The organism is Brevibacillus composti (assembly GCF_016406105.1).
Taxonomy (GTDB): Bacteria; Bacillota; Bacilli; order Brevibacillales; family Brevibacillaceae; genus Brevibacillus; species Brevibacillus composti.
Genome location: NZ_CP066308.1, coordinates 738187 through 853529, shown reverse-complemented (window position 1 = coordinate 853529; position 115343 = coordinate 738187). Strand labels below are relative to the sequence as shown.

112 protein-coding genes, 2 pseudogenes and 3 riboswitches (2 of these 117 only partly in view) are annotated in these 115343 nt (G+C 54.2%); of the genes and pseudogenes, 45 read left to right on the top strand and 69 right to left on the bottom strand.

The annotated features are described in order from the left end of the window. From sufD to JD108_RS04330, 15 genes are all read right to left on the bottom strand, one after another. A protein-coding gene (gene sufD, locus JD108_RS04400; protein ID WP_198828707.1) for a Fe-S cluster assembly protein SufD crosses the window boundary here: on the bottom strand, positions 1–1076 show its 5' portion. It extends 223 nt beyond the left edge of the window; only the first 1076 of its 1299 coding nucleotides appear in the window; it begins with the start codon at positions 1074–1076; the stop codon falls past the left edge of the window. A 20-nt stretch (positions 1077–1096) separates the two neighbouring features. Beyond that, positions 1097–1885, bottom strand: a complete 789-nt coding sequence (sufC, locus tag JD108_RS04395; RefSeq protein ID WP_198828706.1) for a Fe-S cluster assembly ATPase SufC — start codon at positions 1883–1885, stop codon at positions 1097–1099. A 398-nt stretch (positions 1886–2283) separates the two neighbouring features. Further along, a complete protein-coding gene (gene pckA / locus JD108_RS04390) occupies positions 2284–3864 on the bottom strand; it encodes a phosphoenolpyruvate carboxykinase (ATP) (RefSeq protein WP_198828705.1) in 1581 nt (526 codons plus the stop codon). Between the two features lie 349 nt (positions 3865–4213). Next, positions 4214–5221 carry an aldo/keto reductase gene (locus tag JD108_RS04385; protein ID WP_198828704.1) on the bottom strand — a complete coding sequence of 336 codons (1008 nt, stop codon included), beginning with the start codon at positions 5219–5221 and terminating at the stop codon, positions 4214–4216. A 247-nt stretch (positions 5222–5468) separates the two neighbouring features. Then, on the bottom strand, positions 5469–5810 hold the full coding sequence (locus tag JD108_RS04380; RefSeq protein ID WP_198828703.1) for an SCP-2 sterol transfer family protein: 342 nt from the start codon (positions 5808–5810) through the stop codon (positions 5469–5471). Between the two features lie 209 nt (positions 5811–6019). Next, positions 6020–6418, bottom strand: a complete 399-nt coding sequence (locus JD108_RS04375) for a VOC family protein (RefSeq protein ID WP_198828702.1) — start codon at positions 6416–6418, stop codon at positions 6020–6022. A 26-nt stretch (positions 6419–6444) separates the two neighbouring features. Then, entirely contained in the window at positions 6445–6879 is a 435-nt protein-coding gene (locus JD108_RS04370) for a hypothetical protein (protein ID WP_198828701.1), read from the bottom strand. 394 nt (positions 6880–7273) lie between these two features. After that, entirely contained in the window at positions 7274–7654 is a 381-nt protein-coding gene (gene gcvH / locus JD108_RS04365; protein ID WP_198828700.1) for a glycine cleavage system protein GcvH, read from the bottom strand. 58 nt (positions 7655–7712) lie between these two features. Beyond that, on the bottom strand, positions 7713–8165 hold the full coding sequence (locus tag JD108_RS04360; RefSeq protein ID WP_198828699.1) for a redoxin domain-containing protein: 453 nt from the start codon (positions 8163–8165) through the stop codon (positions 7713–7715). Positions 8166–8282: 117 nt separating this feature from the next. Beyond that, entirely contained in the window at positions 8283–8831 is a 549-nt protein-coding gene (locus JD108_RS04355) for a peroxiredoxin (protein ID WP_198828698.1), read from the bottom strand. A gap of 185 nt (positions 8832–9016) precedes the next feature. Then, a complete protein-coding gene (locus JD108_RS04350) occupies positions 9017–10198 on the bottom strand; it encodes an LL-diaminopimelate aminotransferase (protein WP_198828697.1) in 1182 nt (393 codons plus the stop codon). 1 nt (position 10199) lies between these two features. Next, the gene (locus tag JD108_RS04345; RefSeq protein WP_198828696.1) at positions 10200–10562 is read right to left on the bottom strand and encodes an arsenate reductase family protein; all 363 of its coding nucleotides are present in this window, start codon (positions 10560–10562) and stop codon (positions 10200–10202) included. A gap of 62 nt (positions 10563–10624) precedes the next feature. Beyond that, positions 10625–11200, bottom strand: coding sequence for a hypothetical protein (locus JD108_RS04340; RefSeq protein ID WP_198828695.1), 576 nt, complete (start codon positions 11198–11200; stop codon positions 10625–10627). A gap of 547 nt (positions 11201–11747) precedes the next feature. Then, on the bottom strand, positions 11748–11951 hold the full coding sequence (locus JD108_RS04335) for a hypothetical protein (protein WP_198828694.1): 204 nt from the start codon (positions 11949–11951) through the stop codon (positions 11748–11750). A gap of 52 nt (positions 11952–12003) precedes the next feature. Further along, positions 12004–12810, bottom strand: a complete 807-nt coding sequence (locus JD108_RS04330; protein ID WP_198828693.1) for a DUF2797 domain-containing protein — start codon at positions 12808–12810, stop codon at positions 12004–12006. A 138-nt stretch (positions 12811–12948) separates the two neighbouring features. Between JD108_RS04330 and JD108_RS04325 the strand changes: the two genes are divergently transcribed. Beyond that, positions 12949–13662 (top strand): polysaccharide deacetylase family protein, encoded by a 714-nt coding sequence (locus JD108_RS04325; protein WP_407649419.1) that lies wholly within the window; start codon positions 12949–12951, stop codon positions 13660–13662. A gap of 40 nt (positions 13663–13702) precedes the next feature. Here the strand turns inward: JD108_RS04325 and JD108_RS04320 are convergent, their stop codons facing one another. Continuing rightward, positions 13703–14431, bottom strand: coding sequence for an amino acid ABC transporter ATP-binding protein (locus tag JD108_RS04320; protein WP_323958403.1), 729 nt, complete (start codon positions 14429–14431; stop codon positions 13703–13705). Positions 14432–14745: 314 nt separating this feature from the next. Here JD108_RS04320 and JD108_RS04315 point away from each other — a divergent pair, with 314 nt between their 5' ends. From JD108_RS04315 to JD108_RS04310, 3 genes are read left to right on the top strand one after another with little or no spacing between them, the layout of a single operon-like run. Beyond that, entirely contained in the window at positions 14746–15351 is a 606-nt protein-coding gene (locus tag JD108_RS04315) for a hypothetical protein (protein WP_228728306.1), read from the top strand. A gap of 11 nt (positions 15352–15362) precedes the next feature. Beyond that, positions 15363–15620 carry a hypothetical protein gene (locus JD108_RS22255; RefSeq protein WP_228728305.1) on the top strand — a complete coding sequence of 86 codons (258 nt, stop codon included), beginning with the start codon at positions 15363–15365 and terminating at the stop codon, positions 15618–15620. 31 nt (positions 15621–15651) lie between these two features. Continuing rightward, positions 15652–16197 (top strand): phosphoribosyltransferase family protein, encoded by a 546-nt coding sequence (locus tag JD108_RS04310; RefSeq protein WP_198828692.1) that lies wholly within the window; start codon positions 15652–15654, stop codon positions 16195–16197. 67 nt (positions 16198–16264) lie between these two features. On the opposite strand, the gene JD108_RS04305 is transcribed toward JD108_RS04310, so the two are convergent. The 7 genes from JD108_RS04305 to mtnK all read right to left on the bottom strand — a co-directional run bounded on the left by JD108_RS04305 (position 16265) and on the right by mtnK (position 24620). Next, a complete protein-coding gene (locus JD108_RS04305; RefSeq protein ID WP_198828691.1) occupies positions 16265–16402 on the bottom strand; it encodes a hypothetical protein in 138 nt (45 codons plus the stop codon). A 63-nt stretch (positions 16403–16465) separates the two neighbouring features. After that, positions 16466–17644 (bottom strand): MFS transporter, encoded by a 1179-nt coding sequence (locus JD108_RS04300; protein WP_198828690.1) that lies wholly within the window; start codon positions 17642–17644, stop codon positions 16466–16468. Positions 17645–17745: 101 nt separating this feature from the next. Further along, on the bottom strand, positions 17746–19836 hold the full coding sequence (locus JD108_RS04295; protein WP_198828689.1) for an ABC transporter ATP-binding protein: 2091 nt from the start codon (positions 19834–19836) through the stop codon (positions 17746–17748). A 15-nt stretch (positions 19837–19851) separates the two neighbouring features. Continuing rightward, entirely contained in the window at positions 19852–21600 is a 1749-nt protein-coding gene (locus tag JD108_RS04290) for an ABC transporter ATP-binding protein (RefSeq protein WP_198828688.1), read from the bottom strand. Positions 21601–21739: 139 nt separating this feature from the next. Next, complete coding sequence (locus tag JD108_RS04285) at positions 21740–22282, bottom strand: GNAT family N-acetyltransferase (RefSeq protein ID WP_198828687.1); 543 nt, start codon at positions 22280–22282, stop codon at positions 21740–21742. 68 nt (positions 22283–22350) lie between these two features. Further along, positions 22351–23394, bottom strand: coding sequence for an S-methyl-5-thioribose-1-phosphate isomerase (mtnA, locus tag JD108_RS04280; protein ID WP_198828686.1), 1044 nt, complete (start codon positions 23392–23394; stop codon positions 22351–22353). Beyond that, a complete protein-coding gene (gene mtnK / locus JD108_RS04275; RefSeq protein WP_198828685.1) occupies positions 23391–24620 on the bottom strand; it encodes an S-methyl-5-thioribose kinase in 1230 nt (409 codons plus the stop codon). The genes mtnA and mtnK overlap by 4 nt, the downstream gene beginning before the upstream one ends. 154 nt (positions 24621–24774) lie before the next feature. Continuing rightward, positions 24775–24919: riboswitch (SAM riboswitch) on the bottom strand. 222 nt (positions 24920–25141) lie between these two features. Beyond that, positions 25142–25294, top strand: a riboswitch (SAM riboswitch). A gap of 88 nt (positions 25295–25382) precedes the next feature. On the opposite strand from mtnK, the gene JD108_RS04270 reads away from it, so the two are divergent. From JD108_RS04270 to JD108_RS04255, 4 genes are read left to right on the top strand one after another with little or no spacing between them, the layout of a single operon-like run. After that, complete coding sequence (locus JD108_RS04270) at positions 25383–26597, top strand: 2,3-diketo-5-methylthiopentyl-1-phosphate enolase (protein ID WP_198828684.1); 1215 nt, start codon at positions 25383–25385, stop codon at positions 26595–26597. Further along, positions 26594–27271, top strand: a complete 678-nt coding sequence (locus tag JD108_RS04265) for a 2-hydroxy-3-keto-5-methylthiopentenyl-1-phosphate phosphatase (RefSeq protein WP_198828683.1) — start codon at positions 26594–26596, stop codon at positions 27269–27271. Before JD108_RS04270 ends, JD108_RS04265 begins: the two co-directional genes overlap by 4 nt. Continuing rightward, complete coding sequence (locus JD108_RS04260) at positions 27268–27915, top strand: methylthioribulose 1-phosphate dehydratase (RefSeq protein ID WP_198828682.1); 648 nt, start codon at positions 27268–27270, stop codon at positions 27913–27915. The genes JD108_RS04265 and JD108_RS04260 overlap by 4 nt, the downstream gene beginning before the upstream one ends. A gap of 27 nt (positions 27916–27942) precedes the next feature. After that, positions 27943–28452 carry a 1,2-dihydroxy-3-keto-5-methylthiopentene dioxygenase gene (locus JD108_RS04255; protein ID WP_198828681.1) on the top strand — a complete coding sequence of 170 codons (510 nt, stop codon included), beginning with the start codon at positions 27943–27945 and terminating at the stop codon, positions 28450–28452. A 70-nt stretch (positions 28453–28522) separates the two neighbouring features. Here JD108_RS04255 and JD108_RS04250 read toward each other — a convergent pair whose 3' ends face one another. Continuing rightward, positions 28523–29293 (bottom strand): Ger(x)C family spore germination C-terminal domain-containing protein, encoded by a 771-nt coding sequence (locus tag JD108_RS04250; RefSeq protein ID WP_228728304.1) that lies wholly within the window; start codon positions 29291–29293, stop codon positions 28523–28525. 412 nt (positions 29294–29705) lie between these two features. Here JD108_RS04250 and JD108_RS04245 point away from each other — a divergent pair, with 412 nt between their 5' ends. From JD108_RS04245 to JD108_RS04235, 3 genes are read left to right on the top strand one after another with little or no spacing between them, the layout of a single operon-like run. After that, entirely contained in the window at positions 29706–30815 is a 1110-nt protein-coding gene (locus tag JD108_RS04245; RefSeq protein WP_198828680.1) for an endospore germination permease, read from the top strand. Beyond that, positions 30784–32289 carry a spore germination protein gene (locus tag JD108_RS04240; protein ID WP_198828679.1) on the top strand — a complete coding sequence of 502 codons (1506 nt, stop codon included), beginning with the start codon at positions 30784–30786 and terminating at the stop codon, positions 32287–32289. Before JD108_RS04245 ends, JD108_RS04240 begins: the two co-directional genes overlap by 32 nt. A 1-nt stretch (position 32290) precedes the next feature. Further along, positions 32291–33460: a Ger(x)C family spore germination protein gene (locus JD108_RS04235; protein WP_198828678.1), complete on the top strand. Its 1170-nt coding sequence runs from the start codon at positions 32291–32293 to the stop codon at positions 33458–33460. 73 nt (positions 33461–33533) lie between these two features. On the opposite strand, the gene JD108_RS04230 is transcribed toward JD108_RS04235, so the two are convergent. The 7 genes from JD108_RS04230 to JD108_RS04200 all read right to left on the bottom strand — a co-directional run bounded on the left by JD108_RS04230 (position 33534) and on the right by JD108_RS04200 (position 44044). Then, on the bottom strand, positions 33534–35312 hold the full coding sequence (locus JD108_RS04230; RefSeq protein ID WP_198828677.1) for an acyl-CoA dehydrogenase family protein: 1779 nt from the start codon (positions 35310–35312) through the stop codon (positions 33534–33536). A 57-nt stretch (positions 35313–35369) separates the two neighbouring features. Further along, a complete protein-coding gene (locus JD108_RS04225; protein WP_198828676.1) occupies positions 35370–36554 on the bottom strand; it encodes an acetyl-CoA C-acetyltransferase in 1185 nt (394 codons plus the stop codon). Positions 36555–36582: 28 nt separating this feature from the next. Next, positions 36583–38991 carry a 3-hydroxyacyl-CoA dehydrogenase/enoyl-CoA hydratase family protein gene (locus JD108_RS04220; protein ID WP_198828675.1) on the bottom strand — a complete coding sequence of 803 codons (2409 nt, stop codon included), beginning with the start codon at positions 38989–38991 and terminating at the stop codon, positions 36583–36585. A gap of 239 nt (positions 38992–39230) precedes the next feature. Then, positions 39231–40349, bottom strand: a complete 1119-nt coding sequence (locus JD108_RS04215; protein ID WP_198828674.1) for an S-layer homology domain-containing protein — start codon at positions 40347–40349, stop codon at positions 39231–39233. A 690-nt stretch (positions 40350–41039) separates the two neighbouring features. Then, positions 41040–42704 carry a putative ABC transporter permease subunit gene (locus JD108_RS04210; RefSeq protein ID WP_198828673.1) on the bottom strand — a complete coding sequence of 555 codons (1665 nt, stop codon included), beginning with the start codon at positions 42702–42704 and terminating at the stop codon, positions 41040–41042. Further along, the gene (locus JD108_RS04205) at positions 42697–43422 is read right to left on the bottom strand and encodes an ABC transporter ATP-binding protein (RefSeq protein ID WP_198828672.1); all 726 of its coding nucleotides are present in this window, start codon (positions 43420–43422) and stop codon (positions 42697–42699) included. The genes JD108_RS04210 and JD108_RS04205 overlap by 8 nt, the downstream gene beginning before the upstream one ends. 205 nt (positions 43423–43627) lie before the next feature. Then, positions 43628–44044 carry a hypothetical protein gene (locus JD108_RS04200; protein ID WP_198828671.1) on the bottom strand — a complete coding sequence of 139 codons (417 nt, stop codon included), beginning with the start codon at positions 44042–44044 and terminating at the stop codon, positions 43628–43630. Positions 44045–44239: 195 nt separating this feature from the next. Between JD108_RS04200 and JD108_RS04195 the strand changes: the two genes are divergently transcribed. The 7 genes from JD108_RS04195 (at position 44240) to JD108_RS04165 (ending at position 50176) form a co-directional block, all read left to right on the top strand. Then, positions 44240–44842, top strand: coding sequence for a hypothetical protein (locus JD108_RS04195; protein WP_198828670.1), 603 nt, complete (start codon positions 44240–44242; stop codon positions 44840–44842). Positions 44843–45197: 355 nt separating this feature from the next. Next, positions 45198–46307 carry a glutamate 5-kinase gene (gene proB / locus JD108_RS04190; RefSeq protein WP_198828669.1) on the top strand — a complete coding sequence of 370 codons (1110 nt, stop codon included), beginning with the start codon at positions 45198–45200 and terminating at the stop codon, positions 46305–46307. 59 nt (positions 46308–46366) lie between these two features. Next, on the top strand, positions 46367–47638 hold the full coding sequence (locus tag JD108_RS04185; RefSeq protein WP_198828668.1) for a glutamate-5-semialdehyde dehydrogenase: 1272 nt from the start codon (positions 46367–46369) through the stop codon (positions 47636–47638). A gap of 77 nt (positions 47639–47715) precedes the next feature. Continuing rightward, a complete protein-coding gene (proC, locus tag JD108_RS04180; protein ID WP_198828667.1) occupies positions 47716–48558 on the top strand; it encodes a pyrroline-5-carboxylate reductase in 843 nt (280 codons plus the stop codon). 75 nt (positions 48559–48633) lie between these two features. Beyond that, a complete protein-coding gene (locus JD108_RS04175) occupies positions 48634–49443 on the top strand; it encodes an Asp23/Gls24 family envelope stress response protein (RefSeq protein ID WP_198828666.1) in 810 nt (269 codons plus the stop codon). A 67-nt stretch (positions 49444–49510) separates the two neighbouring features. Beyond that, entirely contained in the window at positions 49511–49828 is a 318-nt protein-coding gene (locus JD108_RS04170; RefSeq protein WP_198828665.1) for a ferritin-like domain-containing protein, read from the top strand. A 15-nt stretch (positions 49829–49843) separates the two neighbouring features. After that, the gene (locus JD108_RS04165) at positions 49844–50176 is read left to right on the top strand and encodes a spore coat protein (RefSeq protein ID WP_198828664.1); all 333 of its coding nucleotides are present in this window, start codon (positions 49844–49846) and stop codon (positions 50174–50176) included. A 123-nt stretch (positions 50177–50299) separates the two neighbouring features. On the opposite strand, the gene JD108_RS04160 is transcribed toward JD108_RS04165, so the two are convergent. Then, positions 50300–51757 carry an aminotransferase-like domain-containing protein gene (locus JD108_RS04160; protein WP_228728303.1) on the bottom strand — a complete coding sequence of 486 codons (1458 nt, stop codon included), beginning with the start codon at positions 51755–51757 and terminating at the stop codon, positions 50300–50302. A 327-nt stretch (positions 51758–52084) separates the two neighbouring features. Between JD108_RS04160 and JD108_RS04155 the strand changes: the two genes are divergently transcribed. After that, on the top strand, positions 52085–52708 hold the full coding sequence (locus JD108_RS04155) for a LysE/ArgO family amino acid transporter (RefSeq protein WP_198828662.1): 624 nt from the start codon (positions 52085–52087) through the stop codon (positions 52706–52708). 96 nt (positions 52709–52804) lie between these two features. Further along, positions 52805–53194: a cupredoxin domain-containing protein gene (locus JD108_RS04150; RefSeq protein ID WP_198828661.1), complete on the top strand. Its 390-nt coding sequence runs from the start codon at positions 52805–52807 to the stop codon at positions 53192–53194. A gap of 75 nt (positions 53195–53269) precedes the next feature. Here JD108_RS04150 and JD108_RS04145 read toward each other — a convergent pair whose 3' ends face one another. From JD108_RS04145 to panE, 3 genes are all read right to left on the bottom strand, one after another. Further along, on the bottom strand, positions 53270–54457 hold the full coding sequence (locus tag JD108_RS04145) for an MFS transporter (protein WP_198828660.1): 1188 nt from the start codon (positions 54455–54457) through the stop codon (positions 53270–53272). A 173-nt stretch (positions 54458–54630) separates the two neighbouring features. Continuing rightward, the gene (locus tag JD108_RS04140; protein ID WP_198828659.1) at positions 54631–55566 is read right to left on the bottom strand and encodes a 4-hydroxy-3-methylbut-2-enyl diphosphate reductase; all 936 of its coding nucleotides are present in this window, start codon (positions 55564–55566) and stop codon (positions 54631–54633) included. Between the two features lie 44 nt (positions 55567–55610). Next, a complete protein-coding gene (panE, locus tag JD108_RS04135) occupies positions 55611–56540 on the bottom strand; it encodes a 2-dehydropantoate 2-reductase (protein WP_198828658.1) in 930 nt (309 codons plus the stop codon). A gap of 228 nt (positions 56541–56768) precedes the next feature. Between panE and glnA the strand changes: the two genes are divergently transcribed. Genes glnA through JD108_RS04120 form a run of 3 tightly spaced genes read left to right on the top strand, consistent with a single transcriptional unit; the run spans position 56769 to position 58820 of the window. Continuing rightward, positions 56769–58187 (top strand): type I glutamate--ammonia ligase, encoded by a 1419-nt coding sequence (gene glnA, locus JD108_RS04130; protein WP_198828657.1) that lies wholly within the window; start codon positions 56769–56771, stop codon positions 58185–58187. Positions 58188–58206: 19 nt separating this feature from the next. After that, positions 58207–58662, top strand: coding sequence for a DUF3100 domain-containing protein (locus JD108_RS04125; RefSeq protein ID WP_267459295.1), 456 nt, complete (start codon positions 58207–58209; stop codon positions 58660–58662). Beyond that, entirely contained in the window at positions 58659–58820 is a 162-nt protein-coding gene (locus JD108_RS04120) for a hypothetical protein (RefSeq protein WP_198830237.1), read from the top strand. Before JD108_RS04125 ends, JD108_RS04120 begins: the two co-directional genes overlap by 4 nt. A 42-nt stretch (positions 58821–58862) precedes the next feature. Here the strand turns inward: JD108_RS04120 and JD108_RS04115 are convergent, their stop codons facing one another. The 9 genes from JD108_RS04115 to JD108_RS04075 all read right to left on the bottom strand — a co-directional run bounded on the left by JD108_RS04115 (position 58863) and on the right by JD108_RS04075 (position 66462). Beyond that, positions 58863–59723, bottom strand: coding sequence for an energy-coupling factor ABC transporter ATP-binding protein (locus JD108_RS04115; protein ID WP_198828656.1), 861 nt, complete (start codon positions 59721–59723; stop codon positions 58863–58865). Continuing rightward, positions 59720–60514, bottom strand: coding sequence for a cobalt ECF transporter T component CbiQ (gene cbiQ, locus JD108_RS04110; protein WP_198828655.1), 795 nt, complete (start codon positions 60512–60514; stop codon positions 59720–59722). Before cbiQ ends, JD108_RS04115 begins: the two co-directional genes overlap by 4 nt. Further along, the gene (locus JD108_RS04105; RefSeq protein ID WP_198828654.1) at positions 60511–60795 is read right to left on the bottom strand and encodes an energy-coupling factor ABC transporter substrate-binding protein; all 285 of its coding nucleotides are present in this window, start codon (positions 60793–60795) and stop codon (positions 60511–60513) included. Before JD108_RS04105 ends, cbiQ begins: the two co-directional genes overlap by 4 nt. A gap of 3 nt (positions 60796–60798) precedes the next feature. Further along, positions 60799–61560 (bottom strand): energy-coupling factor ABC transporter permease, encoded by a 762-nt coding sequence (locus JD108_RS04100; RefSeq protein ID WP_198828653.1) that lies wholly within the window; start codon positions 61558–61560, stop codon positions 60799–60801. 172 nt (positions 61561–61732) lie between these two features. Next, positions 61733–61925: riboswitch (cobalamin riboswitch) on the bottom strand. Positions 61926–61973: 48 nt separating this feature from the next. Continuing rightward, entirely contained in the window at positions 61974–63062 is a 1089-nt protein-coding gene (locus JD108_RS04095; RefSeq protein ID WP_198828652.1) for a quinone-dependent dihydroorotate dehydrogenase, read from the bottom strand. A gap of 147 nt (positions 63063–63209) precedes the next feature. After that, positions 63210–64334 (bottom strand): alanine dehydrogenase, encoded by a 1125-nt coding sequence (ald, locus tag JD108_RS04090; RefSeq protein WP_198828651.1) that lies wholly within the window; start codon positions 64332–64334, stop codon positions 63210–63212. Between the two features lie 128 nt (positions 64335–64462). Further along, entirely contained in the window at positions 64463–65686 is a 1224-nt protein-coding gene (locus tag JD108_RS04085) for a PucR family transcriptional regulator (protein WP_407649418.1), read from the bottom strand. Between the two features lie 134 nt (positions 65687–65820). Next, positions 65821–66174 carry a response regulator gene (locus JD108_RS04080; RefSeq protein WP_323958402.1) on the bottom strand — a complete coding sequence of 118 codons (354 nt, stop codon included), beginning with the start codon at positions 66172–66174 and terminating at the stop codon, positions 65821–65823. 126 nt (positions 66175–66300) lie between these two features. Further along, entirely contained in the window at positions 66301–66462 is a 162-nt protein-coding gene (locus JD108_RS04075) for a hypothetical protein (protein WP_198828648.1), read from the bottom strand. A 162-nt stretch (positions 66463–66624) separates the two neighbouring features. On the opposite strand from JD108_RS04075, the gene JD108_RS04070 reads away from it, so the two are divergent. The 3 genes from JD108_RS04070 (at position 66625) to JD108_RS04060 (ending at position 69992) form a co-directional block, all read left to right on the top strand. Further along, entirely contained in the window at positions 66625–67020 is a 396-nt protein-coding gene (locus tag JD108_RS04070) for a hypothetical protein (RefSeq protein WP_198828647.1), read from the top strand. Positions 67021–67155: 135 nt separating this feature from the next. Next, a complete protein-coding gene (locus JD108_RS04065; protein WP_198828646.1) occupies positions 67156–68148 on the top strand; it encodes a BMP family ABC transporter substrate-binding protein in 993 nt (330 codons plus the stop codon). Positions 68149–68168: 20 nt separating this feature from the next. Further along, entirely contained in the window at positions 68169–69992 is a 1824-nt protein-coding gene (locus JD108_RS04060; protein ID WP_198829983.1) for an ATP-binding protein, read from the top strand. Here JD108_RS04060 and JD108_RS04055 read toward each other — a convergent pair. The 6 genes from JD108_RS04055 to JD108_RS04030 form a co-directional block, all read right to left on the bottom strand. Beyond that, entirely contained in the window at positions 69989–70810 is an 822-nt protein-coding gene (locus JD108_RS04055) for an alpha/beta hydrolase family protein (protein WP_198828645.1), read from the bottom strand. The two genes, JD108_RS04060 and JD108_RS04055, sit on opposite strands and share 4 nt — an antisense overlap. A 94-nt stretch (positions 70811–70904) precedes the next feature. Beyond that, complete coding sequence (locus JD108_RS04050; RefSeq protein ID WP_198828644.1) at positions 70905–71318, bottom strand: S1 RNA-binding domain-containing protein; 414 nt, start codon at positions 71316–71318, stop codon at positions 70905–70907. A 108-nt stretch (positions 71319–71426) separates the two neighbouring features. After that, positions 71427–71573 carry a hypothetical protein gene (locus JD108_RS04045; protein WP_198828643.1) on the bottom strand — a complete coding sequence of 49 codons (147 nt, stop codon included), beginning with the start codon at positions 71571–71573 and terminating at the stop codon, positions 71427–71429. Further along, positions 71570–72055: a VanZ family protein gene (locus JD108_RS04040; RefSeq protein ID WP_228728404.1), complete on the bottom strand. Its 486-nt coding sequence runs from the start codon at positions 72053–72055 to the stop codon at positions 71570–71572. Before JD108_RS04040 ends, JD108_RS04045 begins: the two co-directional genes overlap by 4 nt. Before the next feature lie 181 nt (positions 72056–72236). Then, positions 72237–75491, bottom strand: a complete 3255-nt coding sequence (locus tag JD108_RS04035) for an efflux RND transporter permease subunit (RefSeq protein WP_198828641.1) — start codon at positions 75489–75491, stop codon at positions 72237–72239. Then, the gene (locus JD108_RS04030; protein WP_198828640.1) at positions 75484–76722 is read right to left on the bottom strand and encodes an efflux RND transporter periplasmic adaptor subunit; all 1239 of its coding nucleotides are present in this window, start codon (positions 76720–76722) and stop codon (positions 75484–75486) included. The genes JD108_RS04035 and JD108_RS04030 overlap by 8 nt, the downstream gene beginning before the upstream one ends. A gap of 418 nt (positions 76723–77140) precedes the next feature. Here JD108_RS04030 and istA (JD108_RS04025) point away from each other — a divergent pair, with 418 nt between their 5' ends. The 12 genes and pseudogenes from istA (JD108_RS04025) (at position 77141) to JD108_RS03970 (ending at position 88795) form a co-directional block, all read left to right on the top strand. Then, entirely contained in the window at positions 77141–78466 is a 1326-nt protein-coding gene (gene istA / locus JD108_RS04025; protein ID WP_228728301.1) for an IS21 family transposase, read from the top strand. 105 nt (positions 78467–78571) lie between these two features. Next, on the top strand, positions 78572–79726 hold the full coding sequence (locus JD108_RS04020; RefSeq protein WP_198826839.1) for an IS4 family transposase: 1155 nt from the start codon (positions 78572–78574) through the stop codon (positions 79724–79726). 407 nt (positions 79727–80133) lie between these two features. Continuing rightward, complete coding sequence (locus tag JD108_RS04015; protein WP_198828639.1) at positions 80134–80673, top strand: ATP-binding protein; 540 nt, start codon at positions 80134–80136, stop codon at positions 80671–80673. Between the two features lie 96 nt (positions 80674–80769). Continuing rightward, complete coding sequence (gene istA / locus JD108_RS04010) at positions 80770–82320, top strand: IS21 family transposase (protein WP_144083832.1); 1551 nt, start codon at positions 80770–80772, stop codon at positions 82318–82320. A 2-nt stretch (positions 82321–82322) separates the two neighbouring features. Then, positions 82323–83089: pseudogene (istB, locus tag JD108_RS04005) on the top strand (IS21-like element helper ATPase IstB). Positions 83090–83119: 30 nt separating this feature from the next. Beyond that, positions 83120–83350: pseudogene (locus tag JD108_RS04000) on the top strand (ATP-binding protein); the annotation flags it as partial. Positions 83351–83550: 200 nt separating this feature from the next. Continuing rightward, positions 83551–84180: a TetR/AcrR family transcriptional regulator gene (locus tag JD108_RS03995; RefSeq protein ID WP_198828638.1), complete on the top strand. Its 630-nt coding sequence runs from the start codon at positions 83551–83553 to the stop codon at positions 84178–84180. Between the two features lie 5 nt (positions 84181–84185). Continuing rightward, positions 84186–84725, top strand: coding sequence for a GNAT family N-acetyltransferase (locus JD108_RS03990; protein WP_010728930.1), 540 nt, complete (start codon positions 84186–84188; stop codon positions 84723–84725). 140 nt (positions 84726–84865) lie between these two features. Next, positions 84866–86206, top strand: coding sequence for an ISL3 family transposase (locus tag JD108_RS03985; protein WP_010728931.1), 1341 nt, complete (start codon positions 84866–84868; stop codon positions 86204–86206). A gap of 265 nt (positions 86207–86471) precedes the next feature. Continuing rightward, positions 86472–87164, top strand: coding sequence for a CoA transferase subunit A (locus tag JD108_RS03980; protein ID WP_198828637.1), 693 nt, complete (start codon positions 86472–86474; stop codon positions 87162–87164). Between the two features lie 39 nt (positions 87165–87203). Next, entirely contained in the window at positions 87204–87860 is a 657-nt protein-coding gene (locus tag JD108_RS03975) for a CoA transferase subunit B (protein WP_198828636.1), read from the top strand. A gap of 230 nt (positions 87861–88090) precedes the next feature. Continuing rightward, on the top strand, positions 88091–88795 hold the full coding sequence (locus JD108_RS03970) for an alpha/beta hydrolase (RefSeq protein WP_198828635.1): 705 nt from the start codon (positions 88091–88093) through the stop codon (positions 88793–88795). Here JD108_RS03970 and JD108_RS03965 read toward each other — a convergent pair. Further along, positions 88739–89827, bottom strand: coding sequence for an MFS transporter (locus tag JD108_RS03965; protein WP_198828634.1), 1089 nt, complete (start codon positions 89825–89827; stop codon positions 88739–88741). The two genes, JD108_RS03970 and JD108_RS03965, sit on opposite strands and share 57 nt — an antisense overlap. 117 nt (positions 89828–89944) lie before the next feature. On the opposite strand from JD108_RS03965, the gene JD108_RS03960 reads away from it, so the two are divergent. Further along, positions 89945–90415, top strand: a complete 471-nt coding sequence (locus JD108_RS03960; RefSeq protein WP_228728300.1) for a LysR family transcriptional regulator — start codon at positions 89945–89947, stop codon at positions 90413–90415. A 173-nt stretch (positions 90416–90588) separates the two neighbouring features. After that, complete coding sequence (locus tag JD108_RS03955; protein ID WP_407649398.1) at positions 90589–91227, top strand: LysE family translocator; 639 nt, start codon at positions 90589–90591, stop codon at positions 91225–91227. Positions 91228–91335: 108 nt separating this feature from the next. Here JD108_RS03955 and purU read toward each other — a convergent pair whose 3' ends face one another. The 6 genes from purU to JD108_RS03925 form a co-directional block, all read right to left on the bottom strand. Then, positions 91336–92235 carry a formyltetrahydrofolate deformylase gene (purU, locus tag JD108_RS03950; protein WP_198828632.1) on the bottom strand — a complete coding sequence of 300 codons (900 nt, stop codon included), beginning with the start codon at positions 92233–92235 and terminating at the stop codon, positions 91336–91338. A 138-nt stretch (positions 92236–92373) separates the two neighbouring features. After that, positions 92374–93081: a TetR/AcrR family transcriptional regulator gene (locus tag JD108_RS03945; protein WP_228728299.1), complete on the bottom strand. Its 708-nt coding sequence runs from the start codon at positions 93079–93081 to the stop codon at positions 92374–92376. 50 nt (positions 93082–93131) lie between these two features. Beyond that, positions 93132–94271 carry an ABC transporter permease gene (locus JD108_RS03940; RefSeq protein ID WP_198828631.1) on the bottom strand — a complete coding sequence of 380 codons (1140 nt, stop codon included), beginning with the start codon at positions 94269–94271 and terminating at the stop codon, positions 93132–93134. Then, positions 94268–95041 carry an ABC transporter ATP-binding protein gene (locus JD108_RS03935; protein ID WP_198828630.1) on the bottom strand — a complete coding sequence of 258 codons (774 nt, stop codon included), beginning with the start codon at positions 95039–95041 and terminating at the stop codon, positions 94268–94270. The genes JD108_RS03940 and JD108_RS03935 overlap by 4 nt, the downstream gene beginning before the upstream one ends. Then, a complete protein-coding gene (locus tag JD108_RS03930; protein ID WP_198828629.1) occupies positions 95038–96228 on the bottom strand; it encodes an HlyD family secretion protein in 1191 nt (396 codons plus the stop codon). The genes JD108_RS03935 and JD108_RS03930 overlap by 4 nt, the downstream gene beginning before the upstream one ends. A 163-nt stretch (positions 96229–96391) precedes the next feature. Further along, on the bottom strand, positions 96392–97060 hold the full coding sequence (locus JD108_RS03925) for a CPBP family intramembrane glutamic endopeptidase (RefSeq protein ID WP_228728298.1): 669 nt from the start codon (positions 97058–97060) through the stop codon (positions 96392–96394). Between the two features lie 209 nt (positions 97061–97269). Here JD108_RS03925 and JD108_RS03920 point away from each other — a divergent pair, with 209 nt between their 5' ends. Both JD108_RS03920 and JD108_RS03915 read left to right on the top strand, forming a co-directional pair. Further along, a complete protein-coding gene (locus JD108_RS03920) occupies positions 97270–98025 on the top strand; it encodes a DUF2087 domain-containing protein (RefSeq protein WP_198828628.1) in 756 nt (251 codons plus the stop codon). Between the two features lie 34 nt (positions 98026–98059). Beyond that, positions 98060–98404 (top strand): GIY-YIG nuclease family protein, encoded by a 345-nt coding sequence (locus JD108_RS03915; protein WP_198828627.1) that lies wholly within the window; start codon positions 98060–98062, stop codon positions 98402–98404. An 80-nt stretch (positions 98405–98484) separates the two neighbouring features. Here JD108_RS03915 and JD108_RS03910 read toward each other — a convergent pair whose 3' ends face one another. The 3 genes from JD108_RS03910 to JD108_RS03900 form a co-directional block, all read right to left on the bottom strand. Continuing rightward, on the bottom strand, positions 98485–99846 hold the full coding sequence (locus JD108_RS03910; RefSeq protein ID WP_198828626.1) for a glycoside hydrolase family 10-like protein: 1362 nt from the start codon (positions 99844–99846) through the stop codon (positions 98485–98487). Positions 99847–100108: 262 nt separating this feature from the next. Then, a complete protein-coding gene (locus JD108_RS03905; protein WP_198828625.1) occupies positions 100109–101401 on the bottom strand; it encodes a Zn-dependent hydrolase in 1293 nt (430 codons plus the stop codon). 37 nt (positions 101402–101438) lie between these two features. Continuing rightward, positions 101439–102998 (bottom strand): AbgT family transporter, encoded by a 1560-nt coding sequence (locus JD108_RS03900; protein WP_323958400.1) that lies wholly within the window; start codon positions 102996–102998, stop codon positions 101439–101441. 248 nt (positions 102999–103246) lie between these two features. On the opposite strand from JD108_RS03900, the gene JD108_RS03895 reads away from it, so the two are divergent. Both JD108_RS03895 and JD108_RS03890 read left to right on the top strand, forming a co-directional pair. Further along, positions 103247–104455 (top strand): M20 family metallopeptidase, encoded by a 1209-nt coding sequence (locus tag JD108_RS03895; RefSeq protein WP_198829979.1) that lies wholly within the window; start codon positions 103247–103249, stop codon positions 104453–104455. A gap of 168 nt (positions 104456–104623) precedes the next feature. Then, positions 104624–106459, top strand: a complete 1836-nt coding sequence (locus JD108_RS03890; protein ID WP_198828624.1) for a helix-turn-helix domain-containing protein — start codon at positions 104624–104626, stop codon at positions 106457–106459. Between the two features lie 12 nt (positions 106460–106471). On the opposite strand, the gene JD108_RS03885 is transcribed toward JD108_RS03890, so the two are convergent. From JD108_RS03885 to JD108_RS03850, 8 genes are all read right to left on the bottom strand, one after another. Further along, positions 106472–108448: a PAS domain S-box protein gene (locus tag JD108_RS03885; RefSeq protein WP_228728297.1), complete on the bottom strand. Its 1977-nt coding sequence runs from the start codon at positions 108446–108448 to the stop codon at positions 106472–106474. Beyond that, a complete protein-coding gene (locus JD108_RS03880; RefSeq protein ID WP_198829978.1) occupies positions 108420–109220 on the bottom strand; it encodes a CheR family methyltransferase in 801 nt (266 codons plus the stop codon). Before JD108_RS03880 ends, JD108_RS03885 begins: the two co-directional genes overlap by 29 nt. Then, positions 109199–109654, bottom strand: coding sequence for a sensor histidine kinase (locus tag JD108_RS03875; protein ID WP_198828622.1), 456 nt, complete (start codon positions 109652–109654; stop codon positions 109199–109201). The genes JD108_RS03880 and JD108_RS03875 overlap by 22 nt, the downstream gene beginning before the upstream one ends. Before the next feature lie 7 nt (positions 109655–109661). After that, complete coding sequence (locus JD108_RS03870; RefSeq protein ID WP_198828621.1) at positions 109662–110483, bottom strand: MCP four helix bundle domain-containing protein; 822 nt, start codon at positions 110481–110483, stop codon at positions 109662–109664. Between the two features lie 137 nt (positions 110484–110620). Next, positions 110621–110827, bottom strand: a complete 207-nt coding sequence (locus tag JD108_RS03865) for a hypothetical protein (RefSeq protein ID WP_198828620.1) — start codon at positions 110825–110827, stop codon at positions 110621–110623. Between the two features lie 116 nt (positions 110828–110943). Then, a complete protein-coding gene (locus tag JD108_RS03860) occupies positions 110944–111690 on the bottom strand; it encodes an amino acid ABC transporter ATP-binding protein (protein ID WP_323958399.1) in 747 nt (248 codons plus the stop codon). A gap of 14 nt (positions 111691–111704) precedes the next feature. Next, a complete protein-coding gene (locus tag JD108_RS03855) occupies positions 111705–112364 on the bottom strand; it encodes an amino acid ABC transporter permease (RefSeq protein WP_198828619.1) in 660 nt (219 codons plus the stop codon). A 119-nt stretch (positions 112365–112483) separates the two neighbouring features. Continuing rightward, positions 112484–113260: an amino acid ABC transporter substrate-binding protein gene (locus JD108_RS03850; RefSeq protein WP_198828618.1), complete on the bottom strand. Its 777-nt coding sequence runs from the start codon at positions 113258–113260 to the stop codon at positions 112484–112486. A 441-nt stretch (positions 113261–113701) separates the two neighbouring features. Between JD108_RS03850 and JD108_RS03845 the strand changes: the two genes are divergently transcribed. Beyond that, positions 113702–115102 carry an XRE family transcriptional regulator gene (locus JD108_RS03845; protein ID WP_198828617.1) on the top strand — a complete coding sequence of 467 codons (1401 nt, stop codon included), beginning with the start codon at positions 113702–113704 and terminating at the stop codon, positions 115100–115102. On the opposite strand, the gene speD is transcribed toward JD108_RS03845, so the two are convergent. After that, positions 115095–115343, bottom strand: partial view of an adenosylmethionine decarboxylase gene (speD, locus tag JD108_RS03840; RefSeq protein WP_198828616.1) — the 3' end only. Its footprint extends 594 nt past the window's final position; the window shows 249 of its 843 coding nt (coding positions 595–843); its start codon lies off the right edge, out of view — the gene reads right to left on this strand; the stop codon is at positions 115095–115097. The two genes, JD108_RS03845 and speD, sit on opposite strands and share 8 nt — an antisense overlap.

The following is a 115343-nucleotide window of genomic DNA, read 5'->3' as shown; positions in this document are numbered from 1 at the left end:
TTGGCGTCCCCGCGCGCTTTATCACTCAACATCAGAATGTTTTCAGCCTGCTCGCCGTTTGCCTTTTCGGCGCCTTTTTCGATTTTGGTAATCCCGTTCAAAATGCTGACCGCTTCATCGGTCATGACCGCTTTGCTGACCATTTCCGACTCGGAATGTGTCCCGAAGTGCTGCACCTGAGAAGTCAGGTTTTGACGCTGCGAACCCGTACCGACCGAGATGCTCTTCGTCGCGGCATGAGAGCCCGTTCCTTTGAGCAGCGTGGTGTTGTTGGCTACGGTATTCCCGTCATTCATCTCCCCGAGAATCCACTCCATCTTGCCGTCGCGGTCCACCGTGGCGCGGCGGAACGAATAGTCGTGAACATCCGTCGAGAGCGAACGCACAGAAGCGACTTGCACAGAAGCGCCTGCGCCTACATATACTTCAACAATGCTGCTCGCGACCATATTCTGACCCGGACCGGAAACATAGGTGTCCACGTAGGTGACCTTGCTGTTTGCTTCCGCCACGATCAGGATGTGCGGGCAAACCAATGCATCATTTCCGATGACTTCAAACACAGCTTGGAGCGGCTCGCTGATCTCTACGTTTTTGGGAACGTAGAGGAACACGCCGCCATTGACGACCGCCGCATGGAGCGCGGTCAGCTTGTGTTCATTATATTGTACGACAGTGTTCAGGTATTTTTGCACCAGGTCGCCATGTTCTTTCAGAGCCGTCGGCAGATCGGTGAAAATAACGCCCTTGCTCTTCAGATCTTCATCTATTGCCTGGAAAACGATCGAGGCGTTCTGCTGCACGATCAGGCTTTTTACGCTGTCGGCATCGATCTGCTCCTTGACCAGTTCGCTCAGCTCTTGGGCAGAGCCCACTTTCGCGGCGGTTTGGAACGGAACAAACTGATCCGTATTCCATTTATCAATTTTCATCTTCTCCAAAACGGGCAGTTGCAGCTCGCCCGCAGCCTTCAGGCCGGCCAGACGCTTTTCCAGGAACCATGCCGGCTCTGCATTCGCCTTGGAGAACTCGGTGATCGCTTCGGAGTCGAAGCGGAGCTGTATATCCACACTCATCTCACTGCTGCCTCCTTCTCTTACACGTTTGCGTTCACAGTTTCATCGACGATGCCCAGTTCTTCCTTGATCCAGTCGTAGCCTTCTGCCTCCAGGCGCTCAGCCAGCTCAGGACCACCGGACTTCACGATGCGGCCTTGCATCATAACGTGCACGAAGTCAGGCTTTACATAGTTCAACAGACGCTGGTAGTGGGTGATGATCAAAAAGCCGCGGTCAGCGGAACGCATCTCGTTTACGCCATTGGCGACCACTTTCAGCGCGTCGATGTCGAGACCGGAGTCGATCTCGTCGAGAATACAGATGCTCGGCTCCAGCATCATCATTTGCAGGATCTCATTGCGCTTCTTCTCACCGCCGGAGAAGCCTTCGTTCAGGTAACGGTGGGCAAAGGATTCGTCCATTTCCAAAGCGCCCATTTTCTTGTCCATCTCGCGGATGAACTTCATCAGGGAAATTTCATTGCCTTCGCCGCGGCGCGCATTGATCGCGGAGCGCAGGAAGTCGGAGTTGGTCACGCCGCTGATTTCGGACGGGTATTGCATCGCCAGGAACAGACCAGCACGTGCGCGCTCGTCCACTGCCATTTCCAGAACATCCTCGCCGTTCAGGGTAACTTCCCCGCCGGTTACTTCGTACTTCGGATGACCCATCAGCGTAGACGCGAGGGTGGATTTCCCTGTACCGTTCGGTCCCATGATGGCGTGAATTTCGCCGCCCTTGATCTCCAGGTTGAGTCCTTTGAGGATTTCCTTGTCCTCAATCTTGGCGCGAAGATTTTTTATCTGCAAATGCGGTACTGCTGTCATTTTCTTTTCCCTCCAGTAACACTCAAAAATGAGTTGACTTATTCTCAATCCATTCTCAATACTCATCTTATAATAAGAATTATTATAAAGCAAGGTATGGAACATATCTGTAATTTTTAAATCATTATATTTAGAAAGTCTTTTTTGGATGTATGTACATTTGCTTATTTTGCCTTCCATTCTATAGAGGTATCCGTTTTGGACGAAAGACTATTAAAAGGCCGTTCTGCGTTACATTTGGCTGTGTCTTCTATGTATGAAGCGCTTCTTCTCACTACGGCCCTGATTTCGAGAAAAAGAAGCACAAGTAGGAGCATCAAAAACAGGCTGTCTCCTCAAGCCAACGTGCAGCTTGAAAAGACAGCCTTATCTTTTCTTAATTGAATACCCGTCAGCTGTTACTGTACTTTTGGTCCAGCAGCCGCGATGTCGGTTGCATTCGGGAACTTCTTCTGGAAGTTCTCGATGAAGCGGCTGGCCAGGTCACGAGCCTGTTTGTCGTACGCATCCGGATCTGCCCAGGTATTGCGCGGCAGCAGCACGTCGGATGGCACATTCGGGCACGAAGTCGGGACTTGTACGCCGAAGATCGGGTCGGTGACATAGCTCGCCTTCGCCAGTTCGCCATTCAGTGAAGCCGTGACCATCGCACGTGTGTAGGACAGCTTCATGCGGCTTCCGACACCAACCGGGCCACCTGTCCACCCTGTGTTGACCAGGTACACCTGTACATCGCGCTCGTCGATCTTTTTCCCGAGCATTTCCGCATAGACCACCGGATGAAGCGGGAGGAACGGAGAACCGAAGCAAGTGGAGAACTCGGTTTGCGGTGCAGTCACGCCGCGCTCTGTCCCGGCCATTTTGCTGGTGTAACCGGACAGGAAGTGGTACATCGCTTGCTCTTTCGTCAGTTTGGAGATCGGCGGGAGCACCCCAAACGAATCGGCTGTCAGGAAGATGATCACATGCGGCTGGCCGCCCACACCCGGGATGACTGCGCCGGGAATGGCTTCGACCGGATACGCCGCGCGAGTATTTTCCGTGTACTTGTCGCTGTCGTAATTCGCCTGGCGTGTATCGGGATCGACTTCAACGTTTTCCAAAACGGTTCCGAACTGAATCGCGCTCCAGATTTGCGGCTCGCCTTCTTCGGACAGCCGGATGCACTTGGCGTAGCAGCCGCCCTCGATGTTGAAGACGCCGTGATCGGACCAGCCATGCTCGTCGTCGCCGATCAGGAAACGGTCCGGGTCAGCGGAGAGCGTGGTTTTGCCCGTACCCGAGAGGCCGAAGAAGAGAGCCACATCGCCGTCTTTGCCCACGTTTGCAGAGCAGTGCATGGAGAGCACGTTTTGCTCAGGCAGAAGCAAGTTCATCACGCTGAAGATGGATTTCTTCATCTCTCCCGCATATTCGGTGCCGCCGATGAGCACGATCTTTTGCTCGAAGCTGGTGATGATAAAGGTTTCGGAGTTCGTTCCGTGCACTTGCGGGTCGGCTTTAAAGGTAGGCGCGTACACGACGGTGAACTCTGCCTTGTGCTCAGCCAGTTCTTCCGCAGACGGGCGGATGAAAAGCTGGCGGGCAAACAGATTGTGCCAAGCGTATTCATTGACGACGCGAATCGGCAGGCGGTAGGTTTTGTCTGCACCGGCAAAGCCGTCAAACACAAACAGTTCTTTTGTTTGCAGATAGTCCATGACATCCTGGTACAGACGCTGGAAGTTTTCTGCAGAGATAGGCTGGTTCACAGGTCCCCAGTTAATCTTGTCGTGTACGGAAGCTTCGTCCACTACGAATTTGTCCTTAGGGGAACGGCCGGTAAACTTACCCGTTAACGCGTTGAGCGCCCCTTTGTCCGTCATGATGCCTTCGCCGCGCTTGACTGCCATCTCAACGAGTTTTGCGACTGGCAGGTTGGCGTGAACCGTTGCATTCGCCAGTACGTCAGCGAGTTTGTGAACCGTCTTGGTTTCCATTTGTGAACGATCTCCTTCCCAATATCTATCCGTTAATGTGGTTGTAATTATCGGTTGATTTTCAATTAGTATATCACATTTGGTTAAATAAGCTACAAGATTTTAATTTTTAGGTGTGAAGAAAATGTGAATGCCCATCTATCCCCCAATTCCTTCTTTATAGTATGTGACAATTGGGGAAATAGTCTATTCCCAACAGTCATACTGTCGAGCGGTCTAAAATGAAAAAGGATAGGGCAGACTCTTGTCCACCCTATCTTTCCCCTTTTTCCACGGAGACTTGCTTACATTCCGTGGATGTCGCTGATACAATAGGTCCGCATGTAGAAAATCCCCTTTTCGCAGCTTTTTACCTCATCGCTTTTCTGATTTCTTCCTGGATCGGCAAATGATACGGACATGCCCGCTCACACAGCGGCTTCTCCCGGCAGGGCTCATACGTCAGGCATTGCGCGAATTTGTCCGCAGATTTCTGCCAGAGCTTCTCGCCTGCCTCCAGGAGCCCGTATTTTTGCCGGTACCTCGACGGGATAAGCGTGTCCGGTATCCGAATCTCCAGGGGACAGGAGCAGTAATTGCATCTGCGGCAACCGTGCTCGTCCAGTCCCGCCGCCATCTCCTCCAACGCTCTTCGTTCTTCCTGGTCTACCTTCCACTCCAACGCGGCCACGTTGGCGTCAACCTCCGCTATGCTTTCCATGCCTGACAGTACCACATGGGCGGTCGATGCGGACGAATATCGAAGCGATTCCGTCACCTTGGACAAAAACGGTCCGGAGATGGGCTTCATCGCAATCATTCCGACATCCAGCGATTCGGCCACCGGCATCAGCTCCTGCCTGGCAAAAGGCTGCACCATGCTCAGGTGGAAGAGCACCGTCGCGAACGGATAGTCTTGCAGCCAGCGAGCCAATAGCTCAGGGCGATGGCCGGTGATCCCGATATGTCCCACATACCCCTTGGCCTTCATCTCTTCGGCGGCGCGGATCGCGCCATCTTCTCTTTTTACATCGCGGTATTCCTGCGGGTAATTGACGTAATGGATCTGCAGAATATCTACATAATCCGTCTGCAGCCGGCACAAGCTCTGTTCGATTTCCTGCATGGCCTCCCGGTACGTGCGCTTCTGTGTCTTTGTCGCCAGCACGTATTCCGATCGGCGATGGCTGATGGCCTTACCCAGCTTCTCTTCGCTGTCCCCGTATGCGGCGGCGGTATCAAAATAGGTGATCCCGCGGTCCAGCGCGTGGCCCAGCACCCGGTCCGACTCCTCCTGGCTCAGCCCGCGAAGCCGCATGGCACCAAAGCCCAGCGCGGAGACGGTCAACCCTGTTTTCCCCAGTATGTTTGTTCTCACACTCCTAACCTCCCGGGTTTTATTATAGCACGCCGATGAACCCGCTTGGCGTCTCCTCGTTTTTGGCACCCCCGCGAACGATGTCACAGAAAAACCCATTCCGCCTGAGGACGAGGCTGTAGGGTGAAGGATCATGCTCCCCTGCTGCGCTCCCTTTTGCACATGGAAATAACCTGAAAGCATGATAGGACAGTCTCTTCGGCTATCCCTAATCTTATATTCCCATCTAAAAAAAACGCCGCCCCGCTCACGAACAAGTGAGACGAAGCAGCGCGTCCAGCTTCAATTGATCACGAATCGGCCCTTTAACGGTAACAGACTGTTTGGCCCCCAGATAATACATCTCCTCCCCGCCGAACATTCTGGCGAGATCTCGTTCTCGTCCGCTGAGCAGCAGGTGAATCGGCTCCTGCCACTCCGTGCGATTGACACCCTCCGGGGAAAATCGCAGGCAATAGCGTTTGTCGGCGTCCACGGCAACAATTCCGATGCGCCCTTCCCAGCCTTTCATGATTCCCTTTAGATAGCTTTTGCTTCCCACCTGCTCGGTTACCCGGTTCAGCAAGGAATCCAGACATAGATTCGCCACACGCGTACCCCCTTTGCTCTACCCTTGAGAGGTTCTCGGAGGCGGCAGTCGAATCCTTTGGCGAGGCCTGGGAAGCGGTGTCGGCCTCTGTCAGACAGCCCCATTTCTTCTCGACATGATCCGCAGACAGAAACGGCGCCGAAAATAGAAAAAGACACCTTCCGGATGACGCCGCAGCGTCAGAAAGGTGTCGCCTTAGTCCAAATTCCTTAATCCTGTTCATCCAGCTCGTCTTTGTCCAGACGAACCTCCAGATGATGACCATCGGGTGTCTCGAAGTACAAATTAAAGCTGGCAGGTCTCGTGATCGGGCCGCGGTAGCAGATATTCTCCGCTTCCAGCTTGTCGACCAGATAATCCAATTCGGCGCGGCTGGTCACGGAAAAAGAGATGTGATCCACCTGGCCGATACCGTTTTTGCCATCATCGCCCGCATAGGGATGGAGGCCGATCCTTGTGTAAGTGCCAATTTGAAAGTAGATAGGCGCTCCTTCTTCGATGTCTGCTTCCGGAATGGGAACTTCCAAAATATCTTTAAAAAAACGAGCAACCTTCACCACATCCCGGCAATTGAGTGCGATATGATGCACGCCTTTCAAATGAAACATTTACACTGCCTCCTACATGACGTAGATCATGCGCTGCGCTTTGACATTTCCTTGCGGCGATTGTAATGCTTCAGCCGTTCGCTTAAACGCTTCAGCCGCGTCAACAGCGCCTCGCGCCATTCATGATCTTCCAACTCTTTTGCGACTCCCAGCAAATCCAATGAGATGTCGATTTGCTGCTTGAGAACCTCGGAGAAGCTGCCCGCTTCATCCGTCATGGTACAATTCTCAAATATCTCGGATATATTGTCAACACTGACGAAGTCGGCAAAATCGACTTCAGGGGCTTGATCGCCCTGTGCGTATTCAATCAGGATTTCATATTCTCCCTCAATCGCGGGATGAACTTCAATACGATCGCAAACCGGACAGAACATGATCGGCACGTTGTGCACCAACGTCTTATAGTGACGAACCGTCCCTATCGAACCTATCATTCCGGCACCACAGCAGAAACCCATGTCTCTCCCTCCTTTTCGCCAACCAAACAATAACCAGTTGCCCTCTCTAACAGGAAGGGACCAAAGTCCCAATCACGTTCTACACCTTTCCAAAGGGGGTGCGGTTCTTTGTCTGTACTTCATTGTATCTTACAGAAGCTGTCGTCTCTAGTCGAAAATCATACCAGTTTGCAAAGGATGGAATATAATTTCTATTGTAACGAAAAAGAATCGAATTGACTATGGTTTTCTGATGCATAGAACGTTTTACCAACAATAGGTCGCCATTACCATTTTAAGTAGGCCTATAGAACCTGATTATCCGCTGATTCCACCGAGCCCAAATACCTGCGAAGAACAAGGAAAAGGACCGAAGACGATCTCCGGCCCTTTTGCTTGTTCTTCCGTTTTCCAACTACTCTTTTACCATCGCTTCGTACTTGTCAGCATCCATCAGCTTGTCGAGCTCGCTCTCGTCGGACAGTTCGACGACGATCATCCAGGCTTGCTCGTAAGGAGAGGAGTTGACCAGCTCCGGTGCACTTTCCAGTTCACCGTTTACTTCGACAACTTTCCCGCTGACAGGCGCGTACAGCTCCGAAACCGTTTTTACGGATTCGACGCTGCCAAACGGTTCATCCTGTGTAATTGTCGCGCCCACCTCAGGCAGTTCGACAAAAACAATATCGCCCAATTCGGATTGAGCAAAAGCGGTAATACCAATATACGCCTTGTTTCCTTCGACACGAACCCACTCGTGCTCTTCACTGTAACGAAGATGTTTCGGGAATTCCATCGTTCTCGTATCCTCCTATCAGGTTCAATCATGTTCCCTTATTAATTGGACATAAGGCCTAGGATTCCTCTTCAATCCCCAAAATTCGGTGAAGGCGTTTTTTGACCAGGTTCAGCCCTTTTTCACCAGCCTGGAAATGGCGAAGCTGGAGGTTCTCATCGAAGAGATAGAAGGCCGGCACGTATTCGTTTTGGAACGCGTCGACCGTCTTCATTTCGTTGTCAATCGCGATCGGGTGTGTCAGCTTGTGCTCGACGATCGTCTCCTTGATTTTTGCAATATCGGTATCGGCTTCGGAGCGGGGCATGTGGATGCCGATCACTTTCAGTCCGTTCTCCGCGTATTTGTCGCGCCATTCGAGAATTTGCGGCATGGATTCTTTGCACATGTAACAGCTTACCGACCAAAAGTGGATCAAAACCGGGCTTCCCGCCAGATCGGCTTTGCTCACCTGTCCGTTTACCCATTCGGTAATACCCGGGAAATCAGGCAATTCTTCACGCAGACGCATCAAGAATCTCTCCTTTCAAAGTCGTGGTATTTTTAAAAAAAGGGCCTAACAGCTGTTAGACCCTTTTCAAACTGGCAAGCCGTCAAGGCTGCTCGATCTTGCGTTTCATAGGAAAACTTACTTTGCAGTCAGGTGGCCTTGGCCTGGACGCCAGTTAGCTGGGCAGAGACCGCCGGATTGCAGAGCTTGCAGTACACGCAGCGTTTCTTCTACGGAACGACCGATGTTCAGGTCAGTTACCACTTGGTAGCGCAGTACGCCTTCAGGATCGATGATGAACAGACCGCGGAACGCTACGCCGCCTTCTTCATCCAGTACGCCATAGTCGCGTGCAACTGTTTTCAGGAAGTCGGAAGCGAGCGGGTAGTTCAGGCCGCCGAGACCGTTTTGATCGCGAGGAGTGTTGATCCATGCGCGGTGGGAGTGCTTGGAGTCTACGGACACGCCGAGAACTTCCGCATCCAGGTCTTTGAAATCTTCGATAGAGTCGCTCATCGCGATGATTTCAGTCGGGCATACGAAAGTAAAATCCAGTGGATAGAAGAAAAGTACCAGCCATTTGCCGCGGTAGTCGGAGAGAGATACCTTTCCGAAATCTTGTCCATTGCCCAGTGCTGTTTCCATAGTAAAGTCAGGTGCTGGAAGACCTACGAGACGTTGTGCCATATGTAAAACCTCCTTGGAAATAAGTTTTTTGCCTACATGTTACATGATAACAACCATGCTGTTTATAGTCAATACAATGTAGGAATCATTTTCAATTAAACTTTTGTAAAGCCAGCTATATCCTTGCCGCTTTCCAGAGAGACTATACATCGCTTTTTCTGTCGAAACCAGCTCTCCTCTCCCCATTAGCGCAGCGGCTCCAACAGCCCGCTCTCCCCGATCCGTCTGGCTGCCTCGCGAAGCAGCGCAGGCGGCTGAACCAGGGCGATCCGCACATAGCCCTCTCCCTGCTCGCCAAACGCACTGCCGGGTACGACGACGACGCCTGCCCGCTCCAGGAGGGCAAAGGCAAACTCCCGCGAAGTCCAGCCGGACGGAATTCGCGCCCAGACAAACATCGTCGCTTTGGGCGGAGCAATCTCCCAGCCTGCTTCCTTCAGCGATGCGATCAGCACATCGCGGCGCTCTTGATAGATGGGCGCGACCGTGCTCTTCTCCCCAGACGTCCGATCGCGGCGCAAAGCCTCCACTGCCATATGCTGCACCGGCAGGAAGACGCCGTAGTCTACATTGGACTTGACGACCGCCAGGGGTTTGATAATCTCCGCATTTCCCACCACATAAGCGATGCGGCAGCCCGCCATGTTAAAGCTCTTGGAAAACGAGTTGAACTCGATGCCCACTTCTTTGGCCCCTTCTGCCTGTAAAAAGCTGGGCGGACGGTAACCGTCAAAAGCCATCTCGGAGTACGCGAGGTCGTGGACAACGATGACATCATGCTTTTTGGCAAAGGCCACCACCTCTTCGAAAAAAGCAAGCGTGGCCACGGCCGAAACCGGATTATTGGGATAGTTGAGAATCATGAAGCGCGCACGCCGGGCGACATCCTCGGGAATCGCCGCGAGATCGGGCAAAAAGCCGTTTTCCTCGCGCAGCGGCATGGGATACGGCTCAGCCCCGGCCAAATGGACACTGCCCGCATAGATCGGATAGCCCGGATCGGGGACGAGTACGATGTCGCCAGGGTCGGACCAAGCCAGCGCAAAGTGGGCGAGGCCATCCTGCGAGCCCATCAGCGAATGGACTTCTCGCTCCGGGTCCAGCTCCACTCCGAACCGGTATTGATACCAGCGCGCGACTTCTTCGCGGAACGCCTCCGTCCCATCGCTCAAGGGATAGCCGAAGGCGTCCGGCTGACGAACGGCTGACGCCAGCACTTCCACCAGCTCCGGGGCAGGCGGCTGATCCGGGCTGCCGATGCTCAGATCGATCACCTGCATCTGAGCCGCTGCACTCTTTTTGCGCTGGGCCAGTTCCGAAAAGATAGCCGAAGCCAGATGCTTTAGACGGCGGGAAGGTGTGCGCATCTTAGCGTTTCCCCCACGTCTGTTCGTATTCTTCTTCTTTAAAACCGACAGTCACGCTTTTCCCGTCGGAGACCAGCGGCCGTTTGATCAGCTTGCCGTTGGAAGCGAGCAGCTCCAGCATCTCGTCCTCCGACATCGCCCCCAGCTTGTCCTTCAGCCCCAGCTCTCGGTAGAACTGGCCGCTGGTGTTGAAGAACTTCTGGAGCGAGAGGCCGCTTGCCTTCCACATGCGGCGCAGCTCATCGGCGGCAGGCGGCGCATCCACAATCGGGATTTCCTCGATAGCCACTCCGTTTTGCTGAAACCATTGCTTTGCTTTTCGGCAGGTGCCGCACTTGTCGTAGAGATAGGCTTTGATCGTCATCTCGGGATAACCTCTCTTTCTGTAAACTTTTCCACTTAGCCTTCATTGTAAAAGAGCCCGGCCTATTGCACAATCGCTAGCGTCTTCACATAGGAGACACTCGCTCCTGCTGCATGCGGAATTTCGATCAGTTCGTAATCGTTTACCAAGGAATGATCCTGGCTTTTCGCATAATCATAGGTCTGATAGGAGACTGTGATTTCATTCGCCCAGACGCTGGCGTCTTCGATTTCTATGGAATCGGTGGCATCGGAGGAGGTTTTGATCAGCACATACATGGCCTCGCCACTTGCGTAGTGTTCCATTTTCCAGCCGTCTTCGGCGAGCAGCGGCTTTAGCCACTGCTGCACATCTTCCGGAGCTTCCTCGTATCTGAGCAGCCGATAGCGTTTGCCGTCTTGCGGACCTGCTTCCCATCTCGCGTCATTGATCCTCTCCACCGCCCAGATCTGGTTATACCCCGGCCATCGCTTCATCTCCACCTCGTAGGCGGTCCGGTCAGCGGTCGTCACCAGCAACAGCCGCGGATTTACGGTGCGGCTGATGGTCTGGAAGCTCTCGATCTGTTTGTCCAGACGCTCCCGGAAAAATTGCCGCAGCACCCATTTAAAGTCCCGGCTGCGAGGCTCGCCCATCATTTGCTTCCGTTCCTCTTCCGTATACTCATAGCCCCAGCCCTTGTCGTCGGTGTGCTGAAAAGCGTATGCGATCGCATCGCGGTCGGCCAGCGGATGCTCTCCCGGGGGGAGGTCCTGTGCGGGGCTTCCCTCTTCAGCGGGAGACGATTCCTCGGCAGAGCCGGGGGACTGCGGCTCCGACGAGGACGGGGCGCCCGCATTTTTCTCCCGCTCTTCCAGCTTTCCGCGCAGCCGCTCGATTTCAGACGCCAGCCCGGCGATTTCTTGCTAGTATGCTTGACCGGCGACATCATGGCCGACCTGATACCCGGCCCATGACACTCCGCAGATCAGTGCGGCGATCGCCGCTGAAATTGCCCAGATTCTCATGATAAGAGACCTCCTCTCGTCCTCTCTGTTCGGCATGCCGCCAGAAGCCTGCATCTTTGGCCCGCACCAAGCTCATGCATGTGACCGGCTGCATCCAGCACGACTCTAACCCCATCGTGCTTCCCCATGAAAAAAGCAGCCGATCCTGTCTGGCTGCTCTTTTCTTGTATGGACGTTCTTATTCGGTTTTTGATTCCGTGGTGAGTTCCGACTCGGCGCCGCGAGGAATCGCTTCCGCCCCCGGATTCACCTGCCACATGCGGGCAAGCGGTGTGTAGGGGATTCCGAGCGGATCGGGATCGGCCTCTTCGGCCAAGGTGCCTGTCAACGGCTCTGTGTAGGTGATCTTTTCCTCACGGTGAGGAATGTTCTCGCCGGTCATGACGCCGCCCCCTCATCGTCTTTGCTCTCAGTGTGCGGGAAAGCGGATCACTTTATGCAGGCAGGGTCACCTGCACCTGATAGCCGGCGTGCTTACGGGCCTGGAATACGCCGTTTTCAAAAATCAGGTACTGTGCCTTCACGCCGATCAGCTTCCCGCTGATGCTCTCCTGCTTGTCCAATGTGAGCGAGTTGATTTTGTCGAGCGACTCCAGAATCGGATAGGTGATCTCGACCCACTCGTCCTCCCGGTAGCGAAATGCCTTGAATTCTTCGGGGAAATGGGCATAGACCTCGTCCCGCAAATGGAGCAAGTCCACCTCGCGCACATCCCCTTTGAGCATTTTTCGCCAGTTGGTTTTATCCGGCAAAAACTGGCTCAGGTGAAACTCCAGCTCCCCCGCCATGCGTCTGGTCGGCACCTCGGCGATCGGTATAGCCCGGATCGCCCCTTGATCCACCCAGCGTTTGATCTGGTTGTTTTTCCGGGTCAACCCTACCTTGACGTCGCTGGAAACCGCCAGATAGACATAGTGGGGAATCATGCAATGGGTTTCGCCAAAGCTGGCATCCCGGCAGGTGCCCAGGTCGAAATGGCATTCATGCGGCTTCACGATGCACAGATCGTTCTCGGGAAGCTTGGTAAAACAAGGGTAGCAGTACCCGCTGTTAAATGTTTTGTTTGTCTTGCGCCCGCAGGCGATACAGTTTTTCTGCCCCAGATATGAGATAGTCAGTTCGTTTCCCAGCCATTCATTGAGCGGCAGCCGCTCCTCGCCCAGCTGCAAATAATAGTCCACCGGCTGATCCTTGCTGTGGTACTGGTGGCTCAGCCCGTGCAAAATACCGCGGAGTTCCACTATACTCTCTCCTCTCCTATGTACGGTGCTTTCATTTTACCATAACCCCTCGTCCCGGAGATTGCTGTTTTCTTTTGACAGCATGATTCGGCCCCGCTGGGTCAAGCTATGGAATAGTACAAAAAGGAGGGGATTACTCTGCGGTACAGAGCCATCATCCTGACGCTCGCCGCCTGTCTCCTTTGCCTCGGCCAAAGTATCCCGGCAGGCGCGCTCAGCCAGCCGCTCCCGTCTTACGAGCCTATTCATCGGATCGACACGCCCCACAAGGTGGTCGCTCTCACCTTTGACGATGGTCCCGATCCCACCTATACGCCGATGATATTGGAAGTGCTGCACCGCAACCGCGTGCCGGCCACCTTTTTCGTTCTCGGCTCCCAAGCAGACAAGTATCCCAAGATCATGGCGTGGATCCACAAAGCAGGGCATGAAATCGGCAATCACGGCTATCATCATAATGATCTAAACAAGCTGACCGAGCAGGAAATCTACGAAGAGATCAAGCTCGGAGAAAAATCTATCCTCAAATCGACGGGCGTGCTGGCCGAGTATTATCGCCCGCCCGGCGGCGTCATGACCCACGACGTCATGAGCGCTGTCCAGTCCTCCGGGTACGACATCATCCACTGGTCGATCGATCCGCGCGACTGGTCCCTCGCCCGGACCGCCTCCCACATCGCCAAAAGCGTCAAAACAAGCATTTCCCCCGGCGATATCATCCTGTTTCACGACGGCGGGCTGAATCAGCGGCAGACCGTGGCTGCGCTGCAGGAGCTGATCACCGATCTGCGGTCACAGGGCTACCGCTTCGTCACCATCAGTCAACTGCTCGATGAAAGTGGGAAAAAGTAAGACAAAAAGCCCCCGATCCCCGGGGGCCTTGCTTTGTGATCTAGGCAGAGGTCTTGCGCAAAAAGGAGCGCAGCCGCTCGTTTTTCGGATCGGTCAAGATTTCCGCGGGAGTTCCTTCCTCCATGATGACTCCCTGATCCATGAAAATGACGCGGTCGCTTACTTCCCGGGCAAACCCCATCTCGTGCGTGACGACGATCATCGTCATGCCTTCGCTGGCCAGATTTTTCATCACCGCCAGCACCTCCCCCACCAGCTCCGGGTCCAGCGCCGAGGTCGGCTCGTCAAAGAGCATCACCTTGGGATTCATCGCCAGGGCCCGGGCGATCGCCACGCGCTGCATCTGACCGCCGGAGAGGCGTTCCGGATAGACGTCGGCCTTGTCTTCCAGCCCGACCTTTTTCAGCAGAGCCATCCCCTGCTCTCTCGCTTCTTCCACAGGCATCTTTTTTACCTTGATCGGAGCGAGCGTTACATTTTCCAGAACGGTTTTGTGCGGAAACAGGTTGAACCGCTGAAATACCATGCCTACCTCTTCACGCACTTTGTTGATATCTACTTTCGGGTCGGACAGGTCATGACCGTCGATCACGATGCGTCCGCCAGACATCTCTTCCAGTTGATTCAGGCAGCGCAGAAATGTGCTTTTCCCCGATCCGGACGGACCGATGACACAGACCACTTCACGTTCGGCTACCTGTGTGGTGATTCCTTTCAGCACTTGCAGGTTCCCGTAGTTTTTTTTCAAATCTGTCACTTGAATGATCACGATTTGGTACCCCCTGAACATATTCTCTGCGTGCTTATATTGTTCTATTGTAACCCAATCGTAAGAAAATTTCATGAGTTTTGAATTTACGTTTCACCTCTTTCGCGGCTTCCTTCTCTTCGCCGACAGACCTCGCGGGATGGGTCATCAAAAAATATTCGTGTTTTAGTGAAGTCCACCGGAAAATAAAGTGATTTTTATCAAAGGTAATTATAAAAAGGCGATCGTTCTCATTTTTTCCGTCGATAAAGATCGTCTTTTGTGTTACCTTAACAAACGTTGAACTTGACTGCACCTAAGGAGTTGGAGACATCATGGAATGGAAAGATCTTATCGCCGCTCTCAGCGTTGTTTTAAACGCTCTGCCGCAGGGGCTGCTCGCGCTCTCCCTCGGCTTCGCTTCCGTTCCGACCGCCCTTGCTTTTCTCGTCGGGGCTGCCGGCAATGCGATGACCGGTTCGGTCGCGGTCGTTTCTTACCAGGCGGAGACCATTACTCTGGCTGGCAGTATCGGACGGAGCATGAAAGAACGTCTCTCGATGATTTTCTTCGGCGGCCTGATCATGGCCGTAATCGGCTTGCTCGGATTTCTGGAGAAAATCGTCGATTTTATCGGACCCGTCATTACCAACGGGATGATGGCCGGGGTGGGCATTATGCTGGCCAAAGTCTCCTGGGATATGGCGCGCAGCAACCAGCCTGTCGGGATCAGCTCCATCGCGGTCGGCCTGTTGGTCTACTTTTTGACGAAAGACCTCGTCTATACGATTACCGCCTCCGTGCTCGTCTCCAGCCTGATCTCCGTATTTCTGAAAAAAGGAACAGATCTGAAACCGATTGAACGGGAGCGCTTCGCCATGCAAAAGCTGACGTTTTCCCCTGCGATTTTGCCCCCAACCCCGTCGCCTCCGGCGTGTTGATGATGGTCATCATGGCAGCGATCTTGTTTGCCGGGTTGCTGCCGAAAATGGGCCGGTATATCCCGAGCGAATCGATTTCCGGATTCCTGTTCGTACTCGGTGCCATCGTCACCGCCCCGAGCAATGCCGCTCTGGCTCTGACCGGCGAAGGTCCTGCTTCCGGTCTCGTCGGCGGGATGACGATGGTGGTGACGGCGATTTCCGATCCGTTCTTCGGAATGCTGGCCGGACTATTGATGAAGTTCCTCGTATCCATGTTCGGATTTTAAAGGTTTGAAATTTTAGTGGGGAGGGATTGTCTTGCAGAAAACCTATACACTTGAGGTAGCTGGCGTAACCCGCGAGCTGCCGATTGTCCCGATTACGGAAGACCTCAGCATCGCCAGCTTTGTCATCCTGGGAGACACCGAGCTGGTGACGGCAGCCGGCTCTCTGCTCGCGCAGAAGCTGCCCGAAGTCGATGTGCTGATCACTGCGGAAGCGAAGGGAATCCCCCTGATTCACGAGATCTCCCGGGTCCTGCAGATGAAAAAATACTACGTCGCGCGCAAAAGCCTCAAGCCTTACATGGAGAATCCGCTGATCAACGAGGTCGTCTCCATCACGACCCCGAAAACGCAAATTCTCTGCCTGGATGGAAAGGACGCCAAAGAAATCGCCGGCAAACGGGTCGCTGTGATTGACGATGTGATCAGCACCGGCCAGTCGATTCAGGCGATTGAGGAGCTCGTCCGAAAAGCCGGAGGAGAAGTAGTCGCTCGGGCGGCGATCCTGGCAGAAGGAGATGCCGCCAGACGCCAAGACATCCTGTATCTCCAAGAGCTGCCTCTGTTTCCGCAATCGTGAACGTGAAAGGGAAAGAACCCGCCTGGTCTCTCAGACGGGTTCTTGTCGTTGCGATATGTTTTGCCGCTTACTGGCTGCTTGCGTTGTTCACTGCAGGAGCTGGTTTGGGTGGCGCTTCGTCGCCGAAGAAGGGCAGCAGGATCATGCTCAGAACAAAAAACAGAATCCAGATCACTCCCCGTTTGAAAATGCAGGGCGTAAGCATGGGCGGAGCCCCTTTCCTAGAGAAGATGACTTTACGCTCTACGCTTCCCCTTTTTTCTTCAATTTATGCGGCAACCGTCTCCTGATGTGAACGATTCGTGCGGAACAGCAGACAGGACACAGAAAAAGCGACGAGCAACAGGGCCATCAGCCAGAAAATGCTCCGCGGGTCCCACAACTGCATGAGAAGTCCATTCACATTGGGGGCGAGTATGCTGGCGACGCCAAAGTTCATGCTGGCGATAATGCCCGCAGTGGGCACCATCGAGCCCGGCAAGAGATCGGTCGCAAACGCAAGCCCCAGCGAGTAAAAGGAACCGACGGCGGCCCCGGCAATCCCCAGGAGGAACATCATCATCCAGACATTTCCTCCGCTCAGCGGGAAGAGCATAAAAGCAGTGGCGCCTACCAGTCCGCAGACGAACATGACCCGCTTCCGGCCAATCCGGTCGCTGAGCGCTCCGAGCGGGATTTGCAAGATAATGCTGCCCACGACAAAGGAAGGCAAGATGACCGAGACCCATTCGACGGTCAGGCCCGTCCGCAGGGCATAGACGGGAAAGCTGCCGTTCAAGGAGGTCTCCATGAACCCGTACAAGAAGGACGGGATCAAGGCCAGCCAGCTCAGGCGAATGACGCTGGCATAGCGATTTTCCTTTTTCGTCTTCTGGGCGGGAGCCGCTTGGGCTGCCTCGGGAAAATCATTGCGCAGCCGGGCGAGCAGGATGAAGGCCGCGATGTACAAGACGGTCAAAGAGGCAAACGGCACCCAGAATCCCAGCGGAAGCAGGTTAATGCCCAGCGGCCCGATGCTGAAGCCCATTCCGTAAGCAAGTCCGTAGATCGACAGGTCCCGTCCCCGTCTTTCCGGCGCGGCGATTTTGGTGACCCACATCTGGCTGGAGTAATGGAGACCGGAATCGCCAATGCCCATCAGCATCCGTAGGACAAACCAGACGGCCAAATTGGAAAAGATCGGGATCAGGACAGTAGCCAGCGTGACGAGACAGAGTCCCCAGAAAATGGTCGCCTTGTAGCCGAGGCGGCGCAAGGGCACCTCCAGCCAGGGGGAGATCAGCAGCATGCCGATATACAGCGCGGCTGCATTCAGTCCATTCGAGACCGATGAGACCCCCTGCTGCTCCAGCATCACCGCGAGCAGCGGGATCGTCAGCCCCTGGCTGGCCCCTGCGATGACGACGACCAATATGAGTACCCAGAACGTATAGCGCGATGATGACATGATGGTTGTGTACTCCTCTCCACTTCCAAACTCTCTCTATGGGTTTCCGCTTTCCTAATTATCAAGCATGTTCGCTTTTCAGGACTGCGCAAAAAAACAAGCTATCCTTCTACTTTAACAGAAAGTTGCCCCTGTTGAAGCTGATACATTTTTTGGTAGAGCCCATTTTGTGCCATCAGCTCTTCGTGAGTCCCCCGCTCCACGACCTCACCCCGGGACAGGACCAGAATCAGGTCAGCGTGCTGGATCGTCGAGAGCCGGTGGGCGATGATAAAGGTGGTACGCCCTTGCGACAGCACCTGCAGGGCCTCTTGAATCAGCGCTTCCGTCTCGCTGTCGATGCTGGCGGTGGCTTCATCCAGGATCAAGATCGCCGGATCGGCCGCCAGCGCGCGGGAAAAGGAGAGCAGCTGCCGCTGCCCGGCAGAGAGGGTCATCCCCCGCTCCACGACAGGCTCTTCATAGCCTTGCGGGAGCAGCTGGATAAATTCGTCCGCCTTTACTGCTTCTGCAGCGCGCCGCACGTCCCCAGGCGAGATCGTCTCCTCGTACAGCCGGATGTTGAATTCGACGCTGCCGGTAAACAGAAACGGATCCTGCAGCACCAGACCCATATGGCGGCGGAGCTTCCGCACATCCAGTTCGCGCAGTTCCCGGCCGTCGATCAGGATGCGCCCCTTGGTCACCGGATAAAATCCGAGGAGCAGGTTCATCAGCGAGCTTTTGCCGGAGCCGGTATGGCCGACGAGCGCGACCGTCTGCCCCGGTTGGGCGGTGAAGGAGACATCCTTCAGCACATATTGATCCTCCTGATAAGCAAAGGAAACGCGATCAAAAATCACCTCTCCGCGCGGGCGTTCGACCTCTCCTCCCTCCGGCTTCTCCTCGGCAGGGGTGTCGAGGATGTCAAATACGCGCTGGGAGGAGATCGCCGCCTGCTGAAGCTGGGACAGGCGGTTCATGATCATGCTGATCGGCTCGAAAAACCGGCCCATGTAATCGACGAAGGCAAACAACGCCCCAAAGGAGATCGCGCTGTGAAAGGAGGATGAGCCGAAATACCAGACGATGACCGTGAGCGCGATCTTCCAGATCAAGTCCACTGCTGGCCGCAGCAGAAGCGACTCCAGATTGTTTTCCTTTAGCCGCGTGCGGAAATACTCCTCATTTACCTCGGCGAACTCTTCCTGCACGCCCTTCTCCCGGCGCAGCGCCTGGACGATCGTCATGTTTTGAATCATCTCATTAATCGTCGTGTTCATATCGCTCAGACGGCTGCGGATCACCGTATAGTAACGCGAGCTGAAATGGCGGTAGAGGATGACCAGTCCGACGATCAGCGGCACGCTGAGGAAGCAGAACAGAGCCAGCTCGGGCTGCAGGATGAAGAGCGCGATTAAGATCCCCACCAGGTACACACCGTTTTGGACAAAGGTCGCAAGTACGCTCACGTACAGCTCGCGGATCGCCTCGGTATCATTGCTTACCCGGGAGACGATTTGCCCGACCGGCGTCTTGTCAAAAAAAGAGACCGGCAACTTCTGCAGATGAGAAAACAGGATCATCCTCATCCGCTGGATAATGCGCTGCGCCGTCGTCTGCAGCGTGAGAATTTGCACGTAGTTGCAGACGGCGCTAAACAGGATCAAGACGGCATATCCCCCGGCCAGCCAGAGGATCGGGGAAATCTCCCGACTGTACAGAGCCTTCACCTCATCTGCCGTCAAGCGAATGCCCTCCACCTGGTCCATGACCTGCCCGTCGCGAACGAGCGTGGCTTCGATCCGCTCTCTGCCATCGCCGGTGGGAATTGATTCCAATCTCGGTTCCCCGTCTCCGGCCAGCTCCCGATCCAGCAAGTAATAGGTCGTGCCTGCAGTCACGATCTCCGTCTTTTCTGCTGTCTTTCCCACTTCCGGGGGCAGCGATGAAAGCCAATCCTCCCGCACAAAGTACCGATCCGCCAGGGGAACCGCAATCGATTCGCCCTCGATGGACCGCGGCTCCTGCTCAAAACGATACCACGTCTTCTGGATCGCCAAAATATGGTTGTCAATCATCACCTTGGCCAAGAAGGGGCCGGCCAGCTCCGCGGCAGTTCCCAGCAGGAGCAATAGCAAAGCGCCTGCGATCTGTTTGCGAAACGGCAAGGCGTACTCGACCAAGCGCTTCCATACATGTTGCCCGTTCATACACCTTCCCCCTCTCTACCCTTGGCCCGCCGCATCCAGCTCCAACTGTTGCCTGCGGTACTGCTCCCAGTACCAGCCCCGTTTGGCCATCAGCTGCTCATGCGTGCCGCGCTCGATAATTTTTCCGTCCTCGAGCACGAGGATCAGCTGCGCATGCTGGACCGCCGACAGACGATGAGCCGTAATCAAAGTCGTCTTGCCTTTTCGCTCCTCGCGCAGATGGCGCAGGATGCTCTCCTCTGTGCGCGCATCGACGGCAGACAGGCAATCATCGAGAATCAAAATATCCGCTTCCATCAGCAGCGCACGGGCAATCGAAACACGCTGTTTTTGTCCGCCCGAGAGAGTCACGCCTTTTTCGCCGACCATCGTCCCCAGCCCCGCCGGGAACTGGGCGACATCCCGCTTCATCTCCGCCAGGGAGAGCGCATGCCAGACTTCCTCCGTACTGGCCTCCGGCTTTCCGAAAGCGACGTTGGCTTCAATCGAGCGGGAAAAGAGCAAATGCTCCTGAGGCACGTACGCAATCTTGCCGCGGAGGGCGGACAGGGAGAGCTGCTCGATCGGCACGCCGCCGATAAAGAGAGCCTTCTCCGGGACGGGATACTGATGCAGCAGCGTGCGGCAGAGGGTCGTTTTGCCGCTCCCCGTCCGCCCGACGATGCCCAGCGTCTCGCCTTCCCGCAGTAAAAAGCTGATGTCGCAAAGCGCGTCCTTGTCGGAACCGGGATAGCGGAAGGTAAGCGAGCGCGCCTCCACGGTACTCGCGGGCACGGTATTGATCGCTTCCTTTTGTTCGGTCACTTCCGGCTGCTCGGCGAAAAATTCGTACAGCCTTTTCACAGAAGCGCTCCCCCGCTGGAGAATATTCATCAGCCAGCCGAAGGCAAACATCGGCCAAATCAACAGCCCCAAATACAGGTTAAACGCCACCAGATCGCCCAGGGAAATGGCGCTGGAGATGACCAGGTAGGCGCCATAGCCGATGCCGATCAGAAAACTGAGGCCAATGATGATCGCAATCGTCGGTTCGAACAGCGCGTCGATCCGCGAGACACTGACGTTTCGCTCCAGCGTTTTTTCGCTGACCCGCCTGAACGCCTCCACATCCTGCTCCTCCTGGACAAAAGCCCGCAGCACCCGAACGCCGGAGACGGATTGCTGCACATGGTCATTCATCTCGCCGAACGCTTCCTGAGCCAGGTAAAAACGGTCGTGCAGCAGCTTGCCGTAGTAAGCGGTGGCCCATGCCATAAACGGCATCGGGATCAGAGCCGCCAGCGTCAGCTGCCAGTCTATCGTCACCATCATCACGGTCAGCGTGAGCAAAGTGGCAAACAGAGAGTCGACCAGCGTCAGTACTCCCATGCCCGCCGTCTGCTCGATTGCCGGAATATCGTTGGTAGCCAGCGCCATCAGATCGCCGGAGCGGCGCCGGGCATAAAAAGACGGCGACATGCGGGTCAGATGGCCGAACAAGCGCTGGCGCAGCGTACGCTCCAGCATCAGCGCCCCGCCAAACAGGAGGTACCGCCACAAGAACCGAAGCGCATAGAGCACGAGACCGATCAAAAGCAAGGTGACGACCGTCGTGGTCAAAGTGGCTGTCGTCAGCGATCCGTTGCGAATCTGGTCCACGGTTTGACCGATCAGACGAGGCGGCCAGAGCATCAAGAGATCGATGAGAAACAGAAAAGCGACACCGACCGCATAGCGTTTCCAATACGTTCGAAAAAACCAGAATAATTGCCGCAGCGCTTTCACTTTACCTGTCCCCCCCTTCCTTTTCATCTTTTCAGTTCGAGCTTTTCAGTGCGAGAGAAAACATGGCTCCGCCCTGAGTTCGGCGGAGCCTGCGTATCTTTCTAGTTTACCTAAATTTTCTGATCAATCCAAGTTTTTCTTATCGCCATTCCGAGGCGAGCATTCCGTATACCGCGTGATCGACATAATGGTCGTAAAGAAATTCGTTGCTTCTCAGGATGCCCTCCAGCTTAAAACCGAGCCGCTCCGGGATCGCCCTGCTCCTGTGGTTCTCGGTGGCTGCATGAATCGTGGCTCTGTGCAAATCCCACTCCCCGAAGATCAGGTGGTCCAGGTAAGCGGAGACGGATTCTGTCATCAGGCCCCGACCGGCGTACTGGGCGCCGAGCCAATAGCCGATCGAGGTCTTCCGATTGGTCCAGTCGATATTGTGCACGCCCACCGTGCCGGCCAGCCGCCCTTGGTGCCAAATGCCGAAATGAGTGCCTTGCCGGCGGTTGTCCTGGTCGAGGGTAGCGGAGATAAAGCGCCGGGTATCCTCTTCCGTGGTCACGTAGTCCAGCCAGGGCAGCCACTGGCGAAGATGAGCGCGATTCGTATCCGTGAGCCAAAACATCTCTTTTGCATCATGCATCTCCAGGCGTCGCAGTACGGTATCTGCATGTACCGGGATGACCTTCATGTCCGATCTCCTCCTCACAAAGTCAAAGAGCGCCCCTCGGCAGGGCGCTTTCTTTTTTGTACGGTCGGTTACTTCTTGGAATTGCGAATCTCCTCTGGTTTGAAGATGCCCGTCTCCGTGACGATGGCCGTTATATAGGCGGCAGGTGTTACGTCGAAGGCCGGGTTGTAGACTTTGATTCCGTCCGGGGCCACCTGCTTGCCCAGTCCATGCGTGATCTCTTCGGCGGGACGCTCCTCGATCGGGATATCGGCCCCGGTCGGCGTCTCCAGATCGATGGAAGAGAGCGGAGATGCGACGTAGAACGGAATCCCGTGCGCCTTCGCCAGTACGGCCACGCCGTAGGTACCGATCTTGTTGGCGACATCTCCGTTCGCGGCCACCCGGTCAGTTCCGACGATGACAGCCTGCACTTTGCCCTGCCCCATGACCATTGCGGCCATGTTGTCGCAGATCAGCGTGACATCGATTCCCGCTTGCTGCAGCTCATAAGCGGTCAGTCTGGCTCCCTGCAGCACCGGTCTGGTTTCATCCGCGTACACCTTCAGATTCCAGCCCCGCTCTTTCGCCAGATAAAAAGGCGCGGTCGCCGTGCCATATGCTGCTGTGGCCAGAGCGCCCGGATTACAGTGTGTCAAGACGCCCATGCCGTCATGCAGGAGGGTCAGCAGATTCTCTCCGATCGTCCGGCACACCTCGGCATCCTCGCGTTGGATGGTCAGCGCTTCGTCGAGCACCGCTGCCTTCAGCGCTTCGACGGGCTGCTCTCCCTCGCGCTGTACCCGGGCTTTTACCCGATCCAGCGCCCAGAACAGATTGACCGCTGTCGGCCGTGCTGTCGCCAGATAATCCGCCTGCGTGTTCAGTTCCTCCCGGAAAGCCTGCACATCGGCAGCCTGGCTGCCTCTCACGCCGAGGTAGAGTCCGTATGCGGCGGCCATGCCGATCGCAGGAGCACCGCGCACTTGCAGATGGCGAATCGCCGCCCATACCTCTTCGGGGGTGTTTAGCGTCAAAAAGATCGTTTCTACGGGCAAACGCGTCTGGTCCAACAGGAGGAGAGCATCCCCCTCCCACTTTACCGGCGCAAATGTTTCTTGGGAAATCGTCATACTGTCGCTGCCTCCTGATCATATCGTGCGGTTGCCTGCCGCACGATGTCTGTCATATCTGTCGATTCTTCGATGCCGCTCCGCTTCAGGATCAGCTCCTGGCCGATCAACAGGGCCAAACGTTCGGCTTCGGCTCTCGTCTGGTCGTCCTGGATAGTGTTCAAATCCGCCACTCCCGCAAGTCCGATCACCCGGCGCAGAATTTTGCAGCCCGCAAACCCGGCCGTGTCGGCAATCAACCGTTTGACATAGCTTTGCCAGAGTCCCTCGACATGGGCGCTCCGCTCTTTCGCCTGCTTATGCCAGAGCTGGACGAACTGGGAAACGAACTCATTCCAGACATCCTCAACGGTTGTCAAGAGGTATTCGCGGTAGGATTCCCGCTTTCCTGCGTCAGGCTCCAACCCATGCTGGGCCGCGTAATTCAGGAGCAGATTGGCAATCACCGCGCCGATGTCAAATCCGATGGGACCGTAGTAGGCGAATTCCGGGTCGATTACCTTCGTCGATTGTTTCGTGACGAAAATGCTGCCAGTGTGCAGGTCGCCATGAAGCAAGGCTTCCGCCCGCGTGAGGAAATCGTACTTCAGCTTGGCGATTTCCAGCTTGAGCGGCTTGTGATTCCAGATCGCCTCCACCTCTTTGCGGATCAGCGGGTTGAAGTTGTTGGTCGGGGCATCCTCATACGGATCGGTAAAGACCAGATCTTCCGTAATTTTGCATAATTCCGGATTCAAGAATGTTCCGACGAGCGTTTTTTTCTCGTAGGGATGGGCACCCAGATCCGATGTGTAAAAGAGCGTATGCGCCATGAACCGTCCGATGTGCTTGGCAAAGTGAGGGTAGCGCTCCCCTTCGATCAACCCTTTTCTCATCAAGACGTGATCGCTCAGATCCTCCATGACGGTCAGGGCCAGCTCGGCATCATAGTGGTACACCTCCGGCACCAGGTCAGGCACATGCTTGTACTGAATCCGCAGCGCTTCGCTTTCGATGCGGGCGCGGTCCAGCGTCAGCGGCCAGGATTCCCCCACGACGCGGGCGTACGGCAGCGCCTGCTTGACGATCACGCTTTTCCCTGTCGCTTCCTCCCGGATGTGGAAAACCAGATTGAGGTTGCCGTCGCCAATCTCCCGGGATGTCAGCTCGGCTCCCGGTTCGAACAGACCGGGCAATTCTTTTACATACTGCACTGCCTCTTGCTCGCTCAACGCACGATACGCCATGATAGATTGCTCCTCTCCGTTATCATTTCGTCTATTTCCTAAAAGGGTATGCTTCCGCCAAAACAACACGGGCATCAGGGCCCGGCGAACATCAAAAAGACCTCTTTTCCCGAAGAAAAGAGGTCGCAACCGTACGCAGCAAGCGTGTGTCTCCCCCTTATCTTCCAGAATACTTTTGCTTCTGCTGGAATTAGCACCGTGCACATCGCTAGTCATCCGCCTTCAGCGTCTGCTGAGGCCAGCGTATGTCGGTTGCCGGGTATCATCGGGCCAGTCCCTCCACCTTCTCTGGATAAGGTATCCAACGTATGCAGTTTTGATTAGTTTGAATCATACACGCGCCTCTCCATCGCTGTCAACACTTTTTGATGATGATCTTTAAGACAACGCGAGCAACATCGGCCAGCCTTTATACCGTGCCAGACAAACCGGCTTCCCCGCCAAAACAAGGGTTGACTCCCGAAAACGAACGTCATATCATTAGGGGTATCGCAAGACAAAACTCATAGGATTCATTCAAACTCTTATCGCGAGCTGGCTGAGGGACTGGCCCAATGATGCCCGGCAACCGGCGCTCACCTATTTCGGGTGGCGAAACGGTGCTAATTCCAACGGTAAGAGTCGAACCCTGCGGCGTATGATCCGTGTTTCGACTCTAAACCGAGAGATGAGAGGAGACGAACACGTTTACGGAACGAACCGCCTCCCCTCCACGATGGGGAGGCTTTTTATCTGTCTTGAGAGCAAAAGGAGGGTCCCTCATTGAGCGAGCAACGCATCCTCGTCACCTATCTCACTCAGGCCAAAGACTTGCAGAAAAAGGCGGAAGCGATCGCCGTCGGCATGACGGTCGGGAGCTGGACTGACCTGCCCGCTGCCAAGCAGGAGGAGCTGAAGCCCTACCTGGGCGAAGCGGTCGGCAGCCAGACGCTGGACACTTTGGACAACGGCGAGAGCCGCGGACTGATTACGGTCAGTTATCCGCTTCGCAACTTTACAAAAGACATCCCGTCCCTCTTGACCGGCATCTTCGGGAAGCTGTCCATGGACGGCAAAATCAAGCTGGTCGACGTTCAATTCCCGGACTCGTTTCTCTCCGCTTTTCCCGGGCCGAAATACGGCATTGCCGGACTGCGCGAGCGCCTTGGGGCCCATGGCCGTCCGCTCTTGATGAGCATCTTCAAATCCTGCCTGGGACTCCCTTTTGACGATCTGAAGACGCAGTTCCGCGCACAAGCCCTGGGCGGCGTCGATCTGGTAAAGGATGACGAAATTTTCTTTGCCGATGATCGGGCTCCTTTTCTCGAGCGGATTTCCGCCTTTAAACAAATCGCCCGCCAGACCGAAGCGGAGACCGGCAAACCGGTCATCTATGCGGCGAACCTGACTGGACCTGTTCACGAGCTGAACGACCGCGCAAAACGTGCGGTGGAGGCTGGGGCGGACTGCCTTTTGTTCAACGTCCTCGCCTTTGGCTACGACGCCCTGCACCGCCTGGCTGCAGACCCTGATGTACAAGTGCCGATCATGGCCCATCCAGCACTGGCCGGAGCCTTCTATCCTTCGCCGGACTACGGCATCGCCACGCCGCTGCTCCTCGGCAAGCTGATGCGCCTGGCCGGAGCGGATCTGGTACTGTTTCCTTCGCCATACGGCAATGTCGCCCTGAACAAAGCGGAGGCGCTGCAGCTCTCCCAGCATCTGACCGAGCCGAGCGGGAGCCTTCGCCAGTCCTTTCCGGTACCGTCTGCGGGCATCCATCCCGGTCTGGTGCCGCAGCTGTACGAAGATTTCGGCCTGAATCAGGTCGTCAACGCAGGCGGCGGGATTCACGGCCACCCCGGCGGCGCGACGGCGGGCGCCCGCGCCTTTGTGGCAGCGATCGATGCGGTGGTCGCCGGCCGCACCCTGGAAGAAGCGGCGGCGGAATCGGCGGAGCTGGCAGCGGCCCTGCAGAAATGGGGGGCGGGCCGGTGAGCAAATCCCTCGTGCTGTTTTGTGATTTTGACGGAACGATTACGGAAAAAGACAATATCGTCGCCATTATGCGCCGGTTTGCTCCCCCGGAGCGGGAGGAGCTGATCGAACAGATTCTGACCCAGAAAATCTCCATACAGGAGGGAGTCGGGAAACTGTTCCAGCTCATCCCCTCCGCCAAGAAACAGGAGATCATCGACTTCATCGTGGCCGAAGCGGCTATCCGCCCCGGGTTTGAAGAGTTCGTCCGCTTTTGCCGGGAAGAGGGCATCGAGCTGCTTGTCACCAGCGGCGGGATCGACTTTTTTGTAGAGCCGATTCTCGCTCCGTTTGGGCTGGATGTACCCATTTACTGCAACGGCAGTGACTTTAGCGGCCCGAGAATTACGATCACCTGGCCCCATGCCTGCGACGAACATTGCGACAATCGCTGCGGCATGTGCAAAACGACCGTGATTCGCCGCTATGATCCACAGCACTACTACCGCGTCGTGATCGGGGATTCGATTACCGATCTGGCCGGTGCCAAGATCGCCGATTTCGTCATCGCCCGTTCCCTGCTGGCCGAAAAAAGCGAGGAGCTGGGGCTGCCTTACCGGCCGTTTGCCACGTTCCACGATGTGATTGCCGTCTTGCAGGAGTTGAAACGGCAACAGGAGGTTCAACCAACATGACCATAACACTTGAACAGCGCTTGGATGCTTTTCGCCGCCTGGACGACGCCAAGCTGACTTTTGCCCGCCGTGACTGGTTTCCCGGGACCAGCGGCAATCTCTCGATCAAATTGAGCAGCGACCCTTTGCAATTCGCGGTGACAGCCAGCGGCAAGGACAAGACCAAGCTGTCTCCGGAGGACTACCTGGTGGTAGACGGCGATTCGCGCCCGGTAGAGCCGACAGCCCTCAAGCCCTCGGCAGAAACGATGATTCACGTCGTCGTCTATCGGCAGATTCCGCAGGCGCAGGCCTGCTTCCACGTCCACACCGTCTGGAACAACCTGATCTCCGAACTGTACTTCGGGCAGCGGGCCTTTTCCATACAGGGACAGGAATTGATCAAAGGGCTGGGCATCTGGGAAGAAAACGCCCGCATCACTGTCCCCATTGTCGAGAATTTTGCTGATATTCCGACGCTGGCTGCCGCGATTGAAAAAGTGATCACCCCCGAGGTTCCCGGCGTTTTGATCCGCAATCACGGCATTTACGCCTGGGGCGACAGCGATTTTGCGGCCAAGCGCCACCTGGAGTCTTTCGAATTTCTGTTTGAATACCACGCGCGCTGGCTGCAGCTCCGCCAAGCCGCCGCGGTTGCACCATAAACCATCATCCAAAGGGAGGCATGCCAAATGGCAAAAGTACGTTTTCACGACACCAACGAATATCTCACAGGGGACGATGTGATCTCTTTTCTGGAATCCCAGGGGATCATTTACGAGCACTGGGGCGTAGACCGCCTCGACGAAAATCTCCGCAACAACTACAGCCCTACGGATGAAGAAAAACAGCAGATTCTCGCTGCTTTCAAGCCGGAGATCGATTCGATCAGCCAGCGCCGCGGCTACTTGACCGCCGACATCATCGTGCTGTCCGACCAGACACCCAACCTGGATGAGCTCTTGGTAAAATTCAAAAACGAGCATCATCACACGGACGACGAGTGCCGCTTCTGCGTAGACGGTCACGGCATTTTCGCGATCAAGGGACAAGACGGCCGCTACTTCGACGCCGAACTGGAGCCGGGCGACCTGATCTCCGTCCCGCCGAACTACCGCCATTACTTCACGCTGATGGACGACCGCAAGATCAAAGCAATCCGCCTGTTCGTCACGCCTGCCGGCTGGGAAGCCATCTATTAAATACAAGCAGGCAGCCGTTAAACAAAAAGACCCACTCGCAGCTGACCGTGTCCGGCTGCAAGTGGGTCTTCTATTCGATCACGCCAAATCCTTTGATGGAAACGATCGGCTTGATCCGAACCTTTGCATGGGCAAAAGCCTTTGGCCAATCCTCTTCGACCTTTTTCCATTCCTTGTACTGATACGCCCGGGCATATACGCCGAAACCAACCGGGTCCACCTGATGCTTTTGGAAGGTGGCGATCAGTTTTTGATACCGTTGGCTCAGATCCTTTTCCAGCACTTGCTCCAATTCTTTCTTGTGAGTGGCCACGTCAAAGGAAGAGTATCGCTCTGAGATCGAAATTTCCATCTTTAACTCCACGTCGAAGTGGAATTGATTATCCTGATAACTCGTCTTTACCTCTTTATCCACGTACTTCACAAAATAGCTCAGCAATGGCTTGAGCCACCGATTCTTGTTTAGATGGTCAGGGATTTTCGACACGATCGTCAACTCTCCCTTTTTGCCAAACCTCAAAATTACCTTTTTAAACTCTGTCACCACCGGAGTCGTCCCTTTATCGTTCATCATCCGTTGCAATTCCAGAGCGCTGGTCTTGACCGTCAAATTCCGGCGGTTGGCCGTATCCAGCAGCTGTGTCAGATGGATGGGCAAACGCGGCTTGTCCGGCGGGTTTAAGTGGAAAATTTCATGCAAAGGACCATCGACAACGACGATTCGCGCATTGATCGTCAAGCGGGGATCCCGGTAGATGGTGTCGAGGAGCGTATACCAATCGGGATGCTGGACCAGCCGTTTGCTCAAGGCGATGATCTGAATCTTCCCGCCTACCGTCAACGCGGATATGTTCGTCGACCTGATTTTTATCTGCTAATCCACTCAGGTAGACCAGCACTGCTTTTTCATCGTTGGCCTGATTGTGCAAATGGCGAATGACAAGATCGGGCGTCTGAGAAAAAATCCGTTGAAGTTCCTGAACGTTCTCCTGCAAACTGACGCTGATCGAACCCCTCCGGTTCGCTGTCCACGCTGCCCCCTTCGGCTGTCGCGCCGTCTCTTGCTTTCGTCTGAGCCAATTACGAAGATTTTTCATAGGCGTCCTACCTTGGGAAAAATAGTATTTTCCCTTTATCGTGAGGAATCCCGTTCCAAAATATGCATGCGAGGCCCGCCGCCTGCGCTCTTGCATACTCCCTCTCCAAACGGACATACTTGAAAGGAAAATCAGGAAAAGTCTGGCGGGTACCCTATGCGAAACGGTATATCATTTGTGCAAGTCGTGTTTATCCTCATGCTGTCCAATGGCTTGATCAACCATGTGATCATCATCCCTCATCTGCTCGATGCAGCCGGGCGGGATGCGTGGATTTCGGTTCTCGCCATACTGCCGCTGTACTTGCTGCTGATCGGGATGATCGTCTTTACGCAGCATGTCAGCGGCAAGGAACCGATCTTGAAATGGGTGCAAAGTCAATATGGACGGGGAATCAACTGGCTTCTCACCTCCCTTTTGGCCCTCTACCTGTTCATGATTGCGGTCATTACGATAAAAGACATCTTAATCTGGGTCAATCTGACCTTTGCACCGCGAATCCCGATGATCATCCTCGCCGTCGTCTTTGGCGCGGTATGTCTCATTAACGCGCTGTTCGGTATCCGTTCCATCTCCATGCTTTCTGTATTCCTGCTCCCCGTCGTCGTGATTCTCGGCTTTTTTGTGATGACGACCAACTTCCAGTACAAGGATTATTCCTATCTCCTGCCCATGCTGGAATTTGGCTGGGAACCTGTTGTCCGGGGCATGGTCTACGCGGGCACGGGCTTCTCGGAGATCCTGCTGTTCCTCTTGCTGACACCGTACATCGGCCCCGAGGTAAACTTCAAAAAGATGGCGCTCCTTGGTTTTATCCAGGTGTGGCTGACCTTGGGTCCCCTGATCGGAGCTATCGCCGAATTTGGCCCGCAGGAAGCGGCCAAGCTCCGTTTTCCCGCCTATGAGGAGTGGCGCTTGGTCAAAATCGGCCTCTATATCGAGCATGTCGACTTTTTCAGCATTTATCAGTGGTTTAGCGGCGCTTTTATCCGGGTCTCCCTCGTTCTTTTTCTCCTGGGGGATCTTTTTCGGCTACCGCAAAGCCGAGGACGCGTTCGTTTTCTCGTCCTGATCAGTCTGCTCGCGATCGGATCTTCCTTATGGCCCTACAATGACATTTGGTTCTACCAGATTCTTAGTCGTTATCTGCTGCCCGGCCTTTTGGCTTTGTCACTGTTCTTGTCTGTAACATTTACGCTGCTAGCCCTATTCTCACGCAGAAAGGAGCAGACTGATGAACAACAATCAACGCCAGAGTCCCTTTGATCGCATGAATGTGCGTGGAAAGCTGCCATCTCTGGAGCCCTTGAGTGCGGATGCCATCCGACGGCTTTTTGCCGGTTGTGGGGACGTCTCTGTGGAGCATTACGGTCTCCTTCCCAATGAGTTTGATCTCTTTCTGACTTTCGCGGATGGATTATGTGACAAAGGCAAAGTCATGGAGCACTTCCTCCCCAGATTAAGTGAGCTGTTTCGGTCGGGAGAGATAGCCAGTTCAGACGACTTGGAAAAGAAGCGCCCTTTCCTCATCAAAAAACTGGAGCATGTGGATTCCGACACCTTAGCCAATCTCGTCTTTAATGGAAACGTGATCCTGTACTTTGAAAAGTGGGGCGCCGTCTACAGTTTGGACCTAACCGACCGCCCCGAACGAAATACAGAGGAGCCCAACACGGAAGTCTCCGTACGCGGTCCAAGGGACGGCTTTATCGAGGATATCCACACCAATGTCGCTTTGATTCGAAAGCGGCTGAAGACACCGCTGCTCCATTACGAGACATTTATCCTGGGAAGCCACACCCGGACAAAGGTCGGCCTGTTGTACCTTCAAGATACCATCGATCCGAAATTGGTAGAGGATATTCGCTACAGGCTTTCCTCTGTCAAGAGTACGGGTGTCGTGTCAAGCGCTCAGCTGGAAGAGCTATTGCTCGACACGCCCTTTACGTTGTTGCCTTTGTATGAATATACCGGCCGACCGGACTTCGTCGCAAGCAGCTTGCTGAAAGGCCGTTTTGCCATCCTGGTCGACGGTTCGCCTACCGTTTTGATCGCTCCGTCCAACATGACCTACCTCCTGAATACATCGGAGGATGCTAACGTTTCGATCCATCAGGTGGTCTTCGTTCGCATCATACGGCTGTTCAGCGTAGGGATCGCTTTGTTTTTGCCGGGATTCTGGGTGGCACTGGTCACCTATCACCAGGATCAGCTTCCGTATATCTTGATTGCGACAATGGTGATCTCGCGTCAGGGGGTTCCGATGCCCGCCCCCCTGGAGGCTTTGCTCATGCTGCTGCTCTTCGAATTATTCCGCGAGGCGGGGTTGCGCATGCCGACCGCAATCGGCCAAACCCTGTCCGTCGTCGGCGGTCTGATCGTAGGGCAAGCAGCGATCTCCGCAGGCTTGACCGCCCCCGGCAGTCTGGTAATCATCGCCATCTCTGTGATGGGTACCTTCACCATTGTGAACCAAAGCATGGTCGCTTCTATCATCATTTTACGCATCGTCATTCTGCTTTTCTGTTCATTCCTGGGCATATTTGGCTTCATGATGATGCTCATTGGCGTTTTGCTCTTTTTTGCAAACACGCGTTCATTTGGCGTCTATTTTCTCGAACCGCTCTCTCCGCCCGTTCTCAAGGATATGGCCAAAGTGCTGTTGCGCACGCCGTGGCGATTATGGGAGGGGCGAGCCAGTATCCTGCAGCGTCCCTCCCGTAAGGAGACGGATTCCTGATATGCTTCAGCTGCGAAAGTGCTTTATCATCCTGTTGGCTTCCTCGGTATTGCTCAGTGGCTGCTGGAACGCCCGCGACATTGAGCAATTGATCTACATTGATTCCATCGGTGTGGACTATGTGGACAAAAAGGTTGTGGTCTACTTGCAGATTCTTGGCTTTTCCAACATCGCCAAAAAAGAAGGCAATGCCGGACGACAGCAAGAACCGATCGCGGTCGTCAAGGGCGCAGGTGACACCTTTGTCACAGCCATCGCCCAGATCTATTCGTCTGCACAGCAGCGACTGATCTGGAGCCATGTTCACTCGATCGTCTTTACCACCCGTGCCTTGAAGCACAATCTGTTTGACCAGACCATCGATTCACTGGACCGCTATCAAGAATTTCGCTACACCATCTGGACCTTTGCCACCACGGAACCGTTGGAGGATATCTATAACGCAAGACCGATCCTCGGCATTTCCACTCTGTACTCGCAATTGGGAGATCCGAAAGATGTATACAGTCAGTACTCGTTTATCCGGCCGCTCTTGCTGTTTCGAGTCATCTCCGAGTATCAAGAACCGAACGGTGTCGTCCGTCTCCCCTATCTGTCCATTCGAAAAAATCAATGGAAAGAAGACGGCAGACAAAAGCCTCACCTCATGATGGAGGGAATTTGCTATCTGCAAAACAAGAAGTTTGTCGGCTGTTTCCCTCGCTCAGATGTATTGGGCATCCGCTGGATCGAGCAGGAGACGGAGCGTACTTTCCTTCATCCAGACAAAAGGAAATCAGCCATTTTGACTGTGGAGAGACCGCGGGTCAAGATAAAGCCACAAATGCAGCGGGGGAAGCCAGCCTTTGACATCGACATAAAAGTTGACGCCTACACGACCCAACTGCTGAATCCCACGCCCGTCCCCATTCTGGAAAAAGGAGCGGCCAAGCAGATCGAATCAGAGGTCCGCGCCCTTTATCAGAAGGGTGTTCAATCGGGCATAGATACCATTGGTCTTGGCCATCTTTTCTACAGAAAATATCCCCGTGAGTGGCATCGCCTCAACCGGGACGGCAGGCTTGTGCTCACTTATGACATGCTAAAAAAGGTGCGGGTGAAGGTGAATCTTACAGACGGAGGGATTGCGAAGGTACGACAACATAAGCCGCAGTCATCCTCCAAGCATTAGATTCCGAGATTCGGTCAAAGGCAGACAAAAAAGCCGAGAGATCATCTCGGCTTTGCATGTATTTCTCTTTCAGTTACACCACGTACCCGCCGGCTGCGATGACGCGGTCGGCAATGACCCGCTTCAGTCCGACGCTGTTGATCGGCATGCGGCGCGTCAGTTTTTTCAAAATGGAGAGACGCATTCTCAAATCGTCGCCTTCTTCCATCGCAGCGAGCGCTTCTCTCGCCCATGCTTCTACCTTGTCAAAAGCTTCGTTCACGTAGAGAGTCGTCAGGTCCAGCTTCTGCTGCGACTTCTCGGCGCCATCCTTCGCGATCGCCTTCTCGGTCCGCTTCACGATGCTGTCCATGGCGTACAGCTCGATCAGCATGTCAGCCGCATAGGCGAGCAGCTCCTGCTCTTTGGCGATCGCTTGCTGATACTTCATCAGTGCGGAGCCAGCCACCATCAGAATGATTTTGCGCGTCATGTCGATCAGGTGCTTCTCCTGAGCCAGCGGCGCCTCTTCGATTTCCTCCGGGTAGTAGCTCATCAGCTCCTCTTGCAGCCCTGCCGCCGCCTGGAGCAAAGGCAGCTCGCCCTTCATCGCCTTTTTGACCAGCATATCCGGAATCAGCAGGCGGTTGATCTCATTGGTTCCCTCAAAAATCCGGTTGATCCGGGAATCGCGGTACATGTTCTCGATCTCGTATTCGGACATAAAGCCGTAGCCCCCGTGGATTTGCACCCCTTCGTCCACGCAGTAGTCCAGCACTTCGGTGGCAAACACCTTGTTGATGGAGCACTCGATGGCGTACTCGGCAATGGCCTTCGCCACTTCCCGTCCGTCATCCGCTTTTTCTCCAAGGCTGGAGAGAGCCGTATCGAACAGGCCGACGGTGCGGTAGACAGAGCTCTCCGCCGCATAGGTTTTCAGCGCCATGTTGGCCAGCTTGTTTTTGATCAGTCCAAAATTGGCGATCGGCGTTTTAAATTGCTTTCTTTCCTTGGCGTATTCCGTGGCCAGCTGCAAGGCCCGCTTCGCGGAGCCGACCGCGCCGACAGCCAGCTTGTAGCGGCCGACGTTCAGGATGTTAAAGGCGATGACATGGCCGCGTCCCGGCTCGCCCAAGAGATTTTCCACAGGCACCGGCACATCCTCCAGGATGACCGTGCGCGTCGAGGAGCCCTTGATGCCCATCTTTTTCTCCTCCGGTCCAAACGAGACGCCCGGGTAGTCCCGCTCCACGATAAAGGCGGTGAACTGCTCGCCGTCGATTTTGGCATAGACGATGAAGACGTCGGCAAAGCCCGCATTGGTGATCCACTGCTTCTCGCCGTTCAGGATGTAGTGCTTCCCGTCTTCGGACAGCTTTGCCGTCGTTTTCGCTCCGAGCGCATCCGAACCGGAGCCGGGCTCTGTCAGGCAGTAGGCAGCGAGCCGTTTGCCCGACGCGAGATCCGGCAAGTAGCGGCGCTTTTGATCCTCATTTCCAAAGTAGACGATCGGCAGGGAGCCGATTCCCACATGCGCTCCGTAGCTGAGCGCAAAGCCGCGGGCCAGGGAGAACTTTTCCGTCACCAGTGCTGTGCTTACCTTATCCAGGCCCAGTCCATCGTATTTTTCCGGCACGTCTCCGCCGAGCAGGCCCAGTTCCCCTGCCTCCTTCAAAAGACGAACCGAGATGTCAAAATTGTGGTTTTCGATTTCCTCCAGATGCGGCCTGACCTCGCCCACGACGAAATCTTCCGTCGTCTTGGCGATCATCTTCTGCTCTTCGGTATATTCTTCCGGGACAAACATCGCCTCGGCGGAACCAGCGTCAATCAGAAAGCTTCCTCCGCGGATCAATTCTTTGGTATCAGCCATTGCCATCCCTCACCTTTCAGTTTTTCATATCGGAAAAACGCGAGTCACCGCTATCCACTACGCCTGCATCATTTCAAACACGCCTGCAGCGCCCATGCCGCCGCCGATGCACATCGTCACGACGCCGTACTTGCCGCCGCGCCGTTTCAATTCGTTCAAGAGGGAGATCGTCAGCTTGGCACCCGTGCAGCCCATCGGGTGTCCCAAGGCGATTGCCCCGCCGTTTACGTTCACTTTTTCCTCGTCGAGGCCCATCTCCCGAATCACAGCGAGAGACTGGGAGGCAAAGGCCTCGTTCAGCTCATAGAGGTCGACGTCCTCGATGCTCAGTCCCGCCATCTTCAGGGCTTTGGGAATGGCGACGACGGGCCCGATCCCCATCACATCCGGGTCTACTCCGCCGACGGTAAAGGAGCGGAATTTGGCAATCGGCTCCACGCCCAGCTCTGCCGCCTTTTCCGCAGACATGATCAGGACCGCCGCCGCTCCATCGCTCGTCTGCGAGGAGTTTCCGGCCGTGACCGTTCCCTTGACGTGGAAGACCGGCTTCAATTTGGCCAGCGCTTCCAGGGAGGTGTCTGCACGGACGCCCTCATCCCGGTCAAACACGCGCTCCTGGACGTGCAGCTTGTGATTCTCGTCGATCACATGCGTTTTGACCGTCATCGGGACGATTTCATCGCGGAATTTATCCGCTGCCAGGGCCGCCGCCGCGCGCTGATGGCTCCTGAGCGCAAAGGCGTCCTGCTCCTCCCGGCTGATCTGATACCGCTTCGCGACTTCCTCGGCAGTGTGGCCCATGCTCATGTAAGCCTCCGGCATGGTTTCCACCAGCGTCGGGTTCAGCGCCACCTTATGGCCGGTCATGGGCAAAAGGCTCATGCTCTCCACGCCGCCTGCGATGAGCACATCGGCCCCGCCCACCATGATCTGTTGAGCTGCGTAGGCGATAGTCTGCAAACCGGATGAGCAAAAACGGTTGATCGTGATGCCGGAGACATTGGTCGGAAGGCCGGCGCGCAAACCGATCAGGCGCGCCATGTTCATCCCTTGCTCTGCTTCCGGCACGGCATTGCCGATGATGACGTCTTCGATGTCGGCCGGATCGAGTTGCGGCACGCGGCGGAGCAAATCGCTGACGACGGCTGCGCCCATATCGACCGGATGCACATCTTTCAGACTGCCGCGCTTGGCTCTGCCGATAGCGGTGCGGGCACCTGCGACGATAACTGCTTCCTTCATGGATCTTCCCCTCTTTCTGGCGCTTAAGTTAGTTGCGCAAAGGCTTGTTTTTGGTCAGCATATGCTGCATCCGCTGCTGGGTCTTCGGCGTCTTGATCAACTCCAGGAACGCCTGCTTCTCCAACTCCAGGATGTATTCTTCCGACACTTCGGTGCCTGCCGGGACACTGCCCCCTGCCATCACATAGGCAATTTTGCTGGCGATCAGCTCGTCGTGATCGCTGATGTAGCCGCTCTTTTTCATCGCGTAAATATTCTGACGCAGCGTGGCGTAGCCGCTCTCGCCGATTACCCTGATTTTCCGCGGACCGGCCGGCGTGTACCCTTCGCGGTCCATCGTCAGCACCAATTGCTTGGCATCGTAGAGCAGATGGTCGGGATTGACGCTGATGCGGTCGCCCGGGCGCAAATACCCCAAGTCAAATGCCTCCTGGCCGCTCGTCGATACCTTGGCCATGGCGATGGTTTCAAAAGCACGCGCGACAAACGGGAACGGATCGACGGGAACGCTCCCCCCCTCCGGCACCTGCTCCATCGCCCGGAACAGCATTTCCTTGGTGCCGCCGCCTCCCGGAAGCAGCCCGACTCCTACCTCTACCAGTCCCATGTACGTCTCCGCCGAAGCCTGCACGCGGTCAGCGAGGAAGGCGACCTCCACACCGCCGCCCAGCGTCATGCCAAACGGGGCCGCTACGACCGGACGATGCATGGTTCTCAGGGCTTTTCCCACTTTATGGAAACGGCTGACCAACATGTCCAGCTCGAACCAGTTCTCATCCTGTGCCTCCATCAGCGCGAAGCCGAGGTTCATCCCGACACAGAAGTTCTTGCCCTGGTTGCCGATCACCAGCCCGCGGAAATTGCGCTGCACCTCTTCGACGGCAAAGCTGGTCATTTGCAGCACATCCATGCCCAGCGCGTTGTGCGGCGAGGTGAACTCCAGGCATGCCACTCCATCGCCGAGATCGATCAGGGCTGCTCCCGCATTTTTCTTGATCAGCTTGCCTTGCTCCTTGAGCGCGGCCAGGTTGATTCGTTCTTTTGGTTCTTCCAGGTCCCGATAAATCCTGCCGATGGCAAATGCCGCCCGTCTGCCCTCCTGCTTTTGATAGAAAGAGGTCTTGCCGCTGGCCAGCAGCTCCTCGACCAGGGCCGGGATTGTCTCGCCTTCCTCGCGCATCCGCGCTACGGACTTCTCTACGCCGATGGCATCCCAGGTCTCAAACGGCCCCAGCTCCCAACCAAAGCCCCATTTCATCGCCTGGTCGACCGCGACGATGTCATCGGCGATCTCATGGGCCTTCTCCGCTGCGTAGAGCAGCACCTTTTTAAAGACGCTCCAGACGAATTCGCTGCCCTTGTCTTTTCCGTAGACGATCGCCTTCAGCTTCTCCGGCAGGGTTTTGGCCGCTTTGGCCGCTTCCAGGGACGGGTACTTGGCCTTTGCGCGCGGACGGTACTCCAGCGTCTGGTAGTCGAGCGCGAGGATCTCCTTGCCTTCCGCTGTTTTGACCTGTTTGAAAAAGCCCTGTCCGGCCTTTTGCCCGATCCAGCGTTTTTCCACCATGCTGTGTACAAACGCGGGGATCTCAAAAACAGATCGCTCTGCTTCATCGCTGCTCTTGTCTCGGACGTTGGCAGCGACGTGCACGTAGGTGTCCAGTCCGACGACATCCAGCGTGCGGAAGGTGGCGCTTTTCGGGCGGCCGATCACAGGGCCCGTCAGCGCGTCAACCTCATCCACACCGAGGCCGAGCCGCACCATCTCCTGTATCGAGACCTGCAGGCCGTAGGTGCCGATGCGGTTGGCGATAAAATTCGGGGTATCTTTACAGAGTACGGTTCCTTTGCCGAGGATAAACTCACCGAAATGCATCATAAAATCTACGATGGCCGGATCAGTGTCCTGGCCGGGGATAATCTCCAGAAGCTTCAGATAACGGGGAGGGTTAAAAAAGTGGGTGCCGAGAAAATGCTTGCGGAAATCCTCGGAGCGCCCCTCCGCCATTTCATTGATGGATACGCCAGAAGTATTGGAGGAGACGATCGTGCCAGCCTTTCTGTGGGCCTCGACCGTTTCAAATACTTGCTTTTTGACTTGCAGATTTTCCACCACGACTTCGATAATCCAGTCCACTTCTCCCAGATAGGAGAGGTGATCCTCCAGATTGCCCACCGTGATCAGGTCGATGTTTTTCTTTGTATAGAGCGGAGCGGGCTTTTCCTTCAGCAATCGCTCCTTGCCGGATTGGGCGATGCGATTTCTGACCTCAGGGTCTGCCAGCGTCTTGCCTCTCTTCCTCTCTTCTTCCGTCAATTCCCGCGGCACGATGTCGAGCAGATAGACCGGTATGCCGACGTTGGCCAGATGAGCAGCGATCCCTGCCCCCATCACGCCGGACCCGAGTACGGCCGCTTTGCGAATTTTGCGTTCCATCCAATACCCTCCCTCAAACAAGATGAAATGAAACCCTTTACATTGATTTCTACTCGTTCGAAACGATTCCTGTATTCAGCCATATTCCTGAATGCAGCGAAACATGTTTTGAATGAATGCTCATTCATTTTCTCCTTTTTTATTTTAATCGAAATAGGAAGCCGTTGCAATCTCCATTTGCCGGTTTTTGTAACCAAAGGAAAATGCCCGGATCGACCGGGCACTCCTGCACTTTCTTCTTATCTTTCTCGAAAGGTAATGGACGTGATTTTTTTGCCGAAGGGGTTGGCATTGCTTTTCTCAAAGAGGAATTCCAGTTCGTACGGACCGACCTGGCGGTGCTCGTACTGTCCAACCACCCACAACTTCTCGCTCGTGCCCTCATCCTTCTGGATCTTCAGCACGGACTGGATGCTGTGCAACGGCAGCTTAACCTCCAGCTTCGTCAGACTCTCCATCGCCGATTCGCTGACGTAGGTGAAAAGCCGCTTCTGGTTGCGATCCTGGAAGGCCTGATTGGCGGCGGTCAGGAATAAATTGGCTGCAATCTGCTGCCGCTTTGGCCCTTCTTTGAACTGCTTGCCGGCATCCGTCTGCAGGTATTGATGCAGGCGTGCGAGCACTACCGCGAATTGACCTCTCGTCACATTGGTATACGGATCAAAATTTCTCGTTACATGGAAGAGCCCAAACTCCCGGATGCCCTCCGCATAAGGAGAAACGGTATCGACGTACATGCTCTTTTGTTTCCACTGGTAGTATCCTTCATAAAAAGGCTGCACCTCTTCCACCTTCGGCTCCAGAACGCGGAGCTTATAGGGAGCCAGCACGTAAAAGAGAATCATGCTCGCCTCCTCGCGCGAGAGCGGATACTGCAGATAAGGGGTGGACATCCACCACTGCGGGTTGTCTTTCTGCGGTTTTTTCATCAGAAAGCCATTGGATGCCAGGTGCAGATTATATATCATTTGGTCGCCCGGCCGAAACGGATTGACAAACCCCGTGTGCACATCGAGCATGGCCTGCATGTTGGTGGTCAGGCTGTCGATTTCCCCCCGGAGCGGATAACGGTAATCAATGTACGGCTTGGTCTGGGGCTCTGCCAGTCTGCCAAAGACGTCTTCCAGCACCCGGTTGACCAGTGCGAGTGCTTCCCCGCGCGACACCGTCTTGTCCGGTTGAAAGTGCCGATTTCCCCCACTTTTATAAATGCCGCGCTCAGCCAGAAAACGGATTTCCTTTTCAGCCCAGTGCCCGTCAATATCATCGTAGATCCATGCCGCGCTGGCCTGACCCGCAAAGAGTGACTGCAGCCAAAGGACAGCGACCAACAGCATCAAGAAATACCGTTTACCCATGTCATACTCCTCTCCTCTTTTTTTCTATGTAGATCCATGCGCGGCCCGTGTCCTGCATGTTTTGCATAATTTGACCCGAGACAAAAATACCAATCATTCCTACAATTGTAAAGATTACAGGAAAAATTGAACAGTTAGAAGTAGGATTTTGAGACTACGACTAGTACCTCCATCCCAAAAACAGGAAAAATGTACTCCGCCCCAAAAATGCAGGATTGGTCCAAAAGACTTATGTCTCGGCAGCAGGAAGGAAGCGTCCGATTCGCTCTGCGGCGAACATGCCCTTGGCCGTTGCTCATAGGTACGCTGGCACGTTTCCTGGTGAAGCTCAATGACGGCTTGGATGGTCTGCGAGTGCAGGGCATAATCCTTGGCATTGAACCATTTCTTCAGCTCCGCTTCGTTTGTCCATACCCGCCATGTTTGCCACAGCCACCAGTGATGATCCAAGATGTCGTTCCACAACCGAGCGGATTCTCGTCGCAGTCGATCCACGAGTTCTCGTTGCTTTAGTGTTAATCGAAGCGGGATCTTTGTGAACATCCTGGAAACCAAGAGGGCGATTCATCCCCCACCTACGAAAAAAGACCCGTTGAGGTAGGGGTCTTCTCGCTGTTAGATGATAAAAAAAGCCGGAGGCGCCTTTGCCTCCGACGTTTGGCGAGTGAGCTCTGACGTTCGTCGATTGGGTTACCCGCCAATTTTGTCCAGCCAGACTGGACCTTTTTTCAGCAGCATTTGCAAGAGCATAGCATCTGCCAGCAAAAACAACGCAAAAATCACTCCGGCCACGACTCCTCCACCAGCCCCGCTCCAGACAGCCGCGAGCACGCTCAGACCGGCTGACACCAGTGCAGGGATCAGCGAATAAAGAGTATTCATGTTCTGCTTTACCGCTTTTTGTTCCGCGTCCCAGTTCAGCTTGGGCATGTTTAGATCGATGCAGATGCCGATGAGATTGACGAACAGAACACCGGGGACCGATGCGGCCAATGAGAAGAGCAGAAAGGTTACGGGCGGTTTCACCGTGAACGCCAGCATGGCCAGCAGGATCAAGAGGCTCATCAAACTGAGACTGATGCCCGGAACGGTCTTGGCCAGGATGATGACGGATGGCCGCACGGGCAGGAATTTGTTGACGAAAAAGCCCTGTCCCTCCCGCGAGATCGCGGTAGACGAGATACTGCTGGTCGACGCAATAAACAGCGAACCGGCAAAGAGGATCGCCACGCCAATGCCGGCTGCCTGATCCGCTTGCAGCATGACCCCCAGCTCAGCCATCCCTGAGACCCCCTTGGAGTTGGCGGCCAGGGGAATGAACAGAAAGAGCGGCATGAGGAAGGCGGAGAGCACGCAATTCAGCAAAAAGGCAGGCGTTCGGAAAAGCAGTTTCCACTCCTTCGCCACATACGCTCGAAAGGCGGATTGCCTGGCCGTCATGCGGGTAAACTCCGCCGCGGTCGCCCGTTTTCGTCTCGCGGCGATTTCGGTGACGCCCAGTACCCCTTTCAGATACAGGCGCTCTCCCGCGTAGAGGAAGACCGCACCAAAAGCGGCGGAGAGGAGCAAAAAGAGGCCCAGATTGCCGAGTCCAGCCCAGGTTCCCCCTTCTGTGAGGGCGACTGCTCCCAGGCGGCTGGAGGGAAACATCTGTGTGACGATTCCCAGCAGACTGTTGTTTCCCGCGAGAAAGAGCCGCTCGATTTGATCCGCCCGCTCCAGTTGATGGACACCACGCTGCAAGACTACCTGTGCGCCCACTGCGATCAGGATCCCGATCAGGCCGGCGGCGAGCCGGAAGCGGTCCTTGCTTTTGCCGATATTGGTGAAGCGCATGAACAGCATCGCGACGATGGACGCGAGAGCCAGCGGGATGACGGGCAAGACCAGGAAGATGATCAGCGCGTGGAGGTAATAGAAAAAGCCCCCGCCGCTCTTGACGCCGTACGTGATCAATAGAGGCGCCAGCAGAAAAACCTCCGTGATGTATTCGTACAAGAGCGTCACCGCGAATTTGGCTCCGATGATCTGGCTCGGCTTCAGCGGCAAGGGAAGCAGATGCTGGATGTCCTGTGAATAGTAAAAGACCGACAGCACGTAAAAAATGCCGAGGAGAAAGATAGCCAGAGAAGCGATCGCCAGCCCCAGCCCCAAGAGAACGGCTTCCTGCCCATAAGCCTGAAGACCGTCGTACAGGGCAGATAAAAAGACCACATAGCCCGACATCATCGGGAACAGGCCGATCGCTACCAGGAGAAGCAACAGAGCCTTTCTCCATCCCTCTTTTCCCCTGCCCCCCCAAAGATTCCCACCGTTTCTCGCCAGCACTATGGCTAGCTTCCAGGTCTTACTCATGATCCGTCATCTCCAGGAACAAGCGCTCCAGGGACTCATTGGACTGGAAGTGCTCCTGCATTTCGCGGAACGTGCCGCAGAATTGCAGGACCCCTTTGTTGATAATAGCGACGCGATCGCAGAGCTTTTCCGCCACCTCCAGGACGTGCGTGGAAAAGAAGACCGTCCGTCCCGCGTCGGCATGCTCGCGCATCATTTCTTTCAGCGTAAAGGATGATTTCGGATCCAGGCCCGTCAGCGGTTCATCGAGAATCCAGACTTCGGGATCGTGAACCAATACGCCCATGATGACGATTTTTTGCCTCATCCCATGCGAATAGCTCTGGATCGAATCCGTCAGGGCGTCGGTCATGTCAAAGCGTGCGGCCAGCTTGTTGATCCGCTCCTGGCGCAGCTCTTGCGGCACTTCGTACATATCGGCCATAAAATTGATGTACTCGAGTCCTTTCAGACGCAGAAACAGATCCGGACTGTCCGGAACAAAGCCGAATTGCCGCTTCGCCTCTAGTGTATCGAGGAGAATATCCTTGCCGTTGATCAGCACCGTTCCCTGGTCGGGCCGGGTGATCCCGGTCATCATTTTGATGGTCGTGGTTTTACCTGCTCCATTCGGCCCCAAGAAGCCGAAGATCTCTCCGCTTGGAATGCGCAAATGCAGGTTGTCCACGGCTTTTGTCTGTCCATTGAAGCTTTTGGTGACTCCTTGTATATCAATCATCTCTTTCCTCCTTCTGGGTGCGGTGGGAAAGGAAGGTCCCTTTTTACATACGTTTGGCCGAGGGATTTGGTTGCAGGACGAGTTTGCGGGACCAATCGTGGTAACTGCGATTTCCTGCATGCGGCGAAATAAATTTCAAAACGCCAAAAAGGGAGCGGCGTCATCCACCCTCCCTTTTTTCTGAACTACGTATGGCACAGCTTTTTTAGGTTTGCGGCACAAAGCTGCCGTCCCGCAGCATCGTCAGTTCCCCCATGATAAAGGCCAAATCTTCATTGTCGTCGAGCAGGCCTTTCTCCTCCAGGGCTTCCAATCTGCGCAGCAGAATATTGGCAAAGTCCTGAATCTGGATCGGCTGCCCTTCCATATCGGCGTCGTCCAAAATCGTAATTTCTGTCAATGCCTCCAGATGCGTCACCATGCGGAAACCGCCCAGCTCTCCCAGGAATTCCTGCTTGTTTACTTTGGAGCGCTCCAGTTTTTGCAGCATGCTGACGATATCGTTCGCGTACACCGTGGGGAAAGCCACCTGGTAAAAATGACGGTTGGCTCCCTCATCCGTTTTAATGATCAGCACATCGATGCCTTCCGGCTTCTTCGCCTTTTTTCCAAAACCAAACATTGTTATCCACCTCGAATTCGTACTGCAATCACTCCCTCCATGATAGCCGCAATTGGCGGAAAGAAACAACCCCTATCTGTTTCCTGCTGGCCGATTGCAAGCCGAGCCAGGGGATGGAGGAAAAAGTTAACGCGATTGTCCGGCCCTCTTCCATCGCATCCTAGGGGGAGAATGTACGCGAATCGAGGTGCCCCTATGAAAAAGTGGTTGGTGCTAGTGATGGTGGCCGCACTCTTTGCGGGATGCGGAAACAAGGATCAAAAGGATGAAAAAGCCAAAACCCAGCAAACGAAAAAGAAGCAGCAGACGGTTGCAGTCCAGAAGCTCGACGAGCGGAAAAGCGATGCCGTTCTCTTCCTCAATCGGGCGGAGCGTGTCTGGGATGACTTGTACTATGCCGCGATGAACAACACCAAAGGGAAACCGATACGCGACGATGGGTTGACCTATCGGCCGCTTCCCGCCCGCTATGACAGCCGGGAGAAGATCGTCTCGCATTTTGCCCGCTTTTGGTCTCGGCCGATGGCGGAGCGCATGTACGACAACTTGCGGACAAAAGTCGTCAACGGAAAGGTCTACCTGGCCGAGCCGACCGCTACGTACCCGGTGCTGATCGCAAACAACAACACGACCATGAAAAAAACGGCGGATGGCTTGGTCGTCACGGTAACAGAGGCGACCTCCCCTTCTTTTGCCTCCGACCGCACGGTGCGCTATCTGCTCGTTCGCGATCAAAAGACCAAGCGGTATGAGATCAAATCGAGAACCGGCGCCTACGGCATGGAACAATTTGACTAACCCCCTTGACATTTTTATCCCGCCATGCGAATAATTATGAATTAATAAGCGCATAACCCAAAATGCTTTGACGGGGACCAGTAAAACTGTTGTGCGGACCAGAGAGCGAAATTCAGCGGCTGAGAGATTTCGCCCGTGAGCAAGGTTTGAAACCCACCCCTGAGCGGCCAGGGATGACCTGGACAGGTTTCTTTCACCTGTTAACAAAGAAAGAGAGCTGGACGATACCGGAGCCGTTTGTTTGCCCGTGTCGTCAAGTAAGGTGGTACCGCGAAGGTAAATCATACCCTTTCGTCCTTATGTCCAAGGAACGAAAGGGTTTTTTATTTTTATACGGACGAGGGAGGCCATACGGATGAAAAAGAGAAAAATGCGGCTGGTCGTAAAAGTGGGCAGCAGTTCGCTCGCTGCGATGGGAGGCGGCTGCGATCCCGGCAAGATGTCCCTGCTGGTGGAGGCGGTGAGCCGGCTGCGAAAAGCAGGCCATCAAGTCGTGCTCGTCTCTTCGGGAGCGGTCGCGAGCGGCTACCGGGGACTTGGTTATCAGCAGCGCCCCCGCACACTGGCGGCAAGACAAGCGGCTGCCGCAATCGGACAAAGCCTGCTCATGCAAACATATACACAGCTTTTTGGTGGGCATGGGCTTACCATTGCCCAAATATTATTGACACGGAGTGATTTTTCCCACCGGGGCCGGTATCAGCATGCCTTCCAGACGCTCTCGCTGCTGCTGGAAAAAGGAGTGCTGCCGGTCATCAATGAGAATGACACCGTATCGGTCGAAGAACTCACCTTTGGCGACAATGACATGCTGGGTGCGCTGGTGGCCGGACTGGTGCACGCCGACCTTTATATGATCCTGACTGATACAGACGGCCTCTACGACAAAGACCCGCGCCATCACCCGGACGCTACCCGCATCTCCTCTCTCTCCTCGATTACCGAAGAGGTGGAGGAGCTGGCCGGCGGCGCTTCCCAGCTGGGAACGGGCGGCATGCGCTCCAAGCTGATTGCGGCCAAGACGGCGCAGCAACTCGGCGTGCCCACCTTCATCGGACATTTGGGAGAACCGGACGATTTGACCGCCGTTCTTCGCGGGATGGGCAAAGGCACCTACGTCGGCTGTCAGGCTGACGACCAGGTCGGCCACACACTGCCGACGCGAAAGCAATGGATCGCTCTGCACTCCCCGGTCAGAGGCCGGATTACGGTAGATGCGGGGGCGGCTGAAGCCGTTTTGAAAAACAGACGGAGCCTGCTCGTCGCCGGTGTGCTGGAGGTAGACGGCTCTTTTCGGCAAGGAGAGGTCATCGATGTGTTTTGCGATGGACGGCTGATCGGCCGGGGTGTCAGCCGGTATGACGCGACTGAGCTGCATGCCCTGCTCTCTCCCCGCCGCTCTTCAAAGCCCAGCGCCACGGTGATTCACCGGGATCAATGGACAGAGGCCAGCTATCTAGCGTAACCGCATATAGACGACATAGACGGATAGAGGAAAACCGGTTAGAAAGGAAGAGGAATTCCATGGACAAAATTATCGAAGAACAGGTCTATTTGCAAATCAAGCAGGCAAAAACAGCGTCCCGCTCGCTTGCTTTGTTGAAGCGGCGCGAGAAAGACGCCGCACTCACGGAAATCGGCAGACAGCTGCTGCTCGATCAGGAAGCGATCCTGGCGGCAAATGAACAAGACTTGCTCAAAGCGGAGCAGGATCGCCAGCCCGCCGCCTACCTCGATCGGCTCCGGCTGACACCTGAGCGCATCCAGGATCTGGCCCGCAGCCTGCATCAGCTGGCCGAGCAGACCGATCCTGTCGGGGAGAGCATCGCCAGCTGGACTCGTCCCAACGGTCTCTTGATTCGTCAGGTGCGCGTGCCGCTGGGCGTGATCGGCATGGTCTACGAGGCCCGCCCTAATGTGACGGTGGACGCTGCGGCCATCGCTCTGAAAACAGGCAACGCCATCGTCCTCAGAGGGAGCCGCAGTGCGCAAGCCAGCAATCTGGCCCTCGTAGACAGCATCCGCAAGGCACTGGCACTGACCGGCCTGCCCGAGGAAGCCGTGCAATACCTCGCTGCTCCCGACCATGCGGTGGTCGATCTGTTGTGTACAGCAAACGGGCTGATCGATGTCATCATCCCCCGCGGCGGAGCAGCGCTGATCCAGCGCGTCCTGCAAAAATCGACGGTTCCCGTCCTGGAGACCGGCGTCGGCAATTGCCATGTCTACATCGACAAAACGGCGGAGTACAGCATGGCCGAGGCGATCTTGCTCAATGCCAAAACAAGCCGCCCGGGCGTCTGCAATGCGGCAGAGAGCCTGCTTCTCCACCAGGATTGGCCCAAACAGCAGCAGCATGATCTGCTCGCCCGCCTGCTGTCGGCCGGAATCGAGCTGCGCGCTTGCGAAAAGACGCGGGCCCGCCATCCGGAGCTGGCGGATCGCCTGATTGCGGCAGCCCCTGCCGATTGGGATACCGAATACCTCGGGTTGACGCTGGCTGTCGGCACCGTGGACAGCTTGGAGGATGCTCTCCATCATATCAGCCTTCACGGCACAGGGCATTCCGAAGCGATTGTAGCGGAGGACGCGGAGCGAGCCGAGCGCTTTCTCTCCGCCGTCGATGCCGCTTGCGTCTATCACAATGCGTCCACCCGCTTCACGGACGGCGGCGAGTTCGGATTCGGCGCCGAGATCGGGATCAGCACGCAGAAGCTGCATGCCCGCGGCCCCATGGGCCTGACCGCCCTTACCACCAGCAAGTACATCGTCAGCGGGTCCGGACAAATCCGCTGACAGACCTACACCGGATTACGGGTCCCCTCCCCGCACGGAAGTTCCGGGGGCTCGTCCACATAAAAGGAGGATTCAGCATGAGCAGCCGCTCCATCAATCTTCAGACCGTACGAATCGGTTTTCTCGGTGCTGGCTCCATCGTAGAAGCCATGCTCTCCGGCATCGAAAAAAAACGCTTGCTTTCGCCGGATCAGGTAAAGATCACCAATCGTTGCAACCAAGATCGGCTCCGCTCTCTCGCGTCGAAATTCGGCGTCATCGCTTGCGCAGAAAAAGACAGCGTGATCTCAGGCTCCGACGTCTTGATTTTGGCGATGAAACCAAAAGACGCTGCGGAGGCCTGTCTCGCCATGAGAGGCATGGTCAGAGAAGACCAGCTGATTATCTCCGTCATCGCCGGCGTCAGCACATCGTGCATCGAAGAATGGCTGGGAACCGCCTGCCCCATCGTTCGAACCATGCCCAACACCTCTTCCGCGATCGGGCTTTCCGTAACCGGTCTGGCTGCCAACGCGTATGTGACCGAGGAGCAGCTGCAGACGGCCACCCGCCTTTTTGAAGCGATTGGCTCTGTCTACACCGTGGCCGAAGAAGAGCTGGACATCATCACGGGTCTGTCCGGAAGCGGACCTGCGTATATTTATTACCTGGTCGAAGCGATGGAGGGTGCCGGCGCAGAGGCGGGACTTTCTCGTGAGATGGCCCGGCAGCTGACGGTCCAGACGCTGTTGGGTGCGGCGCAGATGCTGCTTCATACCACAGATGAGCCGTCTCTCTTGCGGAAAAAGGTAACGAGCCCGGGAGGCACGACGCAGGCAGGCCTGGAAGTTTTGGAATCGTACCGCTTCCATGAGGCGATTACCTCCGCTGTCCTGCGTGCTGCGGAACGGGCCCGGGAGCTGGGCGCCCAGTACCGCTAGTCAAAGCTGCCCCTCTCCCTCGCACCCGCCAATCGTGTATACTGGTAGGAACAAGCCAAACCAAGGAGAGTGCCGATGGAGATTTACGCCTTATACGGAACAAGCGGAACCGGCAAAAGCACCAGTGCCCTGCAGCTCGCTCATCGGCTGGAGATCGACGCGATTATCGATGACGGCATCTTCATCCACCAGGGAAGAAAGCTGGCCGGAACCTCCGCCAAGTATGAGAAAACAAAAATCCAGGCGGTCAAGCGCGCCATCTTCCACTATCAGGACCATGCCGACGAGGTGCGGCGCATGATCGAACTGACCGGCCCTCAGCGGATCCTGGTTCTCGGGACGTCGCGGCGGATGATTTCGCGGATCGTGGAAGCCCTCTCCCTGCCCCATCCGGTGCGGTACATCCCGATCGAATCGATCAAGCCGCAGCAGGAGATCGAAGCGGCTCGCTATATTCGGGAGACGCAGGGAAAACACGTCATCCCGATTCCCCGGGTCGAAGTGGAAAAGGATGCGCTGCAGCGGCTGATCGCCTCGGCCCAGCAGATTTTTTCGCCCAAAAAAGAAGTGATCGGAGAGACGACCGTCGTCCATCCGCCTTTCACCGGGGGACGGATTTTGATCCACCCGCAGGTACTGAAGAAGATCGTCCAGCTGACATGCGGCCGGTTTCCCGCGGTCAGCCAGATTCACAAAACGTCCTATACGTTTGAAGATTTGCCGCGGCTGTCTGTTTCCCTTACGCTGGCGGTGGCCTTTGGCACAAATCTGCCGAAGCTGATCGAGCAGATTCAAGAGGCGCTTCACGAAGAAGCCACATACTGCCTGAATATTGCTCCCGCGAGCATCGATGTGAAGATCAATGGCATCAACATCACAGCATAATCCTTTTTCTCCTGCCTCATGCTAACGATGTATACCCATCATCCTGAGGACGAAAGGAGCTACGCCGATGCCAGCGACCATGACTGCCCCTACGCAGACGAAAGCGCCGATCCCTGAGCCTCCCCGCGCCATCACCACCAAGGATTTGAACTACTTGAAGGACGCTCTCTCCTGGGAAATGCTCGCTTTCAAGAAGTTTCACTTCTTCGCCCAGCAAGCGACAGATCCCGAGGTGAAGCAGGCGCTGGAAAAAGCCGGACAGATGCACCAGCGGCACTATCAGAAGCTGCTTGGGCACCTGCAGGTGAACAACGCCGCCGTCATGGCTTCGATCCAGCAGACGATGCAAGCTCAGTCGCAGCAGCAACAAAACCAGGCTCGGTAAAGGGAGGGAAACCTGATGTCCAATCAAAATCAGATTGCCAATCCTCAAACGGGACAGCTCCCTCAGGTAAAAAGTCCGCAGATGAACGACCGGGACTTTATCAATGATGGCCTGGCCACATGCAAATACCTGACGGACAGCTTTAATGTTGCGGTACGGGAGGCAAGTCATCAGCAGTTGTTCGACGATCTGCTAAAGATCCTGTCGGAGACGCACCAGAGCGCTCGCGAGATGTACAACCTGATGTTTCAAAAGGGCTGGTACAAACTGGAGGCAGAGGAGCAGCAAAAGCTGCAGCAGGCGCATCAGCAGTTCAGCAATTACTCCTCGCAGTTTCCTTATCACTGATGGGCTGTACACAAAAGGGACATCCGGCAAGCGCTGGGTGTCCCTCTTCTCTTTTACGGAATGTCCCGTCCCTTCAATCGCGTCTCTCTTTCGGAGAGTCCTCCCTTTTTCGAAGAATCATTCTTACAAAGAGTCGCGCAGCAATTGCGAGAGGACGAATAAAGCCTCTTCCAGCTCCTCCTCTGCCGCATACGAATAAGAAATCCGCAGATGACGGGCATCTGTGTGATCGTAGATATACCCGGGGTTCAGCAGGATGCCCTTTGCCAACGCCCGGGAAAAAAGCGATCTGGCGGAGGTGGCCCGCTTGAGCCGCAGCCAAATGTAAAAGCCCCCCTGCGGCACCTGCCACTCGGCCAGATCGAAAAACCAGCGTTCCAAGGCTTGGCAGGCGATCGCTCTGCGCTCTCTCAGCGATGCCCTGATCATGGCCAAATGGCGCAGATAGCGGTCATGCTCCAGCCATTCCTTGGCCGCTATCTGCGACAGGGCGCTGGCTCCGTAATCTGTCTGCATCTTTACATCGGCCAGCCGCTCGATGACCGGCTCCGGCCCGACGATCCAGCCGATCCGCAGTCCCGGGCTCAATGTCTTGGACAAGCTGCCCGCATACAGGACGAGGCCTTTCTGATCCAGCGCTTTGAGCGGCGGAGGGCCCGGCTCGTCCAGCCACAGCTCCCCATATGCGTCATCCTCCAGGATGGGCAATCGCTCCCGCTCGCAGATGGCCATCACCTGACGCCTGCGCTCGGCGGACATCAGGATGCCGGTGGGATTGTGAAAAGACGGGATCGTGTAGAGCAGCGCCGCTTCACGCAGTTGCTTCTGTCTGGCCAGCGCTTCCGGGCGGATGCCCTGCTCATCCATCGACACTCCCAGAAGGCGCATCCGGGCTGATTGGAAGACGGACAGAGAGTACAGGTAGGAAGGACGCTCCAACAGAATGCCGGAGCCCTGCCGCAATATCCCCTGCGAGACCAGCTGCAAGGCCTGCAGCGCCCCCGACACCACGAGAATCTGCCCGGGCGAAGCCTCGATGCCCCTCGTTTTCAGGTAGGCACTGACCGCTTCACGCAGCGGCAGCCAACCTTTTGGCTCCGAGTAGCCGAGATTGGACAATTTGCCCCGCAGCGCGGCCAGGATGTCTTCCGTTTCGCGGTACGGCAAGAGACGCGGCGACAGCTCGCCTGTCCCCAGACGAATGATCGCCGGGTCGCTCTCAAATCGATTGATGTCCTGCACCGTCTCCGTATTGGACGGATGCTCCCCCAAACGCACGTAGCTGGGCCAATCAGGCGGCTCTCCCGAAGAGAGCAGCGACCAGGTGTTATTGCTCACGACCGTCCCGCTGCCGACCACCGACTCGATCAAGCCCTCAGCTTTTAGCTCATCGAGGGCCGTGATCAGCGTGCTCCGGTTTATCCCCCACGCTTCGGCCATCGCCCGCTGCGGCGGCAGGCTTCTGTGCACGGGCCAATCCCCGCTGGCGATCTTCTCTTTGATATAGGCGACAATTTGCAGATAAACGGGCTGATCCGCCTGTTTGTCCGGCTTCCAGTCCGTCGGCAGACCCAGTTTCACGCGATTCGCCTCTCCTCCCATTCGATTCGCCTCTCCCCCCGTTTGTGGACCTGTTCAGTCGGCCTTTGCGTTGTTTTTGCTTGGCTGCTTCCCGGCTCATCCAATCGTTCTCCGCTGCGCCTACTGGCTCCCGGCTGTTTCAGGCTGGCTGTCCATCCGTTTCCATGCGGTATAGGACCATTGTACAGGGAGCCGGTGAAGGATTCTACAAATTGGTTGGTCCGCGAGCGAACCAATTGGCTGGAGACATGACATTCTTTTTCACGTAAGCTGAAATTTATGAAGCAACGCTGATGGAATGCGAATGAAGTGAAGGAGGTTCCCTCGATGTTGGAAGCCATTCTGCACGGTTTTGTGCTCGCGCTGGGGCTGATTTTGCCGCTGGGTGTGCAAAACGTGTTTGTCTTTAATCAGGGGGCGCTGCAGCCGACCCTCTGGCGAGCGCTGCCTGTGGTGATAACGGCGGCGCTCTGCGATACCCTGCTTATCTTGCTGGCGGTGCTGGGCGTTTCCCTGGTCGTCCTTACTTTTGCCTGGCTGAAGACGATCCTGTTCGCCGTAGGGGTCTGCTTTTTGACCTACATGGGCATCCTGACCTGGCGAAGCCGTCCCGGGGTAGACAAACAGCAGGCGGAACGGTTTACGCCCAAGCGGCAGATCATCTTCGCCGCATCCGTCTCCCTGCTGAATCCTCACGCGATTCTGGACACGATCGGTGTGATCGGCACCAGCTCGCTCCAGTATGCAGGTACGCTCAAATGGGGCTTTGCCCTCTCCTGCATCCTGGTCTCGTGGCTCTGGTTCCTGTCACTTGCCATCGCGGGCCGCACCGCAGGCAAGCTGGACCCGTCAGGCAGGCTAATGCGGAGTTTGAACATCATTTCCGCCCTGATCATATGGGCAATCGCCCTCTATATGGCAATCGCTCTGCTTCGCGATGCGGCCTGGTAACTGGATCGATCTGCCTGTTTATCCCAAACAGGTCCAGGGCAGGATATAAGTAGCATCCATGCGAATAACCTGCTCGGAAAAGGAGCTGAAAGGGACATGACCCGTCAACGGTTGAGACAGTGGCGCTATCCGTTGATCGCGCTCTCGCTGATTTTGGGGCTGCTGGGCATCCATCACCAGTACCGGATCACAGCTTCCCCGGCAGCTGTCCAACGAGTGCAGACGATCACCATTTCCAATGCCGGATTTTTGCCGAACAAGCTGACGGCCCGCAAAGGCGAAGTCATCTCGCTGACCGTCATCAATACGGATATTCGCCCCCATAATCTGGTAATCCGCGACTTGCAGGTGTCTTCGATCGATTTAAAACCCAGCCAATCCACCACTCTGCAGTTCACCGTCGATCAGGAAGGGCAGTTTCCGTTTGTGTCTGACACGCCCGGTTATCCTGAGACGGGCTATCAGGGTGTCTTGATCGTAAATTAGCTCGGGCTATCACTCGGGCCGCGTCTTGCCGCTCGGGCTATCGCTTCCAGCCAAGGCGACCACTCGCCGCTCGGGCTATGACTCGCTGCCGCTGGCTGCGGCCGGCTGTTTCCACGGCCCAAAGCGGATCAGGAGCAGCGGGATCAGCCCGATTCCCGTTGCAATGCCAAAGAAGAGGTACGTCTCGAGGACGGACCACATGTCTTTGATCCAGCCCCCTGCCAGATTGCACGCCATCGATCCGAGTCCATTGCCGATCGAGGCAAACAGGGACAAGGCTGTCACCTGCAAGGAGGCCGGCGTGTCATCCCTGACGAACTGCGCAGCCGTTGCGAGGTAGAATCCGACAGACAGCCCCTGCATGAAAAAGAGCGCAATCACCAGGGTCGTATTCGGGGAGGTGCTGTACCACAGCCATCTCGCAGCGGAAACAGCCGCAGCCAAGAGAATCGTCAGCTCCAGGCCGTACCTTCTGACGAAGTAGCCGGCCATTTTCATAAAAGGCGCCTCGCTGCCGGCAAACAGCATGAAGGCCAGCCCTACACCCGCGATCGAACCGCCAATCTGCTGGTAGTACAGGGAAAACCAGATATTGTGCGCATTGATCGCCCCGTAGATAAAAAACGAAGCGATCAGAAACAGGACAAATCGAGGGAGCTTGAACAGTTCTTTCACGCCCTGCAGCATACCGGCGCCGATGCGGGGCACCGATTCCGCATGATCGGGAATTTTCCGTAAGATCAATCCAGCCAGAAGCAAAGCCGCGCAATAAGAAATGAAAATGCTATTCGTCCCCCAATTCTCCAGCGCAATTCCCGTCAGCAGCGCGGCCAGCGCAAATCCCACCGCTCCCCACAGGCGAATGTCGCCGAATTGGAGGTGATTCTCTTTGGCGTAGCCAAGCGCCATGCTGTCCGAGATCGGCACCAGCGCGCTTTGAAAAATAGACAGAATGACAAACAAGAGAAAGACGAAGGCAAACGTGGAAACGGCCGGAAAGAGCAGTCCCAGCAATCCGGCTAGAAGCAGGGCCATCATCAGGACCGGTTTGCGCACCTGAAAGCGATCGCAGATCATCCCCCAGACGGGCTGCGTAATCATGGACACCACGGGGGTAATCGCACTGATGATCCCGATTTGCGTGCCTGTCAGCTGAATCGATTGATAATACTGAGAAATCAGCGGATAAAACGAGCCGTACCCGTAGTAGATAAACAGATAGAGCGAGCATAATCTCCCATGACGCCAAACGGTGTCTTTCATTTCTTTCTTCCGCCTCCAGAAACTCGTGGTACAGTTTGGTCAGTTTGGTACATCGCTAGATAAAATGCCAACAGGACGAAAAAGACGGAAAGACGAGCACCGATTGCTCGTCTTTCTTCCATGAGTCTGTGAACAACGACAGCACGTCTATGTCTGCTGCGTGCCACCCATCCTTACTTCACCGAGGGGAGAATCTTCTCCATATTGACGGTCCGCTTCTTTTCCCACGTCTCCGGCTTGTTCTCATCGTACTGCTCGAGAAACTGGATCACTTCCTTGGTCAGCGGAGTCGGGGTAGAAGCCCCGGATGTGACGGCGACTTTTTTCTTGCCTTTCAGCCAGGCCAGATCCAGTTCGGACAGGTCCGCGATGCGATAGGCGGGCACATGGGCGATTTCGGTAGCCACTTGTGCCAGACGGTTGGAGTTATTGCTGCGCGGGTCGCCGACGACAATCGTGAGGTCCGCTTCTCCCGCCTGCTCGGCAACCGCCTCCTGCCGCACCTGGGTGGCAAGGCAGATCTCATTGTGAATCTCCACTTGCGGATACCGCTTCAAAATCGCATCCATCAAGTGCTTGACATCCCATTGGCTCATCGTCGTCTGGTTGGTGACGATCAGCCTATCCGTCGGGATCGACAGTTTTTCAATCTCTTCGACGGACTGGACGAGATGCACCCGGTCGGGAGCGATGCCGACCGCTCCCTCCGGCTCCGGATGTCCCTTTTTGCCGATGTAGATGACATGGTAGCCATCCGCTGTCTTTTCCCGGATCAAATCATGCGTCTTGGTCACGTCCGGGCAGGTCGCGTCCACGACCGTCAACCCTTTCTCCCGCGCCTTTTTCCGCACTTCCGGCGAGACGCCGTGAGCCGTAAAAATGACGGTTCCTTCGTCTATCTGATCCAACAGGGCGAGCCGGTCTTCCCCGTCAAGCGTTTTCACACCCATTTTCTCAAACGATTCCACAACATGCGCGTTGTGGACGATCATTCCCAAAATGTGAATGGGACGAGGCAAATCAAAGTTTTGGGCAGTTTTGAGCGCGAGCACCATGGCATCGACGACACCGTAGCAATAGCCGCGGGGGGAAATTTTAATGACTTCCACGTGTACCCCTCCTTACCGAATAAGCATACTGCCCTCATTATACCTTATTTGTCTGCAGCCCGCTTCAATTCATACACCTTTAAATTATTGTAAACGACTTTGAGCAGCGGAACAGACACGCCGAACTGCTCCGCTTTTTGGATCAGATAGCCCTGCAGCTGATCTGCCTCTACGGGCAATCCTTTTTCCATATCGCGCAGCATGGAAGCTTTCATGCCATAGCTCTGGTTGAGAAACGTCTGCATCTGCTTGTCCACGATATCCGCATCGATCGGCGCTCCGATCTTCCGCATGACCGAGGCGCTCTCTTCGGACAGCTGACGAGTCAACTCCAGGCCGTAGACCGCTTCGCGGATCGGACCCACCGATGCGTTCATCAGCGTGGTGATGCCGGAGAGCGTCGTGATAAACAGATACTTATGCCACATGTCGCGCTGAATCTGGGTGCTGGCTCGAAAAGACGCCTTCGTCCCGGAGAAGGCCTGCTTCAGCTTGTCGATCCGCTCGCTTTCTCCCCCGTCCCATTCTCCGAAAACGAGCTCGTGAATCGGGCTGGTCTGGACCACCTCGCCGTCTGCATTCAGGGTCGTCTCGATGAAGCACAAGCCGCCCAATACGCGCTCCCGGCCAAACCGCTCGAACAGCGGCTCCATATGGGCGATGCCGTTTAACAGCGGCAGGACCATCGTGTTTTCTCCTACATACGGCGCGATCGCCGCCATGCTGTCGGCCAAGTGGTACGCTTTGTTGGACAAAAGCACCACGTCAAAAGGGCTTGCCGCCTCCCCTGCGGCGACCAGCTGCGGCTCGCGGACGTGGATATCCCCGTGGATACTGTTTACCCGCAATCCGTTCTGCCGCAATTGTTTCCGCCTTCTCTCCCTGACAAGAAACGTCACATCTGCTCCAGCCTCGGCCAATCGCGCGCCAAAATACCCGCCAACCGCTCCCGCTCCCAGGATCAATACCTTCACCGATAACCCCTCCACTCCATTTGCTTTGCATCACTCGTCTATATTTTACAAAAAAGGAACCGGACACAACAGTCTCCAATATGATGTCAGAAATACTAACATATAATGTCAGGAAAACTCTTGACAGATGTTTGTCTCTGCTTCTATAATCTCCATTAGAAAAAACAAAGCATTTTCGAACGATAAACGTTTCATCGCAGAAAAACATTCGTGAATGGAGTGGTTTTAATGGATTCGAAGGCAGTATTGTCGCGTATTAACACAGAAAACATCGAATTTGTGGACTTCCGCATCGTCGATCTGCTCGGCCGGCAACACCATGTGACCGTTCCCGCATTTGCAGTAGACGAGGATACCTTCGCGAATGGCATTGCGTTTGACGGCTCCAGCCTGGTCGGCTACAAAGGCATCGAAGAAAGCGACATGGTGGCGATCCCTGATTTGGCCAGCGCCTATATCGACCCTTTCGTGGCAGCCAAAACCCTCAATATCGTCTGCAATATCCACAATCCCGACGGCACCCCCTACGCCCGCGACCCGCGCGGAATCGCCTTGCGAGCCGAAGCCTATCTGCAAAAGCTGGGGATTGCTACTGACGCCTACTTCGGCCCTGAATCCGAATTCTTCCTCTTTGACCACGTCCGTTACGCCTCCGGCCCGTCCGGCTCCTTTTTCCACATCGATTCTGAAGAAGCCTACTGGAATACCGGCAAGGAAGAAAAAAACCTGGGCTATAAAGTGCCTAACAAAGGCGGCTATTTTCCCGTGCAGCCCACCGATTCGCAAGCAGACATCCGCAATGAAATGTGCACGCTGCTGTCTGAAGCTGGGCTGAAGGTAGAGCGGCATCATCACGAAGTGGCCACCGCCGGTCAGGGCGAGATCAACTTCCGCTTTGACACCTTGACACGGACGGCGGATCATCTGCTCCTGTTCAAATACATCGTGCGCAATGTCGCGGCCAAGCACGGCAAGACCGCTACCTTTATGCCAAAGCCGATCGTCGGCGACAACGGCAGCGGCATGCACGTCCACCAAAGCCTCTTTGACGGCGACACTCCGCTGTTCTATGAAAAAGGCGGCTACGGCAACCTGAGCGAAATGGCTCTCTTCTACATCGGCGGCATTCTGCACCACGCTCCTGCCCTGATCGCCCTGACCAATCCCAGCACCAACTCCTACAAGCGTCTGGTGCCCGGCTATGAAGCTCCGGTTAATCTGGTCTTTTCCAAAGGAAACCGCTCCGCTGCCATCCGGATTCCCGTCGCCGCGGTTACTCCCAAAGCCTGCCGGATCGAATTCCGTACGCCGGACTCGACCGCCAACCCGTATCTGGCTTTTACGGCGATGCTGATGGCCGGACTCGACGGCATCCGGCGAAAGCTGGACCCGCGCGAGCTGGGCTTTGGCCCGATCGACAAAAATATCTACGATATGTCCCCGGCAGAAAAAGCGGACATCATGAGCGCGCCAGGCTCACTTGCGGAAGCTCTGGCTGCCTTGGAGCGCGACTGCGACTTCCTGATGGCGGGCGACGTGTTTACCCCGGAAGTGATCGCAGCCTGGATCGACCTGAAGAGAGGCGAGCTCGAGCAAGTAGAGCGCACTGTCAATCCGAAAGAATATGAGCTGTATTACGATCTGTAAGAGAAATAGGCCGATCGGGATGAAGCGCGAGGCGATCGGGGCCACCTATTCGCTGGACCGCGAGCCCAATCTGGCGATTATCGTGGACAAGTTCGGCCCCAACTCCGGAGAGGCGCGCGGCGCGCTGGGCGTCTACATCTGCGGAACGCTGTTCGGCGCCATCTACATGTCGATTCTGGCCAGCATTCTCGGCAGCACTGGGTGGTTCCATCCGATCTCGCTCGCCATGGGCGCAGCCGTCGGTTCCGGCAGCATGATGGCGGCAGCCACCGGCTCCTTGACCGTCCTGTTCCCGGAAGCGGCGAAGGATATCGCCTTCTACTCCGGGGCTGCGAACCTGGTGATGAGTATCATCGGCACGTATATCTGCATTTTCTTCTCGTTGCCGCTCACGCAGCGCCTGTACAAATGGCTGGAGCCGATTCTCGGACGCAGATATCCTAGCAGCACAAACGGGGAGGAAAAAAGCGCATGAATCAAATCCTGACACTCTTCATCATCGGCGCGATTGTCCTGGTAGGAAACTGGATCGGCTATGACGTCACACCGGCAGACTCCCTTCCCGGCATTTTGCAAAAAACCCTCATGGAGCCGCGAAAGCCGCGCTACATGAGGGTTTTTTGGTTTTTTTGATCCTCCTGCATGGCGGACAGGATCATCGGAGACAACAAGCTGTCAGCGGCGCAACATCGCGGTTAGCTCCTCTACGCTCCGGGGGATGCAGCCATCTGCGCTCATTTCGCGAAAGGCGGCAGGCAGCGCTTCCCACACCGCCAGAACAGCCGGGATCCGCAGGTGGAGACGCTCCAGGCAGTCCCGCTGTGAGAATACCTCTGCCGGCTCTCCTTCCAGCACCAGCTTTCCCTTTTCCATGACCAGTACCCAATCCGCCCAGGCGTAAGCGAGGTCGACATCGTGCGTCGCCATCAATATCGTGGTGCCCGCCGCGTGAATCCGCTCCAGCTCCTGCATGAAGCTCTTCGTCTGCCCCTGGTCCAGATAGGCGGTCGGCTCGTCCAGGAGAAGCAGCTCCGGCTCCAGCACCATCACTCCGGCCAAGGCTACGCGCCGCTTCTGTCCGAGGCTCAGCTGATGAATGGGCCTCTCCGCCCAGTCCAGCATCCCGAAGCTCTCCATCACCCGCCGCACTCTATCCCGTATGACTTCCGCCGGCAGCTTTTGATTGCATAAGCCGTAGGAGAGATCCTCCGCTACCGTAGCGGCAATCAACTGCTGTTCCGGGTCCTGAAAGACAAGGCCGATTTTTTGCTTGAGCGCGAGCAGCCCGGCGCGATCGCGGGGCAGCGTCTTACCCTTCCAGAAAACTTGGCCCTCCTCCGGACGCAGAATGCCGTTTGCATGCAAGAACAGCGTCGACTTGCCGCAGCCGTTGTGTCCCAGAAGAACGCATCTTTTCCCCTCCGGGACCCGCATGGTCAGGCCCTGCAGCGCCGATTGCCCGGCACCGGGGTAGGTGTAGCGGATGCCAGCAAATCGAAGTATGTCTCGGTTTCCTTCTGCCGTCACTTTTCTCATCCTCTCATCCACCATTCCAGTATCGCGAGAACAATCAGCCCCGCCGCCGCCTCCCGCTGATACCGCTTGGACGGGGCGGCAGATGCGACGGTCCCGATCACCTGAAAATCATCGGCAAATCCCCTCGCTGTCATGCTGATGTACATCTGCCGGTAGCGCAGCATCGCCCGGGCAAACAACTGAAAGACCAGCCTGGCCGCATCTTTCAGCGCAGCTGTCATGCCCGCGTGCCCGCCCCTCGCCCGCTGTGCGATCCACATCTGCTGAGCTGTCTCCAGCAGGACGAAAATAAAGCGGTACATAATCATCAGAAGATCCGTCAGCACGGCAGGGACGCCCAGCCTCCGGAACACCTGCAGCAGTTCTGCGAACGGAACCGTGAAGAACAGGAAAGCGAAGCAGACAAAGGCCGCCTGTGAACGAACGGCTAAGGCCCATCCCCTGCGAAATCCCTCTTCCGTCACGTAGACCACCCAGCCGCCCAGCTCCCGGCTCGCCAGAACTCCCGCTGCCGGCCCTGCCGTCTCCAGCCGGGCTGCCTCCAGCAGAAGCGCGGGCATCCCCGCGAGCAAAAAGACGAGAGAAGCCCCGACAGCCGCTACATATACCCGCCAAGGGGTCCGCGCATACACCAGGATCCAGACGCTCATCCAGACGAACAGCAGCGCCTGGACCGGCGGATGGCTGATCAGGGCGAGGGTCAAGGCCGCAAGGGAAAACAGCAGCTTATGTGCGGCGGGAAGACGGCGGAGTCCGCTCTCGTAGGCAAGCGCGTCGATCCGCCTGATCATTCGCTCTTCTTCTTCATCCGGCCGCGATACAGGCCGAGCGCGTATCCGATGACTCCCGCTCCCAAAGCCGCCTGGAGGGCAAACAAGAGGCTTTCCGTTTCTCCGCCGGGCGGCTCCAGCACAGGCTGAAACCACGGCTGATAATCGGGGGCCAATTCCGCAATCGCTTCCTCCGCCACGCCATCGGCTCCAGGGAATTCCGAATCGTTTATCATCAGCAAGGGGAGGACAGCCAAGGCGGCGACCATCAGCAGCAATAGTCCATTCGTCCAACGCTTCACTCCTCAGCCCTCCTTTTTCAGCAGCCGCAGTTGCGACAGTTCTTGTCCGTTGTAGGTTTGAAGCCAGTTCCACACGAGCACGGTCAACAGTCCCTCACTGATCGCCAGCGGCACCTGCGTCAGCCCGAATATGCCTGCAAACTTGGCCAAAGAAGCGAGAATGCCTCCCGATTCGGCCGGAAACGCCAAAGCCAACTGTACCGAGGTGACCAGATAGGTGCTCAGGTCGGCCAAGGACGCCGCGAGAAAAATCCCGATTTTCTGATTGCCTCTCCTGCCAGCCACGAGCCGATAGACGGCGTATGCCACGACGGGGCCGACAACCGCCATCGAAAACGCATTGGCTCCCAGCGTGGTCAATCCCCCATGGGCCAGCAGCAGCGCTTGGAATAGCAGCACCAGGCTGCCCAGCACAGCCATCACCAGCGGGCCGAACAGGATCGCGCCCAGCCCCGTCCCTGTCGGATGCGAGCTGCTTCCCGTGACAGAGGGGATTTTCAACGCGGACAGCACAAAGGCAAACGCTCCCGCTACCCCCAAGAGCAGTTTAAATTCGGGGTGATCCTTGACAATCCGGTTGATCGACCGCAGCCCGAGGAAAAAGAACGGCAAAAAGACGGCCCACCAGAAGAGCGACCAGCCAACGGGCAAATACCCCTCCATAATGTGCATGGCATGGCCGGTCTCCGGCTCATTCAGCAAAAAGTACAGCACAAACCCGGCGATCAGAAGGCCACTGGCCGCCGTGCGTCTTCTGTTGTTCACAGCAATCACTCCCTTGCTCCTTTTGGAGAGCAAAAATAAAACAAGCTCACCCTGAGCGGATGAGCTTGGCAAAAAGCAGCCCCACGACGCGGCAGCGTGCAGCACACGCTGCGAAAAACGCTTGCGAGACCGTCGTGTTCGTCTTGGCTCACCTCTCCTTTCCTCGAAGGCTGATGGGTGTAGCAGCGAGGTAGGTCTCCTGGCTTCCGAATCATCACACTCTTTTTGCCTTCCCCATCCTGAAATGAGTGGCTTCATGCGAAAAGAGCATTCCCCGGTTACAGTGGCGGGACCGCTCGGGATTTTCACCCGATTCCCTGTTACCCCTTACTTCTCATAAGGGCACCTGGCTGCACAGTATTTGATTGTCAACGAACCGGTTTACCGCAGGGGCCTGCTTTGCGCCGGCCCAACTACCGGGCATCTGCTCCGATCGCTTCGCTGATGTGAGTAAAGCCGTCCTGCTCCAGCAGGCGAAGCAGCTGCTTGTTGATCATCTTGGCGATGCCCGGCCCTTGGTAGGCCATGCCGGAGTACACCTGGACCAGACTGGCTCCCGCGCGAATCTTCCGGTACGCGTCCTCGCCGGTAAAGATGCCGCCGACGCCGATGATCGGCACGCGGTCCCCCACTTCCTGAAAGATCTCTTTCACCCAGGCGGTGGCTCTGGCTTCCAGCGGCTTGCCGCTCAGCCCGCCTGCTTCGCCGGCGCGGGGATGGTTGTGCACAGGCTCGCGGGAGAGCGTCGTGTTGGTGGCGATAATTCCGGACAGTCCTTCCTCCACCGCCGCCCGGACCACATCCCGCATCTGCTCGTCCGCCATGTCGGGTGCCACTTTGAGCAAAATCGGCTTGGCACTCGTGCCGCGCGCCTCCAGCTCTGCAGTCTTCTCCCGCACTGCGCGGATCAAGGCGCGCAAACTCTCGGTCTCCTGCAAATCGCGGAGATTGGGCGTGTTCGGCGAGCTGACGTTGATCACAAAGTAATGGCCGTAGTTGTACAGCATGTCCAGACATTTGCTGTAGTCGCTCGCGGCCTCTTCATTAGGCGTCATCTTGTTTTTGCCGATATTGATCCCGATCGGCACATCTGCATAGGCGTAATCGATCAGGTTCTGGGAGGCCAGATACGCTCCCAGGTTATTAAAGCCCATCCGGTTGATAATCGCCTCATGCTCTACCAAGCGAAACAGGCGAGGCTTGGGATTCCCCGGCTGCCCTTGGGGCGTGATCGTACCTACCTCCACGAAACCAAAGCCGATCGCGGCCAGGGCATGATAGACCTCTGCATTTTTGTCAAAGCCGGCGGCAAGCCCTACCGGATTGGGAAAGGAAATTCCCCACAGCTTGTTTTCCAGCCGCTTGTCGCGCACCTGGTACATCATTTTCAGCAAGCTCTTGGCGGCAGGGGAATTCTCTGCCGTCTTGAGGAGATGGACGGTTTTTTCATGCGCTTCTTCCGCGTCCATCTGAAACAGGAATTTCCGCACTAAAGGATACATCGTTGCACTCCTCACTCCGTTTATTCTGCCTAGTAGCATAACATATTTTTGAGGAGCGTGTACATGCGATCTGTTTGGCACGCAAAAACAGCCCGCCCCGATCAGCAGGGCTGTTGTCTTGTCTTGGTATATCCGGTTGGTGCCTGCTTAGTTTTTCACCATCAGCGCTTCGTCGAGCGGTGTGTACGGCAGGTTTTGCGCATCGGCTACCGCTTTGTAGGTCACTTTGCCGTCGATCACGTTTACGCCTTTGGACAGCGGACGGTTTTCGGCGATGGCTTGGCGGTATCCCTTGTTGGCCAGCAGCACTGCGTATGGCAAGGTCACGTTGGTCAGGGCCAGCGTGGACGTGCGCGCTACCGCACCCGGCATGTTGGCTACGGAGTAGTGGATGACGCCGTGTCTTTCATAGGTCGGATTGTCATGGGTCGATACGCGGTCACAGGTTTCGATGGAGCCGCCTTGGTCGATGGCCACGTCGACGATGACGGAGCCAGGAGCCATGGTTTTCACCATATCCTCTGTAACCAGACGAGGCGCACGAGCACCCGGGATCAGTACGGCACCGATGAGCAGGTCCGCTTTTTTCACGGCATTGGCGATGTTGAAGGAGTTGGACATCAGCGTTTGCACGCGGCCTTGGAACAGGTCGTCGAGCTGGCGCAGACGGTCCGCGTTCACGTCGATGATGGTTACATTGGCACCGAGGCCCAGCGCCATTTTCGCCGCGTTGGTACCGACGATCCCACCGCCGATGACGACGACTTCACCCTTCTGCACACCTGGTACGCCCCCGAGGAGCACACCCTTTCCGCCATACGGCTTTTCCAGGAATTGCGCGCCGATTTGCACGGACATGCGTCCTGCCACTTCGGACATTGGCATGAGGAGCGGCAGAGCGCCATTGTCCAGTTGGATGGTTTCATAAGCGATAGCTACCACTTTTTTCTCTACCAATGCACGAGTCAGTTCCGCTTCCGGAGCCAGGTGCAGGTACGTGAAGAGGATTTGTCCCTCACGGAAAAAGCCGTATTCACTGGGCAGCGGTTCTTTTACTTTCATCACCATGTCAGCATTCCACGCTTCCGCAGCGGTCGCTACGATTTCGGCGCCGACGGCTGTGTAATCTTCATTGGTGAAACCGCTTCCCAAACCTGCGCTGTTTTCGATGCGGACCGTATGTCCATTCTGGACCAGAGCCGCAACACCTGCTGGCGTAATGGCTACGCGATTTTCGTTGTTCTTAATCTCTTTGGGAATCCCTACAATCATCGAACAAGTCCTCCTTTGCAAATGCCGAATAACGAGATTACCTACATTGTACAGCGTTTACAGACCGAGTTTCCTTGGGGATTCCCTTAATCTTGCGTTCCTCCTATTTGTGAAAATCCACAAAAGAACTATTGTTCCCTGTTTAATTTGTCCAGTTTCAACTCCAGATAGAGGGAGACGCGTTGATTCATGTCTTCCAGATCCACCTGCATGATTTCCTCGATTCGCTTCAATCGGTAGCTGAGTGTATTGATGTGAATATGAAGCCGATTGGCCGTGACGTTTACCTTGCCGGCGGCATCCAGATAGGTCTCCAGGGTTTCGGTCATCGCGGTCTGGTTTTCCGCGTCATATCGCTTTAGTTTTGCCAGTCTTTCATTTTCGTACCCCTGTTCTTCGTCCCACTGCTTCAGCTTGATCAGATAGCGGTAGATTCCCAGCTCGTGATAGCCGTGAATGCCCTCGGTTTCCCGCGGAAACAGCCGCTTGATCTTCAGGGCGTGCAGGGCCTCGTGATAGCTTTTGACGATATCGGCGTACGCCTTGTAGCTGCGCCCGTAGCCTGCCGTCACCTGTCCCTGGCTCTCATGCGACTGCAGCTTACCGAGAGAGTCGGCGAGGAATTGCTGCACTTTGCGGATCAGGGCCTCCTCCACTTTTCTGCTCGTCCCCTGCTGTCCGATCAACAGGATGATTTGACTCCCGTCTACGACCCAGAGCAGCTTGTCCCGCATCAGCAAGGGATAGAGGTACTGCTCCAGCCGCATCCCGGCGGCCTCGATCACGCAGATCAGGTAGGGAGCGGTCAGATTCAACTGCAGGCTCTCCGCCTTCTGGCGGATCAGGGTGTCGCTGGAGTGGTTGCCCAGCAGCAGCTCCCATAAAAACTCTTTGCGCCGCTGCTCCTCCGCTTTCCGCTTGCCCTGCCGCTGGATGAGCCGGGAGACGGCAGACCGGGCTGCCTGGCGCAAAATTTCGTCGTCTTCCTCGGTAATCGGACGGTTGACCTCGATGGCCCAGATGTACCCGAGCACATCGCTTCCTTTGCGAATCGCGATGGCGACCCGTTTTCCCAGCCCTACCTCATCTTTGGCAGGGATGTGGACAGGCTCATCCTTCGTCAGAAGCTCCTGGAAGACGCCGTCCTTCCACAGCCGGGTCAGGACCTTTTCCGGCACCCGCCTGCTCATGATGGTGGACCACCTGGCCTGGTCGGTGCTCTCGCCATGAGTGCTGTACGCGATCAGCTTGTGGTCGGCGTCCTCGATCGTGATCGGATTTTGCAAAAGCTCCCCGATGACATCGGCCAGCTCATCAATATCGGCATGCTGATAATTTTGGAAATAATTCATTTGATTGGACACAGCTCCACCCTCTTTGCCACTCGTGTGAGGCTATGACTCCATTATACCGGAAAGATGGCGTGACGTTCTCGCAAAAAACGTGAAAAAGCCGCCCTGACGGTGAGGCGGCGTTTCTCCTATCGTTACACCAGACGAGAGATGGCGTCCAGGATTTGTTCTTTTTGAAAGGGTTTGACCACAAAGTCGCGAGCTCCGTTTTTCATGGCTTCCAGCACTTTTTGCCTGTGACCGATCGCCGAACAGATGAGGACCTTGGCCTCTTCATCGATCGTCAGGATTTCTCTCATCGCTTCGATTCCTTGCATGCCTGGCATGGTGATGTCCATCGTGACGATGTCGGGCCTCAATTCCTTGTACTTCTCGATTGCCTCCAGTCCGGTGGTCGCCTCTCCACATACCTCGTGCTTCCCGGCAACCATCTCGGTCAGGAGTTTTCTCATGAACGCCGCATCGTCTACAATCAACAAACGGGCCACGTAGCTTTCCCCCCTGAAATGTCTCATCTCCTTACTTTTACAGAAAATGAGAGACTTGTCCACGAGAGAAAATAGCAGTTTTTGTCGAAATTGCAGTTTGCCCGTCAGCTTTCGGCTCCGGCCTGCTCACTCGGCTGTAAATCCGATCGAACGGTCCGTTTCTTCTGTATGGACCGCGGGACTATCCGGCTCGGGGTGAGGCGTGGTTTCCCCTATTTCCGGCAAATCCACCTGTCTGACTTCGTCGGGGATATGGATGGGGGGAATTTCAATCAGATCCTTTTTCACCGGCTCCACCTCCTGTATGTTCCGTCAGGGTTATCATGCCCTGAGCCTTCTGTTCCCATTCCTTGCTCGCATGATCAGGACCCCTAGTTGGACATACTTTGAGTGGCGAACCTGCCACCGTTTTGCCCTGCACAAAACCACGCATCGAAAGGGGAGGCACACATGTACCAGCGTAACGAGCAACATCCCGGCCACATCCATCAGCAGTATGCCGATCTGCACCGACGCCATGCGCAAGCCTACCAGCAGCAAGCGATGTATCATCAGGAGCAGGCTGACCTGCACCATCGCAGCGCCCAGGCCTACAACCCGCAGGGGGGTCAGGGGCAGAGCCAGTACCTGAACGCCTACAACGAAAAAATGACAGCGTATAACGATCAGGTTTCCCCCGTCGCACTCGTTTTCAGGGGGCAAATCTCTCCCGAAGCGATTCAATCGCTTAACCAGTACCACAATCCCTATGCACATCCTTCCAATCCGGCTAATTCGCACCTCTCCCAGCACGCTGCGCATGCGACCGAAAATCAGCGCGCTTTGCGCAGCGGCTACCGTTTCTGACCCGGGTCCGATGAATTCCTTTTGAGGCCGATGCTTTCGTGGAGCATCGGCCTCCTCTTTTTTACAGGGAGGATTTTGTCCGAAATTGTAGAAATGTGTTCAATTACGTTTCTTAGTTTGGAGGTAGTAACAGTCATGCCCAAGCTCCAGCCCATTCCCGTCTTGTTTCTCTGCCTGGTGATCGCGCTGTTGGTGCTCAATACCAGCCAGTTCCTGACCAGCTTGCAACATTTGAAGAGAATAGACGCTACCGGCATGCCTGACCGTCAGATCAAAATCGCCCTCATGCTGGAAGGCCCCACCTATGATCAAGGATGGAACAGCAGCGCTTTGGAGAGTTTGATCGAACTGCAAAAAACGCACAGCTTTTTGCTGGACATCGCCAGCAATTTGGACCCCGATCAGATCGCCAACGTCGCCAAGGATTACGCTTCGAGCGGCTACGACCTCATCTTCGGACACGGCGTCATCTTTTCCCAGCCCTTCTCTGAAGTTGCTCCCTACTATCCCGAGACTCGTTTCGTATCATTTAACGGCGAAGCCCCCCATCTCAACCAGACGACGATCCGCTATGACATGTGGCCGGCCGGTTATCTGGTAGGGCGGCTGGCAGCCCGTATGTCCAATTCCAACAAAGTAGGCTATATTATTATCGATAAACCAACGGAATATGACCAACTTTCCGGATTTACGAAAGCCGTCAAGGAGACCTCGCCAAGCGCGGAGGTGATCGTCGGCAAAATCCAGGATTTCAACGATATCACGGGTGCCACTGCGGCGGCCAGGGACATGATTGCCAAAGGCGTTGACGTCATCTATACGACCGGTGACAGCCTGAATCTGGCCGTTATCACGGAGGCCCAGCGAGCCGACATCTATGCCATCGGCTACATTGCCGACCAGCGCTACATCGCGCCGGATCACGTGCTCGCCTCGATGATTCAGGACGTTCAGCAATGCTACCGGACCGTAGTCCAGCAGTTTACGTCCGGCGACTTGCCTGCGGGGACGGTTACCTATGGCTTAAAAGAGGGAGTCAATCGTCTCAGCGGATTCGGGCCGATGGTGCCCCAGGCGGTACGAGACGAGATCAAAAGGGATCTGGAAAGGCTCATAAACCAACGCTAGTTATATGGAGGAGTTAGATGATGTCTCCGTTTCGCAGCTTAGGTTTTCAGAAGAAGATCATGCTCAGCTACCTGGTCATGATGCTCCTCATCGGTTTTGTCACAACCATCTTCAGTTTCCAGATGACCAAGGTGACCGCCGACGAGATGCATCTGACCCAAAACGTCCTGCCGCAGGCAAGCGCCCTCCTGGACGTCAAAAACCAGTTGTACCTGAAAACCTATGCGCTCAATATGTACACACTGACGCGGGAGCCGTCTTATTTGGATCAGTATTACACAAATCTTCTTAATACCTCTCGCTTTTCGGCCATTCCAAAAACAGAAGAAAACAGTGAACTCTTGTCCGTCATCGAACTGATCCGGCAGCTTGATTTCATTTTCCTGAACAAAATCAATCCGCTGCTTCAGGCCAGCAATGTGACAGCGGTCAGCTACGTGCTCGAACATGACGTGCAGCCGCGCATCAAACAACTGGAGCGGCATGTGACATACTCCCTCCATCAGCTGGAGTTTCAGACGAACAAGGAATTTCAGGAGACAAATGAATCGCTGAAGGTATCGCTCATTCTGACTTACAGCGTATCTGTGGCGGCCATCCTGTTTGGACTGTTTTGCACCTTTTACTTCCGCAGGGAGCTGATCCGTCCGATCCAGTCCCTGATTCAACAGGTAGGCGAGGTTTCCAAAGGGACGTTTGGCAAGCAGATCACCTACAAGACCAAAGATGATTTTCATGAGCTGGCGCAGGAATTCAACAAAATGTCCACCAGCATTTACCAGCTCTTCCAGAAGGACGAGGAGCGCAGGCATGTGCTGGAGGAAGAGAAAAACGTCCGAGAGCAGATATTGAACTCGCTTCCGGTGGGCATCATCACCCGCCACTTCGGTTCGGAGTGGGTACACATCAATCAAAAGGCGAAGGAACTGGTCCAACTGGATGGCAATTTCTTTCCGCTAACCAAGGAGCCCGATCTCTGGACAGGCGGACCCGGCGAACAGACGCCGTGGTTTGAGAACCGGAAGATCCAGCTGTATCGGGAGGACGGCAGCACATTGACCGCTCTGGTCTCCTATGTGCCTCTGCGCAACCAGTTCGATCAGGAAGCGGGATGGATGGTGGCCTTCTCCGACATTACCGAACAGGAGCAATTCCAGGAATACTTGCATCAATCGGAAAAACTGGCGATGGTGGGACAGCTTGCCGCCGGGGCCGCCCATGAAATTCGCAATCCGCTTACGGTGATTTACGGGTTTATCCAGCTGCTTCAGCAGCGGCTCCCGGAGGAGGAACGGGATCGCCACTACCTCCCGCTGATCCTGGAAGAGATCGAGCGGGTCAACCGCATTGTGACGGAGCTGCTCATGCTCTCCAAACCTTCGGAGCCCAATTATCGGGAGACTTCTCTATGCGAAGTGGTGGATTCGATCCTTCCTTTGATGAAAGGAGAGGCCGCGCTGCACGGCATCGAGATTCTCGACCTGCTGGACAAAGAGACGCGGCTGGAAGTGGATGTCGAGCAGCTGAAGCAAATTCTGCTCAACCTGATGAAGAACAGCATCGAGGCGATGAAAAACGGAGGAACGCTTCTCCTGAAAAGCGAAGTGGTGGATTCTTACGTGCGCATCTACGTTTCGGACAACGGCAGCGGCATCCCAAGCGAGCATTTGATCCGCATTTTCGACCCATTCTTCTCGCTGAAAGAAGAAGGAACCGGTTTGGGCTTGCCCATCTCGCGCCGCATGGTGGAGAATCACGGCGGCAGCATGCAGATTTTCAGCGAGGTCGGGGTAGGAACGGAGATCGTCATCACACTGCCGCTCCACCCCCAACGGCGTCTCTAAGGGTTGTCCACCTGATCGAGCCAATCGAACATGCGTCTGGTGTATGCCTCCAGTTGATCGCCCTTAAACAGGTGGCTGGCTCCCTCGGCCAGCCACAACTCATACGGCTTGCCGCATGCCTGCAGGGCATCAGCCAGGCGGCGTGCATGCAAGACCCCCACGTTCTCATCTTCGGTCCCGTGAATGATCAGCACCGGGCATTTGATTTCCGCAGCCCGAAACACAGGGGATCGCTCGATGTAAGCCTCTTCCTGCTTGCGCGGATGCCCGACGACACGCCGCAGCATTTTCCGCAGATCGACACGCTCTTCGTAGGTCAGCCGCAGATCGCTCACGCCAGCCCAGACGACAGCGGCCCGGAGACCCTCACACTCGATCGCCGCCAGCAGGGCCATGATTCCCCCGCGCGAAAAGCCGTAGACGCTGATTCTCTCCCTGTCCACGAGCGGAAGGCTGCGCAGCCGCTCATACGCGGAGAAGACATCCTGCCGGTCGGCCCCGCCGAATTCATCTCTGCCCTCCCCACCTTCATTTCCGCGGTAATGGGGAGCCAGGATCACATACCCGAAAGCCGCCATCTGGCTGATCCGCTCCGGCCTCACCCTGCCGACGCCCTTAATGCCTCCGCGGCAATACAGCAGAGCCGGGAGCATTTCCTCCGTGTGCTGAGGAACAGCGAGCAGCGCTTTGACGTGGAGCCCTTCGCTTTGGTAGCCGACCGTATAGAGAGAGACTCCCTCTTGTACCGATTCTTCCGCCCGGACATCGGCGAAGACGGACTCGATTTGTTTTCGCACGGTTTCTTGGCAGTTGTTCATGTTGACACCCCCTTCCCTCTTTTTGCCTATTATGTAAAAAAGAAAAAAGGACGGTTAGGTTCCGCCCCTCTTTCTCTCGTCATTATGCCAAGGCCTAGTAGCCACGTTTTGCGTTCTTTTTGTTAATGGTAGCCAGGTTCTCTTCGCTGTGCTTCAGCCATTTTTTCAATTTGTCTTCGAAGGAAGCCCCGCTGTCTCTTCTTGAATTGCCTCCGCGGTCGCCCCCACGATATCCACCGCCACGACGCTCCTCGCGCTCCGGACGCTCGGGAGCAGGCAGTGCGGCACGAACCGAAAGCGAGATCTTGCCTGCATCATCAATGGAGAGGACCTTTACTTTGACTTGATCCCCGACGGAAAAGTGTTCGTTGATATCCTTTACAAAACCGTTCGCAACTTGGGAAATGTGGACTAAGCCCTGCTCGGTTTCGCTGACTGCTACGAACATCCCAAACGGTTTAATCGCTGTCACTTTTCCCTCGATGATGCTTCCCACTTGTACTGCCATTCAGTTTGCACTCCTTTTATTATTTCCCAAAAATGGTGAGAACCTCTACCAGAAGCCTCATTACAATAGTATAGCAGAGATAATCAACGACTGAAAAGCCTATTCTTTCTAGGTGCGCACTTGCCGCGAGGGTTCCCCGCCGGTTTTTTCCGCGAGCGGATAGCGTACCGCTCCGCGCTTTTTCATCTGCCCTCCTGCCCCTGCCTGCACTTGCTTTCCCATCATAGGATGGTTGAGATTTTCAGATTTTATCATTTCTTTTTCCTATTTTTCAAGCCCAGGCCCACAGCGATGATCAACAGCATCGTCCCTGACCCGAGGCCGTCCAGGACCACATCCGCCACCTGTCCGGTCCGATCCGGCGTGAACGTCTGATGCCACTCGTCCAGAACGGCGGCGGCCAGACTGAGAAACGCGCTCCAGGGGAGAGCTGCCGCTGCGCTGAGCCGATGCCGCAATACGCGATAGAGGACGGCCGTCAAAAGGGCAAAGACCGTAAAATGCGTCCCTTTGCGCAGAAAGAATTCGATCATTCCCGCCGCACCCGTGTCGTCCATGCTGATCTCTTTTTTCCCGTAATGAAAAGAGAGATTCTTCCATTTTTCGGAAACTGTTTTTTCATCTACGTACTGGGAGATCGTCCCTCGCAAATCCTGTTTGGTGTACGGCTGGGAGGATGAGATGAACAACCCAGCCAAAATGCACACCAAGAGGAGGATATCGATCACCCGTTTCATTCTCCCCACTACGCTCCTCCTTCTCTTCGGAAACGATCATTGCCGTGAAAATTTGCCGCTTCTTTTTATCATAGCAAAAAAATGCGGGTGTGCTCTGGACCGAAATGCGTATTTTTTCCCCTGCTACTTTTCTCCCTGGCCGTGTAAAAGACGAGCGCATGCCCAAAGAAAATGCCAACCATCACAGGTTGGCATCTCTCACTTCTCTGGGCAATGGGAGGAAATCCTCGTCGGACAGCTCCCCGGGCCGGCCCGATGCGCTCTCGTGCACCCGCTCCCCGGAATCATCCCCCGTCTGTCGGGAGAATCGGCTTCGTTTCAACTCGCGGCGATCCTGCCGCCGCACCTTTTCATTTTCCCACCAGTTCCGCAGCCGTTTGCGGATGAGCGGAATCGTCCAAGGCTGACTGTACAAGCGGCGGTTCTCCGCAGCCGTGTGCACGCCGGGTACCAGGACGATCGCTGCATACCCGGCCAAAATCGTGCCGAGCAGCAAGGTTGCCGAGAAGGAGCCGTGCACATCATCCCCGCTTCCCCAGCCCAGTCCAAAAGGCAGACTGGCCAGGATGACCGAGGAGAGTACGATCAGGAGGGCAGGTACGGCCCGAGACGAGGCGGCCTTTACGCCGTCCATGATCGTCTCCGCAGCTTTGGCCGACAGGTGCAGGCGGTCCAGGAAAAGCAGTGTCTGCTGCACCAGCAAAGCCGACGTGGCGGCCATTCCGTAGAAGCCCATCACATTCAGCGGACGGTCGAGCAGCAAGAGGCCAAACATGACGCCTCCTGCGAGCACAGGCACGAAGGCGAGCGCGATGATGCTGTCGCGCAATCTTCGCTGAAGCGCCAGAGCAGCCGCCAGCACGATCAGGACGGCCCCGCTTACCGCGAGAAAGCGGCCGGTCTTGTCGGTGTTTTTCGTCTCCTGCTCCTGCTCTTTCTTCAGTTCATTGGCCGTCAGGATGCGGTACCCCTCCGGTATGGGCATCTTCTGTTCCATCTGCAACGGAATCGAAAAGGCCAAGCCGTCAATCCAGTCGGGCTGAGAGACGGCACTGCTTACCTTGATCACATACTGACCGTCCTCCCGTTGGAATACAGGCGGTTCGTCGGCCAGCCTCCACTCGGCCAGATCCTGCAGGCGGACAGCTCCGCCAGGGGTGCGGACGAGGATGTTTTTCACCTGATCCGGATGCTCCATCCAATTGTCGGGAAAGCGGGCCGTCACAGGGATCGCGCGCTCATTCCAGGCGAGACTGCCGGCTGCCTGTCTCCCCAGATAGCTCGCCAGCTGACGCCTGATTTCTGCCTCCGTCACCTGGTAGCGGGCCAGCATCTCCGGTTTGGGCGTCATCTCGATGTACGTGCCTGTGGTGCCAGCCCCGATCCTCTCGTCGGTAATGATCTCGCGGCCATCCTCATCCGTCCACTGCAACCCTTTCATCAGGGTGACCAGCTGATCGGCGATCTCTTTGGACGTGTGCAGAGACGGCCCTTTTATCGTGAGCTCCAGCCTGGTTTTCTGATCCTCGGAGACGATCATCGCGAATGGATCGGTATGGGGTACCTCTCTGAGAGCTTTGTCCAGCTCCTTTTCCAAATCCATCCGGCTGCGCGTCCAATTGTCTTTTTCCTCCAGATGCAGATAAAAGGTGAGGCTTTCCCGTGACGCTGCCGTGTAGAGATCGCGCACCTCTTCCAGCTTACGCAAGCGCTCCTCGGCCACTTGGGCGGCCTGCATCGACTGATCGATGCTGCTCCCCTGAATCATGGACAGAGAGAGGGTCTTTTGCTGCCCGTCTGTTTTGCCGTATGGGTCGACCAGCACAAACGGGTGAAAGAAGACGATCGCGAAAAGGGACGCTGCCAGCGTAACCCCATACGGCACAAAGCCCAGGCCGACAGAACGCTCCCATCTTGCCGCGAGACGCACCGCCCATCCTCTCCTCGTCTTTTCCCTGACGACGGCAGGAAAACCCTCAGGGATCCACGCTGCAGCCAACACCGGGACGATCCATCCATAGACGAGCGTCATCACGGCGGTGCCGAGGGGGATGATTGGCAGCGCATCGGTCAAAAGTGCCGCATCGGAGGCTTTGATGAAATCGGTGGTCAAAAGGCCCGTGAACACCGCCGCCACGATCACAATGCCCAGCAGGATCGGCCGCATCAGCGCCCAGACACTGCGCACACAGCCCTGTGCGGAGAGATCCCGCTCTTCCGCCAGCCGCAAAAAGAGCCAGACTCCCGCACCGGCATACAAGAGAGCAAACAGCAGCACCGGTCCGAGGGAAACGAGCGTAAGCGGCATCCCGACGAGCCACATGCCCCCGAGCAAGGCGCCTGTGGACAAAAGCAAGAAAAGAAAGGACAGGGTGCCAGCCGATACGCTGCGCAAGCGCAGGCCTACGGCAATCGCCGTCAGCGAGGCCAAAAGAATGACCAAAATGCTCCCATCCCGGAGAGCTGCCGACAAGATCCACGCGACATCGTGGATCAGGTCGATCTGATAGCGGCCGTCCGCAGCCTGCTTCACCTCGTCTACCGCATTGATCACCTCTGCGCGAAGCTGGGGCAGCTGGGAACCTCCTGCCGCATAGACGGTCACGGCGACAGCCGGTGAGCCTTTATAGACATGCACCGTCTCTCCCCTGCTTCCCCGCAGGTCGCGGATATCAGCCAGCGTTTTCAGCGGGACGTATCCTTTTCCGGTGGAGATCAGCTCGCTCGCCAGCTCCTGCGGACTGGTCCACTCCCGGCCCCAGCGGAAATTCGTCCGGTCCGCTCCCTTGCCGATCGTGCCGACCTGCTCCGCGGCACCCTTGGCCTGCAGCTGACCGAGCACATCGCCGGGCGTCAGGCCATGCGCCCGCAGCATCGTGGGATGAAAGACCAGCTCCACCTCCTGTCTGAGGCTGGCATCGTCGACCTCCACCCGGGCTACCCCGGGGATGGCCGACAATTTTTCCGACAGGTCTCTGTTCGCCGCATCGGCGATGGTTTGGATGTCGGAACCGTAGACCATGTAGGTGCCCACACGGTCATCCGCCAGATTGGAGGAAGACAGCTCCCAGCTGTCCAGAGGCAGCGTCCCGGACACCTCCCGCATGATTTGCTCCAGCTTTTCCCGGTCGCTGCCAAACAGCCGGACCTTCGTTTTGACGGTGAGAGAAGCCGTTTGATTCTGCGAAAGCGTAGAGATTTTCAGCGCCAGACCGCTTGCGCGAATCGCCTCTTCCACAGGGCGGGTCACCCGCTCATCGATCCGGTCCGCACTCAAGCCGGGGGCTTGCAGCCGGATCGTATATTCCGGGAGGACCCGGTCGGGAAACAGCCTGATTTCCATGCGCAGCGCGGCGCCCAGCGCCAGGAGACAGCACAGCAAAGCCAGCAGCTTGGCCAGCACCGGCCATGTCGAAGCAAACGAGCCCTTATTCATCGGCCACCTTCACCGCCTCGCCATCCACTACGTAGGACAAGCCGGAGGAGACAATCTGGTCGCCCGGCTCCAAGCCCTCCAGGACTTCGTAAAAAGTGCCGTACAGATTGCCCACCACAACGGGCGCTTTCTTGATCGAATTGTCATCGATTTTCATCACATAGTAGGACTCCTCCGCGACGCCGACACTGGAGATCGGGACCAAGAGAGAGCCTTCCGTCTTCACTTCGTATACGCAGGTGACGGCCATCCCGCCTCGCCAATGCTCGGCTTTGTCGCGAACGGTCACCTCCACCGGATAGGTGCCTGTGGACGTATCCAGAACCGGAGCGACGAAGGTGGTGACCCCCTCGGCCTCGGAGCCGTCCGCCGCCTTGACGATGACCTTCTTGCCCGTCTGCCAGCTGCCGATCTGGCTGCTGTCCACCTGCAGCGTCACCAGCCAGCCGGAGGTATCGACCAGGCGAAGCACCTCCTGTCCGGGACCGGTCCGCTCGGACTCCGTCTGGGAAATCGACGCCACGATGCCGGAAAAAGGCGCTTTCAACAGCGCATCGGCCGCTTCCTGCTGGGCACGGCTCAACTGGACATGAGCCTGCTGCACGGCCGCATTGGCCGCCTCGACCTCCAGCTTGTCGGCGCCTTGTCGCAGAGTGTCGTAGCGGATCTGCTGCTCTTGCAGCTGCAGCGCTGCCTGCTTGTCCGCCAATGCCTGCCGATCCAGCTCATCCTTGGAGATCGCTCCATTCGCATAGAGGATTTTGGCCTGGGCATGCTCTTCCGCGGCCTTGGCGGCATTCTGTCTCGCCTTCTCCACCTGCAGGCGCTGCGTCTCCAATTCATGCTGCTCCGGTCCCTGTAGAGCTTGTGCCCGGCGGATGCTGGCACTGGCCACCTGTCCCTGCGCCGCCGTCACCTCCTGCTGAAAAAGCGAGGTATCAAGCGCAGCCAGCACCTGCCCTTGCTTGACTGCGCTGCCTTTTTGGACCATAATCCGTGAGATTTGTCCCGAGCGTCCAAAGGAGAGCGACAGCTCCTTTAGCGGCGAGACCACACCGGAGATCTCCTGCGTAAGTCCCTCCTGCTGCTCCACGGTATAGGCTTTCACGGTCTTTACTTTGACAACGGCCTCTTCTTCAAACCGTTTTTTCATTTGTTGCACATTCTGATCCAGCTTTTCGCACCCTGCGAGGAGCAGGGCAGCCAGCGTGAGACCGACCCATTTCTTCATTCCATCAGCTCCTGCTCAAAACTCGAATTTCCTGTATGTTCGCATGAAAAGAAATCATTTTCGATTTTTATCGACCAAATTATATTTTACAGAATCTCCCGTTATTTGTAACACTTTTCTGTCACTTTTTATTTTTCTTTAGGATTTAACTTGCCTTTTTGGGGTATTCGGATTTTAGTGTGGAAACACAATAGAATTTTTGAAAGTAAAAAACAACTAACTTACATTTACAACAATCCAATTGTTTTGCTCATTTTAACCCACCGATTATGAATGAATTCCCCACTGTTTATGGCATGATTTAAATGTACTAAATGGCAGCTAATTTATGCTCATATTAAAAAGAGCCACTTGCCAACATCTATTAAAAAACATACACTCCCCGTTGGGCATAACGTTCATGGGAGGTATATAGGAGATGTTAGCAATGGCTGAAGTCAATTATATCAGACATGAAACAAACACAAAAGGTCGCTCCTACTCTTCTGTTGCAAGACAGATGAATATGGATCGCAGGACAATCAAGAAGTATTCGGAGATGGAGGATTTCAATCAGGAGGTGAAGTCTGTACAGACAAGGAAAGCCAATGTAATGGATCCGGTTAAACCAATCGTTGATCAATGGCTACTTGAAGATATGGGGAAGAAAAAGAAGTTCAGAAGAACCGCAAAGCGAATCTATACTCTTCTCGTTTCGGAACATGGATTCCAAGGCTCTGACCGTACGATTCGTGCCTATGTGGCGAAAAGGAAAGCCGCCTTATTGGACGAGAGCAATGACACTGCCTTACCGTTAGAGGCGAAGGCCGGCACAGCACAGGTAGATTTTGGGGAAGCTCCTTTTAAGCACAGGGGAAAAGAGGTCATCTTGCCCTTCCTCGTCCTCTCATTCCCTTACAGCAATTCATTCCTGTTTCAAGTGTTCCCTTCCCAAAACCGGGAGTGTTTTCTACAAGGACTGACGAACATGTTCGCCTTTCTAGAAGGCGTGCCGCATACGATCCGTTTCGATAACCTGTCACCTGCGGTGAAGAAAGTGCTGCCAAACGGGGAACGGCAAGTAACAGAGGAATTCGCTCGTTTTGTTGCCCATTATGGCTTCCAATATGAATTCTGCAATCCGGGAAGCGGAAACGAGAAAGGGCACGTGGAAGCGATGGTCAAATACATACGAAACAACTATCTGTTGCCGGAAATCCACTATGAAGACCTGTCGGTCTTGAATGAGAAGACCCTGAATTGGAGCCTGGGGGATCGGAAACGTTGCCACTATGAAAAGGATACCCTGATTGCCGAACTATATTTGGAAGACAAGGAGCGCTTCCTCCAACTGCCCGGTAAAGCGTACGAATGCGTTCGGTTCGAGCAGGTCAAAGCGGATAAATACGGAATCGTCCGTATTGACCAAAAGCAATATTCCACTTCGCCACGCTTTGCGGGACAAGCGGTCTTGGCGAAGATCTCATTTGATACGATCTCGCTTCTGAACGAGGAAAATGAAGTGATCGTACGCCACCCCAGATTATATGGGGAGACAAAGAAGTCGATGGACTGGCAACCTTATCTGACCTTGATGGCAAAGAGGCCAACCGCTTTGAAATACAGCTCATTCTACGATCAATTGCCGGAGGAATGGAAAGCCTTTTTCGGTGAATGTACAGTCGAGGAGAAACGGAATGCTCTCCAACTTTTATCCGTCATCAATAGCGTTGCATTAAATTCGAACCCTTCTCTGTTATTCTAAATTGTGCCAAAAATGTTAAATTAAAGACGTCCATTGCAAGAAAAAATCTCCATAATTAGGGTAGCAGGTAGTCCTGTCCAAATCCCTAATCATAGGAGATCACGCATGGACAAGGATACACTACTTTCGTCATTTGGTAAATGGGTTGCACCCTTAAATGCAAAAATAATTTCCGACTGGACCACAGAAACCGGCGAAGACAAGTATGTGAAGAAGCTTACCACTCTAGCGTACCTTCTCATCTTCATGGACGCTCAGCTGAATCAGCGCAAGGCTTTGCGGGACATTGTCACCGAAATTGAGAATAACGAAGCCTTCCAGAAAGAACTCGGCATCACCTCCATCAGTATTTCGCAGCTTTCCAGGAAGAACAACAAGCTGTCGCCGGAACTTTTACAGCAGCTATTTGTCGATCTGGTCGCTCAGGTCACTCGCATTCGCACGCCTGCCGCTGGGCGAGTCGGTACGGTTAAACTGCTGGATTCCACGACCATGAGTCTGTGTCTTAGCAAGTACAAGTGGGCAACGTACCGGAAAACGAAAGCCGGCGTGAAACTCCACTTACGCGTGACCTTCTGTGATCCGGATACGGTCTATCCGGAGAAGGCCGTGCTCACTCCGGCCAAGCCGTCAGATCGCACCCAAATGGATGCGCTCATCGATGAAACCGGCGCTACTTATGTATTTGACCGCGGCTACGTGGACTACGAGAAATACGACCAGTACTGCTGGGATGGAGTCTTCTTCGTTACTCGGTTGAAAGACAATGCTATTGTCGAAGTGATGGATGAATTTCCAACAGCGGAAGGCTCGGTCATGACTCGGGATCGCATGGTGAAGATCGGCAAAGGGGCCAAACAGATGAAGCATGTTCTTCGCCTCATCGAAACCGTCGATTTAAAAGGAAATCCCATCCGAATCATAACGAACCGATTCGATCTGACCGCTGAAGAAATCGGCGACTTGTACCGCAATCGCTGGAAGATTGAAACCTTCTTCCGATGGTTGAAGCAGCATCTGAAGTTGACGCGATTCTACGGTGAAGATGAAAACGCCGTATGGAACCAGATCCTGATTTGCCTGATTAGTTACTGCCTTCTGCTCCTGATGAAACTGGAGCTCTCGACAACTAAGTCGCTGCTTGATCTAAGCCGACTACTAAAATCGAATCTCACCAAGTCGTGGGAAGTTTTTAAAGCGGCTGTATTTCGAAAACCAGCACGCACTTCGAAAGGTCGGCAGAAGGTCGTAAAGAGCTAAGGCAACGCAAAGCAAGAAAAGGTAATCAGCACCTTGAAATCCTATATATTACCAAATGGACAATGACTGCCTTGCATGCATAGCCCCCTTAACTTTTTAGCCTATACGGCGGCAGGTCCGTTTTCAGAAAATTCTATAAACGATAGAAAAGCAATGTTTATGCAACGCTATTGATCCGTCATATTAAAGGAACAGGATTTCGACATATCTCTACAAGCCCTACGGATTGCATCCGAACATGGACATCCTACCACGGAATCCATCAAGCACGTCTATTATCAGCTTGTGAATGGACGAGGCATTCGAGAAACACTGTCGCTTCCGCCTTCAGTGCCATCAACTAGAAATTCAAGCAGAGGCCTCTCTCATTATGATCGGTTGATGATTATGCCAGGAGGTGAGCAGCGGTGAGAAGCCTCATTGAAGAGCATGCCAAGCGTTTGAAATTAAGTTGGATACGGGAGAATTATCACGCGGTGGAAGCTGAAACACATGAAGAATTTCTGCTCTGCTTATTCGAAAGGGAAATACAGCAACGAGAGGAACGGAAGCTCAATCTCCTTCTCAGTCAATCCTGTTTGCCGGATATATCTGGCAAGCAGCTAGAATGGCACGGTATTCATATGAATGGAAACATTACAAAGGAAGAAATCTTGCAAGGCAGGTTCATAGAGAGAAAAGAGAATTTAATCCTATATGGAGGCGTCGGGGTCGGGAAAACGCTTATGGCAGCCTTGGCAGGCTGGAACTGCATCCAAAAAAGCCAAAAACGGGTGCGCTTCTATACAGTCGCTCAACTCGTGAACAGCCTGTTAGAGGTTAACGAGAAAGGAACTCTCGGTAGGCTGTTTAAACAAATAGAGAGCCTGGATCTATTAATTCTTGATGAATTAGGCTATGTACCCCTTGTAACTGCTAAACTAAATTCAACAGTATCCGCCAAATAGAAATGAACACTTTTTTCTTTCACTTGGTAACCCAGTTAAGCTATGATTACTTGTTCAACATAGCTTGGCTGGGGGATGGGAAAGGTGGAAAAATTACTGTTGTATCTTCAGGTTCATCAATTAAAAGAGCAAGGATTTAAGGTGGCAGCCATCGCAAGGAAATTGGATCTGTCGAGGAACACGGTCTATAAATATCTAGATATGACTTTTGAGGAGGCATCAGATTGGGTCAATTCCCTTGGTAACAGAAGCAAAAAGTTGAATCCCTACCGGGATAGGATTCTCAGTTGGTTACATGAACATCCAGATCTGTCTTCTTCTCAGGTCGAGGACTGGTTAAAGGAGAAATATCCTTCCATTAAGATTGGAGGAAGCACAGTTCGATCCTATGTTAGTGAGCTAAGGGAAATATACCATATTCCGAAAATTGTACATATTCGTGATCACGAAGCAGTGGACGAGTTGCCAATGGGCCAACAGGCTCAAGTGGATTGGGGAGAAGTCACGGTTAAAAATATGGAAAAAAAGGACGTGAGATTATACTTCATCACTTTTGTTCTCTCCCACTCCCGTTTCAAGTATGTAGAGTGGCAAAGCAGACCCTTTACCACAAGGGATGCAATCAGATGCCATGAAAACGCATTCGTATTTTTCGGAGGAATGCCAGAGGAATTGGTTTATGACCAAGATCACCTGATCACCGTAAGTGAAAATGCAGGAGACATTATCCTGACGAGTGAATTTCAGTCTTATAAGCAAGAACGTGGATTTCGCCTTTATTTATGCCGCAAGGCAGATCCGCAAAGTAAGGGCAAGATAGAAAACGTAGTGAAATTCGTGAAAAGAAACTTTGCCAAACACAGGGTTTTCTCCAATATCGATGCATGGAACGAACGGTCTCTGGCCTGGCTATCACGGACAGGCAATTACAATGTGCACCATACAACAAAAAAGAGACCGGTTGAAGTGCACGCCCTCGAAAAGCAACACTTGAAGCCAGTCTCTCCCCTGCTCTCTTTCGAGAGCAACCGTGGATCCAGTATAACAAGAACTGTCCATAAGGACAATGTGATTAAATATAAATCCAATCGGTACTCCCTTCCTTTAGGGACATACCGTCCAAGGGGAGAGAATCAAGTATTTATCGAGATTCATGAAGAGGAACTGATTGTCAGAGCAACTCCGCAAGGAGAAGTTCTTGCACGACATCGGCTTTGCCACGGAAAAGGAGAGCTTATAAAAAGTAGACAGCACTCACGTGATCGATCTAAAGGGATTCATGCTTATAAGGAGACCATTATCCGCCAATTTCACGATCAAGAAAAAGCAATGCTGTTTATTCATGAGATAAGCGTTCGGTATCCGAGGTATGTACGTGATCATTTGCAAATCGTTCAATATGCCATCACCCATTTCCAACCTGATATTGAGGAAGCCTTGGATGTATGTGTAAAAGACCATTTATGGAGTGCAAATGACCTCCGGGATGTTGCACAGCACCTTTCCCGACTAAAAGATACCAAGCCCTCCTCAGAACCTCGTTTCGATCAAGCAATACCAAGCAACTTCCGCAACCTCTCCGCATTACAAGCCACTTCACCAACGAGGGAAATGGATAAATATTTAAAAATACTAGGGGGCATTTGACGTTGAACAGCACCGTACAGACCATGCAAAATTACTTCCGCCATCTTCGGATGGCGGAGACAGCCAATGAACTGCCTGAATTCCTTCGTAAAGCTGAAAAATTCTCTTGGACCTATCAGGAATTTCTAGAAGAACTCTTAACCTATGAATTGAAACGGAGAGAAGCAAAAAATGCGGAGAGGAGATTGAAATGGGCCAAGTTTCCCTATCAAAAGACCTTGGAAGAATTCAGATCGATGAGCAAAAGTCAATCAGTTCCCGCCAAATCAAACAGTTGAAGGAACTGAATTGGCTAGAACAACAGTACAATCTGATCCTTCTTGGTCCTCCAGGAGTGGGCAAAACCCACATTGCAATTGGACTTGGGTTAGAAGCGATACAAAAGGGTTTTCAAGTTACCTTTTCAACCATGGGAGAGTTGATCCATCTATTGAAAACCCAAGAGTACCTCACAAAATCACAAACGCAGCTTAAAAGAATAAACGAATCCGATTTGGTCATTATTGATGATCTCATGTATATGGCAATGGATCAAAGGGAGGCAAACCTATTTTTCCACCTCATAAACAACCTGTATGAACGAAGTTCAATCATATTAACATCCAACAAAGGACCCGAACAGTGGGGAGAATTAATAGGTGATCAAGGAATTACGACGGCTATATTAGATCGATTGCTTCACAGAGTGGAAGTGATCCAACTAAACGAAGACAGCTACAGAATCAAATACAGGAGCTCTATTTTCGGAGAAAAAAGTGTTCAATCTTAATGAGCAAAAAGTGTTCAAAACTACTTGACGGTTACACCCCTTCACAAGCAAGGAGCAGAATTACTGTTTCAAGTGATCAATCTGTGTTATGAAAAGCGTAGTGTCATCATAACCACGAACTTACAGTTCGGCCAATGGAATCACGTTTTTGGCGATCCAATACTGACGGAAGCATTCATTGATCGTCTCATTCACTATTCGCATTTGATTGTTTTTAATCGTGATAGTTTTCGTCATAAGGATTCACTGATGAATCGATGATACCCTGGTTGGCAAGTGTGCATTTTTAATTGCCAAACGGTACATTTTCTACTTGCCAAATACATTCCCCACCTTATTTACAAAGTAATATTCACAACTCTTGAAACTATACACTAATGTCGTTATAATTTATACTGTAAAACGACATTAGTGTATAGTTTATTGTTGTGTCTCTTATCAATTATTATGGAGGTGGCTTTATGGCACCTAAAGTTAGCGAAGAATATAAAAAGGAGAGAAAAAAAGAATTAGTAGAAATAGCCAAGAAGGTTTTTATTAAGAAAGGGTTTGTTCACACATCTATGCAAGACATTATGGACAAAGCTGGAATCTCAAGAGGTGCATTATATAGTTACTTTGATAATATTGAGGACGTTTTTCTCGAAGTCTTAAAATATGATGACCAAAAAGACATTCAATATTTTGTGTCGTCTGATGAAGGTTCAATATGGCTACAATTAAAAAACTGGGTTGAAGAACAGCGATTATATATTGAGAGAATTGACCAAACATTGCTCTATGCAAGAGCGGAATTCTTTTTGTCATCTAATTACGCAAATGATAAAGATAATTTTCCTTACATTTCTGAACGCTACAATCGAATTATTGAAGCTATAGAAGAAGTATTAAATGAAGGCAAACGTAAAGGAGAATTTAGACCTCAACAATCTACTCGTTCTATTGCACGGTATCTTGTATCATTTATAGACGGCTTGATGTTAGACACGTTTCAACTGGGACATGAACAAACAAAAGTAAAGGAGCAATTATCTGTTTTACTTTTCACTTTAGAAATATTAATTAATCCAAAATCTGCAAATGAGGAGTGATTGTTATGTTGTTTGAATCATCAAGAATGAGATTAAGAAAGATGACAAAGGAAGATACAGAACTTTATAACAAGTGGCGAAATGATTTGGAAGTTATGCATTCAACCAACCCATCTTTGGATGTTTATCCGATGGAAGCAACTAAAGAATTTGTTGATCATGTTATTTTGGGATCGCCTACAGCCAAAAGCTATATCATGGTTGAAAAAGGGAAAGAAATACCAATTGGCATTGTATCATTAATCAACATAGATTATAAAAATAGAAATGCTGAATGTATTATTGATATCGGGGAAAAGGAATATTGGGGAAAAGGCTATGGTTCAGAGGGTTTGAAATTACTGTTGGATTATGTTTTTTACGAAATGAACCTCCATCGAGTTTCCCTTAAAGTATTTTCATTCAATGATAGAGCTATTCGTTTGTACACTAAAATTGGTTTCCAGGAGGAAGGAAATAGTAGACAAAGTCTATTTAGAAATGGTGAATGGCATGACATCATTCATATGGGAATTCTACAAAATGAATACTTGAGAAACAAGTAAAAAGTATATAAAATTGTCCCGCCATAATAGTGAGGACAGCGATCGAAAAATTGAATACTTAACAGAAAAAGGCATTACTCTAATCATCAAGTAATGCTTTTTGTTTATTGTCTAAAATGTTGCAAAAGGAAAATGAAAAAATGACACAAAATATGCTTAACCTACCAAGCCTTAAAATTATTGATATGCATGAGAGCGAATCTGATTATAGATTCTTAGTTGAGACTACTTTACCGCCTTCCACCTACTGTCCAAAGTGTGGTACTATTGCAAATTTATATAAGCATGGTAAAAAGAAACAGTTATTTTTCGATTTACCAATGCATGCAAAACGTGTCGGTATTTATGTCAATCGCCAACGATATAAATGTAGGGAATGTGATGAAACATTCTTTGAAAATCTGCCAGATATGGTTGTCAATCGTTCTGTTACTAATAGGCTAATTAATTGGATTCAAGAAGCAAGCCTTGAAAAGACGTTTACCAGTGTTGCAGAAGAGATTGGCGTTGATGAGAAAACTGTACGAAACATCTTTAATGACTACGTTGATGAGCTGGAAGCTCAAACTGATTTTAGAACTCCTAAATGGCTTGGTATTGATGAAGTCCATTTACTCAAAAACTATCGTTGTGTCATTACTGATGTAGAAAACAAGTCAGTAATTGACATATTACGAAAACGTAATAAAGATACTATTATAAGTTACCTTTCAAAGCTCCAAGATATTGATAAAATTGAACTTATAGCAATGGATATGTGGAATCCTTATAAGAGTGCTGTTAACACAATGATACCACATGCCAAAATTGTAATTGATAAATTCCATGTCGTTAAATTAGCCAATGAAGCCTTAGAGAAAATCCGAAAAGCTAACCGTCAAAATGTTACAGCCAAAGAACGTAGACAACTTATGAGAGATCGTTATGTCCTTCTTACAAGGAGTAAAGACTTAACAGACTTTGATGACCAAATAAAGCTACAGGTATGGACTCAAAACTTTCCATTACTCGGACAGGCTTATGAACTTAAAGAGCAATTCTTTGACATCTATGAAGCAGAATCAATTAACGATGCCTATAAACTCTATCAAAATTGGGTTTCAAATGTACCTAAAGAACTGATAACTTATTTTGAGGATCTGTTTAAGGCCATGAATAATTGGGAAGAAGAAATATTCAACTATTTCAATTCCCCCATTACAAACGCTTATACAGAATCCCTTAATCGATTAATTAAGACAATGAACCATGTTGGACGTGGTTACTCTTTTGAAGCCCTTAGAGCAAAGATTTTATTTACTCAAGGCTATCGTAAAGTTAGAAAGAAAAAGAAGTTCAAAGAAGTTGAAGTTACTTTTGGAAAAATGTTACCTGATCAATTCCCAGGTTGGTCACAAACTGGTTATGAATGGGTGTATGAAGAAATTTTTGGTGCTGATTTTTCCACACTGACTAAGGTGATGGAGGAGGGTTCTTTTTAATCCTCTTTCCACACTATTATCCGATTACCCCCTTTTTGCTGCTTATGTCACTCGTTTGTAACTCTTCCTGCTATGATAGAGAAAAGTGGAAATCCTTCTGCTATTTCGTCACGAGAAGCAGCTGTGCAGCAAAGCAGTCCGCTTTTTGACAACGCTTTCAGGTGCAGCTATTGACGAAAAACGTCAACTCCTCACAACACAAAGGGCTTTCCCTTTCGACGTTTTTCCTTTTCATGCAAAAAATTTTTCAGTGGGAGTGAGCTTCATGGCAAAAATCTACACGTCCTATACGGACATCGTGGCTGATATCCACGACGGAGCCACCCTGTTGGTCGGCGGTTTTGGTCTGGTCGGCATCCCCGAAAACCTGATCATCGCCCTGCGCGACAAGGGTGTAAAGGACCTGACAGTCGTCTCCAACAACTGCGGCGTAGACGATTGGGGCCTCGGACTTTTGCTCCGGGAAAAACAGATCAAGAAAATGGTATCCTCGTACGTCGGTGAAAACAAGGAATTCGAACGTCAATTCCTCTCCGGCGAACTGGAAGTCGAACTCACGCCGCAAGGCACACTGGCGGAGCGCATTCGTGCAGGCGGAGCCGGAATCCCCGCCTTCTACACGCCAGCCGGCGTAGGTACGCCGATCGCCGAAGGAAGGGAGACCCGTTCTTTCCACGGCAAGGAGTACCTGCTGGAGTACGGCATCACAGGGGATTTTGCCCTGATCAAAGCGTGGAAAGCAGACAAGATGGGCAACCTCGTCTTCCGCAAAACCGCGCGCAACTTCAACCCGATGATGGCTGCCGCCGGCAAGGTCACGATCGTGGAAGTGGAAGAAATCGTGGAAACGGGCGAGCTCGATCCCGATCAGATCCATACCCCGAGCATCTACGTGCAGCGCTTGATTCAAGCCCCCTCTTTTGAAAAGCGGATCGAGCGGAAAACCGTGCGAAAATAAGCAAAAGCATTTCAGTATGTGAAGAAGGAGGACAACGCTATGTCCCTTACGCGTGAACAGATTGCAATGCGTGCTGCCCAGGAGCTGCAGGACGGTTTTTATGTCAATTTGGGCATCGGCATGCCAACCTTGGTAGCCAACTATATTCCGGAGGGAATGACGGTCGTGCTGCAGTCGGAAAACGGACTTCTGGGCATCGGCCCCTACCCGACTGAAGACGAATTGGACCCCGACCTGATCAATGCCGGCAAAGAGACGGTGACCGCCATCCCGGGAGCCGCCTACTTCTCCAGCGCCGAGTCGTTTGCGATGATCCGCGGCGGCCACATCGACCTGGCCATTCTCGGGGCGATGGAGGTCTCCGCCGCTGGTGATCTCGCCAACTGGATGATCCCCGGCAAAATGGTCAAAGGCATGGGCGGTGCCATGGACCTCGTCCACGGCGCGAAAAAGATCGTCGTCATCATGGACCATGTGAACAAGCACGGCGAGCCCAAAATTCTCAACGAATGCGCGCTGCCGCTGACCGGAAAAGGCGTCGTCAACCGGATCATCACCGACCGGGCCGTGCTGGATGTAACGCCGGAAGGACTGCTGTTGGTCGAAGTAGCGGAAGGCTACACGGCCGAAGACATCCAGGCTTGCACAGAGCCCAAGCTGCTCGTCTCCAGCGAATTGAAAACCATTCAGGTGTAAACCAAAGACCGCCGGGACCCTTCCTGGCGGTTCCTTTTTTTCTGCAAACGGAAGCAGTCAACAAAGCCCCTATCACGATTGCAGGCAGCTTTTTTTTGACTCCCTCTCCTTCAAAATGCAGCTTCTACACTTTAAAATAAACAACGAAAGGATATGATGAAGAAAGAACAGGCGGAGAAAATCCGCGTCACCGCCACGAACGATTCGCATGAAGCGAAAGGAGCATGCCCGTGAAACCTACCGTCGGTTGTCTCGTCCTGCACGGATTTGCCGGAGATATCGGCGATGTGCTGCCGCTCGCCAAAGCTCTCCAGGCAGAAGGCTACCCCGTAGAGTGCCCGACGCTGGAAGGACATGGCCGCGGCCGCTCGGGCCTCGCCGCCAGTACGCGGCAGGACTGGCTTCGCTCCGCGGACGAAGCCTACAAACGGCTGTCCATGCGGGCGGACGACATCATCGTCATCGGCTTTTCCATGGGCGGCCTGCTGGCCATCCATCTGGTCACCCGCTATCCTGCCCGCCTCTTGATCACCGTCAACACCCCCTATGCCTACTGGGATATTCGACAGGCGGTCCATAATTTGCGCGGCGATTTTGCGGTGCACTCCCGCCGCTACGTAAAGGGACTGACGACGATCCCGATCGTCAGCATGCTGCAATTTCGCAAGCTGCTGCAGGAGACAAAGCAGCTGATACCGCGCGTCTCCCTCCCTTACCTCCTCCTGCAATCTCGCCGGGACGACACCGTTCAGGCCCGCAGCGCCGAGCTGCTCGCTGCCAGCGCAGCGCCGGAAGCAGCACCGAAAATCGCCTGGTTTGAGCATTCCGGCCACATGATTTTTCGCGACCCGGATCGGGATGCAGCCATCGCCCTTATCCTAGCTGCGATCCGCGACATGACGTTGTCCGAGAGCCCAACCGGCCGTGACGAGTGAGAGCACCAGCGCGATCCCGACATACAGCGTTGACAAGCCGTGCCGCTCATCCGTCCAAAAAGCCGCCATCGTCAGCACAAACAGTCTGTTTCTCCCCCAGCGGTCCGACAGAGTGCCGAACCAGGGGGCCGCCCACGGCTCCCACAGCCAGCGCACCCCCTGTACGATGCCGGCAATCACGGCCGGCCCTAGCACCAATCCCCCTACCAGCATAACGGGATGAAACTCCTCGATCACCCGGCTGAGAGAAGCGGCAAACATCCCCTGAAAGCACATCGCCACAAGCCATCCAGCCAGCATCGTCCGGACCCAGCCGTTTCTCCAAATGCGCCATTCCGCCGAGCGGCTGCGCCAGAAAATGATCTTCCCCAATCGCGCACGCCACTGACGATTCCGCAGATTATGGCAGCGCCCCTCTCCCCCGTCATCCTCCGCAGACCCTCCGTGCGGCCGGCCAATAAAATGCGGCCGAATCGAAAACAGCACGGGAAAGAGAGCAAGCAGCGAGGCAAAGGCAAAGACCAGCGCGGCCCCCTGCAGCCCTCCCCAGGCCGCGAGCACGGCACCCAGCATCATGCCGATGAGGCTTCCCAGGCGGAAGATGCCGTTGTACAATCCCATCAACTGACCTCTGTTGCTGTCATCCGAGACTTCCACAATCAGCGAGAACGCTCCCAGGCGCAAAAAAGTCCAAGCCAGCCCCCACGCACAGCGCATGGCCAGCCACAGCCAAAATCCCTCAAGCGCGTACGAAGCGGTACTGACACATGCCAGCAGGACAGCCGCAATCAGCCCCGAGCGTCCGCCGGAGCGCATGTACCACAGGTTTACCAGGGGATTCAAGGGTACCCGCACCAACCGGTTGACAGAGAGCAGCACACCGACCTCCCACAGAGAGCTGAGGCCCGCCTCCCGCCAGTACAGAGGGAGGACCACGTACAGCATCGAATCTCCCAGCATGCAGAGCGCCGTCACAGCCGCCAGCATGATTACTTCTTTTTTTCCGTTTGGCCGCTCTGGCAAATGTTTCATGTCCTCCCCCTATGCATCCACTATCTTGTCTATTAGACTACGAGGGAGAAGCCGATCCTTCCAATACATCTTTTGGGGGTATTCATAACGAATTCTTATGAGTGAGGAGAGAATGGGATGAATCTTCATGCCCTGCGCATCTTCGTCGAAGTCGCGGCCAAAGGGAGCGTTACGGATGCGGCGGCCTCGCTGTCGATCAGCCAGCCGGCGGTTTCCGCACAAATCCGCAAGCTGGAGGCGGAACTGGGCAGACCGCTGCTGCAAGCGAAAGGCAGAGGGATTGCCCTGACGGCGGAGGGACAATTTCTCTTTGCCAAAGCGCGCCGCATCTTTGAATGGGAGAGGGAACTGGAGCGGGAGTGGGTAGAGGTCAAGGCAGGCAGATGCGGCCGGCTCCGATTGGCGTCGACCTATCTGCCCGCCCACTATCTGGTGCCCTCCTGGATCGCCGCTTTCAAGCGCCGCCATGAGCAGGTAGACGTGGAGATCCTCACGGGCAACTCCGCAGCTGGCCCCGAAGCCCGCCGTCAGCGATTTGGTGGACCGGGGCGAGATCGCGCGCGTCCGCGTCACAGGCGTCGAGATTAGACGTCCCGTGTACATCTGCACCCGGTTTGGGGACGGCGAGCCCAGTCCGGTAGCCGCACAGTTTCTCCGCCAGATTTTTGACCGAAACCCACCTCTGTTTGATCATTCAGAATAGATGGAACACAGGTGCTTTGTCGTGTTATGATAACGCCAGAAGTCACTAGAAGTCACACATGCGGGAGGTTCCTATGCAAAATGCATCCGTTTTCATTTTGATGTCGGTCTTGCTCATCATTCTGCCGGGGCCTGACACGGGACTGGCGACACAAAATACGCTCGCGGCCGGAAAAAAGGGCGGGTTCAAAACCGTACTGGGGGGTGCCACCGGACTGATGATCCACACCCTGGCCGTCACCCTCGGCCTGTCTTCCATCCTGGTGAAATCCGCTTTTCTGTTCTCGATCTTTAAATACGTCGGCGCCCTTTACCTCATCTACCTCGGGATCAGCGCCCTGTGGTCGATGCGGAAAAAACCAGACGCACAGGATGAGGCCCCTACTTCCAGCTACAAGCATAAATCGCATTTCTTGCAAGGCTTTTTGACCAATCTGCTCAATCCCAAGGTAGCCGTCTTTTTCCTGACGTTCCTGCCCCAATTCGTCAAACCGGGGGAAGCGACTTTCTGGCAATTCCTCGCCCTGGGTCTGACCTATACCGTCCTGACCGTGATCTGGTTTTTCTTTTACGTCCACTTCATCAACTGGATTCGCGCCTGGATGAAAAAACCGTCCACCCAGCGAGTCATTCAGGGCATGACGGGAATCGCCCTGCTCGGCTTCGGCGTGAAGCTGGCTTTGGAAAAACAGCCCTAGCCAAAAAGCCGGTCTTCCCCTTTCGCCCAGAATGCCGCGTACCATAGCAAAACCTCCGCACCCCCTGTATGAGGGGCCGGAGGTTTTTTGCCGCCAGCGAAACATCTCTTATGGAAACACGATGGTTTTGTTGCCGTACACCAGGACGCGATCCTCCAGATGCCAGCCGACGGCACGTGCCAGTACGGTCCGCTCGACTTGGCGGCCCAGCTGCTTGAGCGTCTCCACATCCTCCTGATGGGTCACGCGCTGCACATCCTGCTCGATGATCGGCCCCGCATCCAGCTCCTCCGTCACGTAGTGAGCTGTCGCGCCGATCAGCTTCACCCCGCGCCGATACGCCTGTTCGTAGGGCTTGGCGCCGATGAAGGCGGGCAGGAACGAGTGGTGGATATTGATGATTTGCATCGGGTACTCCTGCAAAAAGCGGGGGGACAGGATTTGCATGTAGCGAGCCAGCACGAGCAAATCCACGCCCTGCGGCACGGCTGCCAGCTGCTCCTCTTCCGCTTCCGCTTTTCGCTCTTTGGTCACCGGGATATGACGGTACGGGATGCCAAACGACTCCACCGTCTCCCGCATATCCGGGTGATTGCTGATGACGACTTCGATATCCGCGTGGAGCGCCCCCGACTTCCAGAGCCACAGAAGCTCCAGCAAGCAATGGTCTTCCTTGGACACAAAGATGGCCATCTTTTTGCGGCGGTTCGCCTCCACCAGCGACCACTCCATGGAATAGCTGGCTGCGATCGGTTCGAAAGACTCCTTGATCCGCTCATAGCGGTCGGCAAGATTCACCACATCGAATTCGATCCGCATGAAAAAGCGGCCCGTCTCCGGATCCGTCGTGTACTGATCCGACTGCACGATATTGGCCCCCTGCTCAAACAGGAAATGGGAGACAGCGGCGACGATTCCCGCCCGGTCCGGACAGGAGATCAGCATGCGTGCCCGATCCTTGTTCTTTTGCCGGTAGGACAGCCATTCTCTCTCTGATAACAAATGCATGGTTTCTACTCCTCCAACTGCTTGTTGCGATGTTTTTGTCATTATACCATGTCCCTCTTTGTTTACTCCGAGCTAACTTTTTTTATCGCGCAGCAAAGATTGATGATGTCGGAGGAGCATAAGCAGAGGATTGCGAGCTTACGGGCGATTGGCGATGCCGTGCAAAAGAATATCCACCGTGATCGCGATCTGCTCCTCTTCCGTTCGCTTGGCGAAACCGTCCCGGTCCGTCACATGCTTAAACAGCACGAGACCGATGAGAGAGGATAAAATCGCCCGAAATACAGCCTCGGAGGGGAGCGGCCGCAATTCTCCGGCCTCGATTCGGCTGTTGATCAGCTGGTCGGCGAGCGTCCGCGTCTCCCGGAAGACGGTGGACAAGAGGGCCTCGCGGATTTCGTCGTGGAAAAAGGCCTCCTGCAGCAGGATGCGGACATGCTTCTCGTTGGCTTCGATCAGCTCCAGGCGGTTCCGGTACAGCTCCGTCACGATCTGCGCGACGGACAGCTCCGCCTCCCTGTTGAAGATCTCGCGAATATCGCGGAGGATGAACGGCGCGGCAAATTTGACCAGGACGGGAGCCACGACAGCCAGCAAGATGTCTTTTTTCGATTTGTAGTGGCGAAAAATCGTCCCCTCCGCCACTCCGGCTTCCTTGGCGATTTCCGCCGTAGAGCTGGCGTGAAAGCCTTTGGTCGCAAACAGCTTGATCGAAGCCCGCATAATGCTACGCTGCTTTTCCGTCATCTCGCTCTCATCCTTCAGCTCTTCGACGAATTGCAGCAGACTTTCTTCGATATTCTTGCTCTTTCCACTCTTCTCCAGGTCAAATTTGCTTTTATCCAACGTCAACGCTCCTCCATCCTTCTCTGATTACACTGCCCGGCGAGGGCCTGTCATTCTATTTTTTTGCGGAAGCGCAGGATGGCTACGCTGATAATCAGCAGGAAAAAGAGAACCATCCCGATCGACTCTCTCCACAAGGCCTCGAGACCGACGCCTTTTAAAAAGATCCCCCGCAGAATTTCCAAAAAGTAGGTGAGCGGGACAATCCCGCCTAACCATTGTATCACGACCGGCATGGTCTCGCGCGGGAACATAAATCCCGAGAGCAGGACGCTGGGCAGGATAAAGGCGAAAGCGATCTGCATCGCCTGAAGCTGCGTCTTGGCCACCGTGGAGATGAAGATGCCGAGCGTCAGCGTGGTCAGCAAAAAGAGGACGGAGAGTGCCACCAGCAGCGGGACGCTCCCTTTCACCGGCACCCCGAACCACGTGCTGCCAAGCAGCAGGACGAGGCAAAAAGAGAAGAAGCCGATAAAGACATAGGGCGTAATTTTCCCCAGCAAGAGCTCCAGCGGACGAATCGGCGTGACGATCAGCTGCTCCATGGTACCCCGCTCTTTTTCCCGCACCAGGGAGAAGGCGGTCAGGATCATCGTCACATTCTGCATGATCAGACCGATCAGGCCCGGAATGTTAAACACAATGCTCTCCATGTTGGGATTGAACAAGACGCGGGTGTCCAGCTCGACAGCCGGATCCAGCGGCCCCATCCCCTGCTTTTGCATCCGCTCCTCCAGAATCGTCATCGAATTGTTCTGGATGATCAGCTGCGCATTGGCCGAGGCAGTGCGGGCGATATTGGGGTCGGAGCCGTCGATCAACAGCTGTACTTCCGCCCTCTCCTGCCGATCCCGCTTCCGTGTATAGTCGGGCGGAATGACCAGTGCGGCACGGGCGCTCCCGTCATCCAGCATGGCTTCCAGCTCGCTGTAGCTGCCGGGATAGGCAATCACCTGGAAGATGCGGGTGTTCTCCAGTTGACTGACCAGCTCCCGGCTGTAGGCGGAGGGGCTCTGGTTCCAGACGGCGGTCTTGATCTCGCTGACGTCGGTATTGACCGCATAGCCGAATAAAAAGAGCATCATCAGCGGCATCGCCAGGGCGATCGCCAGGCTGGGACGGTCCCGCTTGATCTGGATGATTTCCTTTTTGACGATGGACCAGTAGCGGGCCAAGGAAAAGCTCCTCATCTCCCCTCCCCCTTTTCCGCCGAAAGGAGGCTGCGGCGCTCTTCCTCTCGCACCAGCTTGATAAAGACCTCCTCCAGATCGGCCGCCTGATGCTGCGCGATCAAGGCAGGCGGCGTGCCCTGTACGAGCAGATTTCCGAAAAAGATAAAGCCGATCCAGTCGCAGGTCTGCGCCTCGTCCATATAGTGCGTCGTGACGAGCACGGTCATGCCCTGCCCGGCCAGCTCGTGGATCACATCCCAGAAAATGCGCCGGGAGACCGGGTCCACCCCGGCTGTCGGCTCATCCAAAATCAAGACCTCGGGGCGATGCAGCAATGCGCAGGAGAGCGCCAGCCGCTGCTTCCAGCCGCCGGAGAGCGAGCCGGCGAGCTGCTTTTCCCGCCCGGTCAGTCCCGCCATCTCGATCAGTTCTGCCTTGCGCTCCTTCCGCTCCTCCCGTCCCAGCCGATACACCCCGGCGTAAAAGTCGAGATTTTCTTCCACGCTCAAATCTTCGTACAGGCTGAACTTTTGCGACATATACCCGATCCGCTGCTTGATCTCCTCGCTCTGGGTCATCACATCGTAGCCCAGAACCGTCCCCTGTCCCGAGGTCGGGGTCAAAAGGCCGCAGAGCATGCGGATGGTCGTCGATTTTCCGGAGCCATTGGGGCCGAGGAAGCCATAGATTGAGCCCTTGGGAACAGACAGTGTGAGACTGTTGACAGCGACCCGCTCCTGGAAGCGCTTGGTGAGCTGGACACAGCGAATGGCCTCTTTTTCGCTCATCGCTCTTCCCCCTCCGCGAGCAGCCGGACATCGGCCGGCATGCCGGGCCGCAGCTTATCCAGCCCCTCCGTGATCCGGATCGTGACGGCAAACACCAGCTTGGTCCGCTCGTCTGGCGTCTGGACGTTTTTCGGCGTGAATTCAGCCTTGTCGGCGATGGCTTGAACCCGGCCCGAAAAGACTTCCTCCGGATAGGCATCCACCTTGATCTCCACCCGATCGCCCAGCCGGACGGAAGACAGCTCCGCTTCCGGGATGTAGACCCTGAGCTTGAGGTGATCGGCTTTCATCAGCGTAAACAAGACGGCTCCCTGTTTGGCTACCTCTCCTTCCGCGACGGACGAACGGAGCACCACCGTGTCCGCAGGCGCCGCGATCGCCGTTTTTTCCAACTGCCATTTGGCCAGATCGAGCCGGGCATCTGCCTGCTCCACCGCCGCGAGCAGGGCGCGAATCGCATAGTCTGTGCTTCCTTCCCGCAACAGCTCCAGGTCGGCCATCGCGGCCGCACGCTGGGCCTCGGCCGTCCCCTTTTGGGCCAGGGCGACCGCAATCTCCTGGCGGGCCGCATCGACGCGAGCCCGTGCGGCTTCCACCTGCGCGGCCAGTTGGTTTGCCTGCGTCTTTGCCTGATTGACCGCTTCCTGCTGGGCTTCGTAGTCCTTTTGGGAAAGCGCGCCTCGCTCGTACAGGGCGGCCGTCTCGGCCAGCCGCTTTTCGTGATAGGCCAGCGTTTGTTTGGCGCCCTCCCACTGGCTTTCCACCTGGGCTGTCTGCTCCTCACTCTGACTGAGCGCAGCCTGGGCTTGTTTGACCCGGGCATCCTGGAGCCTGATCGCTCCATCCGCCTGCTGGACCGCAGCAATCCCTTTTTGGATCGACGGATCTCGACTGCCCGCCTTGGCTTCATCCCGTTTGGCTTGCGCTTGGGCTTTCACCGCTTCGGCTTCGCGAACGGCTGCCTCGTAGGTGCGTTTGTCGATGGCGGCCAGCAGCTGCCCTTTTTTGACATGCTGCCCCTCCTCGGCTGCGACGTGTTCGATTCGCCCGCCCACCTCTGCGACAACCGGAATCTCTTCCGCTTCGATCGTGCCGGAGAGCGGGTGCCCGGCCGTCTGCAACAGCGAACAACCGGATAGAAAGAAGAGGAGAAAAGCAAATACTGGTACAATACGTGCGCGATACATAGGATCACCTCATCATAAAAGTGAGTGCTCACTGGCATGGGCGGGCAAAAAAATCACTCCCTTTCCCCAAGAAGCCTCATTCCGGAAAAAGCGAGTGATTACTCACTTTCGTATTTACCTGCATTATAATGGCATTCGGCTCATCCTGTAAAGCACTTTCCCCTCATGCCAAAAATACGAGATAGACGCTCATGATACCGGCATCCGCCAGTATGTGACTGACCACTCCCCCGACGATGGATGTGCCCTTCGCCCGCATGTATCCCCAGATCAGCCCCGCCGCGAATACTGGCAGTACCATGAAGACGCCATACGGCCAGGCAAACAGAGGAATCACCGAGAGGAAATGATACAGGCTGTAGAAACAAGATGTCATCAGGATCACCCTGCCAGGTGATTGCCGCTTCCGCAGCTGTTGAAAGATATACCCTCTCCAGTACAGCTCCTCCAGACAAGGGTTTACGACCAAGAGGACCAACACCAGCCAAATCAAGTGATCGCCGGTAAAATTCCAGCTCGCCAGCCGTTCCTGAAGCAGGCTTCTCTCAAACAGATAGGGATGAAACAGGGCCCCCGCGAGAAAGATCGTTCCCCAGAACACTCCCCCTGTGAGCACCCCATAGACGATATTTTTCCCGCTTCCCTGCAGCCCGAGCTCTCTGCGCATCTCGGACAGGCTGTATCTTCGCCGCGCCAGCATGTCCCACAGGGGAACGGCGAGCAGCCAACCGTAAAACAGGACAAAAGTGACCGGGACACTGCCCAATCCCTGCAGGCCGATCAGAATCATGATTGTAGGCCCGCCCAACAAGAGCAACAGCTTCAGCTTCATCCCCATCCCATCCATTCTCATCATTTGTCTTAGGTATTGCTTCGTCCATTTTATCCCTGCTGCTGGCCCGTACCTAGTACCAATTATCGATGGTACCTCTCCCCCGATCTCATTTTTCCGCAAAAACGGGAAGTGCCCCTCGACAAATAATAGACATTTTGTTAATGTGTCTATAATAACAAAAACAGAATTGAGGAAGTGTTTATCTCATGACAGTATCCGAACGGTTTTGGAACGCTTCTGTAGAAGAGTTGAAGCGCGGGTATGTCCACGGCGGCGATCATTATCTCTGCCTGCTCTGCGGCAAGACTTACGAACAAGGAATCATCTATCCCGAGGACGGCGTACTGTACGAGGCGGAACGCTATATCCGCCGGCATATCGAGCAGGCCCACCACTCCGTCTTTGACTACCTGATCCAGATGGACAAGAAGTTCACCGGTCTGACCGAACATCAAAGCAGTCTGCTTCATCTTTTCTACCAGGGAAAAAGCGATACGGAGGTCCAGAAGGAGCTGGGCATCGGCAGCGCCTCCACGATCCGCAATCACCGGTTCGTGCTGAAGGAAAAAGAGCGGCAAGCGAAGGTGTTTCTCACGCTGATGGAGCTGTTAAAGGAAAGAGACAAGCACGCTCCCGCCTTTCTTCCCCTCCATCAGACCGCCAGGATGGTGGATGACCGCTACAATGTGACGGAGGAAGAAAGCCGGCGCATCTTGCAAAAATACTTTCCCCAGGGCACAGACGGCCCGCTGAAGACCTTTTCGCTGAAGGAAAAGCAGCGGGTGGTCGTCCTGCGGGAGATCGCCAAGCGCTTTGACAGCGAGCGCCTCTATACCGAAAAAGAAGTAAACGAGATCCTGAAGGCTGTCTACGATGATCACGTCACCGTCAGACGCTATCTGATCGAATACGGCTTCCTCGACCGCAAGGCGGACGGCAGCCAGTATTGGCTGAAAAAATAAATGGGCACAACCATAGAAAGGACGGCAGCGACACATGAACCGAAAAGCAGTACTAAAACAGCAATACAAAGAGATGAAAGTAGAAGCCGGCGTCTACCAGATTAAAAATACGATCAATCAGAAGGTGTGGATCGACAGCACCCGTAATCTCAAAACGATCAACGGCAAGCAATTTCAGCTGAAAATGGGCAGCCACCCCAACAAGCAGCTGCAAGCAGAGTGGCAGGAGTACGGCGAGGACGCCTTTGTTTTTGAAGTGTTGGAGGTGCTGGAAAAGAAAGAGACCGGTTATTTCGACGAGGCCGACGAGTTGAAAAAGCTGGAGGAAAAATGGCTGCAGCAGCTCCAGCCCTATGGAGAGCACGGCTACCACTCATAAGCAGGAAAAAAGAAAGCCTCTCCCGCCATGCTTTTTTTCGCATGGACCTGCGGAGGGCTTTCTTTTTTGAGCGTTTCTGTCTATTGGCTCATTCCCGAATAGTATTGCTTCAGGCTGGATTTGATCCCGGCGGTATCCTGCATCAGCGTTTTGGCGCTAAAGAAGATGCTGCCCTGCACCTGCGGGAACGATTTGTTGAATTGGAGCTGTTGGATAATCGCCTGGCTGGATGCCCAGTCGGTCGTGTTGGTGCCGACCTTGTATGCTCCCTGGCCGATGTACAGCTTCACATTTGTCCCGTTCGTTTCGTTCGACCACCATTGTACCAGCTTGTCGTAGGAGGCCGGCTTGAAGCCGATGCTCCAATAGAGCTGCGGGGCCACGTAGTCGAGCCAACCGTTCCGGATCCACGTGCGCACATCTGCGTACAGATTGTCGTAAGAGCTTTGGCCGTTGGTATCGGAGCCGGACGGATCATCCTTGGCATTGCGCCAGATACCGAACGGGCTGATCCCGAATTCTACTTGCGGCTTGGCCGCTTTGATCGATTGATAGAGGTCACGGACAAAGTTGTTGACGTTGTCGCGGCGCCAGTCGCCCTTGTTGGCAAAGCGCCCCTGGTTATAGGCGGCATAGGTCGCGTCATCCTTGAAATCCTGTTTGCCGTACGGATAAAAATAGTCGTCCAGATGCACGCCATCCACGTCGTAGTTGTTAACGACTTCCATGATGCTGGCGATGATGTGCTGTCTCACTTCGGGCAGACCCGGATTGTAGATCAAAAGATTGTTATGGGTGACCACCCAGTTTGGATGCACGCGGGCCGGATGCTGCGGCACCAGCTTTTCCTTGGCTGCCGTCGTGCTGGCCCGAAACGGATTGAACCAGGCGTGGAACTGCATGCCGCGCTTATGCGTTTCTTCGATCATGAAAGCGAGCGGGTCATAGCCCGGATGCTTCCCTTGGGTACCCGTCAGCCATTTCGACCACGGAACCAGCTTGGACGGATAGATGGCGTCCGACTCCGGTCTGACCTGCACGATAATGGCATTCATTCCGGTCGCCTTCAGCTCGTCCAGCATGCGTATGTATTCCGCCTTTTGCTGCTCCACAGTGAGCCCGGCTTTCGACGGCCAGTCGATGTTGTACACCGTGCTTACCCATGCCGCACGCATTTCCTGCTGCTCTTGTACCTGGGTGATCGGCGCCGTGTTCGTCTGACCGGCAGAGCTGCTTCCGGGATGGATGGCAGCAGGCGGTGCGGTCACTCCGGCATTGCCCACGATGTCCGGTGGCGGCGCGGCAGACATCAGCAGCTTGCCGTTTGCCGAACCCGAAAAGGCGGCGAATATCCCCGGCTGCGGCGAAGCTGCCGCCGCCGTAACGGACTGCAAGCCGAGCAGCAGCACGAACAGACCCATGAGAAAGCGATGTTTCTTCAAGTTTGAATCCTCCTTACAGACAAAAAAATTCCCCAATACGAACGTTGCCTACTTTTCTGTTTTCTCTCTCAATCTAGTAGACGCATCGGGGGAAATTTTGTTGCTTTCCTTTGACAGAAAAAAGAGCCGCGACCCCATAATCAGGTAAAAGGAACCACCCGCTTGCGTTCGTTTTCTCTGCCCGCGGATTGCGAGAACAGATAGACAATACCTGGACGTACGAAAAATAGAGCGACTCCGAAAGGAACCGCTCTACTCTTTTTTAGTCATTGGCCAATTCAAACAAAGTGTCGATCAGGACTTGGATTCCATTCATGCAATCCGGAAGCGAGGTCCATTCCTCGGGAGAATGGCTTTTCCCCTGATGGCTTGGAACAAAGATCATCCCGGACGGCACATACTTTCCGACGATCATCGCGTCATGACCAGCGCCGCTTGGCAGCGTGCGGGTGGAGAGCCCGTGTCGCTCCGCGGCTTGGGCAATTTTATTCTGGATCCAGTCTGGCACCTTCACCGGGGGAATGGAGATTCCCTTTTCGATCTCCACTTCCATTTCGCGGTTGCGGGCAATCTCTTGGGCCAAGCTGGTTATGGCTTCGAGCATCTGATCTCTCGAGGCTTCGTCAATATCTCTCGCATCCACCACAACCTCGGTTTTCCCAGAGATCACATTCGTTCCGTTCGGGAATACGTTCACCTTTCCCACCGTAGCGACAGCCGTCGGGCTAAATGTGCGGGGCAGTTTTTCTACGCCTGAGATGAATTCCGCCGCAGCGGCTACCGTGTCTTTTCTCAGGTGCATGGGGGTATTCCCGGCGTGATCGGTGCTTCCCAGGAAGGTGAAGGATCTCCAGGAGGGTCCGGCAATGCCGTTTACGATCCCGATATGCTTCCCTTCGCTCTCCAAGATTTTCCCCTGTTCGATATGAAGCTCCAGGAAGGCAAAAATGTCTTCCGGAAGGCGCCTGCTCAGGTCGATTTGATTCGGCTGATACCCTTGGGCCATCATGGCTTCCGGGAGCGTAATCCCCTCCGCGTCTGAAAAGTTTTCTAGCTGCTCAACCGTCACTTCTCCCATCATGACACGGCTGCCAAACAGGCCATTTTCGAACCGCGATCCCTCTTCATCGACAAACACGGCCAACTCGATCGTGCGCTTGGGCTTTTTTCCTTGTTTGATCAAGGCTTCCAGGGCCAGCAGGCTGCTCAGGCAGCCAAGCGCCCCATCAAAAGCTCCGCCATTGGGGACCGTATCCAGATGGGAGCCGGTCATGACGATCGGAAGTTCCGGTTTTTCGCCAAGGTAGCGTCCGAACAGATTTCCGATGCTGTCCTCATAGACTTCCAGGCCGATCGACTCCATCCATCCTCTGAAAACTTCCTTTACTTGCTTTTCTTCCTCCGTATAGGGGTAGCGGGTAATTCCGCCCTCTGGCGTGACACCAATGGCTGCCATTTTGGCCAAACGATCCGCGGCATCGATCGGATCGATTCCATCCACTTTTGGACAAGAGGGCAAATCCTGCAACAGCCTTTCTTTAGAAAACACTTGCATTCTCTGCACCAACCTTTTCTCTTTTGTCAATTCTGTCTTACGGCAAATAGATTCCAGCACCCGGCCCGAGCGGCAGCCCCAGGAAAAACCAAGCCACGAAGAACAAGATCCAGGCTACACCGAAGATGAGCGTATAGGGAAGCATAACCGCGATCAATGAACCCAGTCCCAGATTTTTATCGTAGGTTTTGGCCAGCGCCAGCAGGATAGCGAAATAGGCAAACATAGGGGTGATCGGATTGGTGATCGAATCGCCAATTCGGTATGCCAATTGCGTAAATGCCGGATCATACCCCAGCAGCATGAACATCGGCACGAAAACCGGACCTAGAATCGCCCATTTGGCTGAAGCGCTTCCGATAAACAGGTTCAAACCCGCGCTGATGATAATAAACCCGATGAGCAAAGGCAACCCCGTCAGGCCGATTCCTTTGAGGAACTCGGCGCCGGATATGGCCATGATCACCCCGAGATTGCTCCAGTTAAAGTAAGCAATGAATTGAGCCGCGAAGAAGGCAAGCACGATATACATCCCCATTGCGCTCATCGCCTTGCCCATACCGTCCGCAACATCCTTGTCGGAACGGATCCCTTTGGTCACAATGCCGTAAGCAATAGCCGGCAATAAGAACAGGCCCATGATGATGGGAACCAAAGAATTCATGAATGGCGAAATGATGACCGCGCCGTTTTCGCCGCGCAGCGGTCCATCCGATGGCACGATGGTTATGGCGATAAGCGCAGTGAATGCGAGCGCAGCGATTCCCGCCCACTTCAATCCGCGATTTTCCGTATCCGACAGCTTGTCCATTTTTAATTTAGGACCCGTGTATTCAGGCAGCCGAGGCTCGACAATCTTATCCGTGATCCAGACCGCCAAAGGTACAATTAAAAAGCAAGAGGCCGCCAGGAAGTACCAGTTCATCGCCGGATTGGCAACGAAGTTGGGATCGACGATTTGCGCTGCTTTCTCGGTAAATCCGGCTAACAATGCGTCCAGCATATTTACGATGAGGTTCGCACTGAACCCCCCTGCAACCGCCGCGTATGCCGCTACCATGCCGGCAATCGGATGCCTGCCCACACTCATGAAAACTAGTGCGGCAATGGGAGGCAGCACAATAAATCCGGCATCTCCCGCCATATTCGCCAAAATACCGGCGACAACAATGGATACGGTGATCATGGACTTCGGTGCGCCCAAAACGACTTTTTTAAGCAAAGCCGAGATTAATCCCACGCCTTCCGCAAGTCCAACCCCAATCATCGTGACAAGCACCAAGCCAAGTGGCGGAAACTCCGCGAAGTTTTTGACCATCTTGGTCATGATATCTTGAAGTCCTTGGGCAGTGAGCAAGCTGACCGCCTTGACCGGTTCCTTGGTGGAAGGATGGATGACTTCTACTCCGGCTAACGAAGCAAAATGAGAAGCGATGATGACGACTACAGCAAAAATTACAAATAGCGTGACTGGGTCAGGAAGCTTGTTTCCGACACGCTCAACTACATCCAGCATCCGGTTCATCATCGTTTTCTTTGCCGGAGCCAGCGGCCGTAGATCCTTTGGCGACATGTCCTCATTTTTTGCCAAAGACATATGCAATCCCCCTTTTTTGTTTTTTATAAATTTTCTAACTCTTATTATAGTTTGACAGTCAGGAGATTCTATGTGCAAACATCCAAAAAAACGTGAAATCATTTTGTGTTACTCAATAAATTTTAAAACAAATTATAGTTTTTTGTTCAAAATAACAAATATGCGAGAAATAAATTGTTTCTGATCACATAGATCTTCTTGTGGTTCATTGTATAATTATTCTGTAAATACGAAAAGGGGAGAAGATGATGCTTGAATCGATGTACCGCCGTTTAACTGAGTTATTTCCGGAAATGGTCAAATTGCGCAGACATTTTCATATGAACCCCGAACTATCTTTTATGGAAGAAAAAACGCCGGCAACCATCGCAGAGTACCTCACCCGACTCGGCATCGAAGTTCGCAGCGGTGTCGGAGGCAGAGGCGTCGTCGGCATTATTCGCGGGGGAAAACCCGGAAAAACAGTTGCCCTTCGCGCCGATTTTGATGCCCTCGCGATCCAGGACGAAAAAGAAGTAGAATACAAATCACAAGTTCCAGGCGTAATGCATGCTTGCGGTCATGATGCGCATACGGCTACTCTTCTCGCCGTCGCGAAAGTTCTCGTCGAAAACAGGGACCAGCTTCAGGGGAATGTCGTCCTGATCCACCAGTTCGCAGAAGAGATCGCTCCCGGAGGGGCCCTTCCGATGATGGAAGATGGCTGCCTGGATGGAGTGGACGCGATCTTCGGCACACATCTGTGGTCCTCTATCCCTGTCGGGGAAATCGGCTACCGGACTGGCCCCGTCATGGCTGCGGCCGATAAGTTTACGATCGAATTGAAAGGGAAAGGCGGACATGGTGCTGCTCCGCATGAGACCATCGATTCCATTGTGGTCGGTACTGCTTTGGTCCAAAACCTCCAGCAGATTGTCAGCCGCCGTGTGAACCCGTTAAAGCCTGCTGTAGTCACGGTAGCTTCTTTCCGCGCCGGGGAAGCATTTAATGTCATTGCCGATTCGGCAACCATCATCGGCACCGTGCGAACCTTTGATCCCGAGGTTCAGGATTTGATTATACAGGAAATGGAAAGGATCACAAAGGCCGCTTGCGAGGGTGCCGGTGCCAGCTATGAGCTTACCTATGAAAAAGGGTATCCGGCCGTATGCAATCATCCGGAGGAAACGGCACTGCTCGTAAAAAGCGCCGCTCAGGTCATCCCGGTCGAAAACGTGAAGGAGATGGATCCGATTATGGGCGGAGAAGACTTTGCCTATTATTTGCAAAAGGTTCCTGGCACCTTCTTTTTTACGGGTGCCGGCAATCCCGAAAAAGGAGCCTGCTTCCCTCACCACCATCCCAGATTCGATATCGATGAACAGGCCATGCTGATCGCAGCTAAAGTGCTCATTACGGCAGCCTTCAATTATTTGCAAACGGACGAAGCCGAGAAAACGATTGCTACCTCCGTTTAGGATAGGATAAAATAACTCTAATCTTCGAAAGATTAGGGTTATTTTTTATTCACACAGGAATTTTTATGTACACGATGGTGTCACGTGTCCTGAAGTTTCGAGAGGCATAAAAGACTTCCTCAAAAAGCGATCTTGCTTCTTTGACCTACCATGACAGGAGTTTTTTCTATGAATGATGCACTTACTCACCGCCAGCTTCAATCTTTAATTGAAGTTTCCAATGTATTGAACAGCTCTCTGGATATAGACACGATTATCGACTCCATTATGCATGTGACTGTTTCCGTCATCGATGCCGCTGATGGAGGTGTTCTGTTCCTCTATGATCGGGACCAAGGCTATTTGATAGCCAAATCGACGACAGGCTTTGATCCAAAAATTCTCGAGCAAGTCCGGCTCAGGCCGGGGGAATCGATGACCGGCCTTGCCTTTTCAGCTCGACAGTGTCTGATATTTGAAGATCCGGAGGAAGTAGAGAGGACAACGGCCACCCTTACTCCCGATAACCTGCGTATGATGCTAACCTCTGTTCCTACTCCCCCACAGTCTGCCATTTGCGCTCCAATTATGAGCAAAGGCGAATGCATCGGCGTCATTACGCTGGACTCGTTTCAACCCGATTCGCATTTTACTCAAGAGGATATCCGATTGCTGAAGGCGATTTCCCATCAGGCTGCCGTAGCCCTCGAAAAAGCGCAATTATACAGGGAAAAGCAGCGAGCCATCCGGCAATTGGAGTCGCTGAACTACACCATCACCAAGCAGAATGAAATGCTTTCCCGTTCGGTAGATATCCATGGCCATTTGGCCGATCTCGTACTCTCTGGAGAAGGATTGTCATCCATCGTCCGTTATCTGAATGAAATATTTCGATGTCAAACATTATTATTCGATGAAGTAGGGGAACTGGTAGAGTTGGCCTGCCATCGTTCTATCTCCGAGAATGCTTTAACCTCCATCAAGCAGATCGCTGTGGCGCCTGTCGACGCTGCAAAAAACTGTTCGGTTGTAGAGGTGGATGGATCGTCCTTTCACCTGGTCAGTTTACCCCTCGGTTCCAAACCGACCCAGCTTGGGTTCATGGCAGTCCTCTCTGTCGAACCGATGGATGAGATCGATCTCTCTGCCTTGGAGCACGCATGCACGGTCATTGCTCTCGAACTGGTAAAAGCCCAAGCCATCTCCGAGACACAGCAGCGTTTGAAGGGAGAATTCATTGAAGGTCTATTTTCCGGCAAGGTGGACGAAGCCCTCATCCAGCAGGCCCGTCACCTCAAACTGGATCCAAACCGGAATTATCTGGCCATGATCATTCAATGCAGACATCATGTTGAAGACATGCAAAGGGTGAATCGAAGACGGAAACTGATGGAGCTGGTCAACCGCATCTTCATTGAGAGATTTCCGCACAGTCTGGTAGTCAGCAAGCAAGATCAAATCATCATCCTGCTCTCCTTTTCGACGGCAAAATCCACTGCATCCTACACGCGGCAATTGACGGATTTCGCCCATCAATTTCACTGGGAAATCGCGGACATGGGCTGGGGGCAAGACGTGAAGATTGCCCTTGGAAGAGCCAAAAGCGGGTTAATTCATGTCGGCAAATCCGCTCAAGAGGCTCAAAAAGGCCTGCAGTTCCTAAAATCCTACTCCATCAACAAAAATGTCATTAGCTATTCCGAACTGGGTGTCCAACGGCTCTTATTGCAAAACTCGGAAGAAGAGCTTCTCGACTTTATTCAAGAAACCATCGGTCCCTTGCTGGAGTATGAAAGCCACCGAAAAGGAGATTTGCTTTCCACGCTTCTTGAGTATCTGGAGCGGAATCAGAATGGGAAAGAAACCGCAGAAGTGCTGCATATCCACACCAATACGCTCAATTACCGGCTCAAGCGCATTGAAGAGATTCTCTCCATGGACCTGACGGACTCCGAGCAATTTTTGAATCTGCATTTGGCTGTCCGATTGCATCAATATCTGGATGCAAATGGCTTTCATCGTTAAGCTTTTTTCATCCTACTTAATTTCTATCGGAAAATAGACGGAAAACGTGGTGCCCTTCTCGCTGGTTTCGACTTCGATGCGCGCGTGATGCCGATTCGCAATGCTGTAGCAGACAGCGAGTCCGAGGCCGGTCCCCTCTTCCTTAGTGGTGAAAAAGGGAGTCCAGATCTTATCCAGGAGCTCCTCCTCGATTCCCGGCCCCTGGTCGGCAATCTCCAGGACGACCTCTTTTCCCGCCATTCTGGTCTTGACCGTGAGCGTACCGCCGCTGTCCATCGCTTCCAGTCCGTTTAGCGTCAGGTTGAGGAATAGCTGGCGAATCTCTTTGGCGTCGAGATAGACCTCGGGGCATTCGTTTAGCTTCGTCAACAGGTTTTTTCCGCCGAGTGAGGCCTCTGCTTGAACGAGAGGCAATAATTGCTCGATAATCTGGGATAAGTGCTGTTTTTTCAGATCGCTGGTTTTGTTCTTGGCCAGCGTGAGAAACTCGGTGATAATGGTGTTGGCCCGATCCAGCTCTTTGATCATGATATCAACAAATTGAAAATGCCTGCTGTCTTCGTTGTTTTTCTCCAGTTGCAGAAAACCCCTGACGGTCGTCATCGGGTTGCGGATTTCATGGGCGATGCCAGCTGCCATCTCGCCGATCAGATGGAGGCGGTCCAGGCGCGCCATCTCTTTTTCCAGGTAGACGCGTTCGGTAATATCGGTAACCACACTGAGAATGCACCTCTCGCCTCTGATGTTGATCTTCTCTGTGGAGAGCAGTCCCTCGCGCACCTCTCCCGATTTGGTGATATAGGTAATCTTTTCGTTGCGGATCGTATCCTCCAAATCGATGGCCCTCTCCTGTTGAAACGGATCCCGGGCCAGAAGAAGCCGGTCCTCCGACAGGTTTTTCACCTCTTCATAGGCGTACCCGGTGTACGCCAGCCAGCTCTTGTTGGCATCGATGTAGCGGTGATCCTCGCAAGACCGGATCGCGATCAGACACGGGCTGGAGTGAAAGATTTTCTGAAACAGCTCCTGTGACAGCATCAATTCCTGCGTCCGCTCGTTCACCAATTTTTCCAGCTGCTGATAATGATGCTTTCTCTCGATTTCCAGCTGCTTTCTCTCGGTAATATCGCGGATCGAGCAGACGTAGACCGGCTTCTGGTGAATCATCGTTCGTCTGATCTGCACATCGACGGGGAAAAGACTGCCGTCTTTTCGCATGGCCACCGTCTCGACGATCCCATCCGCCGCCAGCAGCTCATCGGAGCAGAGCATCGACAAAAGCACGTCGATGGATTTGCCGACCACCTCCGACGGCCGGTAGCCAAACATCGTCTCCGCGACCGGATTAGCCGACAAGATCAGACGCTCCTCATCCAGTGTCAGGATCGTATCCGCCGAGGTCTCTACGATGGTCCGCGACAGCGCCTCGCTTTTTTGCAGCTCCAGGAGCGTATCATTGTGCTTTTTCTGTGCCTCCATGAGCTCCAGCGTCCGCCAGCGCAGCATCTCCCGCTGGTATTCAATCTGTTTCTGCTTCCGGTAAAGCTGGATAAACCCCTCTACCTTGAGCCGCAGCGTCTCCGGGTGGAATGGCTTGAAGATATAATCAATCGCTCCCGCTTCATATCCCTCCACGACGTGCTCCGTCGCTTTGCTGATGGCCGTGATAAACAAGATCGGGATATGACGCGACTTCTCCCGCTGTTTGATCAGCTTCGCAGTTTCAAAGCCGTTCATTCCCGGCATTTGCACGTCCAGGAGGACGCAGGCGAAATCCTGATGGAGCATGCAGCGCAGGGCTTCTTCGCCGGATTGAACCGAGACGAGATGATATTCCGGTGAATCCAGCACCGCTTCCAGGGAGAGTAAATTTTCCTTCCGATCATCGACGAGCAGTATATGTACCTTTTCCGTTCCCCAAGCATCTTCGCTTTGCACAACGAGTGAATTGTCCGAAGGGTCATTGCAATTTGCGGAAAAGTTTTTCATTTCTGTCAACTTCTTCGTAGCAATTTGCATGAGTGGTAAAAACAACTCCTTCCTTATCCCCAAGCCCGAGAAAACCGTTGGTACAAAGGCTTTCATAAAACAATTCATGTACGTGATTCTGAAGGATTTGATTAAAGTAGATCATCACATTCCGACAGATGATAATGTGGAATTCGTTAAAAGACCGGTCGGTGACGAGATTATGCTGCGCGAATACTGTATTCTCTTTTAAAAACGGTTTGAACTGGACGATGCCATTCTTCACCTGATAGTATTCGGAAGAAGCTCTTTTCCCCCCGGCCCGCAAATAGTTTTTGGTATACTGCTGCATTTTCTGCAGAGGAAAGCTGCCTTTGATCGCGTTCTTCAGCACCTTTTCATTCATATCTGTCGCATACAGTCTGGTTTTGGAGAGCAGCCCCTCCTCATGGAGCAGGATCGCCATCGAAAACACTTCCTGCCCGGTGGAGCAGCCCGCATGCCATATGCGGATAAACGGGAGATCGCGCAGTTCAGGCACGATTTTCTCCCGAAATACCCGGAAAAATGAGGGGTCGCGAAACATTTCCGTCACGTTGATAGAAAAATCGCCAAACAGCTTGTCCATCATCATCGGATCGTGGAGCACCTTCTCTTGCAGGGCAGAGATCGTATGCACCTTTTCCGTCCGGATGCGATGCCATATCCTGCGCCTGATAGCGGCGTAGTTGTAATTGCGAAAATCGTATCCATACTGACGGTAAATCCCCTCTAACAACAAGGCGATTTCGATTTTCTCTTGCGGCTGGTCGTGCCATCTGCCTGTTGGAAGGCTTCGAAGATGATTTCCTGTTTCTCCGGCGGAATGCCGATTTCCGTATCCCTGACGGCGATGGCGATATGCGGCACGCCATCGAGCGGCTCCACCGACATGTTCAAATAGACGCCGCCCTCGGAGGTGAATTTGAAAGCGTTTGCCAATAGATTGGTGATGATTTGCTGCAAGCGCTGCTCGTCCGCCCAGACCGTGTCCGGCACATCGTCGCTTACGTCTACGATAAATTCCAGTTGCTTCTGTACGGCGAGCGGACGGAAGCTGCGCTCTGCATTGACGCCAATTTCTCGCAGCGAGACATCGCTCCGGTGGACGGTCATCTTGCCCGATTCGATGCGGGTCAAATCGAGGATGTCGTTGATCAGATTGAGCAGATTTTTGCCGGAAGTCAAAATGGTCTCAGTGCTCCTGCATCGCCCGATTGTATTCCTTTTCCTGCCTGGAGTGCTCCTCCAGCGTAGCCGCCATTTTGTTGAACGCTTTACCGATATCGCCGATCTCGTCTTGACTGGTGACCGGAATCCGGGGGAACTTTTCCGCCGAGCGGGAGACGACCGTGGAGATGATCGACGTGATGCCCGTCAGCTTCTGGCTGATGCCATGAATCACCCACAGCGTCACGGCGACTCCTACCAAGATGCAGAAAAAGATGAAATACAAGGTGAGGCTTTTCGTATACGCATATTCCTCGAGCGATCGATCATAAGCCTCATCCAGCAGCGATTCCTGGAATTCCTGGATCTCCTCCAGGCTCAGAAACAGGGCATCCTTTTGCATGTTCAAGTCGCGGCCGACGATCAGGACTGCTTCTGCTTTCTCGCCCGCTTCCACCTTTTCGATCACGTCCCTGGACAGCTGCACGTACTTCTCGTACCTGATCGCCACTTGGGCCAGAAGCTCTCTCGCTTTGTCGAACTGAATCCGCTGCTGCAGGAAGGCCATCGTAGCAGAAGCCTCCCCGATGCTCTTTTCGATCTGCAGTTTGTCCGCCTGGATGGTCTCCCACTTTTCATCTAGAACGATGCCGGCCAGCAACCGGCTGAGATTGTTGACCTGGCTTTGCATGTCGCTGACAGCTTTCAGCTTCTCATACCGGTCAAGCACGATTTCGTTCATGTTATCATTCAGCTTGGTCAGTACATTGAATATCGTGCCAAGAAGGATGATCATGACGACCAGCAAGGTGCCAAATCCAAGCAATAACTTCGTTTTATATTTCATGGGGGTTCGTTTCCTTTCCTTCATTATGAAAGTTACGACAATTGTTCAATTTTCTCTACCCTCCCTGGTGAATCCTTCCGTACGCATGCAAAAAAAACCAGTTGGAATCTCCAACTGGCAATGGTCCGTTCTTTCTTTTATACGCCCATTTTTCTCCGCTGATTGCTGATTTTTTTGGTCTGTTGGCTTTTCATCGTCTGATTGCCTGCCATCTGGTGCTTTTGCTGCCCCTTGGCTCCCTGCTGGGCTTGCTTTTTCTGCTCCAGCATCCGCTTGGCCGCTTCCGCCAGACTCACTTTTTTCGTTTCTTCAACGCCGTCCTGTGGCTTGTTTGGTTGCTCCATCTCTTTTTCACCTCGAAGGTTCATATGCTTTGCATGTCTGGATTTTACCATCTCCGTAGGAAAAGTTCCAGATAGAGGAGGCATGGAGCGGAGCGGAATTTTTTTCGTCTTCTGCGCTATTTCAATGACCGCTGCAAGAAGGCCCTGGTCCTCTCGAAGCGAGGCTGATGGAACAGCTGATCGGGACTGCCGGACTCGACGATTTCCCCATGGTCCATGAAGATGATCCGATCGGCCACCTCGCGCGCAAAGCCCATTTCATGGGTCACGACGATCATCGTCATATGTTCGCTGGCCAACTGCTTGATCACCTGCAGGACCTCTCCAGTCAGCTCCGGGTCGAGAGCGGATGTGGGCTCGTCGAACAGCATGATCGCCGGATTCATCATCAGCGCCCTGGCAATTGCCACCCGCTGCTTTTGACCGCCGGAGAGATTGGCCGGATACACATCCGCCTTGTCTTGCAAACCTACCCTTTGCAACAGCTCACTTCCTTTTTTCTGGCTGTCTTCCCGGGACTCCCCTTTGACGAGCCGAGGGGCCAGCTCCAGATTTTCTCTGACCGTCAGATGCGGGAAGAGATGAAAGTGCTGGAACACCATGCCCATTTTCGCAGTGACCTGCTTGATTCCCTGCTGGCTGCTGTAGACGCCGTCTTTGACCAGGTACTCCCCGTCTACGCTGATGCTGCCGCCGTTCACCTGTTCCAGATGGACCAGACTTCGCAGCATCGTGCTTTTCCCGGAGCCGGAGGGGCCGATTACTGCGATGACCTCCCCCTTTTCTACCTGAAAGCTGACATTTTTCAGCACGTCCAGTGCGCCGAATGATTTTTTCAAATTGGACACTTCAATCATCGCCATGGTTCTTCATTCCCTTATTTAAAAGTAAACCGTCGTTCCAGCCATTTGAAGAACATGGTAAGGACAAACGCCATCAGCAGGTAGATGACGCCTGCGATAAAGAAAGGAACGATCGTAAAGTCGCGGTTGACCGCTGTCTGCGCGAAGTAAAGCAGTTCGGGAACGGCGACGGCATAGAGGAGTGCGGTATCCTTGACCAGTGTGATCGATTCATTGGCAATGGCGGGAAGCGCCACACGAATCATCTGCGGCACGATCACGCGGGTCGTCGTCTGCCAGCGGTTCAGTCCGAGCACCTGCGCCGCCTCGTACTGACCTTTGTCGATGGCCAGCAAGCCGCCCCGGAAGATCTCGGCAAAGTAAGCCGCGTAATTCAGGATGAAGCCCAGACAGGCGGCCACAAACCGATCCATCACGAGGTAATCGCCAATCACGGGAAGAATCGGCAGACCAAAGCAGATAAAGAGCAGCTGCAGGAGCAGCGGCGTGCCTCTCACGACGTAGATGTAGGTATGCGCCAGCCAGGCAAGAGGCTTGCTCTTGCTATTGGCCAGCAGGGTAAGTGCAAAGCCCAGCGGAATGGAGGCGATGATGGCGATAAAAAACAGCAGTACCGTCATCTGAGCCCCTTCCAGCATGGGACCGGTTATCCTGAGCAAATATTCGATGTCCATAGATAATGTCTCCTTACGTACCCGGCTTCACAGATGATCCGAGCCAGGTGGCGAAGTGCAAAAGCAAAACCGGATTGAAAAAGCAATCCGGCTGTCTCTCTCTATTTTTTACCACCAAGCTATTTCAATACTTTATCTTCGCCAAACCACTTTTCCGAGATTTTGGCTGCCGTGCCGTCCTGGTTCAATTCATCCAGAGCCTTTTGCAGCGCCTCCAGCAGCTTTTCGTTTCCTTGTTTCACACCGACGCCGTACTCTTCGGGCGCGAGACTCTCGTCGAGCAGGCGGAAGGTGCCCGGTTCTTTGGAGCTGTAGTAGTCGATGACAACCTCGTCGATGACAACCGCATCCACCCGGCCGATTTTCAGATCACTCAACGCCAGGACATTGTCTTTGAATTCGGAAACGCTTTTGACCTGTTCCTTGATGGCGCTGGCATTCAGCGCATCAGCAGCGGAGGACTGCGCCTGCAGGCCGATCACCTTGCCGCTTAAATCATCCAGCTTTTGAATCTCGGATTTGTCCAGTACCGCCACCACTTGCGCATTTTTCAGATACGGCTTGGTGAACAGCACTTTCTTCTTGCGCTCATCGGTGATCGTGTAGCCGTTCCAGATCAAATCGATGCGGCCGCTGTTCAACTCCGATTCTTTGGCGTTCCAGTCGATTGGCTGAAACTGCACTTGATAGCCCATCTTCTCTACCGCCGCGCGGGCATAATCGATATCAAAGCCGACGATCTCGTTCTTTTCATCGCGGAAGCCCATCGGTGCAAATTTGTCGTCGATGCCGACCACCAGTGTTTTATCGTCACTTCCCTGGCTGGCGCTGGAGCAGCCGGTAATCAGAGAAAAGACCAATCCGCATACCATCCATAATGCTGCCATCTTTTTCATGATGTAGACCCCCTGAATATCAACCTATGTTTACTGAAAGTAAATTTTTTAATGTATTGCCGTAATAGAGTCTATCCTTTATTACGGTAAATTGCTAATTCGATAATATAGTAAAATGTGCCTTCCGTTGGGGGTTATCTCGCATTTTCTATCCCTTTCTTCGATTTTCTTTCGTTTTTAGCGCCTTATGACAAAACTCCTCCGCGCGATCAGCCCGGAACGCTCGAACCGGCTGCCCTGCGCTCTTCCTCGCGATTCGCGATTTTTTTGGAATTCAGAAAACCGCATATAGGCACAAAACCCATCCGTCGAATAAAATGGGAACAAGAGGATGGAAGCATGCCAGCGCCGTATTTAATCTAACAGCCGTTCTTCGCGATCCGTAAGCGTTTGGCGCGGAAGGCGAATCGTACTATTTTTGACAAGCGGGAGCTGAGTGTCATGGAGGACTTTCTTGACGGATATGAGAAGATCACCATCGGAGACATCCTGAAGCGACATCGTGAACGGAAAAATTTCTCACTCCTTCAACTGGCGGAAAAAGCCGGGGTGCAGGAAGAGATGCTTCGCAAATGGGAGCAGGGGGATACAGGGGGACTGGGCATTGGAGCACTGAGCGCGATTGCCAAGGTTCTCGGCATTCCCACGCAAAATCTGGTGGAGCCTTACATAGAGAGGGAAGAAAATATCGAATCCTTGCGGGAGCTGCTGCAGGAAACCTTTTCCTTGTCGAGCCAGGCTTTGCTCGCTAAGGTCGTGCACAAGCTGCTTCACTCCCCGTCCGCCGATCGCGGGCAGATCGCCGCTCATCTGTACAAGCTGGCGGGAACGCTTGCCGACAATGATACAAGAATCACCCTGTATACTTCGATCATTCACTTCGCCCGGGAAACGGAGGATCGGCAACTGCTTGCCAAGAGCAAGCTGCAACTCTACATGCTCCAGCGGCTCGACCTCAGGCGGCTGGAGGAAACCTACAAAGACGGCGAAGAAATTCTTCATGATCTGACTTATCTCACCCACGAAGAGGCCTCCGCGCATTACTTCAGAATGTCCCTGCATGCATTTGCCCTCCGAAAATACGAAACCTCCATAGAGTGGTGCCAGGCCGGGCTCGCCCGGGAGACGGCAGACACAGAACTGAGGGCCAGGGCTTATTTGGGCATGATCAACTCCTATTACTACCTCGGCGATATGGACGCCGTCGAGCGGCATCTGGATCAGTTCGAGAGCTTTTCGCATGATTTCGTCCAAGATGCCGCGATGATGACCCGGGCTTCTGTCAAAGTGCAGAGAAAGGAGTACGATGAGGCGATTCCTCTCTTGACAAAGCTGCTTCACCAGCTCGGTCAGGAATACAAGATTCATGCGCTCAACGATCTGTTGGAGGTCTATCTCCATACGGGAGACCTGGGAAAAATCGCTTTCTACCTGCAAAAAGAGGCGGAACTGCTGCCGCGGCATCCGAAAACCCCCTACAAATTCCTGTCGCTCGGCATCTACTATCGGCAAAAAGCTGCCTACCAAACGCAAATCGGGCTTATCGACGAAAGCATGGAAAGCTACGTCAACAGCCTGAGAGCCTATGGAGCGATCAATGCCCAGGAAGAAATCATCTCCTGCATGAATGAAATTTTCTCCTTTTTGGCGAAGAACTCCATTTCCATGGATCTCAAATATGTGGTCAAGCTGAATGAGGTACACAGCAACATCCGGATTATCGACGGACTGAAAAAAAAGCTACATGACCTGGTCAAACAGAAGGGGTTTGGCGACCCCTCCGTCGTCGAGCTCAGTCAGCAGCTGGATAATTACATCGTGTTGGCGCAGCGGATCAAATGAGCTCCCGCAGGGCCTCGCCTGTTCCACTCATCGTCATGTTTTTGCCGTAAAAAATTTCATCCATTTCCGTGACCAAGCGCCGGGTGATTTCCTCCTGCCGCTCCGGACTGAGCTCTTCTTTTGTGCGGCCGAACAGATAGTTGTTTAAGTCGAACGCTCGCAGCTTGCATTTGGTATGAAAGATGTTTTCCGGGTAGACATTGACGTCAATCATCTGGTACAGCTCTTTTACTTCCTCCGG

Excerpts from the sequence above, each read along its gene's own strand:
- sufC (WP_198828706.1), bottom strand. The coding sequence starts at position 1,885 with ATGACAGCAGTACCGCATTTGCAGATAAAAAATCTTCGCGCCAAGATT.
- pckA (WP_198828705.1), bottom strand. The coding sequence starts at position 3,864 with ATGGAAACCAAGACGGTTCACAAACTCGCTGACGTACTGGCGAATGCA.
- JD108_RS04375 (WP_198828702.1), bottom strand. The coding sequence starts at position 6,418 with ATGTTTCATTTGAAAGGCGTGCATCATATCGCACTCAATTGCCGGGAT.
- JD108_RS04370 (WP_198828701.1), bottom strand. The coding sequence starts at position 6,879 with ATGGGTTTCTGCTGTGGTGCCGGAATGATAGGTTCGATAGGGACGGTT.
- gcvH (WP_198828700.1), bottom strand. The coding sequence starts at position 7,654 with ATGGAATTCCCGAAACATCTTCGTTACAGTGAAGAGCACGAGTGGGTT.
- JD108_RS04360 (WP_198828699.1), bottom strand. The coding sequence starts at position 8,165 with ATGCGTCTGCGTGAAGAATTGCCTGATTTCCCGGGTATTACCGAATGG.
- JD108_RS04355 (WP_198828698.1), bottom strand. The coding sequence starts at position 8,831 with ATGGCACAACGTCTCGTAGGTCTTCCAGCACCTGACTTTACTATGGAA.
- JD108_RS04350 (WP_198828697.1), bottom strand. The coding sequence starts at position 10,198 with ATGCGCACACCTTCCCGCCGTCTAAAGCATCTGGCTTCGGCTATCTTT.
- JD108_RS04345 (WP_198828696.1), bottom strand. The coding sequence starts at position 10,562 with ATGACGATCAAAGCCTATCTCTACGACAAGTGCGGCACCTGCCGAAAA.
- JD108_RS04340 (WP_198828695.1), bottom strand. The coding sequence starts at position 11,200 with ATGATGGGCGAGCCTCGCAGCCGGGACTTTAAATGGGTGCTGCGGCAA.
- JD108_RS04335 (WP_198828694.1), bottom strand. The coding sequence starts at position 11,951 with ATGACCGGCGAGAACATTCCTCACCGTGAGGAAAAGATCACCTACACA.
- JD108_RS04315 (WP_228728306.1), top strand. The coding sequence starts at position 14,746 with ATGGAATGGAAAGATCTTATCGCCGCTCTCAGCGTTGTTTTAAACGCT.
- JD108_RS22255 (WP_228728305.1), top strand. The coding sequence starts at position 15,363 with ATGGCAGCGATCTTGTTTGCCGGGTTGCTGCCGAAAATGGGCCGGTAT.
- JD108_RS04305 (WP_198828691.1), bottom strand. The coding sequence starts at position 16,402 with ATGCTTACGCCCTGCATTTTCAAACGGGGAGTGATCTGGATTCTGTTT.
- JD108_RS04300 (WP_198828690.1), bottom strand. The coding sequence starts at position 17,644 with ATGTCATCATCGCGCTATACGTTCTGGGTACTCATATTGGTCGTCGTC.
- JD108_RS04295 (WP_198828689.1), bottom strand. The coding sequence starts at position 19,836 with ATGAACGGGCAACATGTATGGAAGCGCTTGGTCGAGTACGCCTTGCCG.
- JD108_RS04285 (WP_198828687.1), bottom strand. The coding sequence starts at position 22,282 with ATGAAGGTCATCCCGGTACATGCAGATACCGTACTGCGACGCCTGGAG.
- mtnA (WP_198828686.1), bottom strand. The coding sequence starts at position 23,394 with ATGACGATTTCCCAAGAAACATTTGCGCCGGTAAAGTGGGAGGGGGAT.
- mtnK (WP_198828685.1), bottom strand. The coding sequence starts at position 24,620 with ATGGCGTATCGTGCGTTGAGCGAGCAAGAGGCAGTGCAGTATGTAAAA.
- JD108_RS04260 (WP_198828682.1), top strand. The coding sequence starts at position 27,268 with ATGACCATAACACTTGAACAGCGCTTGGATGCTTTTCGCCGCCTGGAC.
- JD108_RS04255 (WP_198828681.1), top strand. The coding sequence starts at position 27,943 with ATGGCAAAAGTACGTTTTCACGACACCAACGAATATCTCACAGGGGAC.
- JD108_RS04245 (WP_198828680.1), top strand. The coding sequence starts at position 29,706 with ATGCGAAACGGTATATCATTTGTGCAAGTCGTGTTTATCCTCATGCTG.
- JD108_RS04240 (WP_198828679.1), top strand. The coding sequence starts at position 30,784 with ATGAACAACAATCAACGCCAGAGTCCCTTTGATCGCATGAATGTGCGT.
- JD108_RS04235 (WP_198828678.1), top strand. The coding sequence starts at position 32,291 with ATGCTTCAGCTGCGAAAGTGCTTTATCATCCTGTTGGCTTCCTCGGTA.
- JD108_RS04230 (WP_198828677.1), bottom strand. The coding sequence starts at position 35,312 with ATGGCTGATACCAAAGAATTGATCCGCGGAGGAAGCTTTCTGATTGAC.
- JD108_RS04225 (WP_198828676.1), bottom strand. The coding sequence starts at position 36,554 with ATGAAGGAAGCAGTTATCGTCGCAGGTGCCCGCACCGCTATCGGCAGA.
- JD108_RS04220 (WP_198828675.1), bottom strand. The coding sequence starts at position 38,991 with ATGGAACGCAAAATTCGCAAAGCGGCCGTACTCGGGTCCGGCGTGATG.
- JD108_RS04215 (WP_198828674.1), bottom strand. The coding sequence starts at position 40,349 with ATGGGTAAACGGTATTTCTTGATGCTGTTGGTCGCTGTCCTTTGGCTG.
- JD108_RS04210 (WP_198828673.1), bottom strand. The coding sequence starts at position 42,704 with ATGAGTAAGACCTGGAAGCTAGCCATAGTGCTGGCGAGAAACGGTGGG.
- JD108_RS04205 (WP_198828672.1), bottom strand. The coding sequence starts at position 43,422 with ATGATTGATATACAAGGAGTCACCAAAAGCTTCAATGGACAGACAAAA.
- JD108_RS04200 (WP_198828671.1), bottom strand. The coding sequence starts at position 44,044 with ATGTTTGGTTTTGGAAAAAAGGCGAAGAAGCCGGAAGGCATCGATGTG.
- JD108_RS04195 (WP_198828670.1), top strand. The coding sequence starts at position 44,240 with ATGAAAAAGTGGTTGGTGCTAGTGATGGTGGCCGCACTCTTTGCGGGA.
- proB (WP_198828669.1), top strand. The coding sequence starts at position 45,198 with ATGAAAAAGAGAAAAATGCGGCTGGTCGTAAAAGTGGGCAGCAGTTCG.
- JD108_RS04185 (WP_198828668.1), top strand. The coding sequence starts at position 46,367 with ATGGACAAAATTATCGAAGAACAGGTCTATTTGCAAATCAAGCAGGCA.
- proC (WP_198828667.1), top strand. The coding sequence starts at position 47,716 with ATGAGCAGCCGCTCCATCAATCTTCAGACCGTACGAATCGGTTTTCTC.
- JD108_RS04175 (WP_198828666.1), top strand. The coding sequence starts at position 48,634 with ATGGAGATTTACGCCTTATACGGAACAAGCGGAACCGGCAAAAGCACC.
- JD108_RS04170 (WP_198828665.1), top strand. The coding sequence starts at position 49,511 with ATGCCAGCGACCATGACTGCCCCTACGCAGACGAAAGCGCCGATCCCT.
- JD108_RS04165 (WP_198828664.1), top strand. The coding sequence starts at position 49,844 with ATGTCCAATCAAAATCAGATTGCCAATCCTCAAACGGGACAGCTCCCT.
- JD108_RS04155 (WP_198828662.1), top strand. The coding sequence starts at position 52,085 with ATGTTGGAAGCCATTCTGCACGGTTTTGTGCTCGCGCTGGGGCTGATT.
- JD108_RS04150 (WP_198828661.1), top strand. The coding sequence starts at position 52,805 with ATGACCCGTCAACGGTTGAGACAGTGGCGCTATCCGTTGATCGCGCTC.
- JD108_RS04145 (WP_198828660.1), bottom strand. The coding sequence starts at position 54,457 with ATGAAAGACACCGTTTGGCGTCATGGGAGATTATGCTCGCTCTATCTG.
- glnA (WP_198828657.1), top strand. The coding sequence starts at position 56,769 with ATGGATTCGAAGGCAGTATTGTCGCGTATTAACACAGAAAACATCGAA.
- JD108_RS04125 (WP_267459295.1), top strand. The coding sequence starts at position 58,207 with ATGAAGCGCGAGGCGATCGGGGCCACCTATTCGCTGGACCGCGAGCCC.
- JD108_RS04120 (WP_198830237.1), top strand. The coding sequence starts at position 58,659 with ATGAATCAAATCCTGACACTCTTCATCATCGGCGCGATTGTCCTGGTA.
- JD108_RS04115 (WP_198828656.1), bottom strand. The coding sequence starts at position 59,723 with ATGAGAAAAGTGACGGCAGAAGGAAACCGAGACATACTTCGATTTGCT.
- cbiQ (WP_198828655.1), bottom strand. The coding sequence starts at position 60,514 with ATGATCAGGCGGATCGACGCGCTTGCCTACGAGAGCGGACTCCGCCGT.
- JD108_RS04095 (WP_198828652.1), bottom strand. The coding sequence starts at position 63,062 with ATGTATCCTTTAGTGCGGAAATTCCTGTTTCAGATGGACGCGGAAGAA.
- ald (WP_198828651.1), bottom strand. The coding sequence starts at position 64,334 with ATGATTGTAGGGATTCCCAAAGAGATTAAGAACAACGAAAATCGCGTA.
- JD108_RS04085 (WP_407649418.1), bottom strand. The coding sequence starts at position 65,686 with ATGAATTATTTCCAAAATTATCAGCATGCCGATATTGATGAGCTGGCC.
- JD108_RS04070 (WP_198828647.1), top strand. The coding sequence starts at position 66,625 with ATGTACCAGCGTAACGAGCAACATCCCGGCCACATCCATCAGCAGTAT.
- JD108_RS04065 (WP_198828646.1), top strand. The coding sequence starts at position 67,156 with ATGCCCAAGCTCCAGCCCATTCCCGTCTTGTTTCTCTGCCTGGTGATC.
- JD108_RS04060 (WP_198829983.1), top strand. The coding sequence starts at position 68,169 with ATGTCTCCGTTTCGCAGCTTAGGTTTTCAGAAGAAGATCATGCTCAGC.
- JD108_RS04055 (WP_198828645.1), bottom strand. The coding sequence starts at position 70,810 with ATGAACAACTGCCAAGAAACCGTGCGAAAACAAATCGAGTCCGTCTTC.
- JD108_RS04050 (WP_198828644.1), bottom strand. The coding sequence starts at position 71,318 with ATGGCAGTACAAGTGGGAAGCATCATCGAGGGAAAAGTGACAGCGATT.
- JD108_RS04045 (WP_198828643.1), bottom strand. The coding sequence starts at position 71,573 with ATGATAAAATCTGAAAATCTCAACCATCCTATGATGGGAAAGCAAGTG.
- JD108_RS04040 (WP_228728404.1), bottom strand. The coding sequence starts at position 72,055 with ATGAAACGGGTGATCGATATCCTCCTCTTGGTGTGCATTTTGGCTGGG.
- JD108_RS04035 (WP_198828641.1), bottom strand. The coding sequence starts at position 75,491 with ATGAATAAGGGCTCGTTTGCTTCGACATGGCCGGTGCTGGCCAAGCTG.
- JD108_RS04030 (WP_198828640.1), bottom strand. The coding sequence starts at position 76,722 with ATGAAGAAATGGGTCGGTCTCACGCTGGCTGCCCTGCTCCTCGCAGGG.
- istA (WP_228728301.1), top strand. The coding sequence starts at position 77,141 with ATGTTAGCAATGGCTGAAGTCAATTATATCAGACATGAAACAAACACA.
- JD108_RS04020 (WP_198826839.1), top strand. The coding sequence starts at position 78,572 with ATGGACAAGGATACACTACTTTCGTCATTTGGTAAATGGGTTGCACCC.
- JD108_RS03995 (WP_198828638.1), top strand. The coding sequence starts at position 83,551 with ATGGCACCTAAAGTTAGCGAAGAATATAAAAAGGAGAGAAAAAAAGAA.
- JD108_RS03990 (WP_010728930.1), top strand. The coding sequence starts at position 84,186 with ATGTTGTTTGAATCATCAAGAATGAGATTAAGAAAGATGACAAAGGAA.
- JD108_RS03985 (WP_010728931.1), top strand. The coding sequence starts at position 84,866 with ATGACACAAAATATGCTTAACCTACCAAGCCTTAAAATTATTGATATG.
- JD108_RS03980 (WP_198828637.1), top strand. The coding sequence starts at position 86,472 with ATGGCAAAAATCTACACGTCCTATACGGACATCGTGGCTGATATCCAC.
- JD108_RS03975 (WP_198828636.1), top strand. The coding sequence starts at position 87,204 with ATGTCCCTTACGCGTGAACAGATTGCAATGCGTGCTGCCCAGGAGCTG.
- JD108_RS03965 (WP_198828634.1), bottom strand. The coding sequence starts at position 89,827 with ATGAAACATTTGCCAGAGCGGCCAAACGGAAAAAAAGAAGTAATCATG.
- JD108_RS03960 (WP_228728300.1), top strand. The coding sequence starts at position 89,945 with ATGAATCTTCATGCCCTGCGCATCTTCGTCGAAGTCGCGGCCAAAGGG.
- JD108_RS03955 (WP_407649398.1), top strand. The coding sequence starts at position 90,589 with ATGCGGGAGGTTCCTATGCAAAATGCATCCGTTTTCATTTTGATGTCG.
- purU (WP_198828632.1), bottom strand. The coding sequence starts at position 92,235 with ATGCATTTGTTATCAGAGAGAGAATGGCTGTCCTACCGGCAAAAGAAC.
- JD108_RS03940 (WP_198828631.1), bottom strand. The coding sequence starts at position 94,271 with ATGAGGAGCTTTTCCTTGGCCCGCTACTGGTCCATCGTCAAAAAGGAA.
- JD108_RS03935 (WP_198828630.1), bottom strand. The coding sequence starts at position 95,041 with ATGAGCGAAAAAGAGGCCATTCGCTGTGTCCAGCTCACCAAGCGCTTC.
- JD108_RS03930 (WP_198828629.1), bottom strand. The coding sequence starts at position 96,228 with ATGTATCGCGCACGTATTGTACCAGTATTTGCTTTTCTCCTCTTCTTT.
- JD108_RS03925 (WP_228728298.1), bottom strand. The coding sequence starts at position 97,060 with ATGAAGCTGAAGCTGTTGCTCTTGTTGGGCGGGCCTACAATCATGATT.
- JD108_RS03920 (WP_198828628.1), top strand. The coding sequence starts at position 97,270 with ATGACAGTATCCGAACGGTTTTGGAACGCTTCTGTAGAAGAGTTGAAG.
- JD108_RS03915 (WP_198828627.1), top strand. The coding sequence starts at position 98,060 with ATGAACCGAAAAGCAGTACTAAAACAGCAATACAAAGAGATGAAAGTA.
- JD108_RS03905 (WP_198828625.1), bottom strand. The coding sequence starts at position 101,401 with ATGCAAGTGTTTTCTAAAGAAAGGCTGTTGCAGGATTTGCCCTCTTGT.
- JD108_RS03900 (WP_323958400.1), bottom strand. The coding sequence starts at position 102,998 with ATGTCTTTGGCAAAAAATGAGGACATGTCGCCAAAGGATCTACGGCCG.
- JD108_RS03895 (WP_198829979.1), top strand. The coding sequence starts at position 103,247 with ATGCTTGAATCGATGTACCGCCGTTTAACTGAGTTATTTCCGGAAATG.
- JD108_RS03890 (WP_198828624.1), top strand. The coding sequence starts at position 104,624 with ATGAATGATGCACTTACTCACCGCCAGCTTCAATCTTTAATTGAAGTT.
- JD108_RS03885 (WP_228728297.1), bottom strand. The coding sequence starts at position 108,448 with ATGAAAAACTTTTCCGCAAATTGCAATGACCCTTCGGACAATTCACTC.
- JD108_RS03870 (WP_198828621.1), bottom strand. The coding sequence starts at position 110,483 with ATGAAATATAAAACGAAGTTATTGCTTGGATTTGGCACCTTGCTGGTC.
- JD108_RS03865 (WP_198828620.1), bottom strand. The coding sequence starts at position 110,827 with ATGGAGCAACCAAACAAGCCACAGGACGGCGTTGAAGAAACGAAAAAA.
- JD108_RS03860 (WP_323958399.1), bottom strand. The coding sequence starts at position 111,690 with ATGGCGATGATTGAAGTGTCCAATTTGAAAAAATCATTCGGCGCACTG.
- JD108_RS03855 (WP_198828619.1), bottom strand. The coding sequence starts at position 112,364 with ATGGACATCGAATATTTGCTCAGGATAACCGGTCCCATGCTGGAAGGG.
- JD108_RS03850 (WP_198828618.1), bottom strand. The coding sequence starts at position 113,260 with ATGAAAAAGATGGCAGCATTATGGATGGTATGCGGATTGGTCTTTTCT.
- JD108_RS03845 (WP_198828617.1), top strand. The coding sequence starts at position 113,702 with ATGGAGGACTTTCTTGACGGATATGAGAAGATCACCATCGGAGACATC.